Origin of the sequence: Streptomyces sp. NPDC087422, assembly GCF_044744145.1 — a bacterium.
Classification (GTDB): domain Bacteria; phylum Actinomycetota; class Actinomycetes; order Streptomycetales; family Streptomycetaceae; genus Actinacidiphila.
The window spans coordinates 1-115,343 of record NZ_JBIUXT010000006.1; the positions used below are offsets into that span (position 1 = coordinate 1).

At 72.8% G+C, this 115,343-nt stretch carries 77 protein-coding genes, 2 pseudogenes and 1 riboswitch; of the genes and pseudogenes, 56 read left to right on the top strand and 23 right to left on the bottom strand.

The window, feature by feature from the left end:
- Nucleotides 1-447 precede the first annotated feature (447 nt).
- The 5 genes from ACIO6U_RS20310 to ACIO6U_RS20330 all read left to right on the top strand — a co-directional run bounded on the left by ACIO6U_RS20310 (nt 448) and on the right by ACIO6U_RS20330 (nt 24,970).
- Nucleotides 448-15,225 (top strand): amino acid adenylation domain-containing protein, encoded by a 14,778-nt coding sequence (locus ACIO6U_RS20310; RefSeq protein WP_401720959.1) that lies wholly within the window; start codon nt 448-450, stop codon nt 15,223-15,225.
- Nucleotides 15,222-22,895, top strand: a complete 7,674-nt coding sequence (locus tag ACIO6U_RS20315) for an amino acid adenylation domain-containing protein (RefSeq protein WP_401720962.1) — start codon at nt 15,222-15,224, stop codon at nt 22,893-22,895. The genes ACIO6U_RS20310 and ACIO6U_RS20315 overlap by 4 nt, the downstream gene beginning before the upstream one ends.
- A gap of 97 nt (nt 22,896-22,992) precedes the next feature.
- Entirely contained in the window at nt 22,993-23,967 is a 975-nt protein-coding gene (locus ACIO6U_RS20320) for an aminoglycoside phosphotransferase family protein (protein ID WP_401720964.1), read from the top strand.
- Between the two features lie 25 nt (nt 23,968-23,992).
- Nucleotides 23,993-24,454 carry an SRPBCC family protein gene (locus tag ACIO6U_RS20325; RefSeq protein ID WP_401720967.1) on the top strand — a complete coding sequence of 154 codons (462 nt, stop codon included), beginning with the start codon at nt 23,993-23,995 and terminating at the stop codon, nt 24,452-24,454.
- A gap of 111 nt (nt 24,455-24,565) precedes the next feature.
- Nucleotides 24,566-24,970 (top strand): hypothetical protein, encoded by a 405-nt coding sequence (locus tag ACIO6U_RS20330; RefSeq protein ID WP_355333246.1) that lies wholly within the window; start codon nt 24,566-24,568, stop codon nt 24,968-24,970.
- A gap of 42 nt (nt 24,971-25,012) precedes the next feature.
- Here ACIO6U_RS20330 and ACIO6U_RS20335 read toward each other — a convergent pair whose 3' ends face one another.
- The gene (locus ACIO6U_RS20335) at nt 25,013-26,101 is read right to left on the bottom strand and encodes a LacI family DNA-binding transcriptional regulator (RefSeq protein WP_401720970.1); all 1,089 of its coding nucleotides are present in this window, start codon (nt 26,099-26,101) and stop codon (nt 25,013-25,015) included.
- Between the two features lie 286 nt (nt 26,102-26,387).
- Between ACIO6U_RS20335 and ACIO6U_RS20340 the strand changes: the two genes are divergently transcribed.
- On the top strand, nt 26,388-27,017 hold the full coding sequence (locus tag ACIO6U_RS20340) for an HAD family phosphatase (protein WP_355333240.1): 630 nt from the start codon (nt 26,388-26,390) through the stop codon (nt 27,015-27,017).
- On the opposite strand, the gene ACIO6U_RS20345 is transcribed toward ACIO6U_RS20340, so the two are convergent.
- Together ACIO6U_RS20345 and ACIO6U_RS20350 are read right to left on the bottom strand one after the other, a co-directional pair.
- Nucleotides 27,012-28,643 (bottom strand): hypothetical protein, encoded by a 1,632-nt coding sequence (locus ACIO6U_RS20345; RefSeq protein ID WP_391161173.1) that lies wholly within the window; start codon nt 28,641-28,643, stop codon nt 27,012-27,014. The genes ACIO6U_RS20340 and ACIO6U_RS20345 overlap by 6 nt on opposite strands.
- Nucleotides 28,644-28,808: 165 nt before the next feature.
- Nucleotides 28,809-29,729 (bottom strand): carbohydrate kinase, encoded by a 921-nt coding sequence (locus ACIO6U_RS20350; protein ID WP_401720974.1) that lies wholly within the window; start codon nt 29,727-29,729, stop codon nt 28,809-28,811.
- A 178-nt stretch (nt 29,730-29,907) separates the two neighbouring features.
- Between ACIO6U_RS20350 and ACIO6U_RS20355 the strand changes: the two genes are divergently transcribed.
- Nucleotides 29,908-30,420, top strand: coding sequence for a hypothetical protein (locus ACIO6U_RS20355; RefSeq protein WP_401720977.1), 513 nt, complete (start codon nt 29,908-29,910; stop codon nt 30,418-30,420).
- A gap of 19 nt (nt 30,421-30,439) precedes the next feature.
- Here the strand turns inward: ACIO6U_RS20355 and ACIO6U_RS20360 are convergent, their stop codons facing one another.
- The 3 genes from ACIO6U_RS20360 to ACIO6U_RS20370 form a co-directional block, all read right to left on the bottom strand.
- The gene (locus ACIO6U_RS20360; RefSeq protein WP_401720980.1) at nt 30,440-32,266 is read right to left on the bottom strand and encodes a glycoside hydrolase family 15 protein; all 1,827 of its coding nucleotides are present in this window, start codon (nt 32,264-32,266) and stop codon (nt 30,440-30,442) included.
- A gap of 69 nt (nt 32,267-32,335) precedes the next feature.
- On the bottom strand, nt 32,336-33,313 hold the full coding sequence (locus ACIO6U_RS20365) for a YhjD/YihY/BrkB family envelope integrity protein (RefSeq protein WP_401720983.1): 978 nt from the start codon (nt 33,311-33,313) through the stop codon (nt 32,336-32,338).
- A gap of 192 nt (nt 33,314-33,505) precedes the next feature.
- On the bottom strand, nt 33,506-34,186 hold the full coding sequence (locus ACIO6U_RS20370; RefSeq protein ID WP_391048380.1) for a PhzF family phenazine biosynthesis protein: 681 nt from the start codon (nt 34,184-34,186) through the stop codon (nt 33,506-33,508).
- A gap of 187 nt (nt 34,187-34,373) precedes the next feature.
- Between ACIO6U_RS20370 and ACIO6U_RS20375 the strand changes: the two genes are divergently transcribed.
- Nucleotides 34,374-35,135 carry a GntR family transcriptional regulator gene (locus ACIO6U_RS20375; RefSeq protein ID WP_355333224.1) on the top strand — a complete coding sequence of 254 codons (762 nt, stop codon included), beginning with the start codon at nt 34,374-34,376 and terminating at the stop codon, nt 35,133-35,135.
- A 95-nt stretch (nt 35,136-35,230) separates the two neighbouring features.
- Here the strand turns inward: ACIO6U_RS20375 and ACIO6U_RS20380 are convergent, their stop codons facing one another.
- Nucleotides 35,231-36,175 (bottom strand): zinc-binding dehydrogenase, encoded by a 945-nt coding sequence (locus ACIO6U_RS20380; RefSeq protein ID WP_391161164.1) that lies wholly within the window; start codon nt 36,173-36,175, stop codon nt 35,231-35,233.
- 399 nt (nt 36,176-36,574) lie between these two features.
- Here ACIO6U_RS20380 and ACIO6U_RS20385 point away from each other — a divergent pair, with 399 nt between their 5' ends.
- The 17 genes and pseudogenes from ACIO6U_RS20385 to ACIO6U_RS20465 all read left to right on the top strand — a co-directional run bounded on the left by ACIO6U_RS20385 (nt 36,575) and on the right by ACIO6U_RS20465 (nt 54,818).
- Nucleotides 36,575-37,654 carry a Gfo/Idh/MocA family protein gene (locus tag ACIO6U_RS20385; protein WP_401720988.1) on the top strand — a complete coding sequence of 360 codons (1,080 nt, stop codon included), beginning with the start codon at nt 36,575-36,577 and terminating at the stop codon, nt 37,652-37,654.
- 16 nt (nt 37,655-37,670) lie between these two features.
- Nucleotides 37,671-38,306: a ThuA domain-containing protein gene (locus ACIO6U_RS20390; RefSeq protein WP_391048373.1), complete on the top strand. Its 636-nt coding sequence runs from the start codon at nt 37,671-37,673 to the stop codon at nt 38,304-38,306.
- A 3-nt stretch (nt 38,307-38,309) separates the two neighbouring features.
- Nucleotides 38,310-39,284, top strand: coding sequence for an ABC transporter permease (locus ACIO6U_RS20395; RefSeq protein WP_355333214.1), 975 nt, complete (start codon nt 38,310-38,312; stop codon nt 39,282-39,284).
- A 3-nt stretch (nt 39,285-39,287) separates the two neighbouring features.
- Nucleotides 39,288-40,130: pseudogene (locus ACIO6U_RS20400) on the top strand (ABC transporter permease); the annotation flags it as partial.
- A gap of 207 nt (nt 40,131-40,337) precedes the next feature.
- Nucleotides 40,338-41,345, top strand: a complete 1,008-nt coding sequence (locus ACIO6U_RS20405) for an ABC transporter ATP-binding protein (RefSeq protein WP_401721589.1) — start codon at nt 40,338-40,340, stop codon at nt 41,343-41,345.
- Nucleotides 41,342-42,553 (top strand): ABC transporter ATP-binding protein, encoded by a 1,212-nt coding sequence (locus tag ACIO6U_RS20410; RefSeq protein ID WP_401720992.1) that lies wholly within the window; start codon nt 41,342-41,344, stop codon nt 42,551-42,553. The genes ACIO6U_RS20405 and ACIO6U_RS20410 overlap by 4 nt, the downstream gene beginning before the upstream one ends.
- Nucleotides 42,550-44,226 (top strand): ABC transporter substrate-binding protein, encoded by a 1,677-nt coding sequence (locus ACIO6U_RS20415; RefSeq protein ID WP_401720994.1) that lies wholly within the window; start codon nt 42,550-42,552, stop codon nt 44,224-44,226. Before ACIO6U_RS20410 ends, ACIO6U_RS20415 begins: the two co-directional genes overlap by 4 nt.
- A gap of 122 nt (nt 44,227-44,348) precedes the next feature.
- Entirely contained in the window at nt 44,349-45,008 is a 660-nt protein-coding gene (locus tag ACIO6U_RS20420) for a ThuA domain-containing protein (protein WP_366823664.1), read from the top strand.
- Nucleotides 45,005-45,799, top strand: a complete 795-nt coding sequence (locus ACIO6U_RS20425) for a TIM barrel protein (protein WP_391048364.1) — start codon at nt 45,005-45,007, stop codon at nt 45,797-45,799. Before ACIO6U_RS20420 ends, ACIO6U_RS20425 begins: the two co-directional genes overlap by 4 nt.
- Nucleotides 45,796-46,767, top strand: coding sequence for an NAD-dependent epimerase/dehydratase family protein (locus tag ACIO6U_RS20430; RefSeq protein WP_401720998.1), 972 nt, complete (start codon nt 45,796-45,798; stop codon nt 46,765-46,767). The genes ACIO6U_RS20425 and ACIO6U_RS20430 overlap by 4 nt, the downstream gene beginning before the upstream one ends.
- 93 nt (nt 46,768-46,860) lie before the next feature.
- Nucleotides 46,861-47,922 (top strand): Gfo/Idh/MocA family protein, encoded by a 1,062-nt coding sequence (locus ACIO6U_RS20435; RefSeq protein ID WP_401721001.1) that lies wholly within the window; start codon nt 46,861-46,863, stop codon nt 47,920-47,922.
- Nucleotides 47,919-48,680 carry a GntR family transcriptional regulator gene (locus tag ACIO6U_RS20440; protein ID WP_355333197.1) on the top strand — a complete coding sequence of 254 codons (762 nt, stop codon included), beginning with the start codon at nt 47,919-47,921 and terminating at the stop codon, nt 48,678-48,680. The genes ACIO6U_RS20435 and ACIO6U_RS20440 overlap by 4 nt, the downstream gene beginning before the upstream one ends.
- Nucleotides 48,681-48,831: 151 nt before the next feature.
- Nucleotides 48,832-51,027, top strand: a complete 2,196-nt coding sequence (locus tag ACIO6U_RS20445; RefSeq protein WP_401721004.1) for a primary-amine oxidase — start codon at nt 48,832-48,834, stop codon at nt 51,025-51,027.
- Complete coding sequence (locus tag ACIO6U_RS20450) at nt 51,024-51,776, top strand: sugar phosphate isomerase/epimerase family protein (RefSeq protein WP_401721007.1); 753 nt, start codon at nt 51,024-51,026, stop codon at nt 51,774-51,776. Before ACIO6U_RS20445 ends, ACIO6U_RS20450 begins: the two co-directional genes overlap by 4 nt.
- Nucleotides 51,773-52,900, top strand: coding sequence for a Gfo/Idh/MocA family oxidoreductase (locus ACIO6U_RS20455; RefSeq protein WP_391048351.1), 1,128 nt, complete (start codon nt 51,773-51,775; stop codon nt 52,898-52,900). The genes ACIO6U_RS20450 and ACIO6U_RS20455 overlap by 4 nt, the downstream gene beginning before the upstream one ends.
- The gene (locus ACIO6U_RS20460) at nt 52,897-53,919 is read left to right on the top strand and encodes an SIS domain-containing protein (RefSeq protein WP_391048349.1); all 1,023 of its coding nucleotides are present in this window, start codon (nt 52,897-52,899) and stop codon (nt 53,917-53,919) included. Before ACIO6U_RS20455 ends, ACIO6U_RS20460 begins: the two co-directional genes overlap by 4 nt.
- Nucleotides 53,916-54,818, top strand: a complete 903-nt coding sequence (locus ACIO6U_RS20465; protein WP_401721012.1) for a BadF/BadG/BcrA/BcrD ATPase family protein — start codon at nt 53,916-53,918, stop codon at nt 54,816-54,818. The genes ACIO6U_RS20460 and ACIO6U_RS20465 overlap by 4 nt, the downstream gene beginning before the upstream one ends.
- Before the next feature lie 85 nt (nt 54,819-54,903).
- On the opposite strand, the gene ACIO6U_RS20470 is transcribed toward ACIO6U_RS20465, so the two are convergent.
- Nucleotides 54,904-56,922, bottom strand: a complete 2,019-nt coding sequence (locus ACIO6U_RS20470) for an NPCBM/NEW2 domain-containing protein (protein ID WP_401721015.1) — start codon at nt 56,920-56,922, stop codon at nt 54,904-54,906.
- A 452-nt stretch (nt 56,923-57,374) separates the two neighbouring features.
- On the opposite strand from ACIO6U_RS20470, the gene ACIO6U_RS20475 reads away from it, so the two are divergent.
- Nucleotides 57,375-58,832 carry a UbiD family decarboxylase gene (locus tag ACIO6U_RS20475; RefSeq protein WP_355333182.1) on the top strand — a complete coding sequence of 486 codons (1,458 nt, stop codon included), beginning with the start codon at nt 57,375-57,377 and terminating at the stop codon, nt 58,830-58,832.
- Between the two features lie 158 nt (nt 58,833-58,990).
- Here ACIO6U_RS20475 and ACIO6U_RS20480 read toward each other — a convergent pair whose 3' ends face one another.
- A complete protein-coding gene (locus ACIO6U_RS20480; protein WP_401721018.1) occupies nt 58,991-59,752 on the bottom strand; it encodes a GntR family transcriptional regulator in 762 nt (253 codons plus the stop codon).
- An 88-nt stretch (nt 59,753-59,840) separates the two neighbouring features.
- Here ACIO6U_RS20480 and ACIO6U_RS20485 point away from each other — a divergent pair.
- Nucleotides 59,841-59,960, top strand: a pseudogene (locus ACIO6U_RS20485) (aromatic acid decarboxylase); the annotation flags it as partial.
- 244 nt (nt 59,961-60,204) lie between these two features.
- Here the strand turns inward: ACIO6U_RS20485 and ACIO6U_RS20490 are convergent.
- On the bottom strand, nt 60,205-61,728 hold the full coding sequence (locus ACIO6U_RS20490; protein ID WP_401721592.1) for a flavin monoamine oxidase family protein: 1,524 nt from the start codon (nt 61,726-61,728) through the stop codon (nt 60,205-60,207).
- A gap of 398 nt (nt 61,729-62,126) precedes the next feature.
- Here ACIO6U_RS20490 and ACIO6U_RS20495 point away from each other — a divergent pair, with 398 nt between their 5' ends.
- On the top strand, nt 62,127-63,977 hold the full coding sequence (locus tag ACIO6U_RS20495) for an arabinofuranosidase catalytic domain-containing protein (protein ID WP_401721021.1): 1,851 nt from the start codon (nt 62,127-62,129) through the stop codon (nt 63,975-63,977).
- A gap of 66 nt (nt 63,978-64,043) precedes the next feature.
- On the opposite strand, the gene ACIO6U_RS20500 is transcribed toward ACIO6U_RS20495, so the two are convergent.
- A complete protein-coding gene (locus tag ACIO6U_RS20500) occupies nt 64,044-65,297 on the bottom strand; it encodes an MFS transporter (protein WP_401721595.1) in 1,254 nt (417 codons plus the stop codon).
- Between the two features lie 720 nt (nt 65,298-66,017).
- Here ACIO6U_RS20500 and ACIO6U_RS20505 point away from each other — a divergent pair.
- Together ACIO6U_RS20505 and ACIO6U_RS20510 are read left to right on the top strand one after the other, a co-directional pair.
- Nucleotides 66,018-66,503: a TrkA C-terminal domain-containing protein gene (locus ACIO6U_RS20505; RefSeq protein WP_391129492.1), complete on the top strand. Its 486-nt coding sequence runs from the start codon at nt 66,018-66,020 to the stop codon at nt 66,501-66,503.
- Between the two features lie 6 nt (nt 66,504-66,509).
- The gene (locus ACIO6U_RS20510; RefSeq protein WP_401721025.1) at nt 66,510-67,790 is read left to right on the top strand and encodes a cation:proton antiporter; all 1,281 of its coding nucleotides are present in this window, start codon (nt 66,510-66,512) and stop codon (nt 67,788-67,790) included.
- 33 nt (nt 67,791-67,823) lie between these two features.
- On the opposite strand, the gene ACIO6U_RS20515 is transcribed toward ACIO6U_RS20510, so the two are convergent.
- On the bottom strand, nt 67,824-68,222 hold the full coding sequence (locus ACIO6U_RS20515) for a metalloregulator ArsR/SmtB family transcription factor (RefSeq protein ID WP_188283553.1): 399 nt from the start codon (nt 68,220-68,222) through the stop codon (nt 67,824-67,826).
- A gap of 145 nt (nt 68,223-68,367) precedes the next feature.
- On the opposite strand from ACIO6U_RS20515, the gene ACIO6U_RS20520 reads away from it, so the two are divergent.
- The gene (locus ACIO6U_RS20520; protein WP_401721028.1) at nt 68,368-69,138 is read left to right on the top strand and encodes a hypothetical protein; all 771 of its coding nucleotides are present in this window, start codon (nt 68,368-68,370) and stop codon (nt 69,136-69,138) included.
- A 42-nt stretch (nt 69,139-69,180) separates the two neighbouring features.
- On the opposite strand, the gene ACIO6U_RS20525 is transcribed toward ACIO6U_RS20520, so the two are convergent.
- On the bottom strand, nt 69,181-69,603 hold the full coding sequence (locus ACIO6U_RS20525; RefSeq protein WP_401721031.1) for a Sec-independent protein translocase TatB: 423 nt from the start codon (nt 69,601-69,603) through the stop codon (nt 69,181-69,183).
- Nucleotides 69,604-69,784: 181 nt separating this feature from the next.
- Between ACIO6U_RS20525 and tatA the strand changes: the two genes are divergently transcribed.
- A complete protein-coding gene (gene tatA, locus ACIO6U_RS20530) occupies nt 69,785-70,060 on the top strand; it encodes a Sec-independent protein translocase subunit TatA (RefSeq protein WP_401721034.1) in 276 nt (91 codons plus the stop codon).
- A gap of 62 nt (nt 70,061-70,122) precedes the next feature.
- On the opposite strand, the gene ACIO6U_RS20535 is transcribed toward tatA, so the two are convergent.
- Nucleotides 70,123-70,374 carry a hypothetical protein gene (locus tag ACIO6U_RS20535; protein WP_391048328.1) on the bottom strand — a complete coding sequence of 84 codons (252 nt, stop codon included), beginning with the start codon at nt 70,372-70,374 and terminating at the stop codon, nt 70,123-70,125.
- A gap of 206 nt (nt 70,375-70,580) precedes the next feature.
- Between ACIO6U_RS20535 and ACIO6U_RS20540 the strand changes: the two genes are divergently transcribed.
- The 5 genes from ACIO6U_RS20540 (at nt 70,581) to ACIO6U_RS20560 (ending at nt 77,429) form a co-directional block, all read left to right on the top strand.
- A complete protein-coding gene (locus ACIO6U_RS20540; protein ID WP_401721037.1) occupies nt 70,581-72,239 on the top strand; it encodes an LCP family protein in 1,659 nt (552 codons plus the stop codon).
- Nucleotides 72,240-72,391: 152 nt separating this feature from the next.
- Complete coding sequence (locus ACIO6U_RS20545; protein ID WP_188283548.1) at nt 72,392-72,967, top strand: TerD family protein; 576 nt, start codon at nt 72,392-72,394, stop codon at nt 72,965-72,967.
- Nucleotides 72,968-73,136: 169 nt separating this feature from the next.
- Nucleotides 73,137-73,982 (top strand): undecaprenyl-diphosphate phosphatase, encoded by an 846-nt coding sequence (locus ACIO6U_RS20550; RefSeq protein WP_355333158.1) that lies wholly within the window; start codon nt 73,137-73,139, stop codon nt 73,980-73,982.
- A gap of 140 nt (nt 73,983-74,122) precedes the next feature.
- A riboswitch (cobalamin riboswitch) is annotated at nt 74,123-74,345 on the top strand.
- Between the two features lie 164 nt (nt 74,346-74,509).
- Nucleotides 74,510-76,819, top strand: coding sequence for a 5-methyltetrahydropteroyltriglutamate--homocysteine S-methyltransferase (gene metE, locus ACIO6U_RS20555; protein ID WP_401721040.1), 2,310 nt, complete (start codon nt 74,510-74,512; stop codon nt 76,817-76,819).
- A gap of 256 nt (nt 76,820-77,075) precedes the next feature.
- Nucleotides 77,076-77,429 carry a hypothetical protein gene (locus ACIO6U_RS20560; protein ID WP_401721043.1) on the top strand — a complete coding sequence of 118 codons (354 nt, stop codon included), beginning with the start codon at nt 77,076-77,078 and terminating at the stop codon, nt 77,427-77,429.
- Between the two features lie 36 nt (nt 77,430-77,465).
- Here the strand turns inward: ACIO6U_RS20560 and ACIO6U_RS20565 are convergent, their stop codons facing one another.
- From ACIO6U_RS20565 to ACIO6U_RS20575, 3 genes are all read right to left on the bottom strand, one after another.
- On the bottom strand, nt 77,466-78,563 hold the full coding sequence (locus tag ACIO6U_RS20565) for a Gfo/Idh/MocA family oxidoreductase (protein ID WP_391048319.1): 1,098 nt from the start codon (nt 78,561-78,563) through the stop codon (nt 77,466-77,468).
- Nucleotides 78,560-78,940, bottom strand: coding sequence for an alpha/beta fold hydrolase (locus ACIO6U_RS20570; RefSeq protein WP_401721047.1), 381 nt, complete (start codon nt 78,938-78,940; stop codon nt 78,560-78,562). The genes ACIO6U_RS20565 and ACIO6U_RS20570 overlap by 4 nt, the downstream gene beginning before the upstream one ends.
- A gap of 138 nt (nt 78,941-79,078) precedes the next feature.
- Nucleotides 79,079-81,313, bottom strand: coding sequence for a hypothetical protein (locus ACIO6U_RS20575; protein ID WP_401721050.1), 2,235 nt, complete (start codon nt 81,311-81,313; stop codon nt 79,079-79,081).
- Nucleotides 81,314-81,511: 198 nt separating this feature from the next.
- Here ACIO6U_RS20575 and ACIO6U_RS20580 point away from each other — a divergent pair, with 198 nt between their 5' ends.
- The 12 genes from ACIO6U_RS20580 to ACIO6U_RS20635 all read left to right on the top strand — a co-directional run bounded on the left by ACIO6U_RS20580 (nt 81,512) and on the right by ACIO6U_RS20635 (nt 103,446).
- Nucleotides 81,512-82,540 carry a LacI family DNA-binding transcriptional regulator gene (locus ACIO6U_RS20580; RefSeq protein ID WP_401721053.1) on the top strand — a complete coding sequence of 343 codons (1,029 nt, stop codon included), beginning with the start codon at nt 81,512-81,514 and terminating at the stop codon, nt 82,538-82,540.
- Between the two features lie 163 nt (nt 82,541-82,703).
- Entirely contained in the window at nt 82,704-85,763 is a 3,060-nt protein-coding gene (locus ACIO6U_RS20585) for a glycoside hydrolase family 2 TIM barrel-domain containing protein (protein WP_401721056.1), read from the top strand.
- An 86-nt stretch (nt 85,764-85,849) separates the two neighbouring features.
- Nucleotides 85,850-86,914, top strand: coding sequence for a LacI family DNA-binding transcriptional regulator (locus ACIO6U_RS20590; protein WP_401721059.1), 1,065 nt, complete (start codon nt 85,850-85,852; stop codon nt 86,912-86,914).
- Nucleotides 86,915-87,594: 680 nt separating this feature from the next.
- Complete coding sequence (locus ACIO6U_RS20595) at nt 87,595-89,844, top strand: alpha-galactosidase (RefSeq protein WP_401721062.1); 2,250 nt, start codon at nt 87,595-87,597, stop codon at nt 89,842-89,844.
- A gap of 19 nt (nt 89,845-89,863) precedes the next feature.
- Nucleotides 89,864-92,782 carry a hypothetical protein gene (locus ACIO6U_RS20600; protein ID WP_401721065.1) on the top strand — a complete coding sequence of 973 codons (2,919 nt, stop codon included), beginning with the start codon at nt 89,864-89,866 and terminating at the stop codon, nt 92,780-92,782.
- A gap of 53 nt (nt 92,783-92,835) precedes the next feature.
- Nucleotides 92,836-94,137: an enolase C-terminal domain-like protein gene (locus ACIO6U_RS20605; protein ID WP_401721068.1), complete on the top strand. Its 1,302-nt coding sequence runs from the start codon at nt 92,836-92,838 to the stop codon at nt 94,135-94,137.
- A gap of 113 nt (nt 94,138-94,250) precedes the next feature.
- The gene (locus tag ACIO6U_RS20610) at nt 94,251-95,597 is read left to right on the top strand and encodes an ABC transporter substrate-binding protein (RefSeq protein ID WP_401721072.1); all 1,347 of its coding nucleotides are present in this window, start codon (nt 94,251-94,253) and stop codon (nt 95,595-95,597) included.
- A gap of 38 nt (nt 95,598-95,635) precedes the next feature.
- Complete coding sequence (locus tag ACIO6U_RS20615; protein WP_355333125.1) at nt 95,636-96,535, top strand: sugar ABC transporter permease; 900 nt, start codon at nt 95,636-95,638, stop codon at nt 96,533-96,535.
- Nucleotides 96,532-97,491, top strand: coding sequence for an ABC transporter permease subunit (locus ACIO6U_RS20620; protein WP_391048300.1), 960 nt, complete (start codon nt 96,532-96,534; stop codon nt 97,489-97,491). Before ACIO6U_RS20615 ends, ACIO6U_RS20620 begins: the two co-directional genes overlap by 4 nt.
- On the top strand, nt 97,488-101,639 hold the full coding sequence (locus ACIO6U_RS20625; RefSeq protein ID WP_401721076.1) for a hypothetical protein: 4,152 nt from the start codon (nt 97,488-97,490) through the stop codon (nt 101,637-101,639). Before ACIO6U_RS20620 ends, ACIO6U_RS20625 begins: the two co-directional genes overlap by 4 nt.
- Nucleotides 101,633-102,505, top strand: a complete 873-nt coding sequence (locus tag ACIO6U_RS20630) for an NAD-dependent epimerase/dehydratase family protein (RefSeq protein ID WP_401721079.1) — start codon at nt 101,633-101,635, stop codon at nt 102,503-102,505. The genes ACIO6U_RS20625 and ACIO6U_RS20630 overlap by 7 nt, the downstream gene beginning before the upstream one ends.
- Before the next feature lie 107 nt (nt 102,506-102,612).
- Nucleotides 102,613-103,446 carry a glucose 1-dehydrogenase gene (locus ACIO6U_RS20635; RefSeq protein WP_391161099.1) on the top strand — a complete coding sequence of 278 codons (834 nt, stop codon included), beginning with the start codon at nt 102,613-102,615 and terminating at the stop codon, nt 103,444-103,446.
- A gap of 130 nt (nt 103,447-103,576) precedes the next feature.
- Here ACIO6U_RS20635 and ACIO6U_RS20640 read toward each other — a convergent pair whose 3' ends face one another.
- Nucleotides 103,577-104,638 carry a phosphotransferase family protein gene (locus tag ACIO6U_RS20640; RefSeq protein ID WP_401721083.1) on the bottom strand — a complete coding sequence of 354 codons (1,062 nt, stop codon included), beginning with the start codon at nt 104,636-104,638 and terminating at the stop codon, nt 103,577-103,579.
- 155 nt (nt 104,639-104,793) lie between these two features.
- Between ACIO6U_RS20640 and ACIO6U_RS20645 the strand changes: the two genes are divergently transcribed.
- From ACIO6U_RS20645 to ACIO6U_RS20670, 6 genes are all read left to right on the top strand, one after another.
- Nucleotides 104,794-105,822, top strand: a complete 1,029-nt coding sequence (locus ACIO6U_RS20645; RefSeq protein WP_401721086.1) for an ABC transporter ATP-binding protein — start codon at nt 104,794-104,796, stop codon at nt 105,820-105,822.
- The gene (locus ACIO6U_RS20650) at nt 105,819-106,634 is read left to right on the top strand and encodes an ABC transporter permease (protein ID WP_355333109.1); all 816 of its coding nucleotides are present in this window, start codon (nt 105,819-105,821) and stop codon (nt 106,632-106,634) included. Before ACIO6U_RS20645 ends, ACIO6U_RS20650 begins: the two co-directional genes overlap by 4 nt.
- 109 nt (nt 106,635-106,743) lie before the next feature.
- A complete protein-coding gene (locus tag ACIO6U_RS20655; RefSeq protein ID WP_401721089.1) occupies nt 106,744-108,102 on the top strand; it encodes a sensor histidine kinase in 1,359 nt (452 codons plus the stop codon).
- Nucleotides 108,099-108,704: a response regulator transcription factor gene (locus ACIO6U_RS20660; protein WP_355333104.1), complete on the top strand. Its 606-nt coding sequence runs from the start codon at nt 108,099-108,101 to the stop codon at nt 108,702-108,704. Before ACIO6U_RS20655 ends, ACIO6U_RS20660 begins: the two co-directional genes overlap by 4 nt.
- Before the next feature lie 152 nt (nt 108,705-108,856).
- Nucleotides 108,857-109,987: a YhjD/YihY/BrkB family envelope integrity protein gene (locus ACIO6U_RS20665; protein WP_391048284.1), complete on the top strand. Its 1,131-nt coding sequence runs from the start codon at nt 108,857-108,859 to the stop codon at nt 109,985-109,987.
- A 39-nt stretch (nt 109,988-110,026) separates the two neighbouring features.
- Nucleotides 110,027-110,869 (top strand): DUF1206 domain-containing protein, encoded by an 843-nt coding sequence (locus tag ACIO6U_RS20670; RefSeq protein WP_355333099.1) that lies wholly within the window; start codon nt 110,027-110,029, stop codon nt 110,867-110,869.
- 137 nt (nt 110,870-111,006) lie between these two features.
- Here the strand turns inward: ACIO6U_RS20670 and ACIO6U_RS20675 are convergent, their stop codons facing one another.
- Nucleotides 111,007-111,183 carry a hypothetical protein gene (locus ACIO6U_RS20675; protein WP_355333097.1) on the bottom strand — a complete coding sequence of 59 codons (177 nt, stop codon included), beginning with the start codon at nt 111,181-111,183 and terminating at the stop codon, nt 111,007-111,009.
- 113 nt (nt 111,184-111,296) lie between these two features.
- Between ACIO6U_RS20675 and ACIO6U_RS20680 the strand changes: the two genes are divergently transcribed.
- Complete coding sequence (locus ACIO6U_RS20680) at nt 111,297-111,737, top strand: type II toxin-antitoxin system PemK/MazF family toxin (RefSeq protein ID WP_355333095.1); 441 nt, start codon at nt 111,297-111,299, stop codon at nt 111,735-111,737.
- Between the two features lie 48 nt (nt 111,738-111,785).
- Here ACIO6U_RS20680 and ACIO6U_RS20685 read toward each other — a convergent pair whose 3' ends face one another.
- The 4 genes from ACIO6U_RS20685 to ACIO6U_RS20700 form a co-directional block, all read right to left on the bottom strand.
- The gene (locus tag ACIO6U_RS20685; RefSeq protein WP_355333093.1) at nt 111,786-112,790 is read right to left on the bottom strand and encodes a YdcF family protein; all 1,005 of its coding nucleotides are present in this window, start codon (nt 112,788-112,790) and stop codon (nt 111,786-111,788) included.
- Nucleotides 112,791-112,856: 66 nt separating this feature from the next.
- Nucleotides 112,857-113,522, bottom strand: coding sequence for a response regulator transcription factor (locus tag ACIO6U_RS20690; RefSeq protein WP_355333091.1), 666 nt, complete (start codon nt 113,520-113,522; stop codon nt 112,857-112,859).
- A complete protein-coding gene (locus ACIO6U_RS20695; protein ID WP_401721597.1) occupies nt 113,519-114,625 on the bottom strand; it encodes a histidine kinase in 1,107 nt (368 codons plus the stop codon). The genes ACIO6U_RS20690 and ACIO6U_RS20695 overlap by 4 nt, the downstream gene beginning before the upstream one ends.
- Before the next feature lie 107 nt (nt 114,626-114,732).
- On the bottom strand, nt 114,733-115,257 hold the full coding sequence (locus ACIO6U_RS20700) for a hypothetical protein (RefSeq protein WP_391048280.1): 525 nt from the start codon (nt 115,255-115,257) through the stop codon (nt 114,733-114,735).
- Between the last annotated feature and the right edge of the window lie 86 nt (nt 115,258-115,343).

A 115,343-nucleotide genomic window follows, 5' to 3' on the forward strand; every position in this document is an offset into this window, starting at 1 on the left:
ACGCTGCTGACGGTATGGAAGATGCCGGACGCGCCCACGCCGTAGCGCGGTCGGGGGGGGGGGGGGGGGGGGGGGGGGCGCCGGGGGGGCGCCCCCCGCGGGGGGGGGGGGCCCCCCGACCCGGTCCCTCGCGCTTCCCGCCGCCTCGGTGAGCGGGTCCGACCGAAGGTGACCGCACACGATCACTTTCGGTCCGTGAATGCTCTCTTTCGTCGCGGGTGTTTCACCGGAACCACCACCCGGTCCTTCGCGGCGTCATCCGTCGCGCGCGGCAGGGAACGCCCTTCGCCGCGAATCGCCGCGCCGGCGGAACCCGAGTGCCCGACGCGATGACGCGGGCGCGCTTTCCCGCCTCCCTCGGCACGGCGTCGGCGGCCTTTTTATCGACGGGCTGATTTCGTCGTTTCTCCGCACCGTTCCAGAATCTCCCCGAAGGGGTCGACCGGCATGCATGAAGACAGCTCCTTCTCAGAAGACAGTTCCTTCCCGGCGGACAGCGTTTCCCGGGATCTCTTCGAACTGACGTCGGCCCAGCAAGGTGTCTGGTACGGGCAGTTGATCGATCCGGACAGTCCGAAGTACAACATCGGGGAATGCCTGGAGATCCGCGGCGACCTCGACGAGGCGCTTTTCGCCGCCGCGCTCGGCCGGGCCGTCGCCCACTGCGACAATCTCCACCTGCGGTTCGAGACCGGCGACGACGGCGTCCGGCAGTACGTCACCGAACGCCCGGCCACCGCGACCGACCGGGTCCGCCTGATCGACCTGTCCGGCGCCGAGGACCCGGCGGCCGAGGCCGAGGCGTACATGGCACGGGACATGGCCACCGTCGACCGGCTCGACGCCCCGTCCCACCACTTCGCGCTGCTGCGTCTGGCCCCCCGGCTGCGCTACTGGTACGTGCGCTACCACCACATAGCCATCGACGGCCTCAGCGGCGGCGTGGTCAACCACCTCGTGGCCGACCTCTACGCGCGTGCGGTCCGCGGCGAGGACATCACCGCGGTCGACCTCCCGGCCGCCTCACTGCGCGAGCTGGTGGCGGACGAGCTGGCGTACCTCGGGTCGGAGCGCCACCGGGCGGACCGGGCGTACTGGATCGACACCTTCGCCGGGCCGACCGCCGAACGCGGGACGGACGCGGCCGGGACAGCCGGGACGGCCGGGACGGCCGGGACAGCGGCACCGGCGGGAACGGCACGAACGGCGGACGAGGCGGACGCCCGCGGCGGCGCGCCGCTCATCCGCCGCCGCGCCGCGGACCTGCCGGACGCGGGCGCCGCCGCCCCGCAGGGCGCGGGCCCGGCCGCCCCGCTGCACACCGGCGAGTCGCTGCCCGTCGCCGTCCTGGACGGCCTACGACGGCTCGGCTCCGCCCGCCGCACCACCTGGACGGCCGTCGTGGTGAGCGCGGCCGCCGCGTACGTCGCGCGGGCCACCGGCCGCGAGGACGTCACCGTCGGGCTGGCCTCGAACGGTCGGCACAGCGCGCTGCGGCACGCCGTCGGCATGACGGCCAACGTGCTGCCGATCAGGCTGCGCCTGCCCGCCGACCGGACCGTCGGCGACCTGATCCGGTCGGTGTCCGCCGAGATGGCCCGCGCCCTGCGCCACCGCCGCTACTCCCGCGAACAGCTCGCCCGCGAGGTGGACGCGGGCGACGACGCCGCGCGCCTGACCGATCTCGTCGTCAACGTCATGCCCTACAACTTCGACCTCGACCTCGCGGGCAGCCCCGCGACCTCCCGCGTGCTGTCCATCGGACCCGTCGACGACGTGTCGCTCTTCGTCTCCGAACGGTCGGAGGGCATAGGCCCGCTGATCGGGCTGGACGCCGCCCCGGCGCTCTACCACCCCGACGACGTCCTGCTCCACCAGCACGCTCTCGTCTCCTTCCTCACCGCGCTGGCGGCGGCGGACGCCGACACCCTGTTGCGCGACCTGCCGTTCCTGGACGACGACGCGGCCGAGGCGGTCCTCGCCCAGGGCCGCGGCGCGCAACTGCCGCCGAGCACCGCCGCGGCGAACCTGCCCGAGGCGTTCGCCGCCCAGGCGCGCCTGACCCCGGACGCGACGGCCGTCGTGGACGGCGCCCGCACGCTCTCCTACCGCGAACTCGCCCGCACCGCGGACGCCCTGTCCCACGCCCTGGCGGGCTGGGGCGTGGCCGCGGAGGACCGGGTCGCGGTGCTCTTGGAACGCTCGGCCGCGGTGGTGTCCGCCACCCTCGGCGTGGTGGGCGCGGGCGCCGCCTACGTGCCGATGGACCCGGCCTGGCCCGCGGAACGGCTCAGCGGCGTCTGCGGCGTCGCGGACGTACGCGCCCTGGTGGTCGACGAGGCCGCTGCCGCGCAGCCGTGGGTGAAGGAGGCGGCGGCCGGTCTGCCGGTCGTCGTCGTCGACAGGACCGGCGCCGTCGTCCGCGGCGGGCCGCCGTCCCCGACGCCGCCGCCGAGGGCCGGACATCCCGACCGGCTCGCGTACGTGATGTTCACCTCGGGCTCGACCGGTCTGCCCAAGGGCGTCGGCGTCACGCACGGGGATGTTCTGGCGCTGGCGGCCGACTCCGCGTGGCACGACGGCGCGGTGGAAGCGGTGCTGATGCACTCGGCGTACGTCTTCGACGCCTCGACGTTCGAGATCTGGGCGCCGCTGCTCAGCGGCGGCCGGATCGTCGTCGCACCCGAAGGCGTCCTGCACGCACCGGTCCTGCGCGACATGGTGGAGCGCCACGCGGTGACCGCGCTGTTCCTGACCACCGCCCTGTTCAACCTGGTGGCCGAGGAGGAGCCGACGGCGTTCGCCGGACTGCGCCTGGTCTGCTCCGGAGGCGAGGCCGCCGCTCCCGACCTGCTGCGACGGGTGGCCGTCGGCGCGCCCGACGTGACGGTGCTGCACGTGTACGGGCCCACCGAGACCACCACCTTCGCCACCCGCCACCACGTCACCGCCGACCCGCTGCCGGGACCGCCGCCCATCGGCCGGCCCCTGGACGGCATGCGCCTGTACGTGCTCGACGACGCCCTGCGCCTGGTGCCGCCCGGCGTGGTGGGGGAGCTGTACGTCGGCGGCTCCGGTGTGGCGCGCGGCTACGTCGGCCGCCCCGACCTGACCGCGACCCGTTTCGTGGCAGACCCGTTCGGTACGGGGGGCGGCCGGATGTACCGCACCGGAGACCTCGTGCGCTGGACCGCGGGCGGCCAGGTGGAGTACGTCGGCCGCGCCGACGGCCAGGTCAAGCTCCGCGGCTACCGCATCGAGCCCGCCGAGATCGAGTCCGTCCTGCTCACCGCGCCGGGTGTGCGCGCCGCGTGCGTCGTGGTGCGCGAGGACACGCCGGGCGACCGGCGGCTGGCCGCCTATATCGTGCCGTCGGCCGACGTCCGCCCCGACGAGGAGTCCCTGGTCCGGCACGTCACGCGCGCCCTGCCCTCGTACATGGTGCCCTCGGTGTTCGTCCCGCTGGACGCGCTGCCGCTGAACCCCAACGGCAAGGTCGACCGGCGCGCCCTGCCCGTGCCGCCGGCCGCGGTCGCGACCGGCCGTGCCCCGCGCACCCCGCGCGAGGAGGTGCTCGCCGGGCTGTTCGCCGACGTCCTGGGCGTGGCCGCCGTCGGCATCGACGACAACTTCTTCGCGCTGGGCGGCCATTCGCTGCTGGCCACCCGGCTCACCGGCCGGTTACGGGCGGCGCTGGGGGCCGAACTCGACCTGCGCACCCTCTTCGACCACCCGACGGTCGCCTCCCTCGCCGGGGTCCTCGACACCGCCCGCGCCCGCGGACCGGTCCTCGCCCCGCGACAGCGCCCCGACCCGTTGCCGCTGTCCTTCGCGCAGCAGCGGCTGTGGTTCCTCAACCGCGTCGAGGGCCGCCCCGGCAGCACGTACAACGTCCCGCTCGTCCTCGCGCTCGACGGCGACCTGGACGTGCGGACCCTGCGCGAGGCGCTGGCCGACGTGGTCGACCGGCACGAGAGCCTGCGCACCGTCTTCGCCGAGGAGGACGGCGTCGCCCGGCAGGTGATCCGGCACGGCGCCGACGCGGCGGCGCTCGTCCCGCTCACGGTCGCGCACGCGCCGTCCGAAGAAGGCGGGGCAGGCAGGGCAGGCAGGGCAGACGGGGCAGGCGGGGCAGGCGGGGCAGCGGCAGCACGCGACGACGGCGCGGAAGGCGCGGAAGCCGGCGCGGGCCGGGGAAGCGAGCAGCGCCAGGAGCATGCCGCCGCCTGGGCCGAGGAAACGGTACGGCACCTGACCTCGCTCCCCTTCGACCTCGCAGGGGACGCCCCGCTGCGCGCCCACCTGCTCGTGCTGGGCGCCGACCGGCACGTCCTGGTCCTCGTCCTGCACCACGTCGTCGCCGACGGCTGGTCGCTGGCCCCGCTCGTGCGTGACCTCGGAGCCGCCTACCGGGCCAGGACCGCGGGCGCGGACGCCCCCGACTGGCCCGCGTTGCGCGTGCAGTACGCCGACTACACGCTCTGGCAGCGCGAACTGCTCGGCGGCGACGGCCCGGACGGCCTGGGCGCACGCCAACTCGCCTTCTGGCGGAAGGCGTTGGCGGGCGCGCCCGACCTCCTCGACCTGCGGCTCGACCGGCCCCGGCGCGCGGTGCCCACCCACCGCGGCGGCGCGCACCCGATCGAACTGCCCGCCGCCACGCACACGGCAATGGTCCGGCTCGCCCGCGCGTGCGGCCGTACCCCGTTCATGGTCCTCCAGGCGGCCCTCGCGGTGACGCTGCACGCGTACGGCGCGGGCACCGACATCCCGCTGGGCACGGCGGTTGCCGGACGTACCGACGAGGCACTGGACGACCTGGTCGGCTTCTTCGTCAACACCCTCGTGCTGCGCACCGACCTGTCCGGCGACCCGACCTTCCGCGAACTGCTGGACCGGGTGGGGCGGTTCGACCTGGCCGCCTTCGGCCACGCCGACCTGCCCTTCGAACGGCTGGTGGAGGAGCTGAACCCCGAGCGCTCGGGCGACCACCACCCGCTCTTCCAGACCATGCTGGTCCTCCAGAGCCAGCGGCAGGCGCGGCTCGACCTGCCGGGCGTCACCGTCCACGACCGGTCCGCGCACACCGGGATCAGCAAATTCGACCTGACCCTCTCGCTGACGGAGGCCGACCCCGACCCCGACGGCGACCCGGCCGAGGCCGGCGGCATCAGCGGGTATCTGGAGTACGCCGCCGACCTCTTCGACCCGGACACCGCCCGCGACCTGTGCGACGGCTTCGTCCGTGTCCTCACCCAGGCCGTCGCCGAACCCGGCCTCGCCGTCAGCGCGTTGGAGCCGATGGCGCCCGGCGCGCGGGCCCGGCTCCTCGGCCGCGGACAGGGCGAGCGGCGACCGCTGCCGACCCGTACCGTGCCCGAGGCGGTCCGGGAGTGGGCCCTGCGCACACCCGGCGCCGTCGCCGTGCGCGACGCGGGCACCAGCCTGACCTACGCCGCTCTCGACGCCCGCGCCGACAGCCTCGCCCAGGTACTGCGCGAGCGAGGGGTCGGCCGCGAGAGCGTCGTGGCCCTGGCCGTACCGCCGTCCGTGGACACCGTGGTGGCCATGCTGGCGGTCCTGCGGGCGGGCGGGGCCTACCTGCCCGTCGATCCGCGGTACCCGGCGGCGCGCATCCGGCAGATGCTCGACGACGCCGGGCCCGTCCTGCTGCTCACCACCGGGCGGATACGCGAGGACCTGCCCGTCGGCGGGCCGCCCCGGCTCGCGCTCGACGACCCGGCCGACATGGCGGCCGGCCCCATGGCGCGGGACGCGAGACCGTCCCATCCGGCCGACCCCGCGTACGTCATCTACACCTCAGGTTCCACCGGCCGCCCCAAGGGCGTGGTCGTCCCGCACGGCGCGCTGGCCAACCACATGGCCTGGATGACGCGGCACTTGGACGTCACCGCGGACGACCGGGTGCTCGCCCGCACCTCCACCAGCTTCGACGCGTCCGTCTGGGAGGTGTGGCTCCCGCTGGTGAACGGCGCCGAGGTCTGCGTGCTGCCGCGCGAGGCCAACGAGGAACCCCGTGAACTCGTCTCCTGGATGAGCAAGTTCGGAGTGACCCTCGCCCAATTCGTGCCCTCCCACCTCGCCCTCGTCCTCGCCGAGGCCGGGAGCCACGCCCCGCTGCCCGACCTGCGCGCCGTGCTGTGCGGCGGCGAACCGCTGCCGCGCGCCGTCGCGGCCGAGGTCGCCGCCCAGTGGCGGGTGCCGACGCACAATCTCTACGGGCCGACCGAGGCGACCATCGACGCCACCGCCCACCGCGTGCCGGACGCGACGACCGCGCCCACCGGCCCGCACGCCCGGCCCGCCGCACCCGACGAGCCGTCCGCCGCGACCGCCGCGTCCGAGACCGTGCCGATCGGCCGCCCCGTCGACACCATGCGCGGATACGTCCTCGACGACCGGCTGCGGCCCGTCCCGCCGGGTGTCACGGGGGAGTTGTACCTGGCGGGCCCCAACCTCGCGCGCGGCTACCTCGACCGGCCGGGGCTGACCGCCGCCCGGTTCGTCGCCGACCCCTTCGCCGCCGACCTCGCCGCCACCGGCGCTGACTTCGCCGCCACCGCCGACCCCGGCGACCCGACCTCCGCCGCCGGTGCCCGGATGTACCGGACGGGCGACCTCGTGCGGTGGAGCCGCGACGGCCTGCTCGAATACCGGGGCCGCGCCGACGACCAGGTCAAACTCCGCGGCTTCCGGATCGAGTTGGGCGAGGTCGAGGCCGAACTGGCGGCCCTGCCCGGCGTCACGGCCGCCTGCGCCGTCGTCCGCGAGGACGTCCCCGGCAGGCCCGTCCTGGTCGCGTACGCCGTCACCGGCGACCCGGCACCGCAGGGTCCCGGCCTGCGCGACGCGCTCGCCGGGACGCTGCCCCACCACATGGTCCCCTCGGCGGTCGTCGTGCTCGACGCCCTTCCGCTGCTGCCCAACGGCAAGGTGGACCGCCGCGCCCTGCCCGAGCCCGCCGCGGGCACCGGCGGCCCGAGCGCACCGGGACGGCGCACCTTCCAGGAGGAACTGCTCGCCGGGATCTTCGCCGACGTCCTCGAAGTGCCCCAAGTACGGCCCGGGGACAGCTTCTTCGACCTCGGCGGGCACTCCCTGCTCGCGATGCGCGTCGTCAGCCGTATCCGCACCCTGCTGCACGCCGACGTCACCCTGCGCACGCTGTTCGAGCACCCGACCGTCGAGGAGCTGGCCCGCGTCCTGGACACGCCGGGCCGCCGCCGACCCGCGGTGCTGCCCGTCACACGGCGGCCCGACCCGCTGCCGCTGTCGTTCGCCCAGCGCCGCCTGTGGTTCCTCAACCGGCTGGAGGGCCCCAGCTCCACGTACAACATCCCGCTCGTCCTGCAACTGCGGGGCGCCCTGGACGCGGACGCCCTGCGCGGCGCGCTGCGCGACACCGTCGCCCGGCACGAGGCGCTGCGCACGGTGTTCCCCGAACGGGACGGCGTACCGCACCAGTTGATCCTTCCGGCCGATACGGCCGCGCCCGCGCTGCCCGTCACGAGCACCGCCCCCTCGCGGCTGGAGGCGGCCGTCCTGGACGCCGTACAGGAGCCGTTCGACGTCGGGACCGACCTGCCGCTGCGCGCGCTGCTGCTGCGCTCCGCGCCCGAACACCACGTCCTGGTGCTGGTGTTGCACCACATCGCGGGCGACGGCTGGTCGCTGGCCCCGCTCGCCCGCCATCTCGGCGACGCCTACCGAGCGCGCCTGGCGGGCGAAGAGGGCGGCACGGCGCCCGGCGCGCGGCTCCAGTACGCCGACTACACCCTGTGGCAGCACGCCCTTCTCGCCGAGGACGGAAGCGACAGCGCCGTCGAGGACCCCGCCGCCCACGGCGACAGCCTGCTGCGGGAACAGCTCGACCACTGGCGCGCCGCCCTCGACGGGCTGCCCGTCCTGATCGACCTGCCCTCGGACCGGCCGCGCCCGGCCGTCGTCGACCCGAGGGGCGCGGTGCACGCCTTCGACGTGCCGCCCGCCGTGCGCGACGGCCTGCTGAAGCTGGCCAGGCAGTCGGGGAGCAGCCTGTTCATGGTGCTCCAGGCGGCCGTCGCCACCCTGCTGAGCCGGCACGGCGCCGGGGACGACATCCCGCTCGGCACCCCGGTGGCGGGCCGCACGGACGAGGCGCTCGAAGACCTGGTCGGGTTCTTCGTCAACACCCTCGTGCTGCGCACCGACCTGTCCGGCGACCCCACCTTCGCCGAACTCCTCACCCGCGTCAGGGAGTTCGACCTGACGGCCTACGCGCACCAGGACATACCCTTCGAGCGGCTGGTGGAGGAGCTCAACCCCGCCAGAGCGCGCGACCACCACCCGCTGTTCCAGACCATGCTCGTCCTGCAGAACCAGGACAGTCCCCGCCCCGACCTGCCCGGCGTCGCCGTCGAGGACCGCCTCGTCCACAACGGCCTGAGCAAGTTCGACCTCACCTTCGCCTTCACCGAGGAGCCCGCGGGGGCCCCCGATGCGGACGGCTCCCTGAGCGCCGGAATCGAGTACGCCACCGCCCTCTTCGACCGTGCCACCGTCGAAACCCTCGCCGCGCGCCTGGTCGGGCTGCTGGAACAGGTCGTGGCCGATCCGGACCTGCGCCTGGCCGCGTACGACCTGATGACGCCGGACGAACACACCCGCATCACGCGCTGGGGCACCGGCCGCGCCCTGCCGACCGGCCCGGAGGACGGCACCCTGACCGCCGCCTTCGCCGCCCAGGCGCGGCGCACACCGGACGCCGTGGCCGTCGTCGCCGACGACACCACCCTCGACTACGCGGGACTCGACCGGATCTCGGCCGACCTCGCCGGGGTGCTCGCCGGTCTCGGGGCCGGTCCGGAGACGCGGGTCGGTGTGCTGCTCGACCGGTCCGCCGCGGTGGTGTCGGTGTCCCTCGGCATCGTCCGCTCCGGCGCCGCCTACGTCCCCCTCGACGGGCGCTGGCCCGACGAACGCCACAGCCAGGTCGCCGACATCGCGGACATCCGCCTCCTCGTCGTCGGCGAGGAGTCCGCGCGATCGCCCCGGGTCGCCGCCGCCGGGACGCCGGTCGTGGTCGTGGATCGGCTCGGCCGGGTGCTGTCCGGAGCGCGCCGTCCCGCCGCCCCGACCCCCGTGCCCGGCCCCGCGACCCTGGCGTACGTCATGTTCACCTCGGGCTCGACCGGTCTGCCCAAGGGCGTTGGCGTCACGCACGGGGACGTCCTGGCGTTGGCGGCCGATTCCGCGTGGCACGACGGCGCGGTGGAAGCGGTGCTGATGCACTCGGCGTACGTCTTCGACGCCTCGACGTTCGAGATCTGGGCGCCGCTGCTCAGCGGCGGCCGGATCGTCGTCGCACCCGAAGGCGCCCTGGAGGCACACGTCCTCGACCACGCCGTCCACGAGCACGGTGTGACCGCCGTCTTCCTGACCACCGCCCTGTTCAACGTGATCGCGGAGACCGATCCCGGCGCCTTCGCGGGGCTGCGGCTCGTCTGCGCCGGTGGTGAACTGGCTTCGCCCGACCTGATGCAGCGCGTCGCCCGGGTCGCGCCCGGAGCGCGACTCCTGCACGTGTACGGGCCCACCGAGACCACCACCTTCGCCACCCGCCACCACGTCACCGAGGATCTGCCGACCGGGCCGCCGCCCATCGGCCGGCCGCTGGACGGCATGCGCGGTCACGTCCTCGACCACCACCTGCGTCCGGTGCCGCCCGGTGTCACGGGCGAGCTGTACCTGGCAGGACGCGGCGTGGCGCGCGGGTACATCTGCCGCCCCGACCTTACCGCCACGCGCTTCGTGGCCGACCCGTTCGGTACGGGGGGCGGCCGGATGTACCGCACCGGAGACCTCGTGCGCTGGACCCCGGGCGGCCACGTGGAGTACGTCGGCCGCGCCGACGGCCAGGTCAAGCTGCGCGGCTACCGCATCGAACTGGGCGAGATCGAAGGGGCGCTGGCAGGCTGCGAGGGGGTCGCCGACGCCTTCGCCATGGTCAGGGAGGACACCCCCGGTGACCGCCGGCTGGTGGCCTACGTGGTGCCCGCGGCCGACGGCCGCCCGGAGGCCGGTGCGCTCGCGAGCGCCCTCGGCCACTCGCTGCCCGCCTACATGGTGCCGTCGGCCTTCGTCCTCCTCGACACGCTGCCGCTGACCCCCAACGGCAAGGTCGACCGGCACGCGCTCCCCGAACCCGCCCGCCGCGCGCCGGTCCGCACGCGGGCCGCCCGCACCGCCCGCGAGGAGATCGTCCGCGGCCTGTTCGCCGACGTCCTCGGTCTGCCCGCCGCGGCGGCCGACGACGACTTCTTCGCGCTGGGCGGCCACTCGCTGCTCGCCACCCGCCTCGCCGCCCGCGTCCGCACCGCGCTCGGGGTGGAGATCGAGGTCAGGGCCCTGTTCGAGCATCCCACCCCGGCCCGGCTCGCCGACGCTCTCGACGACGCGCGGCGGGCCAGGACGCCGCTGCTGCGGGCCGCCTCCCGCCCCGACCCGCTGCCGCTGTCCTTCGCGCAGCAACGGCTGTGGTTCCTCAACCGGTTCGAGGGGCCCAGCGCCACGTACAACGTGCCGATGGTGCTGCGGCTGGACGGTCCGCTCGACGCGGACGCCCTCGCGAGCGCCGTGGCCGACGTCGTCGAGCGGCACGAGAGCCTGCGCACGGTCTTCCCCGACACACGGGGCGTGGCACGCCAGGTGGTGCGCGCCGCCGACGACGCGGACATCGACCTCGCGCCGCGCGACACCGACCCCGGGCGGCTGGACGAGGCGCTGAGCGCGGAGGTGGCGCACACCTTCGACGTGAGCACCGGCCTCCCGCTGCGGGCGAGGCTGCTGCGGCTGGCCGACGACGCGCACGTCCTGGTCCTGCTGGTCCACCACATCGCGGGCGACGGCTGGTCGCTGGCCCCGCTCGCCCGTGACCTGGGCCTGGCGTACCGGGCCCGCGTCGCGGGCGAGGAGCCCGGCTGGACCGAACTCGCCGTGCAGTACGCCGACTACACGCTGTGGCAGCGGGAACTGCTCGGCGCCGAGGACGACCCGTCCAGCCGGGCCGCGCGCCAACTGGACTTCTGGCGCGGCGCGCTCGACGGCGCTCCCGAACTGCTCGACCTGCCGTACGACCGGCCGCGCCCCGACGTCACCTCGCATCGCGGCGACGCGTTCTCCTTCGCCGTGGACGCCGGTACCCATCGGGCGCTGGCGGACCTCGCCCGCGCGCGCGGGTGCAGCCTGTTCATGGTGCTCCAGGCCGGTGTGGCGGTGCTGCTCGCCCGGCACGGCGCGGGCGAGGACATCCCGCTCGGCACCCCCGTGGCCGGGCGCACCGACGAGGCGCTGGACGACCTGGTGGGCTTCTTCGTCAACACCCTCGTGCTGCGCACCGACCTGTCGGGGAACCCCACCTTCGGCGAAGTGCTCGACCGCGTGCGGGAGTTCGACCTGGCCGCCTACGCCCACCAGGACATTCCGTTCGAACGCCTGGTGGACAGCCTCGACCCGGTCCGCGCCCAGAACCGGCACCCGCTCTTCCAGACCATGGTCGCGCTCCAGAACCAGGCCGACGCCGCCGTGGACCTGCCCGGCCTCACCGTGACCGGGCAGCATGTCGGCACCGGCATCAGCAAGTTCGACCTGACGTTCACCTTCACCGAGAAGCGCGACGAGGTGAACGCGCCCGCCGGTCTCGACGCGGTCCTGGAGTTCTCCACCGAACTGTTCGCCCACTCCACCGCGCACGGCCTGGCCGACCGCCTCACCCGGCTCCTCGGCGCGCTCGCCGCCGAGCCGGAGCGGCCGGTGCACACCGCCCCCGTCCTGGCCGCCGACCGGCGGGCGGCGCTGCTGGCGGCCGGGCACGGCCCGCTCCGGCCCGCTGCGGGCACGATCCCCTCGGCGTTCGCGGCCCAGCGCGCCCGGACCCCGGAGGCCGTCGCGGTGCGCGCGGGCGCGCGGACCCTGACCTTCACCGAACTCGACGCGCTCTCCGGCGAGTTGGCGGACCGCCTGCGCGGTCGCGGGGTCGGCCGCGGCGACCTGGTCGCCCTCGCGATGCCCGGCACCGCGGACCAGACGGTCGCCATGCTGGCGGTGGCCAAGGCCGGGGCGGCCTATCTGGCGGTCGACCCCGAGTACCCGCGGGCCCGTATCGCCTTCATGATCGACGACGCCCGTCCCGTACTGCTGCTCACCCGCGGGGCCACCGCGCCGCAGGACCTGCCCGTACCCGTCCTGGACCTGGACGTGGACCTGGACGTGGACCCGGGGGCCGTGAGCACCGGCGCGGCCGGTCGGAATGCTGTGGCGGCCGACCCGCGCGACGCGGCGTACGTCATCTACACCTCGGGCTCCACCGGGCGCCCCAAGGGCGTGGTCGTCACCCACGGCTCCGTCACCAACCACATGGCGTGGATGGCCGGCCACCTCGAACTCACCGACGACGACCGGGTCCTCGCCCGCACCTCACCGAGCTTCGACGCCTCCGTCTGGGAGACCTGGCTGCCGCTGCTCCACGGCGGTGCCACCTGCCCCGTGCCGCCCGCGGCCAACCACGACCCGGCGGGACTGCTGGCCCTGATGCGCGAGACGGAGGTGACCGTCGCGCAGTTCGTGCCCTCGCACCTCTCGCTCCTGCTGGCCGAGACCGACCCCGGCGACGCGCCCGGGAGCCTGCGCGCGGTGCTGTGCGGCGGCGAGCCGCTGACCCGGACACTGGCGGAGCGCGTCGGCCGCGACTGGCGGGCGCGGGTGCACAATCTCTACGGCCCGACCGAGGCCACCATCGACGCCGCCGCCCACCGGTGGGACGGGCGGCAGGACACCGACGGGTACGGGGAGAGCGTCCCGCTGGGCCGCCCCGTCGACAACACCCGCGCCTACGTCCTCGACAGCGGCCTCCAGCCCGTGCCGCCCGGCGTCACCGGGGAGCTGTACCTCGCGGGCGACGGCCTCGCCCGCGGCTACCTCGGCCGCCCGGCGCTGACCGCGGCGCGGTTCGTCGCCGACCCGCACGCACCCGGCGGCGCCCGGATGTACCGCACGGGCGACCTCGTCAGATACGGCGCCGACGGCGAGCTCACCTTCGTCGCCCGCGCCGACGAACAGGTCAAGCTCAACGGCCTGCGCATCGAACCCGGCGAGATCGAGGCCGCCCTCACCGGCCTGGACGGGATCGCCGCCGCGTGCGTACTGGTCCGCGAGGACATACCGGGGGAGCGGCGCCTGGTCGCCTACACCGTCCCCGACCGGCCCGGCGCCCCCACCGACCGCGAACTGCGCGACCGCCTGGCCGCGGAACTGCCCGCCTACATGACACCCGCCGTCTTCGTCCCGCTGGACGCGCTGCCCCTGCTGCCCAACGGAAAGACCGACCGCAAGGCGCTGCCCGCCCCGGCCCGGCCCGCCGCCGCCCGGCCCGGAGGACAGCCGCGCACCGCGTCCGAGCGCGTGCTCTGCGAGGTCTTCGCCGCGCTGCTGCACACCGACACCGTCCGTACCGACGACGACTTCTTCGGTCTCGGCGGCGACAGCATCCTCTCGATCCAGCTCGTCAGCCGCGCGCGGGAGGCCGGGCTGAGCGTCACACCGCGCGACGTGTTCGCGCACCGCACGCCCGAGGCGATCGCGGCCGTCGCCCGAACCCTCGGCCAGGACGTGCCGGCCCAGGCCGTACCCGGCTCCGGCGAACTGCCGGCCACGCCCATCGCCGCGTGGCTGCTGCGTCGGCCCGGCACCATCGACGGGTACAACCAGTCAGGGGTGCTGCGCACACCCGCGGGAGCCGACGAGGACAGCGTCGCCGCCACGCTCCAGCGCCTCATCGACCACCACGACACGCTCCGGCTGCGGGCCGTCAGGACCGGCGAGGACGGCCCCGTGCTCGACGTGCTGCCGCCCGGCGCCGTGAGCATCCGCCGGCGCCTCACCCGTGTCGATGTCGCGGGACTCGACGCCGACGCCGTCCGCACCGTCCTCGCCGAGGCCGGGGAGCGGGCCCGGCGGCGGCTGCGGCCCGCGGACGGCCACGTGATCGAGGCGGTCTGGTGCGACGCGGGACCGCACGCGCGCGGACGGCTGCTGCTGGTCGTGCACCACCTCGCCGTCGACGCCGTCTCCTGGCGCGTCCTCGCCGAAGACCTCGCCACCGCCTGGCACGCCGTCACCTCGGGTCCGCCCGAGGACGGCCTGCCCGCCGTCGGCACGACCTACCGCGGCTGGGCGCGGCTGCTCGCCGCCCAGGCGCTGGAACCGGCGCGCGAAGCGGAACTCCCGCTGTGGGAAAGGGCCTTGAGCACCCCCGCGCCCCGCCTGGGAAACCGGCCGCTCCACCCCGACCTGGACACCGCCGACCGGACCCGCACGGTGACCACCCGGCTGCCCGCCACCTGGACCGCGCCGCTGCTCACCGACGTGCCCGCCGCCTTCCACGCGGGAGTCGGCGACGTCCTGCTCACCGGCCTCGCCCTCGCCCTGAACTCCTGGCAGGCCCAACGGGCGGCAGACGGCGGCCCGTTGCCCGGCGGCACCGGCGTGCTGCTCGACGTCGAGGGCCACGGACGCGAGCAGATCGCCGACCACGTCGACCTGTCCCGTACCGTCGGCTGGTTCACCAGCCTCTACCCGGTCAGCGTCGATCCGGGACCCGTCGATCCCCGCGACCCCGGGCGCTTCGGCCCCGCGCTCGTGGACCGCGCGCTCAAACGCGTCAAGGAGCAGTTGCGGGCCGTGCCCGACCACGGCCTCGGATTCGGGATGCTGCGCCACCTCAACCCGGCCACCCGCCCCCGGCTCGCCGCCCTGCCGGAACCGCAGATCGGCTTCAACTACCTCGGCCGGTACACCACTTCGCACCAGGACACCGCCGGGGCCGCGCGGCAGGACGCGGGCGCCGACTGGGAAGTGCTGCTCGACGGCGGCGGCCCACGCGCCCAGGACCCGGACATGCCCGTCCACCACGTCCTCGACATCAACGCGCACACCGAGGACCTGCCCGACGGCCCGCGCCTGGTGACCCGGTGGACGTGGGCCGCCGACCTGATCGCGGAAGAGGCGATCGACGCCCTGTCCGACGCCTTCGGCCGCGCCCTGCGCGCCATCGCCGAGCACACCGAACAACCCGACGCGGGCGGCTACACGCCCTCCGACCTACCGCTGGTCTCGCTCGACCAGGCCCAGATCGACCGGCTTCAGAACAAGTGGGGTGGACACAAGTGACCGGGTTCCAGTTGGAGGACGTACTTCCGCTGACACCGCTTCAGTCGGGGATGCTCTTCCACGCGCTGTACGACTCCGCCGCCGTGGACGTCTACACCGCGCAGTTCGTCTTCGAACTCGAAGGCGCCGTCGACGTCGCCGCGCTGCGCGCCGCCATCGCCGCCCTGCTGCGGCGGCACGCCAACCTGCGGGTCGGTTTCCTGCACGAGGACCTGGACGAGCCCGTACAGGCGGTCGCCGCCACCGTCCCCGTACCGCTGGAGGAACTCGATCTGACCGGGCGGGACGGCGCGGCGGCGGGCGAACGGCTCGGCGCGTTCCTCGCCGCCGACCGGACCCGGCGCTTCGACCTCACTTCCCCGCCGCTGATGCGGTTCACCCTGGTGCGCACCGCCCCCCGTCAGTCGCGGCTGGTCATGACGAGCCACCACATCCTGCTCGACGGCTGGTCGACACCGCTGCTGGTACGGGAGCTGTTCGAGCTGTACGCGAGCCGCGGCGACGACACCGCGCTGCCCCGCCCCACCCCCTACCGGACCTACCTGGCCTGGCTCGCCCGGCAGGACCGCGCCGCCGCCCTGGACACCTGGCGCACCGCCCTGGCGGGCCTGGAGGCCCCGACCCTGCTCGCCGGGCCCGGCCGGACGCGGACGGCCGCCACCGACGACCTGCCCGGAACGCTCGTCCTCGACCTGGACGCGGCCACCACGGCCCGGCTGCGCGAGACCGCCCGCGCCCACCGGCTCACCGTCAACACCCTGGTCCAGGGCGCCTGGGGACTGCTGCTGACGCACCTCACCGGGCGCGACGACATCGTCTTCGGCACCACCGTCTCCGGCCGCCCGCCCGAGATACCCGGCGTCGAATCGATGATCGGCCTGTTCATCAACACCGTGCCGGTACGGCTGCGCCTGGAGCCCGGCGAGACCCTGGCCGCGCTCCTGACCAGGCTCCAGGCCGAACAGGGCCGCCTCCTGGACAGCCAGTACCTGGGCCTGACCGAGATCCGCGGCGTCACCGGACTGGACGAACTCTTCGACACCCTCGCGGTCTTCGAGAACTACCCGGTGGACGCCGCCGCGCTGAGCACCGCCCGGCGCGGACTGCCCGGCCTCGACCTCACCGGCTTCACCGGCACGGACGCCGCCCACTACCCGCTCACCCTCACCATCGCGCCGGGCGACCGGCTGAGGATCACCTTCGGCTACCGGGCCGCCGTCCTCGACCACGACGACGTTGCCCGCACCGTCGCCCGCGTGCGGCGCGTGCTGACCGCGATGGCCGACGGCCTCGACCGCCGCGCCGACACCGTCGACGTCCTCCTCGACGGCGAGCGCGAACGGCTGCTCGCCCTCGGGCGCGGCGCCCCGCTCCCCGTCGGCACCGTGGACACCAGCGTCTGGGACACCGTGCTGCGCCACGCCGCCGACCACCCCGACCGGCCCGCCGTGACCGGCGCGGGCGAGCCGTTGTCGTACCGCGAACTGGCCGACGTCGCGGGGGAGACGGCCCGCGCCCTGACCGGGCTCACCACCGCGTCCGGCAGCCGCGTCGGTGTCATGACGGAGCGCTCGGCCGCCCAGGTCACCGTGTCCCTGGCCGTGCTGGGCGCGGGCGCCGCCTATGTGCCGCTCGACCCGCGCTGGCCCGACGAACGGCTCACCCGTGTCGCCGAGGCGGCCGGACTGCGCGCCCTGGTGGTCGACGAGGCCGCCGCCGCCCATCCGTGGGTCCGCGGTCTCGCCACCGCCCTGCCGACGCTGACCGTGGACGCCGCGGGTCGGGTCCGCGCAGGCGCGCCCGCCGCCCCCGGAACCCTGCCGGAGGTCACCGGCGGCGCCCGGCTGGCGTACGTGATGTTCACCTCGGGCTCCACCGGCCTGCCCAAGGCCGTCGGCGTCACCCACGCCGACATCGCCGCGCTGGCCGCCGACCGCGTCTGGCACGGCGGCGCGGCCGACGCCGTCCTGCTGCACTCGGCGTACGTCTTCGACGCCTCCACCTTCGAGATGTGGGCGCCGCTGCTCAGCGGCGGCCGGGTCGTCGTGGCCCCGCCCGGCCCCCTCCAGCCCGCCGTGCTCCGGGACCTCGTGGCCCGGCACGGCCTGACGTCGGCGTTCTTGACCACCTCCCTGTTCAACCTCGTCGCCGAGGCCGACCCGGACGCGCTCGGCCTGCTCCGCACGGTCGCCTCGGGCGGCGAGGCCGCCGCCCCCGGCGTCCTGCAACGCCTGGCCGCCGCCCACCCCGGCACCGCCGTCCTCAATGTGTACGGGCCCACCGAGACGACCACCTTCGCCACCCGCCACCAGGTGCGCCCCGAGGACGGCCCCGACGGCGCGCCGCCGATCGGCGGCCCCACCGACGGCACCCGCGCCTACGTCCTGGACGCCGCGCTGCGCCCGGTCCCGCCGGGAGCCGAGGGCGAACTGTACGTCGCGGGCCCCGGCGTGGCGCGCGGCTACCTGGAGCGGCCCGCCCTGACGGCCACCCGCTTCGTCGCCGACCCGTTCGCCGCCACCGGGGACCGCATGTACCGCACCGGCGACCTCGTGCGCCAACAGCCCGACGGCGTCCTCCAGTACGTCGCACGGGCCGACCAGCAGGTCAAACTGCGCGGCCACCGCATCGAGCCCGGCGAGATCGAGGCGGTGCTGCGCGCCGACCCGTCGGTGCGGTCCGCCTGCGTCATGGTGCGCGAGGACCTGCCCGGCGGTCGCGGACTCGCCGCGTACGTCGTCCCCGCGCCCGGCCGCACCCCCGACCCCGACCTGCTCACCGCGCACGTCGGCAGCCACCTTCCCGCTTACATGGTGCCGACCGCGATCCAGGTGCTCGACGACTTCCCGCTGACCGTCAACGGCAAGCTGGACCGGGCGGCCCTCCCCGCGCCCGCCGCCCCTGACCTGGCCCCGGTCCGGGCCCCGCGCGACGCCCACGAGGAGATCCTCACCGGCCTGTTCGCCGACGTGCTCGGGGTGCCCCGGGTCGGCCCGGACGACAGCTTCTTCGCGCTCGGCGGCCACTCGCTGCTCGCCACCCGCCTGGTGGGCCGCATCCGGACCGCCCTGGCCGCCGAGACCGAGATCCGCACGCTGTTCGACCACCCCACCGCCGCCGCCCTCGCGACCGCGCTGAAGGACGCGCGCCGCCCGGCGCGGCCCGCGCTCGTCCCCCAGCCCCGCCCTGCCGTCCTCCCGCTGTCGTACGCCCAGCGCCGCCTGTGGTTCCTGCACCGCCTCGAAGGGCCCTCGGCGACGTACAACATCCCCTTCGCCGTACGCCTGGACGGGCCCCTCGACACCGGCGCGCTGCGCCGGGCCCTGCGCGATGTCGTCGTCCGGCACTCCGCGCTGCGCACGGTCTTCCCCGAGCACGACGGCGGACCGCGCCAGCTCATCACGGCGGCCGACGACGTCCGCCTCGTCCTGGCCGCGGAGACCGTCGAGCCGGACAAGCTGCACGACCGGGTCAGGTCCGCGGCGGCCGAACCGATCGACATCGAGCGGCAGTTGCCGCTGCGGGCGACTCTCCTGCGGCTGGCCGACGACGCCCACGTCCTGGTCCTGGTGATCCACCACATCGCCTCCGACGGGTCCTCCATGGCGCCCCTCGCCCGTGACCTCGCCGCCGCCTACCGCGCCCGCGTCGGCGGGCGGGCCCCGGCCTGGGCCGAACCGCCCGTCGACTACGCCGACTTCACGCTCTGGCAGCGCGGGCTGCTCGGCGACGAGCAGGACCCCGACAGCGCCATGGCCCGCCAACTGCGGTACTGGAAGCAGGCGTTGGACGGTCTGCCGCACCTGGTCGAACTGCCGTGGGACCTGCCGCGCCCCGCCGTCCCCCGGCACACCGGCGCCAGCCACGACTTCGTCCTGGACCCCGCCGTGGCCCGGCGCGTCACCGACCTCGCCCGCAGCCGCGGCTGCACGGTCTTCATGGTGCTCCAGGCGGCCCTGTCACTGCTGTTGTCCCGGCACGGAGCCGGTGACGACATCCCGCTGGGCACGGCGGTCGCCGGACGCACCGACGAGGCCGCGACCGACCTCGTGGGCTTCTTCGTGAACACCCTCGTGCTGCGCACGGACCTGACGGGCGACCCGACGTTCCTCGAACTCCTGGACCGCGTCAAGGACGCCGACCTCGCGGCCTACGCCCACCAGGACGTCCCCTTCGAGCGGCTGGTCGAACTGCTCAACCCCGCGCGCTCGCAGAACCACCACCCGCTCTTCCAGACCATGCTCGTGCTCCAGAACCACGCCCCCGCCGCCCCCTTCGACCTGCCCGGCCTCACCGTCTCCGGCCTGCCCGTCGATCCGGGCGTCAGCAAATTCGACCTGTCGTTCACCTTCACCGAGACACCCGCCGGTACGGATACGGGTACGGGTACGGGTACGGGTACGGCGGACGGTCAGAACGCGTCCGGCGCGTCCGGCCCGTCCGGCGGCATGCGCGCGACCGTGGACTACGCGACGGAGCTGTTCACCGAGGCCACGGTCGGCGCGCTCGCCGAGCGCCTCGTCGTCCTGCTCGGCGAGGTCACCGCCGACCCCGGCCGCCCGCTGCGGACCTACGACGTCCTCGGCCCCGGCGAACGCGCCCGGATCGCCGCCCTGGGCACAGGACCGGCCGACGACCTGCCCCGCTCGACGGTCCCCGAACTCTTCGCCCGGCAGGTCCGCCGCGCCCCGGACGCCCCGGCGGTGCGCGACGCGGCCACCACCCTCAGCTACGCCGAACTCGACGCGCGCGCCGACGCCCTGGCCCGCCGTCTCCTCGCGCGGGGCATCGGCCCCGAGGACCGGGTGGCCGTCGCGCTGCCCCGGACCAACGACCTCGTCGTCGCCCTCCTCGGCGTCCTCAAGGCCGGTGCCGCCTATCTGCCGCTCGACCCCGACTACCCGGCCCAGCGGCTGTCCTTCATGCTCGACGACGCCGGGCCGCGGCTGCTCCTCACCACGGCCGACGTCGGCGCCCGCCTCCCGGAGACCGCCGTACCGCGCCTGGTGCTCGACAGCCCCGAGGCGGACGGTCAGCCGGTCCCGCCGCGCGGGGACACCGCCGTCCCGCCGCGTGCGCTCCCGTCGCATCCCGCGTACGTCATCTACACCTCCGGCTCCACCGGCCGGCCCAAGGGCGTGGTCGTCACCCACCAGGGCGTCGGCGCCATGGCCAGGACGCAGCGCGACCGGCTCCGGGCCGGTCCCGGCAGCCGGGTCCTCCAGATGGCGTCGGTCAGCTTCGACGCCGCGTTCTGGGAGCTGTGCATGGGGCTGCTGTCCGGCGCCTGCCTGGAGATCGGGGAACGCGAGGCCCTGCTGCCGGGACCCGCCCTCGCGGACGCCGTCCGCACGCGCGGCATCACCCACCTCACGCTGCCCCCGGCCGCGCTCGCGGTGATGGAGCCCGGCTCCCTGCCCACCGGGATCACCCTGGTGCTCGCGGGCGAGGCGTGCCCGCCGGAGCTGGCGCGGGCCTGGGCGCGCGGGCGGTACCTCGTCAACGCCTACGGCCCCACCGAGACGACCGTCTGCGCCACCATGAGCGGCTTCCAGCAGGCGGACGGCGCCCTCGCCCCCGACCGCACGGTCCCCATCGGCCTGCCCGTGGACGGCACCCGCGTGCACGTACTGGACGACCGGCTGGCACCCGTCCCGTCCGGTGTCATCGGCGAGTTGTACGTGTCGGGCGCGGGACTGGCCCGCGGCTACCTCGGCAGGGCAGCCCTCACCGCGTCCCGCTTCGTGGCCGACCCGTTCGACCGCTCCGGCGGCCGTATGTACCGCACCGGCGACCTGGTGCGCCGTACGGCCGAGGGCCAGATCGTCTACGTCGGCCGGGTCGACGACCAGGTCAAGCTCCGCGGATTCCGGGTGGAACCCGGTGAGATCGAGGCCGCGATCACGGCGCTGCCCGGCGTCGCGGCGGCCTGCGTCGTCGTCCGCGAGGACCGGCCGGGCGACCGGCGCCTGGTCGCCTACACCGTGGCCGCGCGCGGCGGGACGGCCCCCGACGAGGCGGCGATCCGCGCCCGGCTCGCCGACACGCTGCCCGGCCACATGATCCCGGCCGCGTGCGTCCGGCTCGACGCGCTGCCGGTCACCCCCAACGGGAAGACCGACCGTCGTGCCCTGCCCGCACCCGGTCACGCCGCGCCCGCCGCGTCCAGGCCCCCGGCCACCGACCGCGAGCGCGAGCTGTGCGCGGCGTTCGCGCAGACGCTCGGCGTGCCCGAGGTCGGGGTGACGGACGACTTCTTCGCCCTCGGCGGCCACTCGCTGCTCGCGGTGACCCTGGCCCGCAGGATCGAGGAGCGGTGCGGCCGACGGCCCTCGCTCAGGGCGCTGTTCGCGGCGCCGACGGTCGAAGGCGTCATCCGGTCGCTGGACGGCGCGGCGGACAGAGGTCCGGCGGCGCCGCACACCACGCCGACCGGGCCGGGCGACGGCCCGGGCGAGGGACCGATGGACCCGGTCGCGGCGTACCTCCTCGCGGAGGTCCGGCTCGCCCCCGACATCACGGGCGGTGCGCGCCGGACCGCGCCGGTACCCGCTCCCACCCGCTCCCGCCCCGCCGCCCGCCCCCTGCTGACCGGCGCTTCCGGCTTCCTCGGCGCGTTCCTGCTGCGCGACCTCATCGAGGCCACGGACGGCCCCGTCGACTGCCTGGTCCGCGCCGACGGCCCGGACCACGCGGCGCACCGGCTGCGGGCCAACCTGGAGCGCTACGGCCTCTGGCGCCCCGCCTACGCCGACCTGGTCCGTCCCGTCCCCGGCGACCTGGCCGCCCCCGGTCTCGGCCTGTCGCCCGACGACCGCGCCGCCCTGGCCCGCCGCCTCGGCCCGGTGCTGCACAACGGCGCCCGGGTCAACTTCGCCGCCCCGTACGGCGATCTGCGCGCCCCCAACGTGGCCGGTACCGAGGAACTGCTGCGGCTGCTCGCCGACTCCGGCTCACCGGGCATGCACTACATCTCGACCACGAGCGTCTACGCCCCGTCGTCCGATCCCGACGCCGCGCCCGTCACGGAGTCGACGCCGACCGGCCCGGCCGCCGACCTGCCGGGCGGCTACGCGCAGAGCAAGTGGGTGGCCGAGGGGATCGTCGACCTGGCGCGCGCCCGCGGCCTGCCGGTCACCGTCTACCGCCCCGGCCGGATCAGCGGCGACACCGCCACCGGCGCCTGCCAGGACCGCGACCTGCTCTGGCAGCTCATCAAGGGCTGCCTCCAGGCCGGGGCGGTGCCGGACCTGCCGCACGGCTCGACCGACTGGATACCCGTCGACTACGTCAGCGCGGCCGTCGTGGCACTGGCCCGCTCCGCCGGGACCAGTACCGCCATGCCCGTGTACCACCTCACCAACCCGGACGCCCCCGACCTGCGGACCGTCTTCGAAGTGGCCGCCCGCCTGGGCCACGAGCTGCCCACCGTCCCGGTGGCGCGGTGGCGCTCCCGCGTGGCGGCGCAGCCCGACAACGCCGCCCAGCTCCTGCTCGGCGACGACACCCCGCCCGCCGGCTCCGCCCCCTCCCACCACCGCCGCTTCGACTCGCGGCGCACCGCCGCGCAAGCCGCCGCCGCGGGCGTCCACCTGCCGCCCCTGACCGACACGGTCCTCATCCGCTACCTCACCCACGGCCACACCACCGGCTATCTCCCCACCCCCTGACCCGGCCCCGTCTGCGCCGCGACCGACCGACCCCTCAGGACCCGCGCCTCCCGAAACGCGGTGGCCCCGGGCCCCGGGGGGTCGGGAGGATGGGGCGATGACGACCGACAGCGGGGCCGTGGGGGCACAGGGTGTGCGAGCCGAGTGGGGGGACGTGCCCGCAGGCGTGCGGGGAGAGGCCGAGGCACGCCTGGGAGCACGCGTCGTGGCGGCGGAGACGCAGGCCGGCGGCTTCTCGCCGGGCGTGGCGGCCCGCCTGCGGCTGACGGACGGGACGAGGGCGTTCGTCAAGGCCGTGACCTCGGCGGCGAATCCGGAGAGCCCGGGCATCCACCGGGCGGAGGCCGCGGTGGCCGCGGCGCTTCCCCGTGAAGTCCCGGCCCCGCGCCTGCTGGCCTCCTTCGAGCGGGACGACTGGGTGGTCCTGCTCTTCGAGGACATCGAGGGCCGCACGCCCGCACAGCCGTGGGACGCGGCCGAGTTGGAGCGCGTCCTGACCGCGGTCGGCGACCTCGCGACGCTGCTCACACCGTCCCCGGTGGAGGTCCCGCCCGTGGCGGAGGCGAACGCGGAGAACTTCCACGGCTGGCGCGCCCTGGCCGTCGAGCACGCGGCGGCCACCGACGACCTGACGGGCCTCGACCCCTGGGCCGTACGCCATCTGGCGGAACTGGCCGCGTTGGAGGCCGGATGGGCGCGGGCGGCGGCAGGAGAGACCCTGGCCCACGCGGACCTGCGGGCCGACAATCTGCTGCTCACCGCGGACGGCCGCGTCATGGTCGTGGACTGGCCGTGGGCCTGCCTGGCGGCGCCCTGGTTCGACCTGCTGCTGATGCTGCCCAGCGTGGGGATGCAGGGCGGACCGCCCCCCGCCGAGATCTTCGACCGGCACCCGGTGGCCGCGGGCGCCGACCCGGACGGCGTCACGGCGGTGCTGGCCGCCTTCGCCGGCTTCCTGCTCGGCCACGCGCGGCGGCCCGCGCCGCCCGGCCTGCCGACACTGCGCCCCTTCCAGCACGCCCAGGGCGTCGTCGCGCTCGACTGGCTGCGGACCCGTACCGGCTGGTCCTGACGGCGGCGCGCCCTACCCTGGCCTTATGTCCCCTTTCGTGGTCGAGCGCCGCACCCCGCTGCCCGTCGCCGAGGCGTGGCGGCGGCTGACCGACTGGGAACGGCACACCGCCACCGTGCCGTTGACCCGGATCAGCGTGCTGACGCCGCCGCCCGACGGGGTCGGCACGGCCTTCGTGGCGCGGACCGGGCTCGGCGGTGCCGGGTTCGACGACCCGATGCGGATCGTGCGCTGGGAGCCGCCGGTCGACGGCGGCCCCGGATTCTGCCGCCTGGAGAAGACCGGCCGGATCGTCACCGGCTGGGCGGAGATCGACGTACGGCCGGACGACACCGGTACGGGTACGGGCGCGGATACCGGCTCGTGGGTGCGCTGGCGCGAGGAGCTGCGGGTGTGGCGGCTGCCGGGAGCGTTCGACGCGGTCACGGCGCGTACCGGACGGCTCGTCTTCGGCCGGGCCGTGGACACCCTGCTGCGCGGGGAGTGAGGCGAAGACGGCCCGCGGGTACCGATGAGTTCCGCGCCGCGCACCGGTCTACCCCGGTGAAGCGCACGACCTTCCCGTGACACCGACCAGCGGAACGTAAGGCAGGCACCCATGTCCACGAAGATCTTCGTCAACCTCCCCGTGAAGGACCTCGACCGCTCCGTGGCCTTCTTCACCGCCGCCGGGTTCACCTTCAACCCGCAGTTCACCGACGACAACGCGACCTGCATGGTGATCAGCGACGACATCTACGCGATGCTGCTGGTCGAGCCCTTCTTCCGGACCTTCACCGAGAAGGAGATCGCGGACACCGCCACGACGACCGAGGCCATCGTGGCGCTGGGCCTGGACAGCAAGGAGCAGGTCGACCGGATCGCGGAGGCGGCCGTGGCCGGGGGCGGCACGGCGGCCAAGCGCACCGAGCAGGAGAGCCCGATGTACACCCGGAGCTTCTTCGACCTGGACGGCCACCACTGGGAGCTGTTCTGGCTGGACCCGGCCCTCGCCCAGGGCTGACCCCCCTCGCCCAGGGCTGACCCCCCTGGTCCAGCGGTCTGGTCACCGTACGGGCGGCGGCCCGCTGCTCTCGCGCACGACCAGCTCGCCCGCGACCTCCACCCTGGTCGACGCGGGCTGCTCCCCGCCGAGGAGCTGGACCACCATCCGGGCGGCGAGCGCGGCCATGTCGGCGAGCGGGGTGCGTACGGTGGTCAGCCGCGGGGTGACCCAGTCGGCGAAGGGCAGGTCGTCGAAGCCGACGACGCTCAGGTCGGCCGGGACGCGCAGCCCGAGCGCGGCGGCGGCGCGGTAGGTGCTCAGCGCCTGCTGGTCGTTGCCCGCGAAGACCGCGGTCGGCGGGTCGGGCAGCCCCAGCAGGTCCAGGGCGTGCCGGTGCGCGGGCTCGTGGGTGAAGTCGCCGTAGCGGACGAGCGCCGGGTCGAAGGGCAGCCCGGCCTCGTCGAGCGCCGAGCGGTAGCCGTCCACGCGGGCGCGTGAGGCCAGCCGCTCCGGCGGCCCGCTGATGACGGCGATCCTGCGGTGGCCGAGCCCGATGAGATGGCGGGTCGCGGCCAGCCCGCCCGGCCAGTTCGTGGCGCCCACCCACGGCACTCCGGGCGCGGGCTCGTCGGCCGGGGCGATCAGCGCGAAGGGCAGGCCGAGCCTGCGCAACTCCTCGTGCTGGGCGGGCGTCAGCTCCGGCAGCACCAGGATCGCGCCGCGCGTGCGACGGGTGGCGAGCGAGTCCAGCCACTGCCGGGTGAGCCGGCTGCGGCCGTGCGTCGCCGACACCACCATGCCCAGCCCCTCGGCGTGCAGCGACTCCTCCGCGCCCCGGATCAGCTCGCCCGCCCACGGGCTGGCCAGTTCGTTGATCACGAAGTCGATCAGGCCGCCCGCCGCCAGCGCCGTCGCCGCGGGGCGGTGCCGCGCGAGATACCCGTGCTGCTCCAGCAGCCGCTGGACCTTGGCGCGGGTCCTGGACGCCACGTCCGAGCGGTCGTGCAGCACCTTGGAGACCGTGGAGACCGACACCCCCGCCTGCCGCGCGATCTCGGCGAGCGTCGTCGTGCCTCCGCCGCCCGCGCCTGCGTCTGTGTCGCCGCCTGTGTCGCCGTCGGCTTCGTGCCCCGGTTCCGCCGCCGCCATCCTCTGCTCTCCCGCGCTCGCGCCCCCGGCGGCCGTACCGCCGTGCCGGTCCGCCTTTTGCGAAAGCTATCGCGAATCACCGCGGTCGCGGTTCTCGGACCCGGCGGCGGTCCGCGGGCCGGGAGACGGACGGCGGGTCCGGCAGCGGTCGGCGGGCCTGGTCGCGGCCCCAGGACCCGGCGGCGGTCCGCGGGTCCCGTCACCGCCTTGACCCTCACCGAAGGTGAGGGCCCACCGTGAGGGCAGGGCGTACCGCACGCCGCGGAACCGGACGAGAGGACCTTCCATGAAGACGACTGGACCTTCCACGACAGAGCGCTGCGTCATCCTCGACATCGGCGGAGTCCTGGAGATCACACCGCCGACGGGCTGGATCGAGCGGTGGGACGAGCGCCTCGGCCTCCCGCCGGGCACCGTGGACCGCCGTCTCGACGACGTCTGGGAGGCCGGGGCGGTCGGCGCGATCACCGAGCCCGAGGTACGCGCCCAGGTCGGCGCCCGCTTCGGCCTCGACGCCCGCCAGGTCGAGTCCTTCATGTCCGACCTCTGGGCCGAATACCTCGGCGCCCCCAACACGGAACTCATCGACTACGTCCGCGGCCTGCGCTCCCGCTGCCGCCTCGGCATCCTCAGCAACAGCTTCGTCGGCGCCCGCGAACGGGAGACCGCCCGCTACCGCTTCGACTCACTGGTCGACGAGATCGTCTACTCCCACGAGATCGGCGTCTCCAAGCCCGACCCCCGCGCCTTCGCGCTCACCTGCGAGCGCCTCGAAGTCCGCCCGTCGGACTGCCTGTTCATCGACGACCACGCCCCCAACATCGCCGCCGCCGAGACCGCGGGCATGCGCGCCCACCTCTTCACCGGCACCCCGCAGGCCGTCGCCCGCGTCGAAGCCCACCTGCCGGCGCTATGAGGTGCGGGTGTTGGTGAGGTGCGGTCCGATGTGGCCGATGTAGAGCAGACCGGTGTTGGCGGTGTCGTCGAAGAAGTGCAGCCGCGGGGAGATGGTGCTGCCGCCGCCGATCCGCAGATGGGCCTCCATGTAGACCGCGCCGGAGGGATCGACGGCGCGGGGCACGGGGAGGGTGCGCTCCTTGCGCCAGGAGAGGTTGCGCCAGACGGTGTCGGACTCCTTCATCAGGACCTTGCCCGCGGGGAAGGGGTGGCAGCCGGAGGGGAGATCCTGGCACCAGGAGCGGAAGTCGCCGCGGGCGCGGCCGGCCACGGAGGCGGCGGCGAAGTCCTCGAGAGCCTGGAGCGCTTCCCAGCAGACGTTGACCCAGTTGGGCTTGGAGCGGTCGTCGAGACCGGTCATCACCTTGGCGTCCCCGGTGAAGAGCAGGGTGGGGAACTGGTGGAGCCGGGCGTGGAGTTCGGTGAAGCTGCCGGGCAGCGCCTCGCTCTCGTCCTCCTCGACGGGGGCGAAGGCGGCCTCGTAGGCGCCGACTTGCTGGAGACGTAACTGGAGCGCGCGGACCTGCTGTTGGGCGGCGCGGCGCTCGGCGTAGAACTCCTCGGCGAGCCAGTTGGCGTCGGCGAGGTCGTGCTGGAGCTCGCGGACCTGCTTGTAGCGGGCGGCCTCGGCCTCCGCCGCCTCGTCGAGAAGGGCGATCAGGCTCTCGTGGTCGGCGCGCAGGCGCGCGATCTCATCGCCGTGCTCGGTGGACCGGGGCCGCGGGCGCTGGGCGTGCAGGCGGGCCAGCGGCTGGGGGAGCGGCATGCGGGCGGCCTGGTTGCGCGGCAGCGCGGTCAGCACGGTGGCGGCCCGTACCGGATCGGCCTCGACCGTGGCGCGGGACATCACCGGGTGCCGCTGCCCGTCGGCGGCCCACGCGGGGTCGACGCGCGGCATGTACGTACGGATGCCGCCGCCGAAGACCGGATGGTGTTCGAGCGCCTTGTTGAACGCGGCCTGCGCCTCGCGGGTCAGCACGTACAGCACCGCGCGGCCCACGAGTTGGGTGAAGGCGCGGTCCACGACCTTCTCCAGCCACTCGTCGGCGTCGGTCCCGTACGGCACGCTCGCCACGACGATGGGCAGCCGCCGCTCCCGGTCGGTCAGCTCCTCGACCACCTCCTTCACGTCACCGGCGTAGATGAAGCTGGCGCGGGCGCGGATCTCGGCGATACCGCTGTGCGTGTCCAGGGCGTCGAGTATCGCGTCGGCCAGCCGCGGCTTGGACGCGCGGATCTGCGGTATCTCCGCCGAGTCCGGCCGGTGTTCGACATCGAGCTGCACCCAGGTGCGGCCCGGATCGGCCATGTCGGTACGGACGATGAGCGTGGACTGCCAGGTCGCCCGCAATGCCGGCGGGCTCTCCCGCAATCGCCAGCGGCTGTGCGCGCCCTGCTGCCCCGAATCGGTGTCGCGGTCGAGCGTCACGTGCTCGGCTATCTCGTTGCGGCCGTCGTGCAGCGCCGTGACCGGATAACCCTTGGCGTCGGTGAGCCACTCCGCGACCAGCCGGTCGGCCGTCGCGGCGGCCGTGACGTAGTCCTGCTCGGTCCACACGACCATGCGGTACGCGGACGCGTCCACGCAAGTCCCCCCTCGGTGGGCTGATCGATCTTCAAGGGGAGGCTAGAAGAGCGCGGTGTCACGGTGATAGGGGGCACGCCGTCCGGCCGGGCCGTACGGGCTGCCCGATCCGGGGCGAATCGGGTACACGGCCGTTGGGCGTCACACCTCCGCTGCCCCGGTGGCCTACGCGAGCGCCGCGCGCAACTCCCCTGTCGTGGGCGGGTTGGCGCCGGGCCGCGAGACGGTGAGCGCGGCGGCGGTGCCCGCGTGGCGCAGCACATGGGCGAGGGTCGCCTTGTCCAGGGCGCCGAGCGCGGGACGGGCGGCGGCGCCGGTGAGGCCGAGGCCGGTGAGGGCGTCCAGCGTCGCGGACATGAAGGAGTCGCCCGCGCCCACGGTGTCGGCGACCTCGGTCCGCACCGGCGCGCCCGTCACCTCGATGTCACGGGTGAAGGCGGCGGCGCCCTCCCCGCCCATGGTCACGAAGACGACGGCGGGCCCGGCCGCCAGCCAGCGCGCGGCGACCGCCGCGACCGGCTCGCCCGGATACAGCCACTCCAGATCCTCGTCGCTCGCCTTGACGAGGTCGCTCAGCGCCACGCACCGCTCGACTCCGGCGACACCCTGCTCGTGCGTGCCCATCAACTCCGGCCGGATGTTGGGGTCGTAGCTGACGGTGGCGTCCGCGCGCAGCCGCGCGGCGAGGTCCACGGTGGTGGCCGCGCCCGGCTCCGCCACGGCGGCGATCGACCCGATGTGGACGTGCCGGATCGCGGTAGGCGGCTCGACGGGCCCGAGCGTCCACGCGATGTCGAAGTCGTAGCGCGCCGCGCCCTGTTCGTCGAGCGTGACCACCGCCGTCGGCGTGCGGACGTCGTGCCGGCCGTCCGCGAGCAGGTGTACGCCCGCCGACCGCAGGTGGTCGGTGATGAGCTTGCCCGAGGGGTCGTCGCCGAGCTGCGTGAGGAGCGCGGTGGCGTGGCCGAGGCGGGCCAGCCCGTACGCCACGTTGGCCGGACTGCCGCCGGGATGCGGCACATCGGGCTGTCCGGGGGTCCGGACGATGTCCGCTACGCACTCACCGATCACCAGGAAGTCGCTCATGGGCCACATGCTGCCGTATCGCGGTCCCGCCCGGCGACCCCCCGTCCCCGTACGCGATCACGCGGGCGGTCCCCTGCCGGTACGCGGCCGGAGACCGTCTGCCGCGGCGGGCCCGCCCGCCCTACGCTGGTGGCGGCGGCCCCGCGGATGAGCGGGGCGGCGGACGAAGGGGGGCTCCGTGGACGCGGAGTTGGCGGCACTGGCCGCGTCGGGCGCGACGCAGGTGGTCACACTGATGGCGTCCGACGCCTGGACACAGGTACGGGACCGGCTGGCGCGGTTCCTCGCACGCGGCAGCGGCGGCAGCGCCGGGGCGGCGGCCGAGGACGGTACGGCAGCCGACGACGGTACGACCGGGGCCGCCGCACGCGCCGGGGACGAGACCGCCGCTCTCGACGAACTTCAGCTCTCCCGCGCCGAGTTGACGGCCGCCAGGGACTCGGGGGACGCGGACGCCGCCGCCGACATCGAGGCGGGCTGGCGCACCCGGCTGCGCCGCGTCCTACGGGACGACCCGGCCGCCGCCGCCGAACTGCGGCTGCTGCTGGAGGAGTTGGCCCCGGCGGCCGGCCGTGGCTCGGTCAGCGTCGTCAACAACACCGTCAACGACGGGGTGTTCCACGCCCCGGTCATCCAGGGCCGCGACATCAGGAGCACCACCGTCCACGGCGGCGGCCCGACGACACCCTGACGGCGGCAGGGCCCGGCGGTCAGGACTCGGACCTGTCCAGCTCCTCGTCCAGCGCCGTCGCCGCCGTGATCAGCGACAGATGCGTGAACGCCTGCGGGAAGTTGCCCAGTTGCTCACCCGTCGGCCCGATCTCCTCGGCGAACAGGCCGACGTGGTTGGCGTAGGTGAGCATCTTGTCGAAGGCGTAACGGGCCGGGCCCAGGCGCCCGGCGCGGGCGAGCGCGCCGACGTACAGGAAGCTGCACAGCGAGAAGGTGCCCTCGCCGCCGCGCAGCCCGTCGGGGGACGCGCCCGGGTCGTAGCGGTAGACGAGGCTGTCGGAGACCAGCTCCTCGTCCATCGCGTCCAGCGTCGACAGCCAGCGCGGCTCCTTCGGCGCGACGAAGCCGACCTCCGGCATCAGCAGCAGCGACGCGTCCAGCACCTCGCTGCCGTAGTGCTGCACGAAGGCGTGCCGCTTCTCGCTCCAGCCGCGCTCCATGACCTGTTCCATGATCGTGTCGCGCGCCGTCGTCCAGGTCTCCAGATCGGCGGGCCTGGCGAGTTCCGCGGCCAGCCGGATGCCGCGGTCGAAGGCCGACCAGCACATCAGACGGCTGTACGTGAAGTCCTGCCGCCCGCCGCGGGTCTCCCAGATGCCCTCGTCCGCGCGGTCCCAGTGCGCGGCCAGCCAGTCCAGCAGCCCGGAGAAGGCCCGCCAGCCCTCCCACCCGGCGAGCTGGGCGATGTCCTGCGACCGGGACAGGGCGTGCACGGCCTCGCCGTAGATGTCGAGCTGGAGCTGGTCGGCGGCCCCGTTGCCGAGCCGGACGGGCGCGGAGCCGCGGTAGCCCTCGAAGTGGTCCAGCGTCTCCTCGGCCAGGTGCGGGTCGCCGTCCACCCGGTACATGATCTGCAACGGCTCGCCGGTGACCGTGCCGCCCGCGCGCAGCCGCCCGCCGAGCCAGCGGCGGAAGGCGTCCGCCTCCGCGGTGAAACCGAGGTCGACCAGCGCGTTCACCGACAGCGACGCGTCCCTGACCCACGTATAGCGGTAGTCCCAGTTGCGCTCGCCGCCGACCTGCTCCGGCAGGCCCATGGTGGCGGCGGCGACCGGAGCGCCGGTCGGCGCGTACGTGAGCAGCTTCAAGGTGATCGCCGAGCGGTTCACCGCCTGCTGCCAGCGGCCCCGGTAGCGGCACTGCCGGATCCAGCCGTGCCAGAACTCCCGCACCCCGTCGAATTCCGCCCGCAGGCCGTCCACCGTCACCGGCTCGGGCGGCTCGCCGTGCGCCGCGCACACCGTCAGCACCGCGGCGGCCATCTCGCCCTGCTTCAGCGTGACCGCGGCCCGGACGTCCTCCTCGTCGCGTTCGAGGTCCAGCGGGCCGACCGGCTGGAGGTACGCCCACGCCTCGGACGCGCCGAATCTGGCCGTGCCGTCGTCGGTCACGTGCAGCCGGTGGTCGCAGCGGCCGTAGTCGAAGCGCGGCCTGCACTCCAGGGCGAAGCGGACCGTGCCGCGCACCACCCGCATGACGCGCAGCAGCCGGTGCCGGTCGGTGGCGGTCTCCGGCCGGTCCACCGGCATGAAGTCGATGACCTCGCCGACGCCGTCGGGGGTCATGAAGCGGGTGACGAGCACCGCGGTGTCCGGCAGATAGAGCTGCCTGACCCTCGCCTCAGGGCTCGCGGCCGCGATCGAGAAGTAGCCGCCGCGGTCGTGGTCGAGGAGCGAGGCGAAGACGCTCGGCGAGTCGAAGCGCGGCGCGCAGAACCAGTCGACGACGCCCCGCGACGACACCAGCGCGCTGGTCTGGAGGTCTCCGATGAGGCCGTGGTCCGCGATCGGCGGGTAGCGACGCATGAGGGCACCTTTCGCCGTTCCCCCGCCGCGGTGCGCCCGCCGCGAGGCGTCCCCCCCGCCCTGACCACGCTAGATGACGCGGTCCGCACCGGCATTCCGGCGCGATCGCGGGTCCGTGCCGCCGACGGGTCCGAGGAGGGAGGCCAGCGGCGGCTCGGAGGCCAGCACGGCGCCCGCGGTGATGGTGAAGGTCAGCACCGCGCAGATCGCGATCAGCCAGGACAGCATCGTGAAGACCGACCCCAGGGAGCCGTAATTGGCCAGGCTGCGGTTGAGGGCGGTCGGCATGTAGAGGCGGGCGGTCACCGACAGGGCCGTCATCGCCAGCGCGGTGAGGATCGCGCCGGGCAGCAGCGGCAGCCACGCGACGCGCTTGCTCAGCAGCAGCCGCTGGGTCCACCACCACACCAGCACGTCCGCGAGGAAGGTCAGCGGCAGGCCGAGCCACAGCCCGACGCCGAAGCCGTCGCGCAGCGGCCCCTGGAGCACCAGCGCCACCATCCACGCGGCGATCCACACCACCCAGCGCCACACCGCGACCCGCACCGAGGCGCGCGGCAGCCCCCACGCCCGCTCGCACACCCGCGCCATCGCCCGGCTGCACGCGGTGGCGGACAGCAGCGCCATCAGGACGCCGATCACCCCGATGGTCTGCCGCAGATCCCCCCCGTTCGCGCTGTAGACCTGCCTGAGCTGCTCGTCCGACGCCCCGGTGAGGCCGAAGACGTTGCGCGCGGTGCTCACGAGCTGGTCGCGTACGGTCTTCGGCGCGAAGGCCGCGACCACGAACAGCAGCGGGACGGCGGTCAGGAAGAGCTGGGCGGCCAGCCGGGTGCCCGCGTCCAGCAGATTCACCGACAGCAGGCGGGCGGTCAGCTCGGTGATGACGGGGAAGCGGCGTTCCGCCGCGTGGCGCAGCCGCAGCCCGCGCGCCTTCCAGCGCGCCGCGCGCCCGGCCGCCCCCGCGACCGTACGGCCGACCAGGCCCTTCTCGCGGTCGGCCCGGCCCTTCTCACGGCCCGGGGGCCCGGAGGGTGCGGCGGCCATACGCGACCTCCACGGCGGACACGGCGGACACGGCGGACACGGCTGTAACAGGCGGACATGGCGAGCACCGCGAACACGGCGGCGACGAACGCCACGAACGCCACCAGTCAAGGCGGTGTACGGGGAACGCGCGACTTGTGACGCCGACGGACGGCCTCCGCGCCGGGCTCAGCGCCGGCCTCCGCGCCGGGCTCAGCGGGCCCGCGGCGCGGGAAGGACCGCCTCCAGACACACCCGGCCGCCGATCTCGACGGTGCCGTCAGGGCCGGGCGCGGTGAGGATCTGCGAGCCCCGGCCCTGCGTGATGTGCAGCGCGCGGCCGAGCTGCCGGGTGAGCAGCAGCGCGGCGGCGCCCGTCGCCTCGTCCTCGTCGATGCCGTCGCCGCGGCCGGGGAAGGCGCGCGCCCTGATCCGGCCGGCGGCCTCGTCCTGCCACGCCCAGGCGTACACCCACTCGCCCGGCTCCGGCACGTCCAGCGCGTCGACCTCGGCGGGCAGCGCGTACTCGCGCAGGGTGCGCGGCGGCGCCCACTCCGCGCGGACGGTGATCCAGGTGAACTCCCCGTCGTCGCGCGTGAAGACCTCCCCGACCTCGGGTTCGAGCACCTCCACGTCGAGCAGCCAGGCGACCCCGACCAACGGGTGCCCGGCGAAGGGCAGTCGCAGCCCCGGCGTGTAGATGTCGACCGCGCCGCGCTCCGGGTCGTCCACGAACACCGTTTCGCTGAAGCCGAGTTCACCGGCCAGGGCCTGCCGTGCCGCGCGGTCCGGGTAGCGCGAGCCGTCGCGGACCACGCCGAGCGGGTTGCCGTACCGCCGGTCGGGGCCGCAGAAGACCCGCAGCACATCGATGCCGCCCGATGTCGTATTCACTCCGGCATTCAAGCATTCGGGGCGCGGGAGCGGACCCGCTCGCACCGGCCGGTTCCGGCCGTCCCGCCGCCGGGACCCGTGGAACTGGTCAGACCACCTGGCGGAAAGCTATCCTGAGCGTCGCTGTTCATCAGTTACGGCGTCGGCGGCCGGAGGTCGCGAGCGCGTCATTATGGGGGCCTCACGTATGAACGACTCTCGCGAGGTCGCGGGCGTTATCCTGCCGGGCTATCCAGAACCCCTGTGGATCCAGGCGGTGAATTTGATCCGCAGCGAAATCGACCGGGGCGAGCTGAGGCCGGGAATGCGGCTGGCGCCCGAGCGGGAGCTCTGCCGTCAACTGGGGATCAGCCGGGTCACACTGAGGAAAGCCCTGGGTCACCTGGTGGAGGAGGGCGTGCTCAGCGCGTCCCACGGCCGTGGCTGGTACGTGACGCAGTCGGCGCCGAAGAAGGAATGGCCGAACAGCCTGGAATCCTTCAGCGAGACCGCGGCACGAATGGGGTTGAAGCCGCACTCCAAGGTATTAATGGCACAGGCGAGCCCGGCGAGCATCGACGAGGCGGAGCGGCTCGGTATCGCGCCCGGCACTCCGCTGTTCCGGCTGGAGCGGGTACGGCTGCTCGACGGTGTTCCGATAGCGCTGGACCTGACGCGAATTCCGCTCGCTCTGGTGCCCGGCATCGAGGACGTCGATTTCGCGGACCGCTCGCTGTACGCGACGCTTTCCGCCGCCGGGGTCGAGCCGGTCCGCGCGGACAGCACGATCGAGGCGACCAAGGCCGACGACCGCGCCGCGGGACAGCTCGACATGGCCTCGGGCGATCCGCTTCTGGTCATGCACCAGATCGCCGTCGGCTCCGACGAGGAGCCGCTGTTCGAGTCCACGATCCAGTACGCGGGCGACCGGTACCGGCTGCGTACGTCCTTCGCGCGCTCGCACGGCTGAGCCGCGGGCGGCCGTACGGCTGAGCCGCGGGCGCTCGTACGGCTGAGCCGCGGGCTGAGGCCGGACCGGTGTGCCGACCTCAGCCGTGCGCGTGGTCAGAGCACCAGCACTCCCTTGACGAAGTCGGGACCGGCCGCCGTCATGGCGCGGAAGGCGTCGTCCACGCCTTCGAGGCCGAAGCGGTGGGTGATCAACGGCGCGTAGCTGAAGCGGCGTTCGCCGATCAGCGCGAGCGCGTCGCGCATGGCGCCCATCAGCCGGGTGCGGTCCGGGCAGAAGCCGTTGACGACGGTGACGGCCTTGTACCAGAGGTCCATGTCCATCATCGCGTCGCCGGTGTGGTGGTAGCCGACGACGCACAGGGTGCCGAAGGGCCGCACCAGGCTGCCGGCCGTGCCGAGACCGCTCGTCGTGCCGGTCGCCTCCAGGACCACGGCGAGCCGCGCGTCGGTGGCCCGTCCGGTGTCCTTCCGGTACTCCTCCGGGAGGTCGTCGGGCGCGAAGACGAGGTCGGCGCCGAGCCGCAGGGCGCGCTCGCGGCGGGCCGGGTCGGGGTCGACGCCCACCAGCAGCCCCGGCGCGTGCCGCTTGGCGAGCTGGACCAGGCCGAGGCCCATGAAGCCGAGGCCGACGACGGCGACCCGGTCGCCCGCGCGCACCCCCGTACGGGACAGCGCCTCCTCCAGGTCGGCGACCGGTTCGCCGATCGCGTGCGCGGGTTCGATCCCGGCCGGTACCGGCAGGACGGCGTGCGCGTCCATGACGGCGAGCGTCGCGAATCCCTCGCCGCCGAGCCCGGTCACCAGGTCGCCCGGCGCCCAGCGGCCCGCGTCCCGGCCGGTGCCGACCACCCGCCCCACGATCTCGTGGCCCAGCCTGACCGGCGGCGCGGCCGGGTCGTGCGAGAGCCATGGCCCGATGTCGGAGGTGCAGACCCCGCTGGCCAGCACCTCGACCAGCACCTGGCCGGCGCCGGGGACCGGGTCGTCGGCCGCGACGACCTCCGAGGTGCGCGGGCCGACGAGCTGACTGATCTTCATACGGATCTCCTGGCCTGAGTGGTGTGACGGCTGGTGGTGTGACGGCTGGCGGTGTGACGGCTGGGCGGGGATGGCGGGCCGAGCGGTGGTGACGGGGTCGGTGACGACCGGGGACCAGCGTAGCGAAGTGGTCCTATGTGGTCAGTAGTGGTGTCGTAGGAATCCGGCCGGGATGACGGCCGAATTGTGCCTGTCTGTGGCTGAAAAGTGCGAAGTGCGCCCGGTTTCCCCGGCATTCTGGTCTGCTTCACCCTCTAGACAGGACCGGCTTTCGTATTACGATGGCGGCAAGTGGTATGGCTTTGGCACATACCCAACGACCGCTGTCCGGGCCCTCGACAGCCCCGGAAGCGGTCCTGGCGGGACTCACTTCAGGCGGGACTCAGGGGAGGAGAGCGGATGGCATCCGTCACCGCGGCAGTCATCGGCGCGGGTTCGCAGGGCCGGGTGCACGGCCTCGGCCTGAGGGCGGTGCCGGGCGTCGAGCTCGTCGCCCTCGCCGACGTCGACGAGCGGACCGCGGAGGACCTGGCGGGGGAGCTGGGCGTACCGCGGACGTACCGCGACTACCGCGAACTGCTCGTCCTGGAACGGCCCGACGTCGTCAGCGTCTGCACACCGCCCGCCCTGCACCCGGAGATCGTCCGGGCCGCGGCGGCGGCCGGGGTCCGCGCGGTGCACTGCGAGAAGCCGGTCGCGCTGTCGTACGGCGAGGCCCTGGAGATGACGCGGGTCGCGGCCGACGCCGGCACGCAACTGACCTACAACCTCCAGCGCCGCTTCGAGGCCGTGCAGCGCTTCGCCCGCGAAGCCGTCGCCGTGGGCGAGATCGGCGAGGTCGTGACCATCGAGGGGTACTGCCCGAACCTGTTCGACTGGGGCACCCACATCCTCGACCTGATCCTCTTCCACCGCGGCGACACCGCACCGGAGTGGGTCTTCGGCCAACTCGACGTGACGCTCGACCGCTATGTGTACGGCGCCTTCGTCGAGACCGCGTCGGTCACCCAGATCGGCTGGGCCGACGGCGTCCGCGCGGTGGTCTCCACCGGACGCGAACCGCACACCCCGGTCCTCAACCTCCAGAACAACCTGGGGCTGATCATCCAGGGCACCCGCGGGCGCGCCGACATCCGCGGCGCGCGCTGCCTGATCCAGCGCTTCGGCAAGGACGACCTGGTCCACGACTCACCCTTCGACACCGACCCCCGCACCTGGGACCGCGGCGTCGATCCGGCGATCGTGGCCGCCACGGCCGAGGCGGTGCGGGACGCGGTCGACAGCCTGCGCACCGGCGGCAAGCCCGCCCTCGACGCCGAGCACGGCCTGCGCGGCGCCGAACTGGTCTTCGCGACCTACGAGAGCAGCCGGTCCCGGCGGCGCGTGCCGCTGCCGCTCGACCGCATGGACAACGCCCTGCTCAGCGGGCGTGCGCAGGGCTACTGGAGCCCTACCGGCGAACTGCGCTCCACCTACTGAAACGAGCGGCCCGACGATGCCGAGAACCGCCAGCCCCACCGCCCTCGCCGTCTTCAGCGGCGACGACGTCCACGAAGACCTCTTCACCGCCGCCCGCGAAGTGCGGACCCTGCTGACCGACGAGGGATTCGTCACCCGTACCGCCGTCGGCACCGGCCGCTTCGACGGCCCGGTCGACGCCGAACTCATCGTGCTCTACACGGCCTTGGGCCGCTTCACCGACGCACAGCGCGCGAGCCTGGCCCGCGCGGTACGCGGCGGCGCCGGACTGATCGCCCTGCACTCCACCACCGTGGACGCGGACCTGTTCGACCTGGTCGGCAGCCGGTACGTCTCGCACGGGCCACCGCCCCACGAGAGCCGGTTCACCGTCACCCTCGACGGCGCACACGAAGTGACCGCCGGAATACCGCCGTTCGAGCTGACGCACGAGCACTACCACGTCGAGACCGCGCCCGGCGTGCTCACCCTCGCCCGCCGTACGACCCCCGGCGGCACCGAACCCCTGCTGCACGTCCGCGAATTCGGGGACGGACGTGTCTGCTACCTCCAGTTGGGCCACGACATGCGGAGCTGGGGAGAACCCGCCGTGCGCCTTCTCGTCCGGCGCGCGGCCCGCTGGGCGTGCCGCCTCGAAGCCCGAGGGAACTGACCCATGCGCATCCTTTTCCGGAAGATCTGTTTCTACCTGCTCACGGCGTGGGCGGCCATCAGCCTCAACTTCGTCATCCCGCGCGTCATGCCGGGAAACCCCGCGGACAACCTGATCCAGCAGTTCCACGGGAAGCTCAGCCCCTCCGCGGTCCAGGCCCTGCGGGTGCTGTTCGGCGAGTCCGACAAGAACCTGTGGGAGCAGTACGTCAGTTACTGGCACAGCATCTTCACCGGCGACTTCGGCACCTCGTACGCCTACTACCCGTCGCAGGTGAGCACCGTGCTCGGGCAGAGCATGTACTGGACGCTGATCCTGGTCACCATCTGCACGGTGCTCGGCTTCGTCATCGGCACCACGCTCGGCATGCTCGTCGGCTGGAAGCGCGGCACCTGGCTCGACTCGCTGATACCGATCACCACCTTCCTGTCGTCGATCCCGTACTTCTGGTTCGCGATCATGATCGTGTACGTCTTCGCGATCACCCTCAAGTGGTTCCCGCTGTCCGGCGGTTACGGGCTCGACCAGACCATCGGCCTGAACGCCGGGTTCATCGGCAGCGCGATCAACTACGCCGTCCTGCCCGCCGTCACCATCACCGTCGCCTCCGTGGGCGGCTGGCTGATCAGCATGCGCAACATGATGGTCACCACGCTCAGCGAGGACTACGTACGGCTCGCCGAGGCCAAGGGGCTCCCCAGGCGCCGGGTGATGTACACCTACGCCGCCCGCAACGCGATGCTGCCGTCCTTCTCCGGCTTCGCCATGTCGCTCGGCTTCGTGATCGGCGGCTCCATCGTCACCGAGGTCGTCTTCAACTACCCCGGCATCGGGTCGGTGCTGTTCAAGGCCGCACAGGCGGCCGACTACCCGCTGATGTCCGCGATCTTCCTGCTCATCACCGTGCTGGTGCTGATCGCCAACCTGATCGCCGACATCGCGTACGTGTTCCTCGACCCGAGGACAAGGGAGAGCTGATCCATGGCCGTGCAAGCCGCCGCCCTCGCCGAGGCGGACACCGCCGACACCGCCGCCGAGCCCGCGGGCGGACCCGCCCGCCTCCGGTCGCGCCTGCTGCGCTCACCGCTGACCCTCATCGGCCTCGCGGTCGTGCTGGTCTTCGTCGTCCTGGCCGTCGTCGCGCCGTGGATCTCGCCGTACGACCCCTCGACGGTCAGCGACGACACCCTCGTCGGACCGTCCACCGCGCACTGGCTCGGCACCACCCAGAACGGCCAGGACGTCCTGTCGCAGATGCTCTACGGCGCCCGCGCCTCGATGCTCGTCGGCCTGGGCGCCGCGGTCCTCGCCACCTTCCTGTCGGTGATCGTCGGCGTCACCGCCGGATACGTCGGCGGCCTCGGCGACGAAGTGCTGTCGCTGCTGGCCAACGTGTTCCTGGTGCTGCCCAGCGTGCCGCTGACGATCATCCTGGCCGCGTATCTGCCGCACAGCGGCTCGCTCGGCATCATCCTGGTCATCACGCTCACCGGCTGGGCCTGGGGAGCGCGGGTGCTGCGGGCGCAGACGCTCTCGCTGCGCAAACGCGACTTCGTGGAGGCCGCCCGCGCCACCGGCGACAAGACCTGGCGGATCATCCTCAAGGACATCCTGCCGAACCAGCTCGCGGTGATCGCCGCGTCCTTCCTCGGCACCGTCAACTTCGCGATCCTCACCCAGGCGACCCTGGCCTTCCTCGGCCTCGCCGACGTCACCCAGTGGTCGTGGGGCACGATCCTGTACTGGGCCCAGACCGGCAGCGCGCTGCTGACCGGCGCCTGGTGGTGGTTCGTCCCCGCCGGCCTGGCCATCGCCCTGCTCGGCACCGCCCTGTCGCTGGTCAACTTCGGCATCGACGAGTTCATCAACCCCCGGCTGCGCCAGGCCGGGATCGGCACCAAGAAGGCCCAGCGCGGCCAGGTCGCCGCCAAGCGCGCCCGCCGGATCAAGAACCACACCCCGGCCGAACGCCGCACCGAGGTCACGCCCTTCACCCCGGACAGCACCGACGTCGTCCTCGACGTCCGCGACCTGCGGGTGGAGTACGTCGGTGACGGCGGTGAGCGCACCCCGGCGGTCAGCGACGTGTCGTTCACCCTGCGGCGCGGCGAAGTCCTCGGCATCGCGGGCGAGTCGGGCTCGGGCAAGTCCACCCTCGCGTACGCCATCACCCGGCTGCACAAGCCGCCCGCCGAGATCACCCGGGGCCGGATCGTCTACACCAAACCCGACGGCGACACCGTGGACGTGCTCGCGATGGGCGACGCCGAGCTGCGGGGCTTTCGCTGGGAGGAGCTGTCGATCGTCTTCCAGTCGGCCATGCACGCGCTCAACCCGATCATGCGGATCGGCGAGCAGATCGAGGACGTCATCGTCGCGCACCGGCCGCGGATGACCCGGCAGGAACGGGCCGCCCGGGTGGTCGAACTCCTCGGCATCGTCGGCATCCCCGCCGACCGGGCGGGCTCCTACCCGCACGAGCTGTCCGGCGGCATGCGGCAGCGCGCGATGATCGCGATCGGCCTCGCGCTCGACCCCGAGATCATCGTGATGGACGAGCCGACCACCGCGCTCGACGTCGTCATCCAGCGGCAGATCATCGAGAAGATCATGGAGCTGAAGGACCGGCTCGGCTTCTCGGTCGTCTTCATCACCCACGACCTGTCGCTGCTGATCGAACTCTCCGACACGATCGCCGTGATGTACGGCGGCAAGATCGTCGAGACGGCGGCGGCCGACGACTTCTACCGCCGCCCCCAACACCCCTACAGCCGGGGCCTGCTGGCGTCCTTCCCGACCCTCGGCGGCCCCAAGCGGGAGCTGACCGGCATCGTCGGCTCGCCGCCCGACCTGCGCAGGCTGCCCAGCGGCTGCGCCTTCCAGCCGCGCTGCCCGCTCGCCTTCGACGCCTGCGGGAGCCACGTACCGCCGCTCCTGCGGATCACCGGGCCGGACGGCGCCACCTCGCACGCCGCCTGCCTGCTGCACGCGGACGGCGCCCAGAACCAGGACCGACTCGTGACAGGTGAGATGCGATGAGCGGCGACGTGACGAAGAAGAACGCCGGGGCCGCCGCCAGCGACGGCCGCGCCGCGGACGGCGCCCGGCCGGTGCTCGAAGCGGTCAACGTGACCAAGCACTTCCCGGTACGCGGCGGACGCCTGCGCCGCGGCGCGGCCCCGCAGGTCGTGCACGCCGTGGAGAACGTCAGCCTGAGCCTGTACGCGGGCCGGATCACCGCGCTGGTCGGCGAGTCGGGCTCCGGCAAGTCGACGCTGGCCCGGCTGCTCGCCCAGCTCTACCCGGTCACCGGCGGGGAGGTGCGGCTGCACGGCGTCCCCGTGAAGTCGCCGCGCGGCCGGGCCTTTCGCGACCACGTCCGCCAGGTGCAGTTGATCCTCCAGGACCCCTTCGCGTCCTTCAACCCGGTCGCCACCATCGCGGGCACCCTCAAGCGCGCGGTGGCCATCCACCACCCCGGCAAGCGCGGCAAGGAGCAGACCGCCGTCATCGACGACCTGCTCCAGCAGATCAACCTCGTGCCGCCACGGCAGTTCACCGAGAAGTACCCGCACGAACTGTCCGGCGGCCAGCTCCAGCGGCTCTCCATCGCCCGCGCCCTGGCGGCCGACCCCGAGGTGTTCCTCGCCGACGAACCGGTCTCCAGCCTCGACGTCTCCATCCGCCTCGGCATCCTCAACCTGCTGCGCCGCCTCACCGAGGAACGCAACGTCGCGATGCTGTACGTCACCCACGACATCGCCTCCGCGCGGTACTTCGCGGCCGACACCGCCGTGATGTACGCGGGCGAGGTCATCGAGACCGGCCCCTCGGAAGCGGTCACCCAGCAGGCGGCGCACCCGTACACCCAGCTCCTGATCGCCTCCGCGCCCGATCCCTCGCGGGGCGGCGCCGCGCGGGTCAAGGACATCGGGCAGCCGCCCAGCCTCATCTCCCCGCCGGGCGGCTGCCGTTTCCACCCGCGCTGTCCGTACGCGATGGAGCGCTGCGCCACCGACATCCCGCCGTCCTTCGACCTGACCGACGGCCACACCGCCCGCTGCTGGCTGTACGCGGACGACGAGCAGGCGCGCGGGCGGCGCGCCGAGAACGCGGCGGCCGTCACCGCCTCCGCCGCGCGGCCTGCCGGCACCGACCCCTCGGTCACCGACCCCACTGTCGACGAACCCGCTCTCCCCACATCCGATTCCGCTGTCCCCACCTCCGAAGGAGCAGACGCACAGTGACCACAACGCAGTCGTCGATCGCGTCAGGAATGACGAGACGCGGTCTTCTCGCAGGCGCCCTCGCGGGCGCGGGAACCGTTGCCCTGTCGGCCTGTTCGGGAACCGCGGGAGGCTCGGGCTCCGCCAAGGGCACGCTCACCGTGGCGGGCCAGTCCGACAACCTCACCCAGGTCTTCAACCCGTTCCTGGCCAACACCGCGCAGAGCCTCACCTACACCCCGCAGGGCCAGGGCGGCTTCATCTACGAGCCGCTGGTGCAGATCAACACCGTCGACATCGGGCGCGACCTGCCGTGGCTCGCCAAGTCCTGGCGCTGGTCGGACGGCAACAAGACGCTGACGATGGAGCTCCGGACCGGTGTGAAGTGGACGGACGGCACCCCGTTCTCCGCCGACGACGTCGTCTTCACGTACTCGATGCTCAAGCGGTATCCGGGGCTCAACCTGCTGGGCATCGACTTCAGTTCGGTCACCGCGCCCGGTCCGGCGCAGGTCGTCTTCACCTTCCCCGCGCCCTCCGAGCAGCACTTCACCAACATCGTGTCGGCGCCGATCGTCCCCCAGCACCTGTGGTCGAAGGTCAAGGACCCGACGACGTACCCCGACAAGAACCCCGTGGGGACAGGGCCGTTCAAGCTGTCGTCGTTCTCCGCGCAGAGCTTCCTGCTGGTGCGCAACGAGGACTACTGGCAGCCGAAGGCGGAGATCAGCTCGCTGCGGTTCGTGGCGTACAAGGACAACGAGAGCATGACCAACGCCCTCGTCCAGGGCCTCGCGGACTGGGGCGGCACGTACATCGCCAATGCCGACAAGACGTATCTCAGCCGGAACAAGCACTACAACTACTGGGCGCCGATCGCCGGAACCGACGGCATCATCCCCAACCTGGAGCGCTGGCCGCTCAGCGACATCGCGGTGCGCAGGGCGATCAGCCTCGGTGTGAACCGCAAGCAGGTCGGCGCGGCCAGCGGCGCGGCGCCCGCGACCAGCGTCACCGGTCTGCCGATGCCCGCCTACGCCTCCTCGATCGCCCCGCGGTACAAGGGAGTCGACTTCGTCCAGGACGTCGACAAGGCGCACAAGACGCTGACCGACGCCGGATACGCCAAGGGCGGCGACGGCTACTACCGCAAGGACGGCAAGCGCGTCGAGTTCTCGATCAGCTTCCCCTCCGCGTACACCGACATCGCCGCGCGCGTGCAGGTGCTGGTCTCGCAGCTCAAGGACATCGGCATCAAGCTCAACGTCGACACGACCACGGTCAACGACATCAACGGGCTCACGTCCAAGGGGAACTTCGACTCCACGATGGGCTACCCGGTCAACTCCGCGCCGCGCGCCTTCTCGTACTACAACGACACGATCAACCCGAATCTGTACTACCCGGTCGGCAAGGCGACGCCGACCTTCCAGAACATCGAGCGGTTCCAGAACGCCGAGGCCGCGACGCTGTTCACCGAGTACCCCAAGGCGACCACGGACGAGCAGCGGCAGCAGATCATCAACAGGATCGAGGAGATCTTCGTCGAGAACCTGCCGTGGATCCCGATGTTCTACTGGGGCAGCTACGGCAACTGGAGCACCGCCAAGGCCACCGGGTTCCCCACACCGCAGAACCCGTACTTCAGCCCGGTGCCCAACCCCGTCGTCGCCCTGCGGCTCAAGCCCGTCTGACCCTCCCCGCCCCCGCCCGGCCCGCCTCCCGCGGCCGGGCGGGGGCCGCCGAGCCACGCCACGACGCACGACCCAAGCCATCTGTGAGGAACGCAATGCCACACCTCTCGACCCCGAGAGCCATGGTCATCGTGAACGGCGACGACATCCACCACGACCTGCTGAGCGCTGCCGAGGTCTTCCAACAGCTCGGCACCGAGGCCGGGTTCGCGACCCGCAAGGCGATGGGCACCAGCCGCTTCGTCGACGCGCGGCCGGAGACCGCCGAGGCGGACGTGTACCTCTTCTACACCGCGGGCGGCCACTTCGCGACCGAGCAGCAGCAGGCGCTGGCCGACGCCGTACGCGCGGGCAAGGGCCTGGTCGGCGTGCACGGCGCCAACATCATGGGCTGGGCGGGCGACGGGCTCGACCCGGCCGACCGGCCGCTGTTCGAACTGCTCGGCAACCGCTACCTCTCGCACGGCCCCGGTCACCACGAGGGCCGCCACACCGTCGAGATCGTCGCGGACCACCCGGTCACACGCGGCCTGTCCGACTTCGAACTCTTCGACGAGTACTACGAGTTCGAGCTGGCCGACGACGACGTGACGGTCCTCGCCTCGCGCCGTCGCGCGGACGGCGAGGTGATCCCGGTGCTCTACGCCCGCGAGGCCGGGGAAGGCCGCGTGGTGTATCTGGCGCTCGGCCACGACATGCGCTCGTGGGGCGAGCCGCCGGTGCGCGCCCTGGTCCGCCAGGCCCTGCTGTGGGCGGCCCGCCGTACGGAGGAGGACGCGTGACCGCCGAGATCGGTGTGATGACGTACACGGTGCTCGACCAGGCCCGCGCCGACCTGGAGGGCACGCTCGCCGAGATCGCCGGGATCGGTTACGCGGGCGTGGAGACGTACGGCCTGGTGGAGCACTTCGGGGCCGCCCGGGTCAGGGACGCCGTCGCGTCCGCCGGGCTCGCGCTGACCAGCGCGCACACCCCGTTCCCCGCCGGTCCTGACGCCGAGGCGCTGCTGGACACCAACGAGGAGCTGGGCGCCGAGGTGCTGGTCTGGAGCATGGAACGCGAGGAGTTCGACTCGCCGGACGCGATCAGGCGCGGTGTGGAGCGGGTGAACGAGGCCGCCGAGCGCGCCGCCGGGCGCGGCATGCGGATCGCGTACCACAACCACTTCGCCGAGTTCTCGCAGGTCTTCGGCGGGCGGCAGGCGTACGACCTGCTGCTCGACCTGCTGGACGACCGCGTCCTGGTCGAACTCGACGCCTACTGGGCGCAGATGGGCGGCGCCGACCCGGCCGAGGTGCTGGCCGGGCTCGGCGACCGGGCGCGCTTCGTGCACGTCAAGGACGGCCCCGCCGTCAGCTACGAGGACGACGTGATGGTGCCCATCGGCGAGGGGCGGATCGACTGGGCGCGCACGCTGACCACGCCGTCCGGCCTGCGCTGGCACATCGTCGAGCTTGAGCGGCTGCACATCGACACGTTCGAGGCGCTGCGCCGCTCCTACGACCACCTGGTCGGCCGCGGGCTCTCCCGCGGCGCCTCGCACGTCCCGGCGCCGACCGAGGAGCGGGCATGAGGGTGCTGTTCCTCGGCGGCGCCGGGATGATCGGTTCCGCGGCGGCCCGCGAGGCCGTCGCGCGCGGCGCCGACGTGACGATCGTGACGCGGTCCGCGCCCGTCCGGCCGCCGGCCGAGGGCGTACGGTCGCTGCGCGCGGACGTCCGGGACGCCGCCGCGCTCGCGTCGGCGCTGGGCGGCGAGGAGTTCGACGCCGTCGTCAACTGGGTCGGCTTCACGCCCGACGACGTGCGCGACCACCGGGAGCTGTTCGCCGGCAGGGCCGGGCAGTACGTCTTCATCAGCACCTGCTCGGTCTTCGGCCGCCCGGTGCCGCTGCTGCCGATCACCGAGTCCAGCCCGCGCCGCCAGCCGCACTTCGGCTACGCGCGGGACAAGATCGCCTGTGAGCTGCTGCTGGAGGAGGCGTACCGCGAGGCGGGCTTCCCGCTGACGATCGTGCGGCCCTTCCACACCTACGACCGCACGGTGATCCCGGTACTCGCGGGCTGGACCGCGATCGAGCGGATGCGGGCGGGCCGGCCGGTCGTCGTGCACGGTGACGGCACCTCGCTGTGGTCCCTGACGCACTCACGGGACTTCGCGCGCGCCTTCGTCCCGCTGCTCGGCAACGGTCAGGCGATCGGCGAGAGCGTCAACGTCGTCAGCGGCGCGATCCTCACCTGGGACCAGATCCATCTCGCGCTGGCCGCCGCGGCCGGGGTGCGGGAGCCGGTGCTGCGGCACCGGTCGAGCGAGTCGATCGCCGAGCTGGTGCCGGGGTGGCGGGACGTGCTGGAGCACGACTTCCGGCACTCGATGCTCTTCGACACCTCCAAGCTGCGGGCGCTGGTCCCCGGTTTCGCGCCGGAGGTCTCCTTCGCGCAGGGCGCGCGTGAGGTGCTCGCGCACTACGACGCCCACCCCGGACTGCGGGTGGTCGACGAGGACCTGGACCGGGCCTTCGACGGCCTGCTGGAGGCGTGATGCGCGCCGCACCGGACAGTGGTACTCCGTGGTCTTTACGTGGCGTACCTTTATAAGACCACTGCAAAACCACTTTGCTATCATGGGGCGAGAATGACGAGGGAAGAGGAACGCGTGATCGGCGTCGGGCTCATCGGTTCCGGATTCATCGGCGACACCTACGCGGACGCTCTCCAGGACGTACGGAACGCGGCGCTCGTCGCCGCCTGTTCGCGCGACCTCGCACGCGCACAGGCGCTGGCCGCCAAGTGGGCGCTGGACGCGACCTGTTACGACGACATGGCGGCGCTGTGCGCGGACCCGGACGTCGACCTCGTCGTGGTCGCCGTGCCCAACGAGGCACACCTGGACGCGGTACGGGCGGTCGCCGCCGCGGGCAAGGGCGTGGTCTGCACCAAGCCGCTGGCCCGCGACGGCGACGAGGCCGCCGAAATCCTGCGGGTGGTCCGCGAGGCCGGGATCTGGCACGGCTACGCCGAGAGTTCGGTCTTCTCGCCGAACATCGCCAAGGCGCACGAGATGGTCGCCGCGGGCGCCATCGGCGACCTGCTGACCCTGCGCGCCCGCGAGGCGCACTCCGGGCCGCACGCCCCGCACTTCTGGGACGCGCGGACCGCGGGCGGCGGCGCCCTGCTCGACATGGGCTGCCACACCGTGGAGTCCGCCCGGCACTTCTTCGGCAAGGACAACCCCGTCACCGAGGTCTTCGCCTGGGGCGCCACCCTCGCCCACGCCGACCGCACCACCGGCGAGGACACCGCCGTCGCGCTGCTGAAATTCGCCGGCGGCCAGCTCGCCACCGTCGAGTCCTCGTGGATCGAGAAGGGCGGCATGCAACTGCGCCACGAACTGGTCGGCAGCGCGGGCCGGTTGGTCACCGACACCTCGGCGACCCCGGTGTGGGGCTTCATCGAGAACCCCGCGGGCTACCTGGTGGAGAAGGCCGACGCCGACACCGGCTGGGTCCACCCGGTGCCCGAGGAGGCCCGTGCCTACGGCTTCAGTCAGGAGATGCGGCACTTCGTGGACCGCTTCGCCCGCGGCGAGACCCCGCTGGAGACCTTCGAGGACGGCCATGTCGTCAACCGCGTCCTCGACGCCTGCTACGCCTCCATGCGCTCGGGCACATGGGAGAAGGTCCAGGTCCCGGCATGAGCACGCAGCACACGGCGCCCCGGGCGCTCACCACGCACTACCCGGAGCCGCTGTGGCTCCAGGCCAAGGCCGCGCTCCAGGAACGGATCGCCGCGGGCGAGGTCGAGCCCGGCTCACGGCTGCCGCCCGAGCGCGAACTGTGCCAGATGCTCGCCATCTCCCGCGTGACCCTGCGCAAGGCGCTCACCGCGCTGGTCGAGGAGGGCGTGCTGCGCCCGGCGCACGGCCGCGGCTGGTACGTCGGCGTGCCCGAGCGCAAGGAGTGGCCCAACACCCTGGAGTCGTTCACCGAGACGGCCCGCCGGATGGGCCTGGTGCCGACCTCGCGGGTGCTCCGCCGCGAACTGGGCACCTCGACCTTCGACGAGGCCGAGGCGTTCCAGATCGCGCCGGGCACCCCGCTCTACCGCGTCGACCGGGTGCGCATGCTCGACGGTGTGCCGATCGCGGTGGACGAGTCCTTCGTCCCCGCCGACATCGCCGTCGGCTTCGACGAGGTCGACTTCACCGACCACTCGCTCTACGACACCATCGCGGGGCTCGGCTTCCAGCTCGACCGGGCCGACACGACGATCGAGGCGCGTCCGGCCGACGACGTACTGGCCGGACACCTCGCCATCGCCGCGGGCACGCCAGTGCTGGAGATGCGGCAGATCGTCCGCGACCGGAGCCAGCGCCCGCTGCTCTCCTCGGCGATCCGGTACGCGGGCGACCGCTACCGGCTGCGGACCTCCTTCGCGCGCGGCAACGCGACATGAGCCGTCACCCGAAGGCCGCCGCCACGGCGCGCTCCCGTACGGTTCCGGCCCGCCGTCCGGGGGTCGCGGCGGCCGTCCCGGCCCGCCGCCCGCGCGCCGCCTCCCTCGCCCCGACCCGCCGCCCGGACCCACTCGCAGATGCGGAGACCTCGTGACCCCGACCCCGCCTGAACCGTCCGTCATAGCCGGGGCCGTCCCGGGAGCCCGCGCCGACGCGCTCGCCGGGTCCCGCGCCGGGGCTCTCGCGGGGGCCCTCGCCTCGCCGCGGCCGGCGGAGATCACCGCGACCACCGCGCTGCTGCGGCGCGAAGGGCTCCTCGGCCCCGACACCCATGTCGCGTACCTCGGCCTGGCCGAACAGGACAAGCGCGAACTGCTCGCGGGCGACGTGGCCCCCCGCCGCTTCCGCGTGATGCTCATCGACATGCGCACCGGGGTCTCGTACGACACCGTCGTCTGCCCCGAGCAGGACCGGGTCGTGACCGCCAGGGAACTGGACGTCGCCACCGACGGCCATGTCCCCGTCGTCCTGGCCGAGTTCCCGCTGGTCGAGGAGATCGTGCACCGCGACGAGCGCTGGCTCGCCGCCATGCGCAAGCGCGGCCTGACCGACCTCACGCAGCTCCGGGTCAATCCGCTGTCGGCCGGGGTGCCGGGCGAGGGCGAGACCGGCCGCCGCCTCCAGCGCTGCTTCACCTTCGTGCAGAAGACCCCCGACGACCTCGGGTGGGCGCACCCGGTGGACGGCGTCACCGCGATCGTGGACGTCGTGACCCGCGAAGTCCTCGACGTCCAGGACCACATGGACCTGCCGGTGCCGCGCGAGGACGGCAACTTCCACGACCCCGCGTGGGTCGGGCAGCCGCCGCGCGCGGGACTGAAGCCCATCGAGATCACCCAGCCCGAGGGCCCCAGCTTCACCGTCGACGACGACGGCGTCCTGCACTGGCTCGGCTGGTCCCTCCAGATCGGCTTCGACCAGCGCGAGGGCCTGGTCCTGCACAACGTCGCCATCGAGGACGCGGGCGTGCCGCGCCCCGTGCTCTACCGCGCCTCCATCGCGGAGATGATGGTCCCCTACGGCGACCCGAGCCCGCAGCGCTGGTTCCAGAACTTCTTCGACTGCGGCGAATACCTGCTCGGCGGCTTCGCCAACTCCCTTGAACTGGGCTGCGACTGCGTCGGCGACATCACCTACCTGGACGCCGTGCTCGCCGACAGCGCGGGCGAGGTCCGGGTCGTCCCGCAGGCCATCTGCGTCCACGAGGAGGACACCGGCATCCTCTGGAAGCACTACGACAACTGGACCGGCTCGTCCGACTCACGCCGCAACCGCCGCCTGGTCGTCTCCTTCTTCGTCACCGTCGGCAACTACGACTACGGCTTCTACTGGTACTTCTCGCTCGATGGCGCGATCGAGCTGGAGGTCAAGGCGACCGGTGTCGTCTTCACCTCGGCCTACCAGGGCCCCGGCCACCCCTTCGCCTCGGAACTCGCCCCCGGCCTCGGCGCCCCCTACCACCAGCACCTGTTCAGCGCCCGGCTGGACATGACGGTCGACGGTACGGACAACGCCGTGGACGAGGTCGAGGCCGCCCTCGTCCCGCGCGGACCCGCCAACCCCACTGGCACCGGCTTCACCCAGACCGTCACCCGGCTGCGCACCGAAGCGGGCGCGCAGCGGCTCGCCGACAACACCCGCAACCGCTCCTGGCTGATCACCAACCCCTCGGTGACCAACCGGCTCGGCAACCCGGTCGGCTGGATGCTGCACCCCGAGGGCCTGCCCGTGCTGCTCGCCGACGAGGAGTCGGACATCCACCGGCGGGCCACGTACGCCACCAAGCACCTGTGGGTGACGCCGTACGCGCCGGACGAGAACTATCCGGCGGGCGACCTGGTGAACATGCACACCGGCGGCGCGGGGCTGCCCGCCTGGACCGCCGCCGACCGGGACGTGGACAGCACCGACATCGTGCTGTGGCACACCTTCGGGCTCACCCACTTCCCGCGCCCCGAGGACTGGCCGGTCATGCCGGTCGACTCGGCCGGCTTCGTCCTCAAGCCGTACGGGTTCTTCGGCCGCAATCCCACCCTCGATATCCCGCCGTCGAGCGGCGACCACTGCCACCCGGCCGGAACCCACGGCGCGGACCACAGCGGCCACGACGGCCACGACGGCCACGAGGGCCATGAGGGCCACGACGGTCACCGGGGCCACGAGGGCCACGACGGTCACCGGGGCCACGACGACCGGGACGGCCGGGGCGAAGACCACGACCACGGCCGCCACGACCACACCCACCAGCAGCAGCAGCACGACGATCACGGAAAGGCCGGAGCATGACGGCAGAGCACCCGCTGGGCATCCAGCTCTACAGCGTGCGTGACGACCTCGGGCCCGACCGGCTCGACGGCACGCTCGCGCGCCTGGCGGCGCTGGGCTTCACACACGCCGAGCCGTACGACATCCTCACCGACCCGGCCGGGCTCGCCGCCGCCCTGCGCGACAGCGGCCTGCACGCGGCTACCGCGCACTCCTCCGTACTGCGCCACGACACCGCCGAAATCGTGGACGCCGCCGTCGAGTCGGGCATCGGCACGGTGATCACCCCGTGGGTCGCCCCCGACAGCGTCGCCGACCGCGCCGGGGTCCAGCGGCTCGCCGACACGCTCAACGCGGCGGCCGAGCAGGCCGCCGCGCGCGGTGTGCGGATCGGCTACCACAACCACGACTTCGAGTTCGCGCAGCGCGTGGACGGCGTCCCCGCCTACGAGGTGCTGGCCGGACTCCTCGACCCGGCCGTCGTCCTGGAACTGGACGTCTACTGGGCCGGGGTCGGCGGCGCCGACGTCTTCGAGCTGCTGCCCCGGCTCGGCGACCGGGTCAGGCTGCTGCACGTCGTACGGGACCGCGAGCCGGGCAACTACCGGCCGGTGCTCGGCGTCGACGCCACCGACCGGATGGCCGAGGTCGTGGCGCTGGCGGCCCCCGTACTCGAACTGCCGGTCGTCGAGGTCGTCGCCCACCACAGCGACGTATGGCCGCTGGTGGAGCGCAACGCCGCCTACTTCCGCGAGCTGGTGACCGCGTGAGCGCGCACGGGACGCCGACCCGCGTCGCGGTGGTCGGCGCGGGCAACATCTCCGACGAGTACCTGCGCTCGCTGACCTCCTACCCCGACCTCGCCGTCACGGCCGTCGCGGACCTCGACCCCGCGCGGGCCAGGGCGCAGGCCGACGCGTACGGCGTCCCGGTGTCCGGCACGACGGCCGAGGTGCTGCGCCGCGACGACGTCGACCTTGTGGTCAACCTGACCGTCCCCGCCGCGCACGACGAGGTCGCGCTCGCCGCGATCGAGGCGGGCAAGCACGTGTGGGGCGAGAAGCCGCTCACGCTGGACCGCGACAGCGCCCGCGCCGTCCTGGACGCCGCGAGCGCCGCCGGGGTCGCGGTGGGCAACGCGCCCGACACGATCCTGGGCCCCGGCATCCAGACGGCCGCGCGGCTGCTCGCGGACGGCGCGGTCGGCCCGGCGCGGACCGTACTGACCCTGATGCAGGGCCCGGGACCCGACGCCTGGCACCCCGGGCCGGGGTTCCTCTTCGCCAAGGGCGCGGGCCCGCTCTTCGACATCGGCCCCTACTACCTCACCGCGCTCGTCCAACTCCTCGGCCCGGTCGCCTCGGTGACCGCCGCGGGGCACCGGCCGCGCGCGGAGCGCACCGTCGGCTCCGGACCGGACGCGGGCACCCGCTTCCCCGTCGAGGTGGACACGCACCTCAGCGTCCTCACCACCTTCGCGTCCGGGGTGGTCGGCACGTCCGTCTACAGCTTCGACTCGCCGGTACGCCGCCAGTTGTTCGAAGTGACCGGCGCGGACGGGGTGCTGGAGGTCCCGGTCAGCGGATTCGACGGCCCCACACGGCTGTTGACCGACATCACCCCCGAGGCGCCGTGGCGGACCGTCCCCGCGACCGGCGCGCCGGCAGGGCGGGGCGTGGGCGTCCTGGAGATGGCCCGCGCGATCCGGGCGGGCCGACCGCCGCGCGCCGGCGGCGAACTGGCCTACCACGTACTCGACGTCATGCTCGCGATCGAGGAGTCCGCCGACCTCGGCGCGCCGGTACGGATCGACAGCACCGCGCCGCCTGTCCCACCGATCCCGCCGCACTGGGATCCGACCACCCGGACGTCCGAAGGAACGGAGCAGAAATGACCGACGGCTACATCGCCTACTCGGCGGCCCGCGCGACCCAGGCGGAGGCCCTCGCCACGGCGGTCACCCGGCTGACCGGCGCGGTCACGGCGTCGGCGGCGGAGGGCCGGCTGGCGGGGCCGGGACCGGTCTTCGTCGGCATCGGCGCCAGCCTGGCCGCCGCGTGCGCGCCGGTCTGGGCGCTGCGCAGCCGCGGTGTCCACTCCTGGCGGCTCGGCGCGGGCGACCACCCGCTGCCCTTCCCCGCCAGCGCCCACCCGGTGGTCGGCGTCTCGCAGAGCGGACGCAGCGCGGAGACGCTCGCCGTGCTGGACTCCGTCGACCCGGCACGACGGTTCGCGGTGGTCAACGTCGTGCCGTCGCCGATCGCGGACCTCGCCAGCGGTGTGCTCGACCTCGGCAGCATCCCCGACAGCTACGCGTCCACCATCGGCTACACCGCGACCGTCGCCGCGCTCGGCCTCCTCGCCGACGCCTGGGACGGCGGCCGGATCGACGACGGCTGGGCCCGACTCGGCGAGGTCTTCGCCCGCACCGAGCGCGTCCTGACACCCCAACTGCGGGCGCTGGCACCGCTGTTCGCGTCCGCGACCTCCGCGGACTTCGTCGGCACCGGGCCCGCGGTCGGCTCGGCGGAGGCGAGCGCCCTGCTCTTCCGCGAGGTCGCCAGGATTCCGTCGACCGGCATGAGCACCCGGCAGTATCTGCACGGCTCCATGGAGTCGGCGGGCGGCGGGGTGCACGTCATCTTCGGCGACACCCGCGAACTCGCCGTCGCCGAGACCCTGGCGTACTCCGGCCACCGGGTCGTCCTCGTCACCAGCGAGCCCGTCCAGGGCGGCCCGCTGCTGCACCCCGTCACCGTGCCGCGCCTCCCGGCCGCGCAGCGTGCGATCATCGAAATCCTGGTCGCACAGATCCTCGTCGAAGCGGTCGCCGAGGTCAGGGGAGTCGAGATCGAGGAATTCGTGTTCCACAACTCCGACATCAAGGTCGCGGCCGAACGGCCGGGCGTATGAAGGTCGTTGTCGGCGCCGACGTGGGCGGCACCAAACTCGCCGTCCGCGTCGCGCCGTTGGCCGACCCGGCGGCCTCGCCGCGCGCCGACCGCACGCTGCCGGCCGACGGCTGGGAGGCGGCGCCGGTCGACACCGCCGCGCGCTGGCTGCTGGAACGGCTGACGGGCGCGGTGCCCGAGGGCGACGAGATCGCCGCCGTCGGGATCGGCGCGCAGGGCTGCGACACCCAGCGGCACTGCGCGCACCTGGCGGCTGCCCTCGAAGCCCTCGGCGTACCCGCCGTCGTCGTCAACGACGCGGCGCTGCTGGTGCCCGCGGCCGGTCTCGACACCGGCATCGGCGTCATCGCGGGCACCGGCTCGATCGGCGTCGGCGCCGACGCCGCGGGCGAGGTGCTCTTCGCGGGCGGCTGGGGCTGGGTGCTGGGCGACGAGGGCGGCGCGCCCGCGATCGTCAGGGACGCCGTCAGATCGGCGCTGGCCGCGTACGACGCCGGGCGGGCCGACGACGGACTGCTCGCGGCGCTGCTGGACCACTTCGGCGACCCGGACCCGCAGACGCTGGCCCGTACCGTCAACGACGAACCCACGCCCGGCAATTGGGGCCCGGCCGCGCCCGCCGTCTTCCGTGCCGCCGACGCGGGCTCCGCGCTCGCCGCCGCGGTGGTCGAGGAGGCGGGCCGGCAGTTGGCGCTGCTGGTCACCCGGCTCGTCGGCCGGGGCGCCGTCGGGGACACGGTGGTGGCCGCGGGCAGCGTCGTCGTGCGCCAGCCGCGGCTCGCCGACGCCTTCCGCGCCCGGCTCGCCGCCGCGCACCCCTCGCTGACCCTGCGCCTGCTGGACGTTCCCCCGGTGGCGGGCGCGGTGGCGCTGGCCAGGGCCCGGCACCGCACGGGCTGACATGGGCCGGGGCGGCACGGGCTGACATGGGCCGGGGCGGCGGCGCGTGGGAGGGATACGCGCCGCCGCGCCGGGTCGTGGGCGGTCAGGAGCAGATGAGCTTCGCGTCCGCCCAGTCCGCGTGGTCGCTGTCGTTGCCGTCGCCGCCGTCGTCCACGACGAGCCGCACATTCTGCGCGCCGGTCACGTCGGCCGTGAGCGCCTTGCCGCCCATGGCGTTGGTGACCACGCCGCTGTCGGCGACCGTCGTGCCGTCCGCGACGACCGTGAAGCGGACGGTGCCCTTGCCGTTCTTCTCGTCGTCCACGCCGACCGTCGCCGTCACCGTGGAGCAGACGCCGCCGAGGTAGTAGGCGATGTCGCTCGGCGCGTGCACCCCGAGGCCCTTGGCGTAGACGGTGCCGCCGAGTGTGATCGGACTGCCGTCGTCCGCCCCGGTCTCACCGTTGCTGCGGTCGCGTTCGACCGGCCCCCACCCGTTGCTCGACGTCGTCCAGAGCAGGTCGCTGAGGTAGCTGGTCCCCGCGGGCGGCGGCACCTTGACGGCGACGCTGCCGACCAACGGCACCGTGACGGTACGGCCGTTGACCAGATCGCGGTAGCTGACCGTGCCGGTGACCGGATACGCGCCCGGTCGCGCGTCGGCGGGCACGGTGACCGTCCACGGTGTGGTGAGGGTCCGGCCGCCGGGCAGCAGCAGGCTGCCCGTGGCGCCGGTCGCGCGGACCGTCCAGCCGTTGGGGCCGGTCAGCCGCACCTTCACCGTCGCGGCGGGCAGCGAGCCGAGGTCGGTGGCGTACGTGGACACGGTCGCGCTGTGGCCCGGCTCGATGTGGTCGGGTCCGGTGACCCCGGTGTCGAACAGCGGCGGCGCGAGGACCGCGCGCGGGTCGGTGCCGACCCGCAGCAGGACGGTGCCGTGCGCGGGCACGGTCGCGGACAGGCCGCCCGCGCTCTGGTAGTCGGTGTGCGACCACAGGTCGCGCACCGAGTAGCTGCCGCGCTTGGGCAGTCCCGCGGCCCGCGCGGTGGTGGAGATCCGCTGCGCCTGGTCGCCCGAGTTGAACAGGGCCACCGCCCGCTCGCCGCCTGCCAGCTTCTTGCTGAGCACGTACCGGCCGCCGTCGGAGGAGACCACGGTGGCCTGGCTGCCGAGCGGGTCCTGGTCGAGGGCGATGACGTCCTTGTTGCCGAGGATCGACAGGGTCTGCGGGGTCGCCTTGCGCAGGTCGGTGCCGATCAGCAGCGGCGAGTTCATCATCGACCAGAGCGAGAAGTGCGTGCGGTACTCGGTGTCGGTCATGCCGCCGTTGCCGACCTCCAGCATGTCGGGGTCGTTCCAGCGGCCGGGGCCCGCGTACGGCGCCAGCGGCATGTTGTCCTCGGCGATGGACAGCATGCTCGTCCAGTTGTCGCTGATGTCGCCCGTGGTGCGCCACGAGTTGCCGACGTCACCGGCCCACTCCCACGGGTTCTGCACGCCCCACTCGCACAGCGAGTACACGATCGGGCGGCCGGTGGCGGCCAGCGCGTCGCGCATCGCGGTGTACCGCCTGACGTAGTCCTCGCGGGTGCCGTCGCTGGTGTTGTTGCAGTTGTCGTACTTGAGGTAGTCCACACCCCAGTCCGCGAAGGTCCGCGCGTCCGTCGTCTCGTGGCCGAGGCTGCCCGGGTACCCGGCGCAGGTCGCCGTGCCCGCGTCCTCGTAGATGCCGAGCTTGAGTCCCTTGCCGTGCACGTAGTCGGCGGTGCCCTTGATGCCGTCGGGGAACTTCACCGGGTCGGGGACCAGGCGGCCGTCGGCGTCACGGGTGTGCGTCATCCAGCAGTCGTCGATGTTGACATAGGTGTATCCGGCGCTCTTCAGACCGGCGCTGACCAGGTAGTCGGCGGTCTGCTCGATCAGGGCCTGGCTGACGTCGCAGCCGAAGGCGTTCCAGTCGTTGAAGCCCATCGGGGGCGTACGGGCGAGGCTGTTGTCGAGTGCGGCGGCGGGGGTGGCGGTGACCACCGCACCGGCCGTGACGGCCGCGCCCGTGAGGGCGCCGCCCCACAGGGTGCAGGCGGTGGCGCAGGCGAGCAGCCTGCGGACGAGTCGTGGCATGGAGAATCCTCTGCTCGCGGGGTGGGCGAGGCGGACCGGAGGTCCGCGGATGCGCGCCGTGGGACTGATCGTGTGCGGATCGCTGGCATTTCGACGCTTTGACTCAACGGAACTGAACAGAGTCGAGCAAATTTCTTCGCGGCGACACGTTAGGAGCCGTGCGGGGCCATGACAAGACTTCGGTCAGATTCACCAGAAGTGTCGACACTCAACGGTGCGGGGGTGCGGATCGCTGGCCCCTGGACAGGGGGTATCCCCACTGCTTCAATCGGGTCCCGTGGTCGAGTGTCGACACTTCGGGGGAAACGCGGTGCTCGCTCACCTCGACGAGGAGGGACCCGGGCATCCGCGGGCGCAGCGACACCGGCGACGTACAACTCGCGGACTACTCTTGCGGCTTCTTCGACCTTCATCGCGTCGCGACACACATGAGAGAACGGGAGGCGAGTGGCGTGAGGTCCCTCGACGACGTCAATGACCTGCGGACCTGGCTCGAACTGGCCGGGGAACTCGGTGAGGTCCGCACCCTCTCCGGCGCGCACTGGGACAAGGAGATCGGCGCCGCGTCCGAGGTCAACTACAAACGCCCCTCGCCGCCCGCGCTGCTCTTCGACGACATCGAGGGCTACCGGCCCGGCCAGCGAGTGCTCACCGCCAGCATGGCCAACGCCCGCAGGCTCGGCATGACCCTGCGGCTCGGCACCGACCTGGACGACCGCGGTCTGGTCGAGGCGCTGCGCACCCGACCCAACGAGTGGGTGGAGAACGCCGGGAAGTACCCCGTCGAGGCCGTCGACCGGGGCCCCGTCACCGAGAACGTGATCACCGCGGCCGACGCCGACCTGCTCGCCTTCCCCGTGCCGAAATGGCACGAGAACGACGGCGGCCGGTACATCGGCACCGGCTGCGCCGTCTTCACCACCGACCCGGCCACCGGCGTCCTCAACGCGGGCGCGTACCGCATGCAGGTGCAGAACGGCGGGCGGGCGGCGAGCATCAACATGGAGGCGGGCAAGCACGGAGCCGCACACGTCCGCGAGTGGTTCGCCCGCGAGGGCCGGGCGCCGGTCACCGCCTCGCTCGGCCACGACCCGCTGCTGCTGGTCGTCGCGGGCACCGAGGTGCCCACGGGACTGTCGGAACTGGAGTACGCCGGGGCCGTGTTGGGCCGCCCCGTCGAGGTGATCCGCGGCGAGGTCACCGGGCTGCCGATCCCCGCGACCGCCGAAATAGCCGTCGAGGGCTGGCTGTATCCCGAACGCCGGGAGCAGGAAGGGCCGTTCGGCGAGTGGACCGGCTACTACAGCGGCGGCACCGAGGCCGTGCTCACCATGGACGTCGAGCGGATCTACCACCGCCACGACCCGATCCTGCTCGGCGCCCCTCCCGGCAAGCCGCCGCACGACTACTCCTACATGCGCAGCGTGATGAAGTCCGCGATGATCCAGGACGCGCTGGTGCGGTCAGGACTGCCCGGCGTCGAGGGCGTCTGGGCCCACGAGGTCGGCGGCGGACGGCAGTTGCTCGCCGTGTCGATCCACCAGAACTACGCGGGTCACGCCCGGCAGGCGGGCTACCTCACCTCGCAGCTCCCGCAGGCCGCGTACATGAACAAATTCGTGGTCGTCGTGGACGCCGACGTCGACCCGCGCAGCCTCAACGACGTGATGTGGGCGGTCTGCACCCGCACCGACCCCGCCGACGACATCGAGACGATGCGGCAGACGTGGGGGAGCAGGGTCGACCCGCTGCGCGCACCCGGCCTGCCGCCGTTCAACACCCGCGCCGTGATCGACGCCTGCCGCCCCTGGACCCGGCTCAAGGACTTCCCGCGGGTCGCGGAGGCCAGCAGGGAACTGGTCGACCACGTGATACGCCGCTGGCCGGACATCCTGGGCGGTGCCAGGTGACAGCCCGGCCGTCGACAGGATCGCCGACGAGATCGCGGTGGCCGCCGCCCCGAAGCGGTCGCCCTCCACCGGGCCCGCACCGCGGCGGACGCCCCCGGCGGGGCCGCGCGGTCCAGGAGCGCCCACGACGCGCAGGCCCGCTGATGTCGACCGGCGGGTCAGTCCGGGGAGCCCGTCCACCCCGAGCGCTCCACCGCCGCCAGACCGCGCAGAACGATGGACCGTGTGAGCGCGACGGCCAGTTCCGCCTCGCCGTCGGCGTACGCGCGGACCAGCCTGCGGTGGTCCTCCACCGACGTGTCGAGGCGGCCCGGCAGGGAGAGGCTGAGGTGACGCAGATGCAGGGTCCTGATGCCGACCGAGTCGAGGACGGCGCGCACGGTCTCGTTCCCGGCCAGCCGCGCCTCGGTGTTGCGGAAGTCCACGATCAGCCAGAAGTACCGCTCCAGGTCCCCGGCCGCCGCGGCCTCCTCGAGACGGGCCTGAACGCCGTCGAAGACCTCTATCTCACCGGCCGTGCGGTGGGCGATGATCCGGCGGCTCACCAGGCCGTACAGCTCGGACCGCAGCTCGTAGATCTCCCGGACCTCGGTGAGGCCCAGGCGGCGCACGCGGGGGCGCTTGCGGGCCGCGATCTCGACCAGGCCCTCGCGCTCCAAGGTCAGCAACGCCTCGCGCACCGGGGTCCGGCTGCTGCTGAACTGCCGGGCGAGATCCACGGAGTTGAGGTCGTCGCCCGGCTTCAGCCGGCCCTCGATGATCGCGCTGCCGACCGAGACCAGGATGCGGGCCGCCACGCTGTCCAGGTCCTCCGACCGGCGCAGCACCCGCAGGATCTCCCGCTCACCGGCCGTCAGCGGCGGTCCGGACGCACGCGGGGCGTCCCGGCCCTCCCCGTTGACCGCCATCACGTCACCCACCGCCTCTCCGCTCACGGCCGCCCGCCCACGCCCGCGGGTTCTCCCGGCACTTCGCGGGCGCTCCTCGCGACTCATGGAAGGGTCTGTCATGGATCACCACATCACACCACGGGTGCCATGGGTCGTCGGAATCACCGGAGTCGGCGGCACGCCGTACGCCGCGGCCGTCATCCGCGGGCCGCTCGACGCGGGTGAGGCCGTCGACCTCGGCGCCCGCACCCCGGAGGGGGCGGCGGTGCCCGTCGCCGCCGGGGTCGTCACGTGCCGTTGGGGCGGTACGGGGTTGCCGCTGACCGGGCTGAGCGGCGACACCCACCGCCCCGCGGCCTGAGACCGGCCCCGCGGCCTGAGACCGCCCCCGCGGGCTGAGCCCAGGGCCTCGGGCTGAGACCGGCCCCGGCCCCCGTACCCCTCCCGTACCGCCCCCGTCGGCTCGCGGCCGACCCGGTGCGTCAGGCCAGGACCCGCCGGTGCAGCGCCGTCACCGCCTTGCGCGCGGAGGTGAAGGCGCCGTGCTGCCAGGCGTCCATGTAGCTGAGCCAGTCACCGGCGAAGTACACATGCCCGGTCGGCTCGTTGAGCGGCTGGTAGCGGGCGGCGTCCGGGCCGCCGGGCGTGCTGTGCCAGGCGGCCTCCTGGTACGGGAACTGCCGCCAGTGGTGCGAGAAGGACGTGGCCAGCTCCGTACGGTACTTCTCGCCGTAGATCTTCACGCCCGCGGCGACCGCCCGCGCCTCGCGGGCCTTGGGGCTCAGCGCCGCGTAGGAGTCGGCCTTGGAACCGGTGTTGTAGTAGCCGATCAGCAGACCGCGCCTGCCGTGGAAGCCGTAGGACGGGTGCCAGATGTGGGTGACGTCGAGGTCGGTCTCGGTGATCCCGCCGTAGATCCGGTGGTCGGTCTCCCACCAGCGCGAGGCGTACTCCAGGCCGATCTTGCCCGCCGAGGACGGGGTGATGGCCTCAAGCGCCGACTGCACGCCCGCGCCCAGATTGTGCGGCACCTTGGCGAGGATGTTCGGCGGCATGGCGGCGACGCAGAAGTCCGCGTCGACCGTGCGCGTCCTGCCCCCCTGGGTGTACGTGACGGTGACGCCGTGCGCGGTGTCGGTGACCTTCGTGACCGCGCAGCCGGTCCGCACCCTGCGCGTGCCGACCGCGGCGGCCAGCGCGTGGGGTATCCGGTCCATGCCGCCGACCGGCTGGAACATCAGCATCGCCTGGTCGAACTCGAACTCGAAGGCGAAGTAGCGGCCGACGCCGGTCGCGAAGATCTCGGAGGCGGTCGGCACGTCGCCCGCCACCACGCCCGGTGTGCCCGCGGCGCCCGGCCAGGCCGAGTAGCCGCGCCGCGAACCGCCGCTGTAGTCGAGGGTGTTGCCGAGCGCGCCGTAGTCCTTGAGGAATTCGACCAGCTTCTCCTGGTCGGCGGCGGTCAGGTCCTTGTCCAGCGCGCCCTGGTCGGTGGCCTTGGCCAGCAACTCGCTGACGTAGCCCAGCACATCGGCCTTGGCGCTGCGGTAACGCATGGGCTCGGTCATTCCGGCCGACTCGTTGTAGAGGTAGGTGTCGGCGTTGACGTTGGTGAACACCTCGATGGGCACGCCGAGTTCACGGCAGTAGTCGAGCGTGATCATCCACTGGGCGATCCGCGCGGGACCGGCGTTCATGTACTGGCCGTCGGAGAAGCGGGCGGTCTGCCGGTTGCCGTACAGGTCGGTGGTGGTGTCGCCGCCGCGTACGGTGAAGTTGCGGCCGCCGGGCCGGTCGCGGGCCTCCAGGACCGTACAGTCGTAGCCCGCCTTGCCCAGTTCGTAGGCGGTCGTCAGTCCGGCGATGCCGCCGCCGAGCACGACGACCTTGGCGGCGGCGCGGCCGGTGAGGTGGAAGTCGCCCGGCCGCGGCGCGCGGTACGGCGCCCCGCGCGTGGCCGCCTCCGCGCTGGGCGCCAGACCCAGGGCACCCATCGTGGCCAGCATCGCTCCCGCGCCGCCGGTGGCCCCGACGGCGCGCAGGAAGTCACGGCGATTGAACGGTGTCATCTGTCATGTCCCCTTTCGCTCATGGCGCGGGGAACTCTCGCAGCGGCGTGTTACGCCACGTCAGTTGACTTGTGTCACAGAGGTAATGCACTCCTCGCCGGGCCACAGATTCGGACAGGTCGTGCCCGGCCGAAGCCAAAGAAAGCAACAAATATTGACGGGGTCGAACAGGGGGCGTACTTTCCGAGCCGGTCGACCCCGCGTGTTCTTCACGTCCCTCCCGCACCCGTCACGTCCCCCAGGCGTTCGATCCGGGCCCCCACGCCCGGCTCGGGCCGCCCGTCCCCGCAGGCACCGCTCGTCTCCGCTCCACCCCCCACCCCAAGGAGCACCGCATGCGCAAAAGGAGATACACCGCCCGCTGGAAAGCCCTGCTGACCTCGGTCGTGGCCACCCTCGGCCTGGTCTTCAGCGCCTTCATCAGCCTGCCGGGCACCGCGCAGGCCGCCGGTTCGCTGCCCTGTGACCTCTACGGCGCGGCGGGCACCCCCTGCGTCGCCGCGCACAGCACCACCCGCGCCCTGTTCTCCGCGTACAACGGCCCGCTGTACCAGGTCACGCGCGCCTCGGACGGCGGCAGGGCCGACATCGGGCTGCTGGCCGCGGGCGGTTACGCCAACGCCGAGCAGCAGGACGTCTTCTGTGCCAACACCACCTGCCGCATCTCCAAGGTCTACGACCAGACCTCGCGCCACAACGACCTGCTGCCGGGCCCCGCGGGCACGGCAGGCGGCGTGGACCGAGGGGCGGACGCGAGCGAGATCGCGGTGCGCGCGGGCGGCCACAAGGTGTACGGCATCTGGATCTCGCCGGGCGTCGGCTACCGCTACACCGGCGCGGCCTCCGGCGTCCCCGTCAACGGCCAGCCCGAGGGCGTCTACATGGTCGCCAGCGGCACCCACGTCGGCTCCGACTGCTGCTTCGACTACGGCAATGCCGAGAGCACGCCGTCCGACACCGGCAACGGCCACATGGACGCCGTGAGCATCGCCACCACCTGCTACTTCGCGCCGTGCAACGGCTCGGGCCCCTGGGTCGAGGCCGACATGGAGAACGGCATGTTCCAGGGCGACAACGGCTCCAACACGGCCAACGCGGGCAACAAGAGCGCCTACGTCACGGCGGTGCTGAAGAACAACGGGCAGACGACGTACGCCATCAAGGGCGGCGACTCCCAATCGGGGGGCCTGTCGACCTGGTGGAACGGGTCGCTGCCGACCCGGGGCGGCTACAAACCGATGCACCAGGAAGGCGGCATCATCCTGGGCACCGGCGGTGACAACAGCAACCGCAACATGGGCACCTTCTTCGAGGGCGTGATGGTCGCCGGTTATCCGACCGACGCCGCCGAGAACGCCGTCCAGGCGAACATCGTCTCCGTCGGCTACTCGGGCCAGACCAATGTGCCCAACGGCCCGCAGGGCACGATCACCGGCCCCGGCGGCAAGTGCGTGGACGTCGCCGCCGACGACACCGGGGTCAACGGCGCGGCCGTGCAGCTCTGGGACTGCCAGACGTACGCCGAGGACCAGCACTGGACGCACAACGCCGACAACTCGCTGAGCACGATCGGCCGTTGCCTGGACATCAACGGCAACGGCACGGCGAACAACACGCAGGTCGAGCTGTGGGACTGCAACGGCGTCGGCGGCCAGAAGTGGATCCAGCGCTCCGACGGCTCGCTGTTCAACCCGCAGTCGGGGCGCTGCCTCGACTCGCCGAGCGGCGCCACCGGGAACGGCACCCGCCTCCAGATCTACGACTGCAACGGCAGCGCGGCGCAGAAATTCGCCGTCAAGGGCGGCGCCCCGGTGCCCGCGCCCGCCGGGAAGTGCGTGGACGTCGCCGCCGACGACACGGGCGTCAACGGCACCGCCGTGCAGCTCTGGGACTGTCAGTCCTGGGCCGCCGACCAGCACTGGTACCACAACGCCAACGGCTCGCTGAGCACGATCGGCCGTTGCCTGGACATCAACGGCAACGGCACGGCGAACAACACACAGGTCGAGCTGTGGGACTGCAACGGCGTCGGCGGCCAGGTCTGGCAGCAGCAGGCCGACGGCTCGCTGCTCAACCCGCAGTCGGGCCGCTGCCTCGACGACCCCAACAGCGCAGGCGCCAACGGCACCCGGCCCCAGATCTACGACTGCAACGGCAGCGCCGCGCAGAAGTTCACCCTCAACTGACAGAGCGCGCAACGCACGTGTGACCGAGGTGGCGCGGGCCCGGTGCCCGCGCCACCTCCGTCGCGCTCACGTCCGGGCCGACGCGTCCGCCGCTCCGCGGACGGGGAGCGTACGGCCCAGCCGGGCGAGCGGGGACAGGGAGATCACCAGCGGGGAGAGCAGCATGCCCGCCGCCGCCACCAGGAAGCCGGGTCGCAGACCGCACTGCGCCGCGAGGAGACCGCCGAGCAGCGAGCCGAGCGGGGCCGTCCCCATGCCGACGAAGCCGATCGTCGCCGCCGCGCGGCCCTGCATCCCGTCCGGAGTGACGGTCTGCCGCACCGCCATCAGCGTCACACTGACCAGCTGACCGCACGCGCCGAACGTCAGGTTGACCGCCACGAGCGCCGGAACGGTCAGCGCGCCGCCGCCGTGCAGCGCGGGTACGCCGATCATCACGCTGTCGCCGAGCACGGCCGCGCACGCGAGCACCGGGCCGTGGCCGAACCGGCCCGGCAGCCGGGCCGCCAGCAGCGAACCCACCAGCGCGCCGGGCCCCGTCGCCGCGAGCACCAGCCCGACGACAGCGCCCGACAGGCCCAACTCCCTGGGCAGGAACAGCAGATAGACGGTCATCGTCGCCGCGAAGGCGCACTGGAAGGCGGCGGAGGCGAGGCACACCGCCCGCAACGACGGTTCACCGACGACGAATCCGACCCCCTCGCGAATCCGCCGCCGCACAGCGGGCGTACGTCCCGAGCGCCGAGGCACCGCCTCGCCGCGCCGAATCCGCCGGATCGACACGAACGACAGCGCGAAGAACAGCGCGCTGGACGCGAGCGCGACCGGCGCCGACAGCAGCGACACCAGCACACCGCCGGGCGCCGGGCCGCCGATCTGCGCCGCCGACCTGCTGCCTTCGAGCGCGCTGTTGGCGCTGACCAGTTGGTCGCGGTCCAACAGCCGTACGACAGACGCCTGATACGCCACGTCGAAGAAGACCGACAGCGCCCCGACGCCGAACGCGGCCACCAGCAGCACCGGCAGACCGAGCCCGCCGAGCAGGCACGCCACGGCCACCGCCCCCAGCGCCAGCGCCCGCCCGCAGTCCGCCGCCACCATGACCGTACGGGTCCGCCATCCGTCCACCCACGCCCCGACGAACAGCGACAGCAGCGGTATCGGCGCCTGCCCCACCGCCCGCAGCACCCCGACCTCACCGCCGTCGGCGCCCAGCAGCAGCACCGCGATCAGCGGCAGGACCACCGCGCTCCCGTGCTCCCCGAGCTGCGAGACCGTCTGCCCCACCCACAACCGGCGGAAATCCCGGTCCCGCCACAGCCCTGGCGGTCCCGGCGGCCCCTGCCAACCCTGCGACCCGGGCGTCTCCGGAGCCGCGGGCGGCTCGGCGGCCTTCGCGGGAACGCCTCCGTCGTCAGCGCGCGCCGGAACGGCCGACCACCCCTTCGTCTCCTCGGAACCGCTCAGTCAAGGGCCCCGGGGACCCTAGCCCCCGGGCGGCGAAGGGCGCACCCGAATTGTTCGCGGGGCCGGCCGGACCCGGCGTACCGGCAGGTCGGGGCGCGTCGCGGCGGTCCGACCCGCCCTGTGACGCCCAGGTGAATTCCCGGCCATGAGAGATCCGCCTGGGATGTTATATCCACTCATGTGTGATTTGCGGCATTTATTATGCGCTAGAGTCTTGACCAGCGCTTTACATATGTCGCAGAGGTGAGCCGAGGAGGATACGTCATGGAACGGGATGTCCTCGTCGTAGGCGCATCCGCGACCATGTCGGAAGTCCTCCCCACGGCATCGCCGTATTTTCCCCGGGTCGCGCGTGTCGAGAACGCGCCTCGGGACGCCGTACCTGATACGGACCCCCTTCCCGCGCCTTACTGCTGACAGCGTCCGGCTCCCACGCCGGGCGCTGTGGCAGGAGCGCTGCGGCACGCCACCGCATAACGCGCGTCGTCACCCGGCACAGAACTCTGCCGGGTGACGCGCATGCTGGCGTCCGCGACCGGCACTCACGCACCCGCGTCCCGATGGAGCACGTTCATGGAACCAACCGCCCGCGCCCGAAAGACCCCGCTGCCGGGAGTCGGGGCCCGCTATGACATGACGACCGAGTCCGGCCGCCACCTGTCGGTGGTCGTGCACCAGGACGGCAGGCGGTTCCTGGCGTTCCATGACCCCGAGGACGACGACGCCTGCAAGGACGCGACCGCGCTCGCGCCCCACGAGGCGACCGCGCTGGCCGACCTGCTGACCCCCGACCCCGTCGGCCACCTGCAACAACACCTTGAGATCGACCTGGTCACCGAACACATCACCGTGAGCAAACGCTCGCCGTACGCGGGCCGCACGCTCGGCGACACGCAGGTACGCACCCGTACCGGCGCCTCGATCGTCGCCGTGCTCCGCCGCACCTCCGCCGTGCCCTCGCCCACCCCCGACTTCCGCTTCGCCGTCGGCGACACCCTCGTGGTCGTCGGCACCCGCGAAGGCGTCGGCGCCGTCGCCGAACTGATCACAGGAGGATAGAAACCTGTGCACAACACGACCGACATGCTCATCGAACTCGGAGCGATCATCCTCGCCCTGGGCATCCTCGGCCGCCTCGCGGGACGTGTCGGCTTCTCGCCGATCCCGCTCTACCTGCTCGCGGGACTCGCCTTCGGCAAAGGCGGACTGATCCCGCTCCAGGCCAGCGAGGAATTCGTCGCGACCGGCGCCGAGATCGGTGTCGTATTGCTGCTTCTCCTCCTGGGTCTGGAATACAGCGCCTCGGAACTCGTCACCAACCTCAAGACCCAATATCCGTCCGGCGCGGTCGACTTCGTCCTCAACGCATTGCCGGGCGCCGCCGCCGCGATCCTCCTCGGCTGGGGTCCGGTCGCCGCCGTCGCGCTCGCCGGAGTGACCTGGATCTCCTCCTCGGGTGTGATCGCCAAGGTCCTCGGCGACCTCGGCCGCCTCGGCAACCGTGAGACCCCGCTCATCCTCGGCGTCCTCGTCCTCGAAGACCTCTCGATGGCGGTCTATCTGCCGATTCTCAGCGCCCTGCTGGCGGGCGTGAGCCTGGCGGGCGGCACCCTCACACTGCTGATCTCGCTCGGCACGGTCGGAATCGTCCTGTACGTGGCGCTGCGCCACGGGCGGCTGATCAGCCGCGCCGTCTCCTCCGACAATCCCGAGATGCTGCTGCTGGTCGTGCTCGGCCTGACCCTGCTGGTGGCCGGTGTCGCCCAGCAACTCCAGGTCTCCGCCGCCGTCGGCGCGTTCCTGGTCGGCATCGCGCTCTCCGGTGAGGTCGCCGAAGGCGCCCGCAATCTCCTGACCCCGCTGCGGGACCTGTTCGCGGCGGTCTTCTTCGTCTTCTTCGGCCTGAGCACCATCCCCGCCGACATCCCGCCGGTCCTGGTCCCCGCGCTGATCCTGGCCGTCGTCACGACCCTCACCAAGATCGCCACCGGCTGGTACGCGGCACGCAGGGCCGGAATCCGGCCCGCCGGACGGTGGCGGGCGGGCGGCACGCTGGTCGCGCGCGGCGAGTTCTCCATCGTCATCGCGGGACTCGCGGTCGGTGTCGAGCCCCGGATCGGGCCGCTGGCCACCGCGTATGTGCTGATCCTGGTCGTCCTCGGCCCGCTCACCGCCCGCTGGACCGAGCCCATCGCCCGCAAACTCACCGAGGCCATCCGCCGCCCGGAACCCGCGCCCGCCGCTCCCGCGGTCGAGTTGGTCAAGGCGGTGGAGCCGGTCGAGTCGGGGGAGCCGGTGGAGATCGACGTGGACGCGGATGCCGATCCGGCGCCCAGCCGTACGTGACCTCCGCGCGGCAGGGGGCCGGGGCGTGGCCTGTCAGGCCCCCAGCCCGCGGACGTCACGCGAGGGGGCGGAGCGGCGGTCGAGCTGACTGACCATCACCCGCACCACCGTGACGACATCGGGATCGTCCACCAGATAGACCTGCCGTCGGCCCTCGCGCCGTGAGTGCACGAGCCCGGCGAGCTTGAGCTTGGCCAGGTGCTGGCTGACCGCGGGCAGGGTCGCGCCGACCCGCTCGGCCAGCCCCGTGACGTCGCAGTCGCCCTCGGACAGGATCCAGACGATCTGGAGTCGCATGGTCGACGCCAGCAAGCCGAAGGAAGCGGCGGCGTTCTGGAACAACTCCGGGCTGGGGTCGCCGAACTCCGCGGCAGACCTCGTCACGTGAACCTCCCTGACCGCAGCGGCTTTTCCGAGCACCAGAGTACGCATGCGGCGCCTGCGGTCCGCGCCGCTGGCATGATACTCTCAGTCAGTTGCGTAATTATGCAATCATGCAACTGGGAAGATTATCCTGATGCGTACGCGCGGGCAGACAAGGTGACGTGCCGCGCGTCGACACACCGGGGCGGGGATGATGGACAGCGCCAAGCGGCCGGACGACATCTACCGGGCTGACTTCGCCCAGGTTCTCGATCAGGCGCTGCGCGGCGAGCGCGTCCGGCTCGCGCTCCGCGCCCTGCCGGGCGCGCCCAACACCGAGCAGTTGCGGACGGCCGCCCTGGCCGACGCCGACGCCATCGGTGCCACCGCGGCGCCCGAGTACGAGCGGTACACCGGCCTGCGCGCGCACTCCCGCGGCCGGGTCCGCCCGGTCGTGCGCGCGGTCGGCGGCCCCGGCGTCCTCGCCACCCTGGCCGTCCTGGTCCCGATGCTGAGCGGTATCGCGGCGGCGATCTTCCTGGTGCTGGGGTACGGGATCAGGGCCGTCGCGAGCGGCGCGGGAATCAGCGCCCCGCTGATCGACATCGGCTTCCTGTGCGCGGCGGTCTTCGGCGTCAGCCTGCTGATCGGTCTGGCCGGACTGGCGCTGACCGCCCGGCGCGACGGCGCGGTCACGCGCGAGAGCCGGGACGTGGCCGAGGCCCACGAGGCATGGCGGCAGGCGCTGCTGGTGCGGGGCGTACTGCCGTATCTGCTCGACCGGTTGGCGCGCGAGGCGGGGGCCGCCGCTCCCCGCGCGGTCGGCCCGCCGCCGGTCGGCGTCGACCTGGTACGCCAACGGCCGCGCCTGGGCTACAGCAGCCCGGGCTTCAGCTCGGGCGACGGCGTGAGTCTGGTGCGACAGCGGCCCCGGCTCGGCTACAGCAGCCCCGGCTTCAGCAGTCCGAACGACGGCGAGCGGTGACAACGGCCTGACCCGCCAAGGCGCTTGATCCCGGCGCCCGTCCTACGTGGCCTCGGTGTCGTACGCGACCGGCTCGGACCCGTCGGCCGCCCGCGCGGCGACCGGCGCGGCGGACGGCTTCGTGAGGTCCACGCCGTCGCTGAGCGTCCGCGCCGCCTCGCACAACTCCTCGGCCTCGCCGTCCAGTCGCAGGCTCTCGCGGATCTCGCGCAGGCCGAGCGCGTCGTCGTCGCCGAGCAGATTCTTGGCGATGAACGTCCGCGGGTTCAGGTCCTCGAATTCGAAGTCCTTGAACTCCGGGCCGAGTTCGCGCCGCACATCCTCCTTGGCGTCGTCGGCGAAGGAGCGCACCGCGCGGATGAGGTCTCTCGCCCGCGTGATCATGTCGGGCAGTTTGTCGCCGAAGACCAGCGTGGCCAGGACGAGCAGCGTCAGCAGCTTGAGCGGGCCGATGTCGAAGATCACCTTCGGTCACCTCCGAGAAGGGTGCGCGCACGGGCGGGGACGGTCCGGACGGGGGCCCGTGCGGGCATTGCGCCTCGGTACCGCTACTCTCATAATTGCGCAATGTAGCAACTGTTGGGGTCCGGGCGGCACATCGCCGTCCGGCAACGGCGGACCGACGCATGTGGAAGCGGAGACGTTGATGCTCAGAAACGGACTGGAGCCCTGGCACCTGCTGGTGGTGGCGCTCGTGGTCATCGTGCTGTTCGGCTCCAAGCGGCTGCCGGACTCCGCGCGGGCGCTGGGCAAGTCGCTCCGCATCCTCAAGAGCGAGACCAAGGCGTTGAAGGACGACCCCGGTCCTGGCGCGACGGCCGGGACGAGCGCGGACCCCGCGGTCCGTACGGTCAAGTCCGCCCCCGGCGAGACCGTCGGCGCGCGCCCTGTGCGCGAACCCGAACGCGCGCCGCGGGACTGACTGACCTCCCTCCCGCGGCGCGCCGCGGGCCCGCGTGATCCGGGGCGCGGGCCCGTACGACATCAGGGGCTGGCGTGGTCCCAGCCGTAGCGCAGTGGCTGACCGTGCTTGAGGCGGTAGACGTACAGCGCCTCGACGCGCAGCCCCCGCCCGTCGCCGTCGGCCTCGTCCTCCGCCTGGCATCCGGATGTGACTTGGAGCACGCGGGGCGGGCCTGTCACCCGTACCCGCATGCCGTCCGCCGGGCCTCCGTCGAGATGCGCCCACTCCCAGGCCACAGGTGTCCTTCCGGTTCGTCGTAGCGTTTCTGGCATAGCAGACACTTTAAAGGTTGCGTAAACCAGGAACTGTGTCCGGTGGGGAAGCCGGCCGCGGGTGCGACGCTCACGGATACCCCACAGAGCCATGATTTACCCTTGCCGCGTTGCGCAACCATGAAGCCTTGGGTGAAGCGCCGCTTCACCCGCCGAATCCGGCCGCACCACCCCACGGGGGCCGCCCGGGAGAGGGAGCACGGGAGATGACCGAGCCCTGGAGCGGCCGGGCCGCGGCGCGGGCGGCCGCTCGCGCCGAGAGCGGGCGGTCCCGGCCGTCGGGCCGCGGGGGCAGGCGCGCCAGGCCGGCCGGCCGGGGCCGGCGGTTCCTGAAGATCGGCGGCATATCCCTGGCCGTGCTCCTGCTGGTCACCGCGGGCGGGGGCTACTGGCTCTACCAGCACCTCAACGGCAACATCACCAGCGTGTCCCTGACCGACGGCGCTGGCAAGGACAGCGCGGGCCAGGAGAAGGCCGACGCCTTCGGGCGCACGCCGATCAACATCCTGGTGATGGGCAGCGACGGCCGGACCACCGAGGCCGACTGCAAACTGGGCGGCGGCTGCGCCAAGACCGGCGTCCAGACCGGGGGCAACGCCGATGTCGAGATGGTCGTGCACATCTCCGCCGACCGCTCCAACGCCACCGTGATGAGTATCCCGCGCGACACCCTCACCGACGTGCCCGCCTGCGAGAATCCCAAGACCGGCGCGTCCACCCCCGGCTACCACGGCATGATCAACAGCGCCCTGACGTACGGCCAGGCGTGCCAGGTGGCCACCGTCCACAAGTTGACCGGAATTCCGATCGACCACTTCATCCAGGTCGACTTCTCCGGCGTCGTCAGCATGTCCGACGCCGTGGGCGGGGTGTCGGTCTGTGTGGACGCCGACGTGTACGACACCTACTCGCATCTGAAGCTCTCCCGGGGCACCCACACCCTCAAGGGCGTCGGGGCGCTGGAATTCCTCCGCTCGCGGCACGGCTTCGGCGACGGCAGCGACCTCGGCCGTACGTACGCGCAGCACATCTACCTCAGCTCGCTGATCCGCAAGTTCAAGAGCGCGGGCACCCTCACCAACCCGGCGGCCGTCTACAAGCTCGCCAACGCGGCGACCAAGGCGCTGACCGTCGACACCGGCCTCGGCAGCATCAGCAAGCTGGTCGGCCTGGCCTCCGACCTCGACAAGGTCCCGTCCAAGCGGATCACCTTCACCACCATGCAGACCGGGCCCGACCCGACCGACCCCAACCGGGTGGTGGTCGGACCCGGCGCGAAGACGCTGTTCGCCACCATCGCCAACGACCAGTCGCTGACCACCGCCTCGGGCGGCACGTCCGCCGCGGCCTCGGCGACCGCGTCGGCGAGCCCGACCGCGACGTCCGTCCCCGCCTCGGCGATCACCGTACGGGTGCGCAACGGCACCGGCATCGGGGGCCGCGCGTCCGAGATCGTCGACACCCTGACCGGCAAGGGCTTCAACCCGGCCACCGCGGGCGGCAACGCCCCGGCGCCCGCCGCCACCACGACCCTGACCTACGGCCCCGGCCAGCGGTCCGAGGCGGGGACCGTCGCCCGTGCGCTCGGCATCGCGACGTCCCACCTCAAGGAGGGCGCCGTCGCCGGGCTCACCCTCGTGATCGGGGCGGACTGGCCGAGCGGCACCACCTTCCCCGGCGGGAAGTCCTCCGCGCCGCCCGCCGACACCAAGGTGGCGCTGGGCAACTCCCACGCCCAGACCGCCGACGACTCCGACACCTGCGCCAAGGTCAGCCGCTACCGGACCGTCCAGATCAACCGGGTCCCGATGACGCCGACCCAGGCGTACGCCGCCGCCCGTTCCAAGCCCGACTCGGACGACTGACCCGCGCACACACCCGTAACGCTTAAGCCGTTACGCAACCGTGGAACTGTCGTGGCGCGCACGCCGTTGACCTGGCAGACGCGCGCGGACGACGACATACCGGCGATCGACAACCGACTACCGACAACCCCCAAGCAACCGGAGGTAATTTCGTGGGCGTGACTCTGTCCAAGGGCGGCAATGTCTCTTTGAGCAAGGAAGCTCCCGGACTCACCGCGGTCACCGTCGGCCTGGGGTGGGACGTACGGACCACCACGGGCGCCGACTACGACCTGGACGCGTCCGCGCTGCTGTGCGACGTGGGCGGGAAGGTCCTCAGCGACCAGCACTTCGTGTTCTTCAACAACCTCGGCAGCCCCGACGGCTCCGTGGTGCACAGCGGCGACAATCTGACCGGTGGCGGCGACGGCGACGACGAGCAGATCAAGGTCAGCCTCGCCACCGTGCCCCCGCAGGTCGACAAGGTCGTCTTCCCCGTGTCGATCTACGACGCCGAGAAGCGCGGCCAGAGCTTCGGCCAGGTGCGCAACGCGTTCATCCGGATCGTGAACCAGGCCGACGGGCGGGAGCTGGCCAGGTACGACCTGACCGAGGACGCCTCCACCGAGACGGCTATGGTCTTCGGAGAGCTGTACCGCAACGGCGCGGAGTGGAAGTTCCGCGCCATCGGCCAGGGGTACGCCTCGGGCCTGGCGGGCATCGCCACCGACTTCGGCGTCAACATCTGACGTGGGTGCCGGCGTCACCACCTCTGACGCCGGCCGCCGCGTCGGCCGCTGACGTCCTCGGCCGGGCCGGGGCCGCCCGCATTCCCTTCGGGCGGCCCCGGCCCGGACTCCGCACGCCGTCGCCCGCTTCACCCACCCTCCCCTCGAACTCTCCCCGGAGCACCCCGCCGTGTCCTGGTTCACCGCCGCTGTCCTGGGCCTTGTGCAGGGTCTGACCGAATTCCTGCCGGTGTCGTCGAGCGCGCACATACGCGTGGTCTCCGTCCTCGCCGGATGGGACGACCCCGGAGCGGCCTTCACCGCGGTCACCCAACTGGGCACGGAGACCGCCGTGCTGATCTACTTCCGGCGCGACATCGCCACCATCGTCAAGGCGTGGACCGCGTCGCTGTTCCACCCCGAGCGCCGCAAGGACCACGACGCGCGGATGGGCTGGTTCGTGATCGTCGGTACGGTCCCGATCGCCGTCCTGGGCGCGGCATTCCAGCACACCATCGAGAACGGCCTGCGCGACCTGCGGATCACCGGCACTGTCCTGATCCTGTTCGGACTCGTCCTGGCGGTCGCCGACCGCACCCGCGCCGTGCGCCGCCCCAAGCCGATCACCGAGCTGACCTTCCGGCACTCCCTCTGGTACGGCCTGGCGCAGTCGCTCGCCCTGATCCCCGGCGTCTCCCGCTCCGGCGGCACCATCAGCGCCGGACTGTTCCTCGGCTACAGCCGCGAGGCCGCCGCGCGCTACTCGTTCCTGCTGGCCATCCCCGCCGTGCTGGCCTCCGGCGGCCTGGAGCTGTTCAAGCTCGGCAGCGGCCCGGCGCCGGCCTGGGGCCCGACGATGCTGGCGACGGTCATCGCCTTCGCGGTGGGCTACGCGGCCATCGCCTGGTTCCTGAAGTACATCTCCCACCGCAGCTTCACGCCGTTCGTGATCTACCGGGTGCTGCTCGGCGTGGTCATCATCGCGCTGGTGGCGACGGGCGCGGTCGCGGCGGGCGCGGGCGCCACCTCCGGCTAGAACGCGCACCAGGCCAGGAGCGGGCCAGGAGCGGGCCAGGACCGGGCCAGGGCCGCGTCATGGCCGGGTCAGGACCGGTTCAGGACCGGGGCCGCCGTCCGGAATGTGGTCCGACGTGACCGGAGCGTGGTCCGCGCTCTAGCCTGGCCGGTGCGACAGGTTCGCGTCCGTCAGCCAGGCGGTCGCGTCGCAAGAGGGAACCCGGTGCGAATCCGGGACTGCCCCGCAGCGGTGAGTGGGAACGACCGCCGTCATACGCACTGGGTCCGACGTACCGGACCTGGGAAGCGACGGTCAGTAGGTGTCCGCCTCAGGCGGACGTGCCCGCGAGTCCGAAGACCTGCCCGTCGCCCGTACGCGACCGTTCGCGTACGGATATCCCGGTGACCTCGTGGGCGGGTCGGCGTGCATATCGGACGGACCGGTGCCATTGCGGGGCACTGTGGGTCCGTCGGGTCTGTCACCTCCCTTTCGCGTTCGCGTCCCGTCGCCGGGAGGCCAGGAGTCATCTCGCGAAGGAGATTTCCGTGACAGCGAAGTCCGCAGCCGCGGCAGCACGGGCCACCGTGTACGGCTACCCCCGCCAGGGTGAGAACCGTGAACTGAAGAAGGCCGTCGAGGGCTACTGGAAGGGCCGCGTCACCGCCGACGTCCTCCGGCAGACCGCGGCTGACCTGCGCCGCTCGACCTGGCGGAAGCTGGCCGAGGCGGGCGTCCACGAGGTGCCGACCGGCGACTTCTCGTACTACGACCACATGCTGGACACCAGTGTCATGGTCGGCGCCGTCCCCCCGAGGCACCGGTCGGCCGTCACCGCGGACGCGCTCGACGGCTACTTCGCGATGGCCCGCGGCACGCAGGAGGTGGCGCCGCTGGAGATGACCAAGTGGTTCGACACGAACTACCACTACCTGGTCCCCGAGCTGGGCCCCGACACCGTCTTCACCGCCGACTCCGCCAAGCAGGTCGCCGAGTTCAAGGAAGCCGCCGCGCTCGGCCACACCGCCCGGCCCGTCCTGGTCGGCCCGGTCACGTATCTGCTGCTCGCCAAGCCCGCCCCCGGCGTCGCCGCCGACTTCGAGCCGCTGACGCTGCTCGACCGGCTGCTGCCCGTCTACGCCGAAGTCCTCGCCGACCTGCGCGCCGCGGGCGCCACCTGGGCACAGCTCGACGAGCCCGCGCTCGTCCAGGACCGCACCCCGGCCGAACTGAACGCCGTCGCCCGCGCCTACCGCGACCTCGGCGGCCTCACCGACCGGCCGAAACTGCTGGTCGCCTCGTACTTCGACCGGCTCGGCGAGGCGCTGCCCGTCCTGGCCAAGGCCCCGGTCGAGGGCCTGGCGCTGGACTTCACCGACGCCGCCGCCGCGAATCTGGACGGCCTCGCCGCCGTCGGCGGACTGCCGGGCAAGCGGCTCGTCGCGGGCGTCGTCAACGGCCGCAACATCTGGATCAACGACTACGAGAAGTCGCTGGCCACCCTCGCCACCCTCCTCGGCTTCGCCGACCGCGTCGACGTGGCCGCGTCCTGCTCGCTGCTGCACGTCCCGCTCGACACCGCGCCCGAACGCGACATCGACCCCCGGATTCTGGGCTGGCTCGCCTTCGCCGCGCAGAAGACCACCGAGATCGTGACGCTCGCCAAGGGCCTGGCCGAGGGCACCGACACCATCGCCGCCGAGATCGCCGCCAACCGCGCCGCCCTCGCCTCCCGCGCCGCCTCCCCGATCACCCGCGACCCGGCCGTACGCGCCAGGAGCGCGGCCGTCACCGACGCCGACGGGCGCCGCTCCCAGCCGTACACCGAGCGCGCCGCCGCCCAGCGCGCCCGGCTCGGCCTGCCGCTGCTGCCGACCACCACCATCGGCTCGTTCCCGCAGACCGACGACCTGCGCGCCGCCCGCGCCGACCTGCGGGCCGGCCGGATCGACACCGCGGGGTACGAGGCGCGGATCAGGGCCGAGATCGGCGAGGTCGTCTCCTTCCAGGAGAAGACCGGCCTCGACGTGCTCGTGCACGGCGAACCCGAACGCAACGACATGGTGCAGTACTTCGCCGAGCAGCTCACCGGCTACCTCGCCACCCGGCACGGCTGGGTGCAGTCCTACGGCACCCGGTACGTGCGCCCGCCGGTCCTGGCCGGGGACATCTCCCGGCCGGAGCCGATGACGGTGCGCTGGACGTCGTACGCCCAGTCGCTCACCGACCGCCCGGTCAAGGGCATGCTCACCGGTCCCGTCACCATGCTGGCCTGGTCCTTCGTCCGCGACGACCAGCCGCTCGGCGACACCGCGCGGCAGGTCGCGCTCGCCCTGCGCGACGAGGTCACCGACCTCGAGGCCGCGGGCACCCGCGTGATCCAGGTCGACGAGCCCGCGCTGCGCGAGACCCTGCCGCTGCGCGCCGCCGACCGGCCCGCGTACCTGGACTGGGCCACCGAGGCGTTCCGGCTCACCACCGGCGCCGTCGCTCCCGGCACCCAGATCCACACCCACATGTGCTACGCCGAGTTCGGCGACATCGTCCAGGCCATCGACGACCTCGACGCCGACGTCATCAGCCTGGAGGCCGCCCGCTCCCACATGCAGGTCGCCACCGAACTGGCCGCGCACGGCTACCCGCGCGAGGCGGGACCCGGCGTGTACGACATCCACTCGCCGCGGGTGCCCGACGCGGCGGAGGCGGCCTCGCTGCTGCGCGAGGGCCTGCTCGCCATCCCCGCCGAGCGGCTGTGGGTCAACCCCGACTGCGGCCTGAAGACCCGCGGCTGGCCCGAGACGAAGGCGTCGCTGGAGAATCTGGTGGCGGCGGCCCGTACGGTGCGCGCCGAGCTGTGAGGCTCCGGCCGACGGCCGCGTGACGCGGCCGGGACGGCCGGGAGGGACGCGCGGAGCCTTCGCCGTCTCTCCCGGCCGGGCGCGCCGCCGCCTGTCCCGGCTCGACGCGGTGTGCGTACGGCGCGTGTGGCGTATGCGACGCGTACGGCCCGTATGGCCCCTCCGGCCCGTATGGCGAGCCCCTCCCGGCTCCCCGCGCGCACGCCGGGCATACAGTCATGTGCGGTGGTGGTTCGTCGGCGGGGGGAGTACGGCGATGCGCGGCGCGACATGGGGATGGCGGACCGTCCAGGGCCTGTACATGGCGGTCGTGGCCGTCCTGGCGGTGCTCGGCGCCGTCACCGGGACGAGCCTTCCGTACCTGCTGGCCGTGGCCGTGACCCTGCCCTTCGGGATGGCGGCACTGGTCCTCGTCTACGGCGGCTACGCGCTGCTCAAGGGGGTCGGCGGGCTGTGGGCGTCCACCACGAACGCCGACGGCGACGACGCCGCCTGGCTCAGCGCGGGCAGCGCGACGCTCAACGTCGTCCTCCTGATCGCCGCGGCCCTCGCCAACGTCCTGCTCCTCGAGTACCTGCGCCGCCGGAGCCCGCGCACCGCCCGGCGGTGAGGGCGCGGCGCTCGGGCCGGGGGAGCGCGGGAGCCGTCAGGAAGAGGGCGGGGCGCCCCACCAGGACCGGTGGAAGGGGTCGTCCGCGCCGATCGAGCCCCGCGGGACCGGGCGGCCGGTCGCGGCCGACTTGTAGAGGGCGGTGACGAATTCGGTGGTGCGGCGCGCGTCGGCCGCCGTGTGCTCGGGCGGCTCGCCCCGCCGCATCCGCGCGACCAGGTCCGCGAGCTGCGGCGCCTGGTGCGCGGGCACCTCGGCGCCGATGGTGTCCCAGCCGGGCGTGGACGGCGGCCGGTCGGGCGCGGGGGTGAACGTCCAGTGCTCGTTGCCGTACGCGTACAGGTGGCGCAGCTCCGTACTGGCCCGCGCGCAGTCGATCCGCAGATACGACTCCTGGCGCGCCGACACGACGCTGTTCACGATCGACGCCTGCGCGCCGGAGGCGAAGGCGACATGGGCGAGGGACACGTCCTCCGTCTCGATGTCCCGGTCGACCGTCGCGATGCGCGCGCTCACCTCCGCCCAGTCGGGCATCAGCCACAGCATCAGGTCCATGGCGTGGATGCCCTGCGTGACGGTGGCACCGCCCAGTTCGGTGGCGCGCCGACCGCGCCACGGGGCCGCGTAGTAATCCGCGCCCCGGTACCAGGTGGTCTGGCACAGCGCCAGCAGCGGCGGCCCGAGCACACCGTCGCGCAGCAGACCGCGTACGTGCGCGGCGCCCGACCCCGCCCGCCACTGGAAGACCGGCGCGCAGCAGCGGCCCGTCGCGCGCTCCGCGGCCAGAATCCGGTCGTGGTCGGCCAGCGAACCGCACAGCGGCTTCTCGCAGTAGACCCAGGCACCCGCCTCCAGCGCGGCCACCGTCAGATCGGTGTGGGTGAACGACGGGGAGCAGATCACCACCAGGTCGGGCCGTTCGACGGCCAGCAGTTCCAGCGGGTCGTCGTAACCGCGCGCGATGCCGTGCCGCGCCGCGAAGTCCCCGGCCCGCGCCGGGTCGGAGTCCGCGACCGCCACCAGGTCGAGCTGCCCGGACAGCGCCCGGATCGCGGGGACATGGGCGTCGTCGGCGATGCTGCCCGCGCCGATCAGCGCCGTACGGTACGGAAGGTCTCCGGCCGGCCGGGTCATACGGTGCCCCCCTGGGCCGTCATGCCGCGCGCGAGCCACCGCGCGGTCACCGCGACCGCCTCGGGCTCGTGCTCGGGGGAGTGGAAACCGTGGCCGGCGCCGGGCAGCGGGCGGAATTCCCAGTGCGGGACCGTCGCCGCGACGTCACGGGCGATGTCGAAGGAGACGCAGTCGTCGCGGTCCGCGGAGATTCCGTGGACCAGGAGCACCGTGCCCTCGGGGCCCGTTCCGGACCTGGTCCCTGGCCTGCTCCCGGCCCCTGTTCCGGCCCCTGTTCCGGACTCTGTACCGTGGGCTCCGGACGCGGGGCGGTGCACGACGGCGTCCAGCTCGACGCCGTCGGATGCGACCACCCACACCCGTTGTCCGTCCGTCACGGAAACTCCCTGTCTGCTCGATGTGTTGACGTCATCCCCACGGACCGACACGCGACGACGTGCAGCGGCTGGTACCGGCGCGCATCGGCGCGGACGGGCGGCACCCCTCCGGCCGCCCGTCCGCGCACCCGCGCGTCCCTACGGCGTCCAGCGGTACAGCAGCACCTTGTTGAACAGGTCGTCCTCGACCTGGACCAGATAGTCGCCGTTGGACCTGCGGGTCGCGGTGATGCCGTACGGCACGTCGACCCACCCCGTACGTTCCACGCCGCCGACGTTGGCGCCGGGCTGCCAGGTCCCGACCGGGCTGGCGTCGGCGGCCTTCCACACCCAGATCTGCCCGCGCGTCGCGATACCGGAGATGAAGATGTAGTCGCCCGCGAAGGCCAGACTCACCATGGTCACGATCGGGTTGGCGGCGGTGTCCCAGGGCAGCAGCAGCGTCCAGGTCGGGGTGCGGTTGCCGGTGCTCCACTTGTCGTAGCGCACCAGGACCTTGCCGCACTCCTTCCAGTGGGCGTTGTCGAAGACCTGGTCAGGGGTGTAGCCGACCATGTACATCACGTCGGCGGCCACGTCGTAGTGCAGACGGCGGACGACGCTGAACGGCGCGGGCAGCGCGATCGTCTCCCGGCTCGCATACGTGTAGATCGGGTTGCCCTGCGCGTCGAAGCCCTGCAACGGGTAGCGGCGCAGGTCGCGGTCGCCGCCCTCCCAGATGTCGCCCCGGTCGTCGACGTACCAGACCCAGCAGTTGCCGGGGGAGTTGCTGCCGTCGCCCGGCTGGAAGAACTCCCCGGCCTCGAAGGCGCCGTTGCCGCTCAGGTCGCGCCAGATCCACTGACCCGAGGCGGGCTGGTTCGGCGGCCAGTTGGGGTCGTCGCCCGGATCGGCGCCCGACCAGTGCGCCTTGAAGATCGCCCCCGACGGCTTCGCGATCTCGCCCTGGAAGCGGTAGATGAGCAGGTGACCGCAGTACATGCCCGTCACGTACATGTACATCTGCCCGTTGAGCCGCTTCAGGAAGGGCGAGGTGGCGTGGTGGTGATGACCGGGCAGGAACAGCCGCGCGTCCTGCGGGTAGTTGACCGAGTCGAGGGTGTAGCTGCGCCAGGTCGCGTCGGTGCCGGGCTGCCGCGCGTAGTTGACGGTGTAGTGATTCTGCTTGGTGTAGACCTCGACGCCGTCGGAGGCCGGGTCGAAGTCGGCGGAGTCCACGAAGGCGCTGCCCTGGAGCTGCCACACCACGGCCCCGGTCGCGGTGAACTTCCGCAGCCAGGTGCCGAATTCGTACATCGCGACATAGACGTTGCCCGCCGCGTCGCCGCCGACGCCGACGATGCCGAAGAACTTGTCCGCGGTGACCCGGCCCGGTGTCCCCGCGCCGATGCCGCCCGCCTGGCCGAGGCTGCGGGCCCGGGTGGGCGTACCGGACAGGCCGGTGTACGTGTGGACTTGGCGCAGCGGGCCGTTGTCGCCGACGAGGAGGTCGCCGTGGACGTCCACGGCGAGCGAGGTGGGCAGCCAGTCGGCGGAGAGGCCGCTGATCGTTCCGCCCAGCGCCGCGCCGGTGTTGGAGAAGTGCAGGATCTGCGCCGGATGCGCGGGGTCGGCGTGCCAGAAGTGGCCGTCGTTGGCGTCGCGCGTGACATTCGCGACCACCCAGATCTCGCCGTTGGCGCCGATCGCCACCGCGCCGGGCTTGTTGACGCTCCAACTGCGCAGCAGCGCACCGCTGGCGGCGTCGAAGACCTTGACGAGGTTGGCCACCCGGTCGGTGGCGACCACCTGCGTCGCCGAGGCCGCCGCGGCGGCGGGCGAACTGCCCACGGCGTAGGTCAGCGAGGTGGCGGCGCCGTTCAGGCCGAAGCGCGTCAGGCCGTTGCCGACGCTGAGATAGACGTACGAGTCGTTGACCGCCACCGCGTCGCCGTTCGCGCCGTGGCAGTTCCCGATGAGATGGCCGTCCTTGTAGATGCCGGCGTAGTTCCCGCCCTCGTCCCAGAAGCTGACGGTGTAGACGGTGCCGTCCTTGGCGACGGCGATGTTGAAGACGAAGTCCTGCACCCACTCGGTGGCCCCGGAGAAGGTGTTCCCGGTCCAGGAAGTGACCACGTTCGGCAGGGTGTTGGTCGGGATCGCGGTGGCCACCGGGGGCGCGGCGAGCGGTCCTGACGCGCCGGTGGGCGCGGCGGGCGGCGGGGCGGCGGCCCGCGCCGCGGAGGTGACGGCGGCCGGAAGCGCCACGGCGGCTCCGGCGACGATCGCGGCGTTCCTGCCGTAGGCCAGCATCCGCCGGCGGGAGACCGCGCCGGTACCGCGCGGGGTGTGACGGGGTGCGGGGGGATTGTCTGCGGGTTCCTGCTCGCTCATGTTCGGGGTCCTTCGTCGTGGGGCCGACACCTTCGAGCCGGTCTGGCGGTACACGAGTGACCGTTCACTTGACGGGAGGTAAAGCTAGGACTCGCCGCACCCGGCGTCAATGGCGCGTTCCTCTTCCGCTCGGCGGCGATCGGTTCTACGATGAGTGACGCGTCATGTGAACGGTCACTGAAGAATCGAGGATGCCCCGTGTCGGACCGGCCGACTCTGCGTACCGTCGCGGCCGAGGCGGGTGTCTCCCACCAGACGGTCTCCCGGGTGATCAACGGCGACCGTACGGTCACCGACGCCGTACGCGACCGGGTGCTGGTCGCCATGCGGACGCTCGACTACCGGCCGAGCGCCGGTGCCCGCGCCCTGGCCAGCGGCCGTACCGAGGTGATCGGCGTCGTCCTGCCGCACAACCCCGGATTCGCCTTCTCCAACGACCACTTGATCCGCCTGGTGCAGGGCGCGGACCAGGAACTGACCTCGCGCGGCTACGGGTTGCTGCTGTCCACCCGCGAGGTGGCCGACGAACCCGCCTCCGCCTACCGCCGGTTCGTCCAGCGCCGCCAGGTCGACGGCCTGCTGGTCGAGGCCGGAACCGGCGGGGAGTCGCTGCCCGCCCTGCGGTCCGCCGGATATCCCACCGTGGTCATCGGCTACACCGCCGAAGACCTCACCTGCGTCCACCCCGACGACGAGGGCGGCGCCTACGCGGTCGCCCAGCACCTGCTGGCCCTCGGCCACCGCCGGATCGGCGTGGTCAACGGCCCGCGGGAGAACCGGCTCGCGATGGCCGCCCGGCTGCGCGGGCTGCACCGCGCCCTGGCCGACGCGCACCGCACTGTCCCCGACGACCTCATGGAGCACGGCGACTTCACCGCCGCGTCCGGCTACGCGGCGGCCGAACGGCTCATGGCCTACCCGGAACCGCCCACCGCGATCTTCGCCTTCAACGACGGCATGGCCCTGGGCGCGCTGCGCTGGCTGCGCGAGCACGGACACGCCCTGCCCGCCGACGTGTCCGTGGCGGGCTTCGACGACACCGAGGCCGCCGACCTCGTCGACCCGACGCTGACCAGCGTCAACCTGCACAGCGTCGACGTGGGCCGCCGCGCCGCACAGATCCTGCTCGACCTGCTGGACGGCCGCCCGCCGGCCCAGCGCGAGAACGTCATGCCCAGCACGCTCAAGGTCCGCGCTTCCACAGCGCCGCCGCGCGCGGCCGGTTGAGCACCCGCCGCCCCGCGCGATCCCGCCCCGCGTCAGCCCCGCTTCGCGCAAGCCCGCCGCACATCAGCCCCGCCCCGCGCGGTCCCGCCGCCTGACGCGTCAGCCCCGACTCGTACACCCCGAGGTGTACGCCCCAGACCCCCGGAAAGGACCGGTCGCACCGATGGACCACGCCCAGAACCGGAGCGAAAGCCCGGACGCCTGCGCCTACGTCGAGGACGTATCACCCGGCAACGGCCGGCTGCGGCCCCGCGCGTCGTTCGACTCCGACGCACCCGCCCTCGACCTGAACGGCGACTGGAGCTTCCGGCTCGGCGACGGTCTCCACGACGTGACCGTGGGCTTCGAGGCCCCGGAGTTCGACGCCGCCGAGTGGACGACCGTCCCCGTGCCCTCGTCCTGGCAGATGGACGGCGTCCCCGGACCCGGCCGCTTCGGCACACCCGCGTACACCAACGTCACCTTCCCGATCCCCGTCGACCCGCCGCGCGTGCCCGACGAGAACCCGACAGGCGAGTACCGCAGGGAGTTCGACGTCGCGGAGGGCTTCGCCGACGGCGGCACCGCGGTGCTCCGCTTCGAGGGCGTCGACTCCGCCTTCGCGGTCTGGCTCAACGGCCGGCCGCTCGGCGACGGCAAGGGCAGCCGGCTGCCCACCGAATTCGACGTCACCGACACCCTGCGGACCGGCCGCAATGTGCTGGCCGTACGGGTCCACCAGTGGTCGTCCGCCAGCTACTTGGAAGACCAGGACATGTGGTGGCTGTCGGGTGTCTTCCGCCCCGTACGGCTGCTGGTCCGGCCGGCCGGCGGCATCGCCGACTTCTTCGTGCACGCCGACTACGACCACCACTCCGGCACCGGCACCCTGCGGGTCGACGTCGACGGCGCGGGCGACGCGCGCCTGAGCGTCCCCGAACTCGGCATCACTGACGCCGATCCCGCCGGTCCGCACACCGCGCCGGGCGTCACTCCCTGGAGCGACGAACAGCCCCGGCTCTACGCGGGCGAACTCGTCACGGCCACCGAACGCGTCCCGCTGCGTATCGGCTTCCGCCGGGTCGTGGTCGAGGACGGCGTCGTCACCGCCAACGGCAGGCCGCTCGTCTTCCGCGGCGTCAACCGGCACGAATGGGACCCGGTCAGGGGCCGCGCGCTGACCCGCGAGACGATGCTCGCCGACGTGCTGCTGATGAAGCGGCACAACATCAACGCCGTGCGGACCAGCCACTATCCGCCCGCCGCCGCCTTCCTCGACCTCTGCGACGAACACGGCCTGTGGGTGGTCGACGAGTGCGACCTGGAGACCCACGGCTTCTCGGAGAACGGCTGGCGCCGCAACCCCTCAGACGAGCCCGAGTGGCGCCCCGCGCTGCTCGACCGGGCCGAGCGGATGGTCGAGCGCGACAAGAACCACCCCAGCGTCGTGATGTGGTCGCTCGGCAACGAGTCCGGCGTCGGCGCGAATCTCGCGGCCATGGCCGAGTGGATCCGCGACCGCGACCCCGACCGGCTGATCCACTACGAGGGCGACTGGGACGACTGCGCCTACACCGACGTGTACTCGGTGATGTACCCCGACTACGCGTTCGTGGCGGCGGTCGCCGCGCGCCAGGAACCGCTCACCGGCGACCCGGCCAACGACGCCCGCAGGCGCGCGATGCCGTTCCTGCTGTGCGAGTACGCCCACGCGATGGGCAACGGCCCCGGCGGACTGCGCCAGTACCAGGAGCTGTTCGAGAGCAGCCCCCGGCTGGCGGGCGGCTTCGTCTGGGAGTGGATCGACCACGGCGTCGCCCAGCGCGACGAGGAGGGCACGCTCTTCTACGCCTACGGAGGCGACTTCGGCGAGCCCGTCCACGACGGCAACTTCGTCGCCGACGGCCTGGTCTTCCCCGACCGCACCCCCTCTCCCGGACTCCTGGAGTACGCGAAGGTCATCGAGCCGGTCAGGATCACCGCCCGCCGCGACGGCGGCGGAGTCGAGATCCGCAATCTGCACCACACGCGGGACACCGGCTACCTGCGCTGGGTCTGGCTGCTCGAAGTCGACGGCGAGCAGGCGGGGGAGGGCGCGTGGGAGGTCCCGGTGACCGGCCCCGGCGACACCCGCCGCGCGGACTGGCCCGACAGCCTGGCCAAGGCGCTCGCCGCGGCGGGACCGGGGGAGCGCTGGGTGACCCTCAGCGCGCAGCTCGGCGCGGACGAGTCGTGGGCCGGAGCCGGGCACACCGTCGCCTGGTCCCAGTTCGCCCCGGACGGCAACGGCGCGACCACGCTGACGGCGGGACCCGCGGGCGCGGCTTCCACCACGACCACGCTGACGGCGGCACCCGCGGGCGCGGTTTCCACCACGACCACCCCTCGGGCGCGCCGCCGCGGAACGATCAGCCTCGGCGCCGGACAGTTCGACGCGGCCGACGGACGGCTGCTCCGCCTCGGTGACCTGGCACTCGAAGGCCCCCGCGTCGACCTGTGGCGGGCCCCGATCGACAACGACGGCCGGTCGCCGCTCCTGGCCGCCTGGCACCGCAGTGGCCTGCACCGGCTCCGGCACAAGGTGCTGGAGATCTCGACGGGCGAGGCGAGCCTCACGGTGAGGACCAGGATCGCCCCGGCGGGCCTGGACCTCGCGATGCTGGCGGACTACCACTGGACCACCGGGCCCGGGGACCGGCTCGTGCTCACCGTCGACACCCGGCCCGTCGGCACCTGGGAGGTACCGCTGCCCCGGCTCGGCGTCGCGCTGACCCTCCCGGCGGCGCTCGACCGGCTGAGCTGGTTCGGCCTCGGTCCCGGCGAGTCCTACCGGGACAGCGAGGAGGCCGTCCGCGTCGGGCGGTACGCGACCACGGTCGCCGAGGCGCAGACGCCGTACGTGTACCCGCAGGAGAACGGCAACCGGCGCCATGTGCGCTGGGCCCGCCTCACCGGTCCCGAAGGCGACTCCGCGGGGCCCGGTCTGGAGATCACCGGCAGCCCCTGGTTCGACCTGACCGCGCGGCCCTGGTCCACCGCGGCCCTGGCGGCGGCCAGGCACACCGCCGACCTCAGGCCCGACGGCCGCATCCACCTCAATGTCGACCTCGAACACCACGGCCTCGGCAGCGCCTCCTGCGGGCACGCGTTGCAGCCCCGGCACCATCTGGCCGCCGTACCGGGCCGCTTCACGCTCGGGTTCGGTCTGACGGAAGGGGAGGCGGCAGCCGATGGCGTAGGGTGATTTCGGCGACCCCGGCGGCGGTATGATCCGAGCGTGAGACAACGTTGGCCCTCCCCTCGGCGCCGCGTCGCCGAGGGGAGCAGCACGTGAGTACACCGAGCCCGAGCGCGGCCCCGCGGCGGCCGACGATGACCGACGTCGCCCGGGAGGCCGACGTCAGTCTCAAAACGGTCTCGCGTGTGGTCAACGGCGTGTCCACCGTCGATCCGGAGATGGCCGAGCGGGTCAGGGCCGCCGTGGTGCGGCTCGGCTTCCGCCGCAACAACATGGCCAGGGACCTGCGCACGCAGTCCACCTCGGCCACGGTCGGCCTGCTCATCGAGGACCTGGCCAACCCGTTCTACGCGGGCATCGCCGCCGCCGCGGCGCAGTGCGCCCTGGAGAACGACACCCTGCTGATCACCGCGAGTTCCGAGGAGGACGCCGAGCGGGAACGCCGACTGCTGTTGCAGATGTGCGAGCGACGCGTCGACGGGCTGCTGGTCGTGCCGGCCGGCAGTACCGCCGACCACGTCTACCTGCGCGCGGAGATCGACATGGGCACCCCCGCGGTGTTCCTCGACCGGCCGCCCACCAACCTGCGCGCGGACACCGTGCTCATCGACAACGCGGCGGGCGCGCGGTCCGCGATCGAGCACCTGACGGCCCGCGGCCACGAGCGGATCGGCGTGGTCTCGGACTGGCTGAGCATCCACCCCATGGTCGAGCGGCTGTCGGCCGCCGAGACCGCGCTGGAGCGGGCCGGGCTGCCGTACCGCCCCGACCTGATCAGATACGGCCTGCACACCGTGCGCGACACCGAGGCCGCCGTCGAGCGAATGCTCACCGGGCCGCAGCCGCCGACCGCGCTGTTCGCGCTGAACAACCGGCTCACGCTCGGCGTGCTCGGCGCGCTGAACCGGCTCGGCGGCGAGGCCGGCGCGGGCGGCGCGGGCAGCGCCGTCGAAGTGGTGGGCTTCGACGACTTCGAGACCGCCGCGCTGATGGCCCACCCGCTGACCGTGGTGTCCTACGACGCCCGCGCCATCGGCCGGATCGGCGCGGAACTGCTCTTCAGGCGGATCGCGGGGGACAAGTCGCGGCCCCAGACGGTGGTCATCCCCACCACCCTGGTCGAGCACGGCGCGGCGCGGCCGGGCGCCGGACGGTGACCGGCGCGGGGCCGCCGAGTCCCGCGCGGGACTGAACCGGGCCGCTGTCGGTCCTGTTCAGGCCCCGCCCCCCACGCTCACCCCCGCGAACGTCCCCACTCGCCACGCAACCGGCGCGGTCCCGTACCGCTACCGCGCCGAGACTCATGCCGATACGGGCCGCCCCGTGCGCCGTTCCCCGGCCGCCGAGGGCGGCGCGCCACAGTGCGCCCAACGGGATGTCCACCCAGTCCGGTTCGCCGACGCGGTGGTCCACGACGGGACCCTCGCCGACCCCGGCCCCGGCCCCGCCGGGGACGGAGATGTCCGGCGCGTGCGGGTGAACGGCTTGTGACACGGTCGCTCTCCGGATCTCCGCGCGGGATTTCTCTGTCACTCGCGCGAAAACTCTAGGCAACGTTGTCTCAGGTGGCTAGGGTTCAGCACGACCGCCTGCGGAGGGCGGCCGGGTCGGACCTGCTGCCCGGTGCTCCTTCCGGTATGCGTGGTTGATCTGTCGACAGCCGTCAGGACGTAGCTGACCAGGCACGAAGGCGCCGCCTGTCGGTGATCGCGCACGGCCGGAGCCGTGGCGCGGGCGTCGTGATCCCCTCCAACCCCCTGGGGGACGCCGCTTGTCTCGTCAGGCAACGTTGTCTCAGCTGGTCAGACATGTTCCCCGACCTCGGAAAGGAGCGGTGATGGCCGACTTCGCCAGTCCGGCGCAGTTGTGGGCCGCACGCGACGCCCTGCGTGTGCGGGGCGCTGCGGTCAGCCTGCTGACGGACGGCGCGCGGCTGAGCGTCGAGCCCACGGGCGGTCACGTGGCCGGCGCGGACGGGGGCGCCGGGCGTCCCGTGGACGCCGACGTGCTCGAACTGCGCGCCGACGCGGCCACAACGGCCGTACTGCGGCTGGACGTTCCGCTCGGCGACGCGGCGGGTTACTGGCATCCGGGGGTGGGCTGGGACCGGCACCTGGTGGCGGACTGGGCCAACCCCTGGCGCACCGTCGGCCTGGTCGACTCCGCGCCGCTGGGCTGCCTGTACGACACGGCGGGCCGCGCGCTGCTGGCCTTCGCGTCCGACCGGATCGCGGCCACCACGCGGGTCAGATTCGGTGTCGGCGAGGAGTCGGCCCGCTTCGGGGTGTGGCTCTCGATGGACCTCGCGGCGGGGGAGACCTGTCGGATTCGCGTCCAGGCCCCGGGCCGCCCGTGGGCCGAGGCCGTACGGGAGGTGACCGGCGGTCTCGCGGACGCCGCGCCGCTGCCCGTACCCGACGCGGCCCGCGCCCCCGCGTACTCGACCTGGTACTCGATGCACCGCGAGCTGACGGCGGCGGGCGTCGAGGCCGAAGCTGTGCTCGCCGCCGAAATGGGCTGCGGGGTGCTGCTGTTGGACGACGGCTGGCAGCTCCACGCGGACGGTCCCGGCTACTCCGGCAGTGGCGCGTGGACCCCGGACCCGGCCAAATTCCCCGACTTCGCCGCGCATGTGAGGACCGTGCAGGGCCTGGACCTGCGGTACGTGGCCTGGATCGCACCCCTGCTGGTCGGCGAACGCACCCCGGCGTACGAGGAGTTGGCGCGGGTCGCGCCGCACGAGGTGACGCGGCTCGGCTGCCGGGTCCTCGACCCGCGCCGCCCGGCCGCCCGGCGCTTCGCCGTCGACTCCTGCGTCGACCTCGTCCGGCGCTACGGCCTGGACGGGCTCAAGATCGACTTCCTGGACTTCGCGATGGCGTACGCGGCGGAGGAGTACGCGGCTGAGGAACTCGCGGGCGGGGACCACGCGGTCGAGGTCCATGGGGCCGAGGTCCACGCGGTCGAAGTCCATGCGGTCGAAGTCCACAAGGTCGAGGTCCATGGTGCCGACTGGCCGACTGCCGAAGAGAACGCCGCAGACGAGAACGTCAGGACCGGCCGCGATGACGACACCGGTGCGGGCCGTGGTGCCTCCACAGACGCCGGTACCGGTGTCGCCACCGCCGCCGGACCTGACACCGGCGGAGGCACCGGCACCGGCACCGGTAAGGACACCTGCCGAGGCGTCACCGCGGAGGCGCCCGCCGATCTCGCCGTCGCGGACGTCGCCGATGTGGGCCTGGGCATACGGCTGTTGCTCACCGAACTGCGCGAGCGGCTGCGCGAACTGCGCGGCGACGAGCTGCTGATCGAGCTGCGACAGCCCTACACCGGCCCGGGCATGCGGCGCTTCGGCAACATGCTTCGGGCCGCCGACTGCCCGGCGGACGCCACCGCGAACCGGGTCCGCACGCTGGACACCGGCGTGCTCGCCGGATCGGCGGCGGTCCACTCGGACATGCTGATGTGGGACCCGGCCGCCCCGGCGGAAGCGGCGGCCCGACAGCTGCACTCCGCGCTGTTCTCGGCACCGCAGATCTCCGTCGCGCTGGCCGGACAGAGCGCGGAGCACCGCGCGATGACCGCCTTCTGGCTCGGCGTCCGGCGGACGTACGCCGATGTCCTCGGCCGGGGCGAGATCCGCGCCGGACGCCCCGACCAGCTCCACCAGACGGTGACGGCCGCCCTGGGCCGGCGCGCCGTCATCGCCTGCTACGCCGAACACCACGTCGTCCCGCTCCAGTTGGCGGAGTTCACCGAGATCGCCCTGGTGAACTCCACCGCCGGGTCGCGCGTGGTCCTGGACGTCGAGGACCCCGGCGTCGAGCGGCCGGGCGTGGCGGGCGTGGCGGGCGTGGCGGGCGTGGCAGGCATGGCTGGCGTGGCAGGCGTGTCGGGCCTGGACATCGACGCTCCTGGCGTCGCCGGGCCCGGCGTCCGCGTCCGGCTGGACGTCTTCGACGCCTGCGGCAGACCCGCCGCCTCGGGCCCGCGCACGCTCGGCCCCGGACTCACCCCGATCGCCGTCCCGCCCTCCGGCCTGTGCGTCATCCGGCCGGTGGCACCCGAACAATCCCCGCGCTGAACCCTGGAGAGGACCGACCGTGACAGACAGCCACGCCAGATCCGACCGCACCACCCCGGCGACGCCGACCTCGGTGACGGCCACCCCCGCGGAGGTCTCCCGGCGCAAGGTCGTGGGCTACGGAGCAGCCGCCGTCGCGGGCGCCGCCGCCGCGAGCGCCATGGACTGGGGCCTGGCGCCGAGCGCCCGCGCCGCGGCGCCCGAGGGCACGGCGGCAGCCGCCGCGCTGCCCGTGGTCGCCTTCGGATTCTCCGACCCGACCGGCCTCTACCCGGTGACCGGTACGGCGAAGGCCGCCCCCGACCTGCTCGTGGTCTTCAACCCCACGACGGCGCTGAGCGGTTCGGTCACCTGGTCGGTCGCCGCCCGCGCCGGGGCGCCGCTGAACAGCGGCACCACCGCGTTCACCGCCCCGGCCGGTACGCAGACCACCACCACGATCCCGCTGGGCTCGTACGATCCCGACCACTACGCCGTCACGGCCACCGTCACCAACGCCTCCGGTACCCAACTGCTGGCGCAGACGCTCGGGTTGGGCGTGATCCGGCCGACCGTTGCGGGCCGCAGGCCGAACTCGGCGTTCGGGCTGGGCATCCGCTCGGAGTCGACTCCCGCCATCACCCGGCAGATCGCCCAGCGCATCGGCGTCAAGTGGTGCCGGGGCATCGACGCCGTGCAGCCGGACACCGTCTGCCCGTCCCCCGGCGTCTTCTGGCAGCAGCCGCAGATCGACGCGGCGCGGGCCGAGATCGCCGACTGGCACGCCCACGGCATCGAGGCCCTCGCCGGCATCAACTACAACATGTCGTGGAATGTGCAGCCCGGCCCGGACGGCAAGCCGGTGAAGACCTACCAGAACCGGCCCAAGGACCTGGTCGCGCACGCCGAGATGGTCTACCACTGCATCGCGCCGCTCCAGGACCTGGTCCCCAACTGGGAGGTGTGGAACGAGCCCTGGGTGCACGGCTGGGCGTGGATGACCGGTGACGCCCAGGACTACCGCGACATGTGCAAGCTGATCTGGGACCGGGTGAAGCCCGAGTTCCCCGACGTGAATCTGATCGGCGGCGGCTCGGTCACGTACAACCGCGACATCGTGTACGCGCGGGGCTCCAAGGACACCGGCTACATCGACGGCTCGGTGAACCACGCCTACGGCTACCCCGACGCCACGCAGTACGCGATGACCAAGACGCAGGTCAAGATGGACCGCCTCTGGTCGCGCACCCAGGGCCGCGCCGGGCAGTGGCAGACCGAACTGGGCAACGCCGACGCCAACTTCACCCATCTGCTGGCCGGACAGGCCGGGTACGGCGTGGCCCGCACGGTGGCGCCGACGTACCTGCTGCACATGCTCGCGGGCGCCGAGGAGGACTCGCCGATCCGGATCTTCTGGTTCTCGCTGTCCTACGACAAGACCTACTCCGGCGTCGAGTTCAACATCTACGACATCGCCACGAAGTCCCCCAAGCCCGCCGTCGTCGCCTACGCGACCATGACGAGCCTGCTCGAAGACGCCACGCTGGAAGAGGAGTTGTACCCGAACGCCAAGTCGACGTGGGGCTTCCTGTTCCGCGGCGCCGACGGCAAGGGCCGGGCCGCCGTCTACGCCGACCAGCTCTACGACGGCACGATGGAGGACCAGAGCGCCGGGTACAACGGCACCGTCACCCTCAACGGCGCGCAGGGCGTGCGGGTCTACGACTACCTCGGCCGCCGCCTCGCCGACGGGGCCTCGTCGTCCGTCACGCTCCAGGTCAAGCCGTGGGAAGTCCTGTACTTCGACAGCGATCTGAGTCCTGAGGCGCTGAAATCGGTGCTGACCACGGGTGCCGCCTTCGACTACGACACCCCGCTGAAGGTCGAGGTCCAGTCCTTCACCAGGCCGCTGGGCGCGAGCAGCACCATCGACGTCCTGGTGGAGAACGTCTCGCCGCAGACGCAGAACGCGAAGGTCGTGATCACCCCGCCGTCCGGCTGGCAGGTGTCGCTGTCGGTCTCGCCGTGGATCAGCCTCAAACCCGGCCAGTCGAAGACGCTGACCTTCCCCGTGACGTCGTTCACGGCCAACTCCGCGAACCAGTACGAGATCGGCTACGACATCACGGTGCCGCGCGGCTCGGCCCAGGTGCACCAGACCGGGACGCGGAAGGTGCAGCTCGCGTATCTGCCGTTCCGTCAGATCACCGTCGGCGGAAGCGCCAGCCAGTGGAACGACGTCGTCCCGGTGACGATGACCAGCACCGGCGCGTCCGGTGACACCAAGACGTACAGCCTCCAGGCCGCCTGGGACGACGGCTTCCTGTACTTCAGGGCGCTGATCGAGGACGACGTCCAGCTCTCCAACGTGCCCTTCGCGGCGAACGAGTACCTCTTCCCGTTCAAGGCGGACAGCATCCAGCTCGGCTTCGACGCGGTCGCCCACAAGACCGAGGATCTGCTGGTCGGGGACGCGCACTACGAGAAGTGCCTGCGGTCGCTCTCCCACCTGTACGTCGTCACGCTCGCCACCGGAGGCGTCCCCGAACTGCACCGGCAGCTCGCGCCCGGCACCAACTACCAGACGTACTACCCGACCAACGCGACGCTCCCGACGCCGCTGGGCCCGATGGACGCGAAGGCGGACAGCGGCACCGAGGGCCGGGTGCTGGTGTCGCGGGACGACGTCAACAAGGTGACCAGGTACGAGGTCGCGCTCGCCTGGAGCCAACTCCCCGAGGTGGCCGCCGCGGTGAAGAACGCGCAGCCCGGCGCCGTCACCCCGATGTCCTTCGCCTTCCAGGTGACGGACGCGGGAACCGGCGGTCACGGCGCCACGTACTGGACGACCGCCGCGGAGCCGCCCACGTCCGGCTGCTACAACTTCGCGCCGTTCTGGGGCACCGGCGCCCAGTTCACCGGCGGTCGCGTGGACACCCGCTGGGGCATCGGCAGTTGACCGTCCCGCGCACCCCGTAACGCCTCTTCGCACAGAACCAGGAGCACCCTCCCGTGACCGACCACGCCGCCGATTCCGCCGGACCCGTCAAGGAGTCCGTGCCCGCAGAGCCGCCGTGGGCGCAGCCGTCCGGCGTCCGTATCACCGGGGTCAGGACGATCCTGACCGCTCCCGCGGGCACCACGCTCGTCGTGGTGCGGGTCGACACCAGCGAGCCCGGCCTGTACGGACTCGGCTGCGCGACCTTCACGCAGCGGGCGAAGGCGGTCGCCACGGCGGTCGACGAGTATCTGGCGCCGCAGCTCATCGGCCGCGACCCGGCGGACATCACGGACATCGCGTCGACCTTGCACGTCAGCGGCTACTGGCGGTCGGGGCCCGTGCTCAACAACGCGCTGTCCGGCGTGGACATGGCCCTGTGGGACATCAAGGGCAAGCAGGCGGGACTTCCGGTGTGGCAGCTCCTCGGCGGGCGCTGCCGCACCGCGGTCCCGGTGTACGCGCACGCCGCGGGACGTGACGCGGCGGAGGTCACCGACGAGGTGCTGGCCCTGATGGCCGAGGGGTACGGGCACGTCCGCTGCCAGGTCGCCGTGCCCGGCGCGGGCACCTACGGGGCGCCGGCCGCCGCGGCCACGGCCGGCGCCGCCAAGGCCCTGACCCCCAACGCCTGGGACCCGGCGGCCTATCGGCGCACGGTGCGCGGCCTCTTCGAGCACCTGCGGGAGCACGCGGGCCCCGAGGTCGAGCTGATCCACGACGTGCACGAGCGGGTGCACCCCACCGACGCCGTACGGATCGCGGCGGACCTGGAACCGTACGACCTGTTCTATCTGGAGGACCCGGTCGCGCCCGAGGACATCGAGTGGCTGCGCGTCCTGCGCGGACGCTCGGTGACCCCGATCGCGATCGGCGAGCTGTTCACCAACCCGGCCGAGTACCGCCCGGTCGTCATGGAGCGGCTGTGCGACTTCATCCGGGTCCACGTGTCGGCGATCGGCGGCATCACCCCGGCGTGGCGGCTCGCCGCCGCCTGCGAGATGTTCGGCGTGCGCACCGCCTGGCACGGTCCCGGCGACGTCTCGCCGGTCGGGCACGCCGCCAACCTCGCCCTCGACCTGGCCGCCCCCAACTTCGGCATCCAGGAACAGCATCTGTTCGGCCCGGCCGCGCGGGAGGTCTTCCCCGGCTGCCCCGAGATCCGCGACGGCCACCTGTGGCCGAGCGACGCGCCCGGTCTCGGCGTCGACCTCGACGAGCGGCTGGCGCTGAAGTACCCGCCCAAGGGCGCGGCGGAGCCCGGCCAGGCGTGGAAGCCGCCGCGGCGGGCCGACGGCGCGCTCCAGCGCCCCTGACGCGCGCCCGCCCGGCACCGACCCCGCACCGCACTCGAAGCGACCCCGAACCGACCCCGAACCGACCCCGCACCGCACTCGAACCGAACTCGAAACGAAGGAGCCCCACCCTCATGCGACCCCGTACCTTCGTCACGCTGCTGGCGGCGACCGCCTGCGTGTCGGCCGCGCTCACCGGCTGCGGCTCCTCCTCGTCCGGCGGCGGCGGCGCCACGACCACCCTGACCGTCGCCGAGTGGACCAACCCGGGCGCGATCGAGTTCACGCAGGACCTCAACGCCGAGTTCGAGAAGGCCCATCCGGGCGTGAAGGTCAAGCTCCAGCAGGCGCCGAACAACAACGGCGCCTGGCAGCAGCTCTGGAACAGCCTGCTCCAGTCCAAGTCCGTTGACGTACTGGCCCTTTCCGCGCCCACCCAGGCGGGCTTCGCGCCCAGCTACACCAGCCTCAAGCCCGCGGGCGCCGCCGCCCTGATCGACGCCGGGCAGATGACCGACCTGTCGGCGCAGCCGTTCATGAAGAACTACGACGCGACGGCCCAGGCCGCCGCGGTCGGGCGCAACGGGAAGGTCTACGGCGTCATGGCCGCGCAGTACGCCGCCGCCGGGTCGATCTGGTACAAGAAGGATCTTCTCGACAAGTACCACATGGGCGTGCCCACCACCTTCCAGGAGTTCCTCGACGACTGCGAGACGCTGAAGAAGGCGGGCAAGACCCCGATCTTCGTGGCCGCGAAGGACAACATGCAGGGCGGGGTGTGGCAGGGCTCGGTGAACCAGACCCTCATGCAGGGCCGCCCGGCCTCGGACTCCGTCAAGGTGTCGAGCGAGCGGGCCGACGCGTTCTGGAAGGGCACGCAGTCCTGGACCGACCAGGTCTACAAGGACGCGGCAGGCCGCTACGAGAAGGTCATGAAGTACATCGAGCCCAACGCGGCCGGTGTCGCCCAGCTCACCGCGCCCGGCGTCTGGGCCGCGAAGTCCGACGACTACCCGTTCCTGCTGGACGGTTCGTGGGACGGCGCGCTCATCCAGAAGGCCAACCCCACGCTCAACCTCGGGTTCTTCACCATGCCCGGCACCGACACCCCGGCGGCCAACCGCCTCATGCTCAAGCCCGACCTGACCTGGATGGTCCCGACGACCGCCAAGCACAAGGACCTGGCCATGGAGTGGCTGACGATGTTCTCCGACCCGGAGAACTACAAGGAGTGGCTGACCAAGACCGGCTCCATCTCCACCCAGCCCGCGCTGAAGAACACCGGACTGCCGTGGATGGACTGGCAGAACGCCCACATGGACGACGCCTTCCAGCAGCTCAGCAACCCGTGGGTGCCCGCGGGCGCGCCCGTGGACGCGGGCGGTCCCGACTTCTCCAAGATGACGCCGATCGGCGGCGACAGCGCCGACACGATCCTCAGCCGCTCGGCGAGCGCGTACCGCAAGTCGGTCGGCAACTGACCACCGCCTCCCAGGCACCATGAGAAAGGAGGCGCGGCGTGGCACGCTGTCCCTTCGGAACCCAACGGACGCGGCGGTTCATTCCCTGGGCCAGCATCGCGATTCCGGGAGCGGGCTGGCTGCTGTTCGGGCTCTACCCGTCCCTGGCCACCATCGGATACTCCTTCACCAGGTACTCCGGGCTCCCGGGCACGCCGCTCAACTTCTGCGGACTGTGCAACTACGACGCGGCGTTCACGTCGCTGTCCACCCAACTGTGGAGCGCCGTACGGGTCACGCTGATCTATGTCATCGGCGTGACCGTGCTCCAGAACGCGATCGGGCTCGGACTGGCCCTGCTGCTCAACCGGCCGGGCCGCTCCCTGACCTTCTACCGCGCGCTGATCTTCATGCCGCAGATCTTCTCCGTCACCGTGGTCGGCGCGGTCTTCTCCCTCATGCTCGACCCGTACTCGGGGCCGGTGGAGAAGGTCGTGCACGGCCTGTTCGGCGTCGACTCCGCCTTCCTCGGGTCGAGTTCACTGGCGCTGTGGCTGGTGATGATGGTGAACGTCTGGATGTTCTCCGGCTACTCGATGCTCATCTACATCGCGGGACTGCGGAACATCCCGCGCTCGGTGTACGAGGCCGCGGCGATGGACGGCGCGGGGCGGTTCCGGGTGTTCCGGCATGTGACGTGGCCGCTACTGGCCCCGGCCACCACCGTGAACGTCTTCCTCACCGCCATGGCCACGCTGGGCGAGTACGCGCTGATCATGGTGCTCACCGCGGGCAACTTCGGCACCAAGACCCTGGGGTTGTACATGTTCCAGTCCGCGTTCGGCAGTGACAGCCAACTCGGCTACGGCTCGATGCTGGCGATGATCCAGTTCGTGCTGACCGTCGCGATCGGCGGCGTCCTGCTGTACGGCCTGCGCAGGCGGGAGGTCTCGCTGTGACGACCGCCCGGGCGGCCGGAGCGTCGCCGTCGTCAGCGCCGAGGACCCCCGCGGCCCCCACCCGGCTCCAGCGGCTGATGTCCGCCAGGACGACCAAGGCGGCGGGGCTGAACCTGCTGTGCTTCGCCATCGCGGCCGGTCTGTTCGCCCTGCCGCTGGTCTACGTCCTGCTCCAGGCGTTCAAGACGTACACCGGATTCCTCCAGAACCCCACCGGGATGCCGCATCCGTGGACCACCGAGAGCTTCTCGGCGGCCTGGAACCAGGGGCACTTCGGACGGCAGATGATCAACAGCCTTGTCTACGCGGTCATCCCCGACGTCGTCACGCTGATCCTCGGCGTCTTCCTGGCCTTCCCCATCTCCCGCGGCTACTTCAAATACTCCAACGGGCTGTACACCTTCTTCATCTTCTCCGGCTTCCTGCCCGGCGGCCTGATCCCGCTGTTCATCGAGGCCAGGACGCTGGGCCTGTACAACAGCATGGTCGGCTACCTGATCCTGACCAGCCTGTCCGGCGCCGGGTTCTTCTTCTTCGTCGGCTACATCAAGGGCATCCCGCGCGAGATCGACGAGGCGGCGGCGCTCGACGGCTGCGGCTACATCCGGTTCATCTTCACCATCATCATTCCGCAGATGAAACCGGCCCTGGCCACGTTCGCGATCTTCGGCTTCGTGCACGCCTGGAACAACCTGATCCTGCCGCTCGTGATGCTGTCGGACTCCGCGCTGTGGCCGGTCACCCGGGGGCTGTACTCGTTCTTCGGCGAGTACTCGCAGAACTGGCCGCTGATCGCCGCGGGCACCTTCATCGTCGCGGCGCCCATCATGCTGCTGTTCATCCTGCTCCAGCGCTACCTCGTCGAAGGCGTCGCGGGCGGCGCGGCGTTCGGCACGCAGGGTGTCGCGCCCGGCTCGTCGGGCGCCGGAGGCGCCGAAGTGGGAGGGGGATCGTGACGGCCGCCGTCACGCACTGGCCGGCGGACGGGGACGAGGTGAGGTTCGCGCTCAGCGACCCCCTCGACCACCCCGACTTCGCCTGGCCCCGGACTCTGCTGCACTACCCGGTGCGGTGGGCGGCGCCCTCGATACGCGCCGGGCGACTGCGGCTGCTCGACGCGTCCGGCGCGCCGGTGCCCTTCCAACTCGCCGAGACGACCACGGACTCGGAGGGCGACGACGCGTTCCTGACGTCGGCCACCGTCTGCTTCTTCGCCGACCTCGCGCCCGGCGCCCGCCATGAGTTCACTCTGCGCGCGGACGAGACGCTGCCGTCGGCGCGGGGCACGGGGCCGGTCGAGGTCACCGAGGACGGCGACGGCATCGTGGTCGACGGCGGAGCCCTGCGGGTCCGGCTGCCGTCCGCCGGCCGGTTCGCCACCGGGGACATACCAGGGCCGGTCCGGCAGCTCGACCGCGGGCACGGCTGGGTCGGCAGGTCCGTACTGCGCTGCGGCGACGGGCGGCTGGACCACCTCGACGTGCAACTGACCGAGGCCGGAACGCTGTTCGCGACCCACGTCCTCACGTACGTCTTCACCGGCGGCGCGCGCTACACCGCGACCGTCCGGGTGCTGCGGGACTGCGACTTCCTCGAACTGTCCGAGGAGATGGTGTCGTTGGACGAAAGGGCGACCACCACTACGGCGACGACGGCGACGACGACGGCGACGACGGCCATGGCCTGGGAGCTGCACTGGGAGGGCTGCACGCCCACCCACCGGTTCTCCTCCGCCTGGCCGTTCTCGCAGTCCGCCGCCGACCACGCCGACCCCGGTTCGCCCGAGCTGTACCACTGGCTCGGCATCGACGAGCCCGTCGTCGTCGGCGACTGCGGCGAGGACCCGTCCTTCTCCGGGCCGGGCGGCAGGGAGCACCCCGAGACCGACATGGCCTTCACCGTCGGCCCCTACGCCCCGAGCTTCGCGTGGGACATCCGGCCGCACGCCGCCTTCTGGGACGCCGAACAGCGCGACGCCATGGGCGTGTTCGTCCGCGACCACGCCCGGTGGGACGACCGTACGTACTCCTCGTGGGCGTCGGCGGACACCCTCCGCGTCCACTTCCGCCACGACGGCGTCCTGCGCTGGACCTGGCCGCTGCGCACCGGCACCCGCAGCACCGGTATCGCCTTCTACGACCACGAGCGCGACCTGGAGGTGCTGCGCGCGCAGCGGTCGACGGCCTACCAGTCCACGTACGTACGCCATCTCCAGCACTGGCAGGGCACGCTCAGCCTCGACCGGGTCAAGGACTGGACGCTCACCTATACCGGCAAGCGGCCGGAACCGCTGTGCGGGGAAGGGGAGTTCGGCAGCGCGCGGGAATTCGCCGACGCCCTGCTGACCGGCCCCGAGGGACCCCGGCTGATCGCCCACGGGGTCAACGACGTCGCGGGCTACCTCAACATCGGCCAACGCCCGCTCTACGACCGGCTGCTGGACGGCTACGACCGGTTCGCCGGACAGCTCGACGCCGCCGAGCGCGAACGCGTGGACGCCCTGCTCCTGCTGACCGGATACGTCTCGGCGGGCGAGGAGATCGGCCCGCTGCTGCGGATGGCGGGCGGGCACCCCAACTTCATGGCCGACGGCAAGGCGGCGCTGGCCTGCCTGGCCTGGCTCTTCCCCGAGCACGAGGCGGCGGGGGAGTGGCTGGACCAGTTCGAGCGGTTCGCCGAGCTGACCGGTGTGTTCCACACCCGCCCGGCGCTGCCCTCCCGCCGCGCACGGCCCGGCCGGTGGACCGAGAGCCTGGCCACGTACGTGTGGGCGTATCTGCAGCCCCTCGGCCGGGGCAACCACCTGGCGCGGGAGGCCGACGGCCGCAACCGGGCCGTCACCCCCGAACTCGCCGCCCTCGGCGACTGGTTGGTCAACGCGCTGACCGCACCGGTCGACGTCACCGGCACCGGCGAGCTGCGTCGGCTGCACCCCGCGCAGGGAGCGCACGCCTACTGGCCGCGCCGCCCTCCCATCGAGATGCGGCTGCTCGGCGAGACCCTGCACCGCTACCGGCCCCTGGTCGCCGAACACCTGCTGTGGGGCAGCGACCCCGCCGCCCGACGCCTGGACAGCCCGCACGACGCACCCGACCCCTGGCGCGTCACCGTGCGCACCGAGGGCAACCCCGGCACCAACCCCCGCCTGCGCAGCGCCAAATACACCGGATACGGGATCACCCTGCGCGCCGACGTCGACCGGCCGGGCGAGGTCGCCGTCTTCCTCCAGCAGGTGGACCGCGGCCCCAACTACCGCTGGGGCATCGCCGACGACAACGGGAGCGGCCACCTCTACTACTACGCGGCGGGCGCCTCCTACAGCGGCCACGGCCCCGAGGACGCCGGGGACCGCCGCGTGCCCGACGCGACCTTCGCGACCTCCTGCGCGGTCTGGAAGGACGGCGCCTTCCGCGGCATCGGCTGCCACACCCTCGACCGGCCGATGTACGACCTCGGCGGCGCGCAGTACGCGGAGATCGTCCCCGATCCCGACGGCCCGGTCGGCGACCTGTACCTCGGCCGCAGCGTGCTGCTCGTCGGCACCGACTACCTGGTCACCTACGACTCCTTCGCGCCCAACCAGCGCATGGTGTGGACCTGGTCGGTGCTCACCGAGGCCACCGGGCACGATGCCAACAGCTACGCCCACCTGCCCGAGCGGATGCCGTTCATCCACCTCGTGCGCGGGGTGCGCGAGGACGGCACGGTGGGAGAAGGCGGCGCGGCGGGCCGGGGCGGCGCGGTGCGGGAGACCGGCACGCTCGGAGGCGCCTTCGCCACCGACGTCACGCACGGCGTACGCCTCGAAGGCCGCGCCGACGGGGCAAACGGCAACACGCTCGCGGTCGTCAGCCACCGCGACGACCTGGTGATCGACCCGGCCGCCGACACGCCCTGGGGCGCCAGGATCCGGGCCCCGCACAGCCTCGACCTCGTCTTCCGGCACCAGTCCGCGAGGCCCTGCGAACCGGCCGCCGTCGAATTCGCCGAGGACGGGCTGCGGTTCACGGGGACGGCGGGCACGATCCGGCTCTTCGACAGCGGACACCGCGAACTGACGCTCTTTCACGGCAGCGCCATCGGCACGGCGGACGTCCTGCTGACCACCGACGACCGCGACCTGGGCATCAGCCTCGGCTACCTCCACCCCACGGAGCTGCGCGGCACGTACGACGCGCAGACGGACACCGGGATCACCCTGCGCCTGCCCGCCGGGCTCGACGCCGCGGCGGACTTCTCCGTGGACGGCGCACCGCTGCGCCCGCTCGGCCGGACGCACGACACCGTGCGGCTGGCGCTCCCACGGGGCCGCCACGCATGGGAGTTGACCGCGCGCCGCCCGGAACCGGCGCCGCCGCGGGTGATCCGTACCGAGACCGTCCCCGGCGGCGCCGTCGTGCACTTCACCGCCGTCGCCGCGGCCGACTCCTACCTGCTCGAACTCAGCACGGACGGCGGTCTGACCTGGGCACCGGCCGTCGCCGCCGCCGACAGCCCCGGACTCCTGAGCGGACTGTCCGACGGCGTGAAGTACCACGTCAGGGTCGCCGCGCGGAACACCGACCGGCAGGGCCCTCCCGGCGCCGACTACCCGGTCTACGCGTCCGGCCGGGTGCCGGAGCCGCCGGACGGCCTGAAGGTCAGACTCAACGACGGCGCGGTGAGCGTCAGTTGGGGCGAGGTGCTGGGCGCAGGACGGTACCGGCTGTACCAGCGGCGCAAGGGCGAGGCCGGCTTCCGCGAGGTCTTCGCGGGCACGGCCTTCGCGTACGTCGACCGCGTGCCCGGTGTCGTACCGGCGACCGGCGATCCGCGCGGGTCGGACGGTGCTCGCGGCGGCGGGAGGCCGGGGCAGGCGCCCGTCCTGGAGTACGCGGTGGCCGCCGAGAACGGAAACGGTACCGGCCCCATGTCGCCCCCCGTCGACACCGACCCCGGCAGTTGGCGGCACTGGAATCCGCCGGTCGACGTCGCCTTCCGCCGCCACCACGCCTACAACCAGCCGCCGTACGCCCCCGCCTGCGCGACCCCGCGGCCCTACGACGAACAGCGCCCGCCCGCCCAACTCCCGCACGATATGGACCCGTTGGAGCGGACATGGTGACGGCGCAGCGCATCCTGATCACCGGGGCCGCGGGCCGCGTCGGCCGGGCGCTGCGCCCGCGCATGGCGCGGCCGGGACGCACGCTCCGGCTCCTGGACATCGCCGAGATCGAGCCGCCGGCGTCGGGCGAGGCCGTGGAGACCGTACGCGCCTCGTTCACCGACCCGGACGCGATCGACGCCGCCTGCCAGGGTGTCGACGCCGTGCTCCACCTCGGGGGACTGGCCGGGGAGGCGCCCTGGGAGCGCATCCGGGAGATCAACATCGACGGCACGCAACGGGTACTGGAGGCCGTGCGCCGCCAGGGCGTGCCGCGGGTGGTGCTCGCCTCCAGCATCCACGCGGCGGGATTCCGTACGCGGGACGACGCCGTACCCGTACGGGAGGAGGGCGCTGCCGCAGGGGCCCCGGCCGCTGAGCGCGCCGATCTGCCCGCGGACATCGCACCGCGCCCCGATACGTTCTACGGCGCGGGGAAGGCCGCGGTGGAGGCGCTCGGCGCGCTCTACCGGAGCCGCTTCGGCATCGACGTCACCTGTCTGCGGATCGGCGCCTTCCGGCCGCGCCCGCTCGCTCCTGAGGACCTGGCCGCCTGGCTGTCGCCGGACGACGCGGCCCGGCTGGTGGAGGCGTGTCTGCGCGCGGAGCCCGCCGGATTCCGGATGCTGTGGGGCATCTCCCGCAACACCCGCCGGTGGTGGTCCCTCGCGGAAGGGGAGGCCATCGGCTACCACCCGCGGGACGACGCCGAGGACCACCTGGCCGCGCTCCTGGAGTGCGGGTCCTTCGGTCCCGCGGACTTCGACCCGGCGGCCGACCGCAACTTCCGCGTCGGCGCCAATTTCTGCACTATGCCGTTGGGCTGACGACAAGGGCCTGCCGTCGGCAGCAAGCTCGGACGGCAACAGTTTTCGGTCATCCGGCCGCGCAGGCGCTCCGGTTGGCGAACACCGTGGGACTGGAGAGGGAACGTATGAGTGAGGAACACGCCGGTCGCGTCGCGCTGGTCACGGGCGGATCGAGCGGTATCGGCCGCGCCGCCGCGGAACTGCTGGCCGCGTCGGGCGCCGCTGTCGCCGTCTGCGGTGTGGACGCCGACGACACGGAGAAGACGGCCGCGGCCATCGCGGAGGCGGGCGGCCGGGCGCTGCCCGTCGTCGCGGACGTCTCGGACCCCGACGCGGTCGCCGCGGCGGTGGCGCGGACCGTGAGCGAGTACGGCGGTCTCGACGTGCTGGTGACCTCCGCGGGCATCCAGCGCTACGGAACGGTCGCCGACACCGACGAGAAGACCTGGGACGAGGTGTTCGCCGTCAACGTCAAGGGAGTGTTCCTGACCGCCCGCGCCGCCCTGCCCCACCTGCGGCGCAGCGCCTCCGGCGGCTCCGTCGTCGTGGTCTCGTCCGTGCAGTCGCGCGCCGCGCAGTCCAACGTGGCCGCCTACGCGGCGGCGAAGGGCGCGCTGAACGCGCTGGTCCGGTCGATGGCCGTGGACGAGGCCCCCTTCGGGGTACGGGTCAACGCCGTCTGCCCCGGCTCCGTCGACACCCCGATGCTGCGCCACTCGGCGGCACGGTTCAGCGACGGCAGCGAGGAAGGGGTGCGGCGACTGCTCGGGGAGTGGGGCCGCAGCCACCCGATAGGGCGCATAGCCCAGCCCCGCGAGGTCGCCGAGGTGATCGCCTTCCTGGCCGGCACCCGCGCCGGATTCGTCACCGGCACGGACATCCCGGTCGACGGCGGCGTCCTCGCGGCCCTGGCCGTCACCCTCCCCCAGGACGCCCCGGAGCCCTCCGCGACAGCCTGACCCCACGGCCGGACCGATAGCGGCGACGAGGGAGCGGGGGCCCTCGTCGGCACGGTGAAGTCGGTCGCCGTGCGCAGCGACCGGCGCCGGGCGGGCCCGTCGGCGTCCCGGCGGAGCGCGAGCCGTTGCTCTACGGCCTGCGGGCGGGCGGCGGTTGAAGGGCGGGCCAGCGGGTGAGCATCGCTTCGCGCATCGCGGGGGCCAGACGGCCGAGAGCCGGCAGGCGGCCCTCTCGGGCGGTCACGCGGCCGACGACGCCGAGCCGGTGGACCAGCCGCTGACGGGCCGTCACCGTGCCCCACTCCCAGTCCTGGTGCGGAATCAGGGCCAGGCGGTCGGTGGTCCCGCGCTCGGCCCGCTGCACCAGCGCGTCACCGCGCAGCAGCCAACCGGCGCAGGCGTCGGTGAGATCGCCCGGGACATCCGTGCCCGTCGCCCGGCGCCAGGCGTCGCGATACGCGGCCTCCGCCGCTTCCAGCAGCGGGGGAGCGGGGGCGGTGACGCACCAGCAGGTCGGGAAACCGACGCGCAGATAGGCGAGTTCGACGATTCCGTCGCCCAACGCGGCCTGCTCGAAGTCGATGAATCTGACGCCGTCGTCGGTGTGCATGTCGTTGCCGGGGCACGGGTCGCCGTGCAGCAGAGCGCGGCCCCGCGACTGTGACGTGCGGTCCACGAGGTCGTCCAACTCGCCGCGTACGGCGGGCGGTACGGCGACGCCGAGGGCCTGGGCGAGGGCGAGGAAGGAGTCGACGTCCGTGTGCGCCGGGCCCGACCAGGCGGGGAGTACGTCCGAGCCGTCGCTGTCGTCGCCGCCGTCGCCGACGTCCGCATCGCCGCTGGTCGCCGCGTGGAGCCGGGCCAGTGCCCCGGCGTAGTCGACGATCCACGCCTCGCGCGGCGGCCGGTGCTCCACGTACTCCAGCACCAGCACCCGCTCCCGCGCGTCGGTGCCCAGCAGCGTCGGCACGACCGGCGGATCGACCCGGCCCGCGAGCCGCAGCGCGGCCACCTCGCGGGCGTACCTCTCGTCGGCCTCGGGCGCGTCGACAAGTTGCTTGACCACCACGGGAGTTCCGGCCAGCTCGGCCCGCCACACCCGCGAGCGCGGACTGCTCCCCAGCCGGCGGCCCCGCCGGGGCGTCCCCAACTCGTCCCGCAACTTCTCCCCGAGGGGCAGCCGTGACCGCATGGCGGCATCCTCGCACGGGCGGGGACGACACCCGGAGCGATTTACGGCGCGGCGGCCCCGCCCGGTCCGGGGCGGTCCCCGCCCATGACATTCGTCATGAACAGTCATGACAGACCACACGGCCCGAAGCGCCGACGGGCGGACAGCCTTGAGACATGGACACAGTCATCGAAACCACCGGCTTGCGGCGGAGCTACAGCGGCTTCGAGGCCGTACGCGGCGTCGACATCAGCGTGGGGCCGGGCGAGCTGTTCGCCCTGCTGGGGACGAACGGCGCGGGCAAGACCTCGACGCTGGAGATCCTGGAGGGGCAGGCGCCCGCCAGCGCGGGAACCGTACGGGTGCTGGGCGCCGACCCCTACCGCGAGCGTGCCGCGGTGCGGCCCCGTATCGGAGTGATGCTCCAGGAGGGCGGCTTCCCCACCGAGCTGACCGTCGCGGAGACCGTCGACATGTGGGCGGGCTGCACCAGCGGCGCCCGGCCCGTGGCGGAGGCCCTGGAGCTGACGCGGCTGGAGCAGCGGCGCGGGGTCCGGGTCAAGCAGCTCTCCGGCGGCGAGCGGCGCCGCCTCGACCTCACGCTCGCGCTGCTCGGACGGCCGGAGGTGCTCTTCCTCGACGAGCCCACCACCGGTCTCGACGCCCAGTCCCGGCACGACACCTGGGAGCTGATCGGAGAGCTGAAGCGGCAGGGCACCACGGTGCTGCTCACCACGCACTACCTCGAAGAGGCGGAGCAGTTGGCGGACCGGCTGGCCATCATGCACGCGGGCCGGATCGCCAGCACCGGACGCGTCGCGGACGTGGTCGCCGAGCGGCCCGCGCGGATCACCTTCGAACTGCCCTGGGGCCGCTTCCCCGCCGACCTGCCGCCGCTGCGGTCGATCGGCGTCACCGCACACGAGGTCACCGGGCAGAAGATGCGCCTGGAGACCCGCGACCTCCAGCACACCACCACCGAGCTGCTGTGCTGGGCCCGTGACCAGGGCGTCGAACTGACCGGCCTCGACGTCCGTTCCGCGTCACTGGAAGAGGCGTTCATGGACATCGCCAAAGAGCTCGACCACCGGGACGAGCACCCGGACGAGCATCGTGGCGGCGACCGCACAGAGCAGCGATCCGACCGCCGAGCCGACCACCGGGCCGCCCACCGGGCCGACGACCACCAGGAGACGACGCGATGACCTCCGCGACCACGACGACCACCGCGCCCACGGACACCGCGCGCCGGTCCCGTAAGAGCACCGAACGCCTGGCCGCGCTCGGCCGCGCGGAACTGATCCTGCTGGTCCGCAGCAAGGCCGCCCTCATGACGGCCCTCGTCCTGCCCGGTGTCATCGCCGTGTCGATGCGCAGCGCCGTGAAGAGCCTGGACCTGGGCGGCACCGGCCTGTCCGTCGCCACCGTGCTGGTGCCGGGCGCCCTCGGCATGGCGCTGTTCTTCGCGATCTACACCAACATGGTCGGCGTGTACGTCACCCGCCGCGAGGGCCTTGTCCTCAAGCGGCTCCGCTCGGGAGAGGTCCGCGACGCCGAGATCCTGACCGGCGGCGCGCTGCCCGCGGTCCTGATGGCGGTCGTGCAGTCCCTGCTGCTCGGCGTCGGACTCGCCGTCCTGCTCGACATGCCCGCCCCCGAGGCACCTCACCTGCTGGTCCTCGGCCTGCTCCTCGGTATCGTGCTGCTGGTCGTGGGCGCCGCGCTCACCGCCGCCTTCACCCAGACGGCTGAGAGCGCCCAATTGACCTTTCTGCCGTTCATGCTGGTGAGCATGGCCGGTTCCGGGATGTTCCTGCCCCGCGACACCCTGCCGGACACGGTGGCGCGCATCGGTGCGTTCCTGCCGTTCACCCCGGTCATGGACCTGTTGCGCGGCGGCTGGACGGGGAATGTGGACGGGACGGACCAGCTCCGGCTCACTCTCACGGCCCTGGTGTGGATCGGCGTGGCCGTGCTCGGCGTACGGAAGTGGTTCCGTTGGGAGCCTCGGCACTGACCGCCCGCGCGGCCGACGAGAAGGCCGGGCGCGCACGGCGCCGGACACGTAGGACTCAAGGATTCGAAGGACCGAAGGACTCGAAGGACGAAGGGACGAAGGGGCGACGGTGACTGCGGGAACCACAGGGACCACGACGGGACCCACGGGAACGGCCGGGCTGGCGAGCGTGCAGAGCTGGGTGGAGTGGCTCGGCCACCGGCACGGCACGGACCGCTACCGTCGCTACACCCTGAACTCCCTCTCCTGCTTCGCCCTGTTCGAGGCGGGCCTGTGGACGCTGTGGGTCGTCACGAACGACGTGGGCCCGCTCTGGATCGCGGTCGCGGTCCTGGGCGCTGCCCACGTCGTCGTCCAGGCGCTGCTCTCCCGCGCCGGGCTCCGCGCCTACATCGGCCTGGCGCCCCGCCCGTACCTGCTGGCCGCCCTCTACACCGCCGTCACGGTCGCCGCCGTCGCGGTGGGCTGCGTGTTGCAGGCGAAGGACCGCGTCGAGGGGAAGGACCTCGCGCCGTACGTGCTGTGGCTGATGATGTTCTACGCGGGCCCGCCCATGCTGGCGCTGTCCCTGCGGGCGGGTACGGCCCTGGTCTCGGCCGTCACGCTGGGCTCGCTGGTCGCCGTCTTCGCGACCGGACTGCGCGGGGAGTCGCTGGCGGTGGTCGTCGGCGGGACCCTGTTCCTCGTCCCGTTCATGGCCCTCGCCCTGCGGGCCTCCGGCTGGAGCGTGCTCCTGATCGAGGAGCTGGCCGCGGCCCGCGGGACCCAGGCCCGCCTGGCCGTGGCCGAGGAACGCCTGCGCTTCGGCCGCGACCTGCACGACATCCTCGGACGCAACCTCGCCGTGGTGGCGCTGAAGAGCGAACTGGCGGCGAAGCTCGCGGAACGCGGCAGCCCCGAGGCCGTCGACCTGATGTACGAGGTGCAGCGCATCGCGCAGGACAGCCAGCGCGAGATCCGTTCCGTCGTGCGCGGATACCGCACCGCGGACCTGCACACCGAACTCGCGGGGGCCCGCGAGGTCCTGAAGGCCGCCGGTATTCCCTGCCGTATCAGCGACGGTCCCGCCGCCCGCCTCCCGGACGACATCCAGACCGCGCTCGGCTGGGTCATCCGCGAGGCCGTCACCAATGTGCTGCGCCACGCCCAGCACGCCACCCGCTGCGAGGTGTCCCTGCGCGACACCGGCGAGGGCGCTGTCACGCTGGTCGTGGAGAACGACGGGAGCGACCACCGGGGCGGGCGCGGCCACCGCGCGGGGAGCGTGGGAGGCGGGAGCGGGCCCGCCACCACGGCGGGCAGCCGCACGGCGGACGCGGCCTCCGCGGACGGGACCACGCCCGCCGGAAGCGGTCTCGCCGGACTCGAAGAGCGTCTGACGCAGCTCCAGGGCACACTCACGACCAGCGAACGCTCCGCCGGCGTCTTCCGCCTGACCGTGACCATCCCGTGGGAGGAAACACCATGATCAGGGTCCTGCTCGCCGACGACGAGCACCTCATCCGCGGAGCGCTCGCCTCGCTGCTCGCCCTGGAGGACGACATCCTCGTCGCCGCCGAGGCGGGCTCCGGCGACGAGGCCCTCGCCATGGCACGGGCCCACCGGCCGGACGTCGCCGTCCTCGACCTCCAGATGCCGCGCGGCGACGGAATCAGCGTCGCGGAACACCTGCGCGCCGAACTCCCCGACTGCGCGACGATGATCGTGACCAGCCACGCCGGGGCCGGGGCCCTCAAGCGCGCGCTGAGCGCGGGCGTGCGCGGCTTCGTGCCCAAGACCGTCTCCGCGCAGCAGCTCGCCCGCATCATCCGTACCGTGCACGACGGCGGACGCTACGTCGACCAGGAGCTGGCCGCCGACGCCATCACCGCGGGCGACTCCCCGCTGACGCCCCGCGAGGCGGAACTGCTCGCCATGGCCGAGGAGGGGGCGCCCGTCGCCGACATCGCCGCCCGCGCGATGCTCTCGGTCGGCACCGTACGCAACCACCTGTCGTCCGCCGCCACCAAGGTCGGCGCCGAGAACCGCCATGTCGCGGCGCGCCTCGCCCGCGAGCGCGGCTGGCTGTGACCGCACAGCGCACCGGAGACCGCGGGCGGGGGCCGCAGGAGGTCAGGGACCGGTCACCCGCAGGAGACGAAGGTCACCTCCACGGCCCGCCTCCTGGCCCGTGGTCTGTACCGGCGCTCACGGGGAAACCGCCGTGACAGGGACCAAGCCGCGTGACGTGCGGCGGCAGGCCCGACGACGACGAAGTGGTGGCGATCGTGGGCATGGTCCGAAGATTCGACGCCTATCAGCGCGAGCACACCTGGATCGGGCTGCCGCTGGCGGTGGTGTACAAATTCGGCGAGGACCAGGGCGGCTACCTCACGGCGCTGATCGCCTACTACGCCTTCCTGTCGGTCTTCCCCGTGCTGCTGCTCCTGGTGTCGGTGCTCGGCTTCCTGCTGCACAACGACGCGCACTTCCAGAAGCAGGTCGTCGACTCGGCCCTGCACCAGTTCCCGGTGATCGGCGATCAGATCGGCGAGAACATCCGGTCGTTCCACGGCAACACGCTCGCGGTCGTCACCGGTGTGATCGGCGGCCTGTACGGCGCGCTCGGTGTCGCCCAGGCCGCGCAGAACACCCTGCTGAAGATCTGGGCCGTGCCGCGCCACGACCGGCCGAACCCGCTGCGCTCCCGGCTGCGCAGCCTGCTGGTGGTAGGGGTCTTCGGCGTGGGCCTGGCCGCCACCACCGCGCTGACCTCGCTCGCGTCGGACGCCCGCGCGTTCGGCGTCCACCCCGTCGTCCTGCTGCGGATCGCGGCGACCGTACTGTCCACGGCCGTCAACACCGGCCTGCTCCTGTTCGCGTACCGCTACTTCACGGTCGGCACCGTACGGCTGCGCTCCTCGGCGGGTACGGCGCTGGCCGCCGCGCTGGCCTGGCAGTTCGTGCAGTGGGCGGGCACGTACTACGTCCGGCACGAGCTGCGCGGGGCGACCGCCACGTACGGGCTGTTCGGGATCGTCCTCGGCCTGATCACCTGGATCTACCTGGGCGCGCTGATCTTCGTCCTCACCGCGGAGGTGGCGGCGGTACGGGCCCGGCGGCTCTGGCCGCGCAGCCTGCTCACCCCGTTCACCGACAATGTGGTGCTCAGCCGCGCGGACCGTGAGGTGTACACCTCGTACGCCGCCACGGAGGTCTTCAAGGGCTTCCAGCACGTCGAGGTGAGGTTCGACCCGCCGACCGTGCCCTCGCCCACCGGTACGGCGACGGATACGGCAACCGGTACGCCGCCGCCCGGCGTCGGGCTTCCCGCGCAGGACGGTTCGGGGGACGCGAAGGACGTCGTTCCATAGCGGGTGCCTCAACTCCGCCGATCGGGGAAGTCGGCCTGTGTGAAGACGCAAGCAGCAGCATCGACGGGCCGTCACAACGCCAGACGCGCGGCCGACAGCAAGGCGGTCGCCGTCGCGGGCCGCGCGGGGTTCGCGGCCCGAGGGGTGATCTACATCCTGGTGGGCGCACTGGCGGTGCGCATCGCCTTCTCCGACGCCGGAGGCCAACAGGCCGACCGCGGCGGCGCGCTCGCCGAGATCGCGCACAAGCCGTTCGGGGACGTCCTGTTGTGGCTGCTGGGCATAGCCCTGGCCGGAATGGCCCTGTGGCGGCTGTCGGAAGCGGCCTTCGGACAGGCGGGACCCGACGGCGACAAGCCCACCAAGCGCGCGATGGCCGCGGGCCGCTGCGTCTTCTACGCCTTCGTCTCGTACTCCGTGCTCGCCTACGCGGCCGGTGAGAAGAGCAGCGGCAGCGGGTCGACCGACAAGAGGACCGACGACGTGACGGCCAAGGTGCTCGACTGGCCGGGCGGCCAGTGGATCGTCGCCGTCGCCGGTGTCGCCGTGTTCTGTGTCGGTGTGTGGATCGCGGTCCGTGCCCTCATGCGCAAGTTCCACAAGCACCTGAAGATGGGCCAGATGTCGCGGCGCCAGCGCCAAGCCGTGGACTTCCTCGGCATGTTCGGCGGCACCGCGCGAGGCGTGCTGTTCGCCACGGCCGGCGGATTCGCCGTGGCCGCGGCGGTCAAGCACCAGGCGGGCAAGTCCAAGGGCATGGACGACACGCTGCGCTCGTTCGCCGACACGCCGGTCGGCCCGTGGCTGCTGGTGCTCATCGCGGTCGGCCTGATCGCCTTCGGGCTGTTCTCCTGGGCCAACGCGCGGTGGCGCGAGGTCTGAGCGGCGCCGGAAGGCGGACCGGGCGGGGTGCGCCGGGCGTCCGCGCCCGTGGCGTCGTCAGCTCACGCGTCGCGGAAGGCCGCGGCTCGCGGAAGCTCACGCGTCGCGGAAGCGCGCGGCTCACAGGTCGCGCGCGCTCACAGCTCGCGGATCTCCTCGGGCGGGCGGCCGACGGCGTCCGCCACCTCGTGCTCGTCGCCGCCCTTGGCGAGGACCGCCGCGCTCTCGGCCTTGAGGTCGATCGCCGCCGCCTGGAGGGCGTCCTCGGCCTCGGCGTAGCGGTGCGCTGCCAGTTCAAGTTTCGCTGTGTCCACAGCGCAAGCATGCCACTACTCACCGCTGTCGCGGCGCACGACCGGGGCAGGTGTCGCACGGTCCTGCCGTCCGTACATTCGTCCGCACACCCGTACAGGAAGAGGAGAAGTCGATGAGCACGCCGATGTGGGTCGTCCTGGGCGCCGTGGTCGTCGTGGCGCTGGTGGCCGCCGTGGTGGCGGCCGGGCGCGTGCGGCGTAGCGGAGAAACCCCCGTACGGCGGTCGGGCGGCGCGTCCGGCGGCGGCGCCGCGCCGCGCAGGGGCGAGGTGTGGTGGGCGGACGTGCCGTACGAGGACACGGCCGGCTCGAAGGACCGTCCCTGCCTGGTCGTCTCGGTGCGCGGCGGGACCGCGCGGGTCGCCAAGATCACCTCTCAGCACCACGAGGAGCTGCCCGGAGTCGTACCGCTTCCCGCGGGCACCGTCGACGACGCCCGGGGCCGGCAGAGCTATCTGGAGACCAACGAGCTGCGGCGCGTGCCCGTCTCGGCCTTCCGGCGCCGCGCGGGCGCCCTCGACCCTCAGGTCATGAAGCGGCTGAATCTGCGGTGACGAGCCGCCCGGCGAGCGGCCGTCGCGGACGCGGGGCCCGTCCGGCGGTCAGCTCAGCCACCAGATGAAGAAGCCTCCCGCGAAAACGAGGAGGCAGATGGTGAGGTTGGTGCGCCAATACGTCATGAGCATCGCGACGAATTCGCGAATGGTCGCACTCGGCCAGAAATACGCGGCGGTCGGCGCCCCCACGACATGTCCTCTGACGCCCAGCCGCCGCGCGGTCACCGCGGCGCGCAGGACATGGTAATTGTTCGTGACGACGACACAGCGGTAGTCCGCCTTGTTCCGCTCCATGATGGACTTGCTGAAGCGCAGATTCTCCTCGGTGGTCGTCGACCGGTCCTCGCGTTCGATCAGATCCGCCGGAAAACCCTGCGCCACAAGGTAGTCGGCCATCGCGTGCGACTCCGGCAGCTTCTCGTCCGGGCCCTGTCCGCCGGAGGTGAGCAGCACCGGCCGCCTGCCGCGCGACGAGAGCCTTTGGTGCACCGTACGGGCCCGGTCGAGGCGGCTGGCCAGCAGGGGCGGCACCTTGGTGCCGCCGATGAGCCCTGAGCCGAGAACCACGACGTAGTCGGTCTTGCGGCGGACGGTCAACCATCCGTAGAGCGACCCGTAGACGATGAAACAGAGGAAGAGGAAGACGACATACCCCGCGAGGACGGTGGCCGTCCCCGCGACCACGAGCAGCGCGCGGGTGTGCATCACCACCGCGGTGATCAACAGCGCTATGAGCGCCAGCAGCGCGAACCCGGCCAGCAGGGACAGCAGATTGGCCGGACTTCTGCCCTCTTTCCGCACCATGGCGACGCCGTTGGAAATCAGAAACCACGACATGGCGACCACGCCCACCGCCATGAGCGTCAGCAGCGCCACCCCGAGATCATTGCCCAACGTCGGGTGTTCCCTGCCTATGTCAAACAGCCACGCACCCAGCGCGAAGACGGGTGAAAGCCCGAGCAGAATCGCATTGCTGAACCGACGCCGCTCCCGCAGCACTCCGACACAGAACCCCAGAAAGAACAGCACCGCCGGTACATACGCCCACATGCCCACATGCTAGTGGCCCCCCGTCCCCCCACCCGCCGCCCCACCGGCCCCGGCTCCCCGGCCGGGTCAGGTCAGGCCCGCTTCGATGGCGCGGCGGACGGCGTCGGCGCGGTCGCGGATCGCGGCTTTGGCGAAGAGGTTGTTGATGTGGGTCTTGACGGTGGCCTCGCTGATGAAGAGCTTCTCGGCGATGCCGCGGTTGGGCAGGCCCTGGCCGATCAGCGCGAGCACTTCGCGTTCGCGGGGTGTGAGGTCCTCCGGCAGGGCCTGGCCCACCATCGGGGCCTTGGTCCTGACGGAGGCGAGCAACCGGTTCTGCACCTCGCGGTCGAGCACCGACTGCCCCGCGGCGGCGGCACGGATCGCCCGGATGATGTCCTGGCGGCCCGCGTTCTTCGTCAGATAGCCGCGGGCGCCCGCGCTCAGCGCGCCGAGGATCGAGTCGTCGTCGGCGAAGGTGGTCAGTACGACCACCGCCACGTCCGGGTGCTCCTCGCCGAGCCGCCGGGTCGCCTCGATCCCGTCCATCACCGGCATGCGCAGGTCCATCAGCACCACGTCCACCGGCCCGGCGGCGACAGCCGCCAGCACCTGGCTCCCGTCCGCGGCGGACGCGACGACGTCGATGTCCTCGGACAGCCCGAGCACCGCGGCGAGCGGCTCCCGTACGGCGGCCTGGTCGTCCGCGACGACTACCCTCAGCCGCCGCGGCCTCTCGGTCGGTTCGGTCATACCGGAATCACTGCTTCCACCTTCCAGCCGCCCTGGTCGGGACCGGCCGTGACCGGTCCCGCCGTCACCGTCCCGCCCAGCAGGGCGACGCGTTCGCGCATTCCGATCAGCCCCATGCCGCTGCCGACCACCGCGTTCACCTCGCGCGTGGCGGGGCCGTTGCGCACCGCCAGCGTGATCGACGCGGCGGCGTACGTCAGCTCCACACCGACATCGCCGCCGGGAGCGTGCCGGGCGGCGTTGGTCAGCGACTCCTGGGCGATACGCAGGAGATTCTGGACCACCCGGGCCGGGACCTCACGGGCGGTCCCGGTGACGGTCAGGACATCGCGGTGCCCCGACGACCCCAGCATCGCCGTCAGGCTCTCCAGCAGCGGCAGCGAGTCCTCGCGCAGCGCGTGCACCGTCCACTGCGCTTGTTTGAGGCTCTCCCGCACCAGACCGTGGGCCTTGTCGTTGGCCTCCCTGACCTTCTCCAGGTCCCCGGTGTCGAGCAGCGCGTCGGCCAGTTCCAACTGCATGTTGATCCCGGCCAGCGAGTGCGCCAGCACATCGTGCACGTCCCGGGCGATCCGGCTGCGCTCGGTCAGCGCGGCCGTCCGCGCCTCGGCCCGCGCGGCGCGCTCCGCCGACTCGGCCGCCGCGATCACCGCCTGTACGGCCTGGCGCTGGCTGCGGTTGAGTATGCCCACCAGCACCGGAGTGCCGGTGGCCAGACCGAGCACCCAGGGCAGCTCGTCGTGGCCGGGACCGAGACGGAAGTACAGCACCCCGCCGCAGAGCAGACTGCAGATCCCGGCGAGGACGAGAGCCGGTCTGGTCTCCAGCCGGTATCCGATGTGACCGGCGAGGAAGAAGGCGAAGAGATAGCCCGTACCGCTGCGGCTGACACCGATCAGGGCGACCGCCGCGGCGATGCCGACCGTCAGCCACGGGAGCACGAGGCCCTGGGGAATCCTGTCCTCGGGCAGGCGCCGGGCCAGCAGCACCGCCGAGTTGATCACGAGCAGGACGGCGACGACCAGCCCCCGGCCGCTGAAGCCCAGGGGGCGGATCGTCAGGATTCCGGCGACGACGACCCCGAGGGTCATCGCCCACTGCATCCACGGGTCCTGTCCCGGCACCTGCCGCGCCCCCGCCTCCTGGGCCACGGTCTTCCCAGGAGGCGGGGGGCTGTCTGTCGCGGGCACGGGGAGAACATAACGCACGGTCAGGCCCTGCGGCTGAGGACGGGCACGGTGCGCGGCGTCATCTGCATCCGGCTCCGTATGAAGATGGTGGCGAGCCGCGTCACGACTTCGGTGAGCGCCATCAGTACGAACGCCGCGACCCACGCCTGATCGCTGGTGATGTGGTGGGCGACGCTGAATTGGGCGACCTGGTGGGCGCCGCCCGCGTGCTCGGTCCACAACTGGAAGCCCATCCGCGCCCCCATGCCGACGACCCACAAGATCGCCGACACGGCGCCGGCCTTGATCAGGACGTGCTCGCCGACGGTCCGGACGCGGGTGTAGATGCCGCCGGCGACGCCGAGCGCGGCGCCCACGCTCATCAGCACCCCGATGAGCACCAGGTCGTTGCCCGCGGTGGGAATGGTGTCCAGGTACGAGTTCGCGACGAAGGCCACGATGCCCAGCGGGATCAGGAAGGTCTTGAGGTCGAGTCGGCCTTCCCGCAGTTGCCGGAAGACGACGAGGAGAAGAGCGATGTCGGTGATCCACTCGGTCGATGTCATGCCCCCAAGACTGCTGCGACCAGGCACGAAGCACCTGGACCCAGGGGTGGAACCAAGGGTGGAGATGACTCCCCGCCCGGCCCTCC

Bases quoted from the DNA above. Each gene is read 5' to 3' on its own strand.
- ACIO6U_RS20680 (WP_355333095.1), top strand. From the start codon at position 111,297: ATGAGCACGCCGATGTGGGTCGTCCTGGGCGCCGTGGTCGTCGTGGCG.
- ACIO6U_RS20535 (WP_391048328.1), bottom strand. From the start codon at position 70,374: ATGCCAGAAACGCTACGACGAACCGGAAGGACACCTGTGGCCTGGGAG.
- ACIO6U_RS20435 (WP_401721001.1), top strand. From the start codon at position 46,861: ATGACGAGGGAAGAGGAACGCGTGATCGGCGTCGGGCTCATCGGTTCC.
- ACIO6U_RS20505 (WP_391129492.1), top strand. From the start codon at position 66,018: ATGGAACCAACCGCCCGCGCCCGAAAGACCCCGCTGCCGGGAGTCGGG.
- ACIO6U_RS20430 (WP_401720998.1), top strand. From the start codon at position 45,796: ATGAGGGTGCTGTTCCTCGGCGGCGCCGGGATGATCGGTTCCGCGGCG.
- ACIO6U_RS20465 (WP_401721012.1), top strand. From the start codon at position 53,916: ATGAAGGTCGTTGTCGGCGCCGACGTGGGCGGCACCAAACTCGCCGTC.
- ACIO6U_RS20685 (WP_355333093.1), bottom strand. From the start codon at position 112,790: ATGTGGGCGTATGTACCGGCGGTGCTGTTCTTTCTGGGGTTCTGTGTC.
- ACIO6U_RS20470 (WP_401721015.1), bottom strand. From the start codon at position 56,922: ATGCCACGACTCGTCCGCAGGCTGCTCGCCTGCGCCACCGCCTGCACC.
- ACIO6U_RS20375 (WP_355333224.1), top strand. From the start codon at position 34,374: ATGAACGACTCTCGCGAGGTCGCGGGCGTTATCCTGCCGGGCTATCCA.
- ACIO6U_RS20380 (WP_391161164.1), bottom strand. From the start codon at position 36,175: ATGAAGATCAGTCAGCTCGTCGGCCCGCGCACCTCGGAGGTCGTCGCG.
- ACIO6U_RS20450 (WP_401721007.1), top strand. From the start codon at position 51,024: ATGACGGCAGAGCACCCGCTGGGCATCCAGCTCTACAGCGTGCGTGAC.
- ACIO6U_RS20645 (WP_401721086.1), top strand. From the start codon at position 104,794: ATGGACACAGTCATCGAAACCACCGGCTTGCGGCGGAGCTACAGCGGC.
- ACIO6U_RS20440 (WP_355333197.1), top strand. From the start codon at position 47,919: ATGAGCACGCAGCACACGGCGCCCCGGGCGCTCACCACGCACTACCCG.
- ACIO6U_RS20660 (WP_355333104.1), top strand. From the start codon at position 108,099: ATGATCAGGGTCCTGCTCGCCGACGACGAGCACCTCATCCGCGGAGCG.
- tatA (WP_401721034.1), top strand. From the start codon at position 69,785: ATGCTCAGAAACGGACTGGAGCCCTGGCACCTGCTGGTGGTGGCGCTC.
- ACIO6U_RS20585 (WP_401721056.1), top strand. From the start codon at position 82,704: ATGGACCACGCCCAGAACCGGAGCGAAAGCCCGGACGCCTGCGCCTAC.
- ACIO6U_RS20330 (WP_355333246.1), top strand. From the start codon at position 24,566: ATGTCCACGAAGATCTTCGTCAACCTCCCCGTGAAGGACCTCGACCGC.
- ACIO6U_RS20310 (WP_401720959.1), top strand. From the start codon at position 448: ATGCATGAAGACAGCTCCTTCTCAGAAGACAGTTCCTTCCCGGCGGAC.
- ACIO6U_RS20325 (WP_401720967.1), top strand. From the start codon at position 23,993: ATGTCCCCTTTCGTGGTCGAGCGCCGCACCCCGCTGCCCGTCGCCGAG.
- ACIO6U_RS20360 (WP_401720980.1), bottom strand. From the start codon at position 32,266: ATGCGTCGCTACCCGCCGATCGCGGACCACGGCCTCATCGGAGACCTC.
- ACIO6U_RS20495 (WP_401721021.1), top strand. From the start codon at position 62,127: ATGCGCAAAAGGAGATACACCGCCCGCTGGAAAGCCCTGCTGACCTCG.
- ACIO6U_RS20395 (WP_355333214.1), top strand. From the start codon at position 38,310: ATGCGCATCCTTTTCCGGAAGATCTGTTTCTACCTGCTCACGGCGTGG.
- ACIO6U_RS20695 (WP_401721597.1), bottom strand. From the start codon at position 114,625: ATGCAGTGGGCGATGACCCTCGGGGTCGTCGTCGCCGGAATCCTGACG.
- ACIO6U_RS20410 (WP_401720992.1), top strand. From the start codon at position 41,342: ATGAGCGGCGACGTGACGAAGAAGAACGCCGGGGCCGCCGCCAGCGAC.
- ACIO6U_RS20515 (WP_188283553.1), bottom strand. From the start codon at position 68,222: ATGCGTACTCTGGTGCTCGGAAAAGCCGCTGCGGTCAGGGAGGTTCAC.
- ACIO6U_RS20565 (WP_391048319.1), bottom strand. From the start codon at position 78,563: ATGACCCGGCCGGCCGGAGACCTTCCGTACCGTACGGCGCTGATCGGC.
- ACIO6U_RS20335 (WP_401720970.1), bottom strand. From the start codon at position 26,101: ATGGCGGCGGCGGAACCGGGGCACGAAGCCGACGGCGACACAGGCGGC.
- ACIO6U_RS20630 (WP_401721079.1), top strand. From the start codon at position 101,633: ATGGTGACGGCGCAGCGCATCCTGATCACCGGGGCCGCGGGCCGCGTC.
- ACIO6U_RS20365 (WP_401720983.1), bottom strand. From the start codon at position 33,313: ATGGCCGCCGCACCCTCCGGGCCCCCGGGCCGTGAGAAGGGCCGGGCC.
- ACIO6U_RS20595 (WP_401721062.1), top strand. From the start codon at position 87,595: ATGGCCGACTTCGCCAGTCCGGCGCAGTTGTGGGCCGCACGCGACGCC.
- ACIO6U_RS20385 (WP_401720988.1), top strand. From the start codon at position 36,575: ATGGCATCCGTCACCGCGGCAGTCATCGGCGCGGGTTCGCAGGGCCGG.
- ACIO6U_RS20460 (WP_391048349.1), top strand. From the start codon at position 52,897: ATGACCGACGGCTACATCGCCTACTCGGCGGCCCGCGCGACCCAGGCG.
- ACIO6U_RS20320 (WP_401720964.1), top strand. From the start codon at position 22,993: ATGACGACCGACAGCGGGGCCGTGGGGGCACAGGGTGTGCGAGCCGAG.
- ACIO6U_RS20560 (WP_401721043.1), top strand. From the start codon at position 77,076: ATGCGCGGCGCGACATGGGGATGGCGGACCGTCCAGGGCCTGTACATG.
- ACIO6U_RS20635 (WP_391161099.1), top strand. From the start codon at position 102,613: ATGAGTGAGGAACACGCCGGTCGCGTCGCGCTGGTCACGGGCGGATCG.
- ACIO6U_RS20690 (WP_355333091.1), bottom strand. From the start codon at position 113,522: ATGACCGAACCGACCGAGAGGCCGCGGCGGCTGAGGGTAGTCGTCGCG.
- ACIO6U_RS20540 (WP_401721037.1), top strand. From the start codon at position 70,581: ATGACCGAGCCCTGGAGCGGCCGGGCCGCGGCGCGGGCGGCCGCTCGC.
- ACIO6U_RS20390 (WP_391048373.1), top strand. From the start codon at position 37,671: ATGCCGAGAACCGCCAGCCCCACCGCCCTCGCCGTCTTCAGCGGCGAC.
- ACIO6U_RS20640 (WP_401721083.1), bottom strand. From the start codon at position 104,638: ATGCGGTCACGGCTGCCCCTCGGGGAGAAGTTGCGGGACGAGTTGGGG.
- ACIO6U_RS20520 (WP_401721028.1), top strand. From the start codon at position 68,368: ATGGACAGCGCCAAGCGGCCGGACGACATCTACCGGGCTGACTTCGCC.
- ACIO6U_RS20700 (WP_391048280.1), bottom strand. From the start codon at position 115,257: ATGACATCGACCGAGTGGATCACCGACATCGCTCTTCTCCTCGTCGTC.
- ACIO6U_RS20610 (WP_401721072.1), top strand. From the start codon at position 94,251: ATGCGACCCCGTACCTTCGTCACGCTGCTGGCGGCGACCGCCTGCGTG.
- ACIO6U_RS20350 (WP_401720974.1), bottom strand. From the start codon at position 29,729: ATGAGCGACTTCCTGGTGATCGGTGAGTGCGTAGCGGACATCGTCCGG.
- ACIO6U_RS20340 (WP_355333240.1), top strand. From the start codon at position 26,388: ATGAAGACGACTGGACCTTCCACGACAGAGCGCTGCGTCATCCTCGAC.
- ACIO6U_RS20575 (WP_401721050.1), bottom strand. From the start codon at position 81,313: ATGAGCGAGCAGGAACCCGCAGACAATCCCCCCGCACCCCGTCACACC.
- ACIO6U_RS20490 (WP_401721592.1), bottom strand. From the start codon at position 61,728: ATGCTGGCCACGATGGGTGCCCTGGGTCTGGCGCCCAGCGCGGAGGCG.
- ACIO6U_RS20650 (WP_355333109.1), top strand. From the start codon at position 105,819: ATGACCTCCGCGACCACGACGACCACCGCGCCCACGGACACCGCGCGC.
- ACIO6U_RS20420 (WP_366823664.1), top strand. From the start codon at position 44,349: ATGGTCATCGTGAACGGCGACGACATCCACCACGACCTGCTGAGCGCT.